Genomic DNA, 102,516 nt, shown 5'->3' on the forward strand with positions numbered 1-102,516 from the left:
CCATCCCCTTCCACCGCGCGGTCGTCACCGACCCGGCCTTCACCAGCGACCCGTTCCACATCCACACCCGCTGGATCGAAACCGAATTCACCAACGCGATAGAGCCGTTCGTCGCTCCGGCCGGTGCGGACGAGGACGAGCCCGAGGGCCGTGAGACGGTCGTGGTCGAGGTCGGCGGCAAGCGGCTGGAGGTCACGCTCCCGTCCTCGCTCGGCGCGAGCTTCGGCAGCGCCCCGGCCGCCGGTGGCGGCGGGCGGCCCAAGCGCCGTGCGGCGAAGAAGGCGGGCGCGGCGGCCTCGGGCGACTCGCTGACCTCGCCGATGCAGGGCACGATCGTCAAGGTCGCGGTCGAGGACGGTCAGCAGGTCGACGAGGGCGACCTCGTCGTGGTCCTGGAGGCCATGAAGATGGAGCAGCCCATCAACGCCCACCGCTCCGGCACGGTGAAGGACTTGGCGGCGGAGGTGGGTGCGTCGCTGTCGTCGGGCGCGGTCATCTGCGAGATCAAGGACTGACGGGCAGGTGAACGCGCCGGGGGGTCCGGTCCGGGACGTACCGGACCCCCCGGCGCGGCGTGTGTTCTGTGAGTAGCCCGTGCGGGTCCTGCGGACTCCCTGTATGTTCGATGAACGTAAGTTCCGTTTATGGAGATAAGTCCGCTCTTCGGGTGAACTTTCAGAGCATATGTGTGGCGCGTTTCCCGATGCGGCATGCACTGGACATAGGCTGGCGCGCTATTTCGGCGGCCCTGGGCATCGAGAGAGCGCCGCGACTGCGAGAGAGCGCCGCGACTGGGAGGCCGACATGGCGACACTGTGCAGACCGGCCATCGCTGTCCCCGAGCACGTGATCACAAGGGAGCAGACCCTCGATCTCGCGCGCACGCTGCACGCGGATCACCCCCAGCTGGAGCTGGCGCTCCGGCTGATCGGCAATACGGGTGTGCAGACCCGGTACCTCGTGCAGCCGATCGAGGACACGCTCAAACACCCCGGCTTCACCGTGCGGAACGCCCGCTACGAGCGCGAGGCCAAGGCCCGTGTCCCCGCTGTCGTACGGCGCGCGCTCGACCACGCCGAGCTGACGCCGCGTGACATCGACCTGATCGTGTATGTGTCCTGCACAGGCTTCATGATGCCGTCGATGACGGCGTGGCTCATCAACACCATGCGCTTCCGCAACGAGACCCGGCAGCTCCCCATCGCCCAGCTCGGCTGCGCGGCGGGCGGTGCCGCCATCAACCGCGCGCACGACTTCTGCCAGGCCTACCCGGAGGCGAACGTCCTGATCGTGGCCTGCGAGTTCTGCTCGCTGCTCTATCAGCCCACGGACCTCGGCGTCGGCAATCTGCTCTCCAACGGCCTCTTCGGCGACGCCATCGCCTGCGCGGTGGTGCGCGGCGAGGGCGGTACGGGCGTACGGATCGAGCGGAACGGCTCGCATCTGGTGCCCGACACGGAGGAGTGGATCTCCTACGGGGTGCGCGACACGGGATTCCACTTCATCCTGGACAAGCGGGTCCCGGGCACGATGGCCATGCTGGCCCCGGCCATGCGCGACATGGCCGAGCCGCACCAGTGGGACGTCTCCGAGCTCGACTTCTACATCGTCCACGCCGGCGGCCCCCGCATCCTGGACGACCTCAGCCACTACCTCGGCCTGGCTCCAGAAACGTTTCGCTACAGCCGCGAGACGCTCACCGAGCGGGGCAATATCGCCAGCGCGGTCATCTTCGACGCCCTTGAGCGCATGTTCCAGGACGGCGGCGCGGACGATGCCGCCCGAGGCATCATCGCGGGCTTCGGCCCCGGCATCACGGCCGAGATCGCCCTGGGCACGTGGACGTCGGACCGCGAGCGAGTACCGGTGGCGATGCCGCTTTCGGCGTAGCCGGACGGGGCCGACTTCAGCCCGCCCGGCGTCTGAGGACCGGGTCCCGGGGGCGGAGCCCCCGAAAGCGGGGGCGCGAGGGGGCCGCAGGCCCCGCTCGGAAACGGTGAAAGGGCGGGGCTGGGGCAAGTCACCGCATCCCGCACCGCCCAACCGGCGCCCCCGGCACCGCCACAGGCCCCGGCACCGCCACAGGCCCCGCCTCCGACCCCGCCCCCAGGCCCAACGCCGCCGCCACCGCCCGCACATCGGGCCGATTCCCGATCCGCCCGTCCTCACCCGGCGGCTCCGCCCCAGTCCCCCGCAGTAGAACGCGAGCCTCACCGGGAGTGAGGGACTCCCTCCCCACCCCCCGCAACAACCCCTGCACGCACGCCAGTACCCCCGCCACCACCGCCGCCGCGGCCGACGTGCCGCAGAAGACGTCCGTGTACCAGCGGGCCTCGTCGGGGCCGTCCCGCAGCTCCCCGGGGCCGTCCCACCGGCCGCCCGTGGTGGTGACTTCGTGACCCCACCCCTGGGCGTCCACTCGACCGCCGTGGTTGGAGAAGGCGAGCCGGGAGCGGTCGGGGCCGTGGTCCCGGCCGTGGGTGCCGGGCGGCGGGGCACCGGCGCCCACCAGGACAGCCCCGGAATCCACATGCCGCAACGGATTCCGCCACCAGGCCGGAAACCCGTCCGGCCGTACCTCGTACAGCGCGTCGTCCAACGACTCCCCGCCGTTCCCGGCGGCGGCCACGACGAGCACGCCCTTGGCCGTAGCGTGGCGGACGGCCGCGTGGTCGTCGGGCCACCACTCCAGGGGGAGGCAGCCGCGCTGGTCGTCGCGGGCGGCCCAGCCGTGGCGGGGGCCGGGCCGGTGCAGCGGGAGCAGGACGATCCCGCCCGGCGGGAGCCGGTCCGCCGCGGCCAGGACGGCGCGGGCGGTGCCGATGCCGGGGAAGGCCGCGGCGGCGGTGAGGGCGCCGGGCGCGATGCCCGTGATGCCGGAGCCGGTTCGGTCGCCGCCGATGACGCCCAGCGTGTGGGTGCCGTGGTTGCGCCAGGCCGGGTCGTCCAGGGGCGTACCGGCGACGATGCCGGTGAGCTTGCGGCCGAGCCCCTCGTGACCGAGGTGCCAGGCGGCGTCCACCACGACGACGCCCACGCCCTCGCCCGTGCCGCCCGGGCGGCTCCAGGCCCAGTGGGCGTCCACGCCGCCGGGGGCGGGCCCGAGGTAGCCCTGGCGGGGACTGAGATCAGGGGTACCGGTCGTCGCACGCCCCCGGTCGGCGGGCAGCGCCCCTGGCTTCACGTACGCCGTGTCGATGCCGGGCAGGGTGCCGAGCCGGACGGCGAGCTCGTCGAGGTGGCGTTCGGTGCCGCGCACCTGATGGAAGAGGGCGAGCTCGGGGACGGCCGTACGGGCGGGGGCGAGCGGCTCCAGGGTGAGCCGTTCGTCGGCGAGGAAGGCGTCGAGCGCGGACAGGTCGGCCCCGGTGAGGGACCGTACGCCCGTGGGGCCGGCGCGCAGCGCGGCCTCGGGACGGGCGACCGCGATCAGCTCGCGGCCGACAGGGAGGTAGGTGAAGCCCTCGACCACCACCCGTACACGGTGGCGGGGCCGGACGGAGGCGGGCAAGGCGGCGGGTACGGCTCCGACGGAATCCCGTCAGAAGCCGTACCCACAGGTACCCACAGCCGTGCCGCCACGCGGAACGGCCGTCGCGTCCTCAGAGGTCGAACTCCGCGGGGTTGATCCCGAGCGCGAAGCAGACCTCGCGGACGACGGCCTGCTCCGTCTTGTCGAAGTCGCCGTCGGCGCCGCCGATGACAATGCCGATCTGAATGACGGCACGCGCCTCGGTCGGCTTCTTCTGGACCTTGCCGATGGTCTGGAGAACGCTGACCTTGCCGAACTCGAAATCGGCCGACAGCTTCTGGCAGTAGTCGTTGAAACGGGCCTGGAGATCGTCGACGGGGAAGTTCCGCAGAACGTCGTTCGTGGCGATCAGAGAAGCGACGCGCTGTCGCTCGGAAGCGTCGATCGAACCGTCAGCGGCCGCCACCAGGGCGCACATTGCCATGCTCGCGTCACGGAATGCGCCGCTCTTGAGCTCGTTCTTCTTCGCCAGCAGCTGGCCCTGCATAGTGGTGGCGGAATCCTTGAGCCGGTCCCAGAGCGCCATGTGCGTAAAACTCCTTGTGAATACGGGGATGCACTGGCAGAACTGTTGAGACGGGTAAAGAAGTTCCCAAGGGGACCGGCGGGGGGTCAGTTGTGCGCCGCGTCGAGGTGAAGTGGCTTGATCTTTCCCTCGATCATCGCGCCCAGCCCGATGACGGAACACACATCGGGATTGTCGGCGATACGGACCACCATGCCCGTGGCCTGCTCGATCATCGTGTCCAGCCCGGGGAGGCGCGCGCTGCCGCCCGCGAGCATGATGCCGCGCTCGGCGAGGTCGGCGACCAGGTCGGGCGGGCACTCGCGCAGCACCCGGCCGATCGCGTCGAGCACGGCGGTGAGCGGTGTGTGGATGGCCTCGCGGACATGGGCGGTGTTCACGAGCACCGTGCGCGACAGCCCCGTGGCCACGTCGCGCCCGCGCACCTCCGCCTCGCAGCCCATGCGCGCCGGGTCGTAGAGCGCGAGGTGCAGCGGGTGGAGCCCCTGGGAGGGCAGCATCAGCTCGTGGACGCTGCGCAGGTGCTGGATGACGGCGTAGTCGATGGCGTCCCCGCCGATCGACACCTTCTCGGCGGCGACGATGGAGCCGAGGGAGAGCACGGCGACCTGGGTGGAGGCGGCGCCGCACACCACGATCATCGTGGCCTCCGGCCGCTCGACGGGCAGCCCGCAGCCGACGGCGGCGGCGATGAGCGTGTCGACGAGCTCGACGCGGCGGGAGCCCAGGGCGCTCAGCACCTCGACGGCCGCCCGCTGGGCGATCGGCTCGGCGTCGTGCGGCAGGCAGACGGCGGCCCGCAGCATCGGTTTGCGCCGCCAGGCCCGGCGGATCTTGTCGTTGACCAGGAAGCGCAGCATCCGCTGGGCCATGTCGATGTCGACCACCGTGCCACCGGAGATGGGCCGTACGACCTTGATGTGCTCCGGCGTCCGCCCGGCCATCCCCCCGGCCAGCGAGCCCACCGCGATCAGCGACCCCGTCCGGGAATTGACGGCGGCGAGGCTCGGCTCGTCCACGATCAGGCCGCTGTCCTTGAGGTAGACGCGAGTTCTGGAGGCTCCGAGGTCGACGGCGACGGTGCAACGGGACAGCTGCTCGAGGCTGAGGGTCATCACGGTCCTGCCCTGGGGTGCGCGACGGGTGGGGCGACGGGTGAGGCATGTGAGGAACACGGCCATCGTGCAAGGCGCCGCGCCGCGCTGCCCGCTGAAATGGGCTGCACGGGGGCATGGGGACGCCCGAACGAGCGGGTGGTGAGGGCGGGTGGTGAGGACGGTGGTGAGCAGGGGCGGATACGGACACCCCCGTAGCCCGTGTCCGCACCCGGCTCACGGGAAGGAGTCTGCCAGCACCCACTGACAATCCCCGTGACCTCGGCTTTCGCCCCGGCGCGGAGGGGCCTACGCTCGAAGGTATGACCGAGCCGCTCTCCTGGCGGGTCGCCGCGGACCTCGAAGGCCGCCCGACGGACCGGTCCTGCACCCATCTGGCGCGGGTCCCGCCCACGGTGACCCCGAGCACGACGGAAGGCTGCGAGGACTGCCTGCGCATCGGCGCGACGTGGGTCCACCTCCGCGAATGCCTCACCTGCGGCCACGTCGGCTGCTGCGACAGCTCCCCCCACCACCACGCGACCACCCACGCCGGGGAAAACGCCGGCCACGACATCGCCCGGTCCTTCGAACCGGGCGAGACGTGGGCTTGGTGCTACGTGGACGAAGTCCTGCTGCTACCGCCGCCTTAGCCCTCGCGGGCCTGCGGGTACGGCACCGCCGGGCTCGCCACCCGTGGCTGAGCGCCGCTGCGGCGGGGGAGGGCGCCCCATCCCCGCCCTTTCACCGTTTCCGTGGGCAAGCCCCCGCCCCCGACCGCGCCTGGGAACCGGTGGCGAAGCCTCCCGGATCGGGGCCGCCGGGCCCAGGACCCCGGGGGGTCCGGGGGCGGCCCGGTTACGGGAAGGGGCGGGACTGGGGTACCTTCCCCCCGCTGCGACGACGAGCAACCCTCACCGCCGAGCCCGATGGTGCCGAACTGCCGGACATCCCAGGGGCGTCCGCCCCGAAAGCGCCCCGCCCGGTGGCAGCCGGGCTACCAACTCCCCTTTCGCACCCCCGGCAAATACCCCGCATGCGCCTGCCCCCGCAGCGAAACCCGCGACAGCCCGAACGCCCGGAAGTATCCCCGGGGCCGCCCGTCCACCGCGTCCCGGTTCCGCACCCGCGTCGCGCTCGCGTCGCGCGGCTGGCGCTGCAACTCGCGTTGCGCGTCCTGCCGCGCCTCCGCCGTCGTGCGCGGATCGCGGATGACCGCCTTCAGCAGCGCCCGCCGTGCCGCGTAGCGCGCGACGACGATCTTCCGGGCCTCGTTCTTCGCGATCTTGCTCTTCTTGGCCATCAGACCTTTCCTCCCCGGGCCCGGATGCGGGCCACGGCTGCCTCGACGCCGATCGCGTCCACGGTCTTGATCCCCTTCGCGCTGAGCGTGAGCCGTACGGAACGCCCCTCGCTCGCGAGCCAGTACCGCTTGCGCTGGACGTTGGGGTCGAAACGGCGCGACGTGCGGCGGTGGGAGTGGGAGACGGAGTTGCCGAAGCCGGGCCTCCGTCCGGTCAGCCGGCAGTGCGCGGACATGTCCGGGACCTCCTGATCACCTTAATGAAAATGGAAACCATTTCTGTATAGTAGCCCCATGCCCCGCAACGACCTACGCCCCGTCATCAAGCTCCGCTCCACCGCCGGCACCGGCTACACCTACGTCACCCGCAAGAACCGCCGTAACGACCCCGACCGCCTCGAACTCCGCAAGTTCGACCCTGTCGCCGGCCGCCACGTGACCTTCCGAGAGGAGCGCTGACCGCCATGAAGCCCGGAATCCACCCGCCCTACGGCCCTGTCGTCTTCCGCGACCGCGCCGCGGGATTCGCCTTCCTCACCCGCTCCACCGCAGCCGCTGCGGCCGCCACCGGCGGCAGGACGATCGAGTGGGAGGACGGCGACACCTACCCCGTCATCGACGTCGAGATCTCCTCGGCGAGCCACCCCTTCTACACGGGCACCGCCCGCGTCCTGGACACCGCCGGCCGCGTGGAGCGCTTCGAGCGCCGCTACGGCAAGCACAAGGGCAGCCGCGAGGACGGCCACAACGACAGCCGCGAGGACAGCCGCAACGGCGGCCGCAACGACATCCGCAACGGCGGCCGCGAGGACAGCCGTTGATGCGCACGCTGCCCGTCGTCCTCGTCGCCGGCATCCACGCCGATGCCCGCCGCGCCGCCGTCGACAGCCTCCTCCGCACCGTCCCGGGCTCCGTCGCGCTCCACCACGACCTGTCGACGGCGGCCACCACCGGCACCGTCCGCCGGACCGTGCGCGACCGTTCCGGCACGCTCGACGACGGCGCGACGCCGCTCGTCAACGACTGCGCCTGCTGCGCCCTCCGCGAGGACCTGATCCCCGAGTTGGAGCGCCTCGCCGGGCTCGGCGGCCACCGCCTGGCCGTCGTCGAGCTGTGGGACTCCGTCGAGCCCAAGGCCATGGCGGAGGTCGTCGCCGGGTACGGCGGCCCGGACACCCGGCTCTCCGGGGTATTCACGGCCGTCGACCCCGCCCTGGTGCTGCCGACGCTCGCCAACGGCGACGACCTCGCCGAGGCCGGGATCGCCGCGGCCCCGACCGACCGGCGCACCGTGGGCGACACCTTCGCCCGGCAGCTGGAGTACGTCCCCGTACTGGTCCTGGCGCACGGCGCCGAGGCGGCGGACGAGAGCGACCACGCCCTGCTGCACCAACTCGTCCCCACCGCCCGCTGCATTCCGGCCGAATCCGTGGAGCTGGCCGCCGCGGCCGTCGCCGGGTTCGACGTGGACGCGGCCGCCGCACGCCAGCACCCTGCCTGCGCGCTGCTGCCGCAGGCCGCCGACGCGCACGGCGTGGCCACGCTCGTATGGCACCGCGACCGGCCGTTCCACCCCGGCCGGCTCTACGCCGCCCTGGAGGACCTGACCTGCGCCGCGGCCCGTAGCCGGGGCAGATTCTGGCTGGCGGACCGGCCCGACACGCTGCTGTCGTGGGACGCGGCGGGCGGCGCCCTGTGCGTCGAGAACGCCGGGCCCTGGCTGGCCGCGCTGCCGGAGGCCGCCTGGGAGATGGTGCCCGCCGAGCGTCGCGTGGCGGCGGCCCTGGACTGGCACCCGGAGCACGGCGACCGTTCCCAGTACCTCACCTTCACCTCGCCCGGCCTGGACGGCGAGGGGCTCCGCTCACTGCTGGAGTCGTGCCTGCTCACGGATGCCGAGTACGCGGGCGGCCCGGACGCGTGGCGCCGGCTGCCCCCGGCTTTCGACGAGCTCCTGGACCCGGTCTCCTGACTGCGGGCCCAGCCCTCCGATTCCCCGAAAGGACCCCCATGGGCAATCGCCCCGACGCCCCCAAGCACCGTGACAAACGCCGCGACAAGCCGACCCGGACCCCCCGCCGGAATCCTCTGGACGCCGCCGGGATCACCTACATCGACTACAAGGACACCGATCTCCTCCGGAAGTTCATTTCGGACCGGGGGAAGATCCGCAGTCGCCGGGTGACCCGGGTCACCGTGCGCCAGCAGCGGCAGCTCACCAGGGCGATCAAGAATGCCCGGGAGATGGCCCTGCTCCCGTATTCCGGAGCCTCACCGGACGGACGTTCATCTTCCGGGAAGAAGCCGTGAAGTAGTGGCGGGAACACCCTGAGTGCACGTGCATCGGCTCATGCAGAGGCACATGAACGCGGCTATGATCCGGAGCAGTTGCCATCCTCGAATCCGTGTTCAGTGGATGAGGATGCCCCCTGCAATGATCCGGGAGAGTCCAGTGCCCCAGGCGCACAACGGCATGGCCGCCTCGGACATCGAAGATGTCGAATGGCGAAAGAGCCGGTACTCCAACTCCCAGGGCTCCTGCGTGGAGTTCGCGAAGTTGCCGGGTGGCGGGGTCGCCGTGCGCAACTCCCGCCACCCGGACGGTCCGGCGCTCGTGTACACACCCGCCGAGATCGAAGCCATGGTGCTGGGCATCAAGGACGGCGAATTCGACTACCTGCTGCGCGACTAACCCCGTGATCTAGTCGCGGTCGCGTGGCAGCCGGAACAGAGCCCAGACGACTTTGCCGTGCAGCGCGCCCGCGAGTGGGTGCCAGCCCCACGCGTCGCTGAACGACTCGACCAGGTACAGTCCGCGCCCGCACTCGTCCCCGGCGGCGGCCTCGCCCACGACCGGACCCGACTCGCTGGGATCGCGTACCGCGCACACGAGCCGCGAGGTCCAGCGCATCAGATGCAGGCGTACGGGCGTCTCGTACTCGCCGAGGGCCCGATCGCCGAGGGCCCGCTCGGCGGCCGCCGGTGCGGCCATCGGCGCCGCCGCCGGTATCGCGTACCGCATCGAGTTGGTCACCAGCTCGCTGACGACGAGCGCCACCTCGTCAAAGAGACCGATCAGATCCCATCGATCGAGCGTGGACCGGGTGAATTTCCGAGCGCTTCCGACCGCTTCGAAGTGAGGCGGTAGCGAACAGGAGACCGAGGTGGAGGCTGTGGATGAGTCGATCGTAGGCAGCCCTCTCCATAAGGGGGAGAGCACAGTCGATCCTTCGGTACCCATCCGAGGCACTCCTGGCAGTCGAGTACGTGACGTGCACGTGTGCGAGCTCCATGGTTGCCAATGCGCCCGGCGGATGCAAGGGCAGATGCACGTGCACGCGGTGGATTTGGGAGCGCACAGGGGGGTTGGGGCGCAATTCTCCCTACGCCCCCTGCGGTAGGGCTCCTGCCCGTGGCTGGTCTCCGTAACCGCGCATGCACTCAACGAAGCCCGAAGATGGCAGACTTCGGCGCCGGGGGTAGCGGGGGTCGCCCTCAGAGAGGCGCGGAAACGACAGACCGGAACAGGACCGGAAGAGGAAGGGTCCCAGAGATGGCCACGAGCGAGTCGAGCGGTTCCGTGGTGCGACGCATACTCCTGGGCTCACAGCTCAGGCGGCTGCGCGAGTCGCGCGGCATCACGCGCGAGGCGGCCGGCTACTCGATCCGAGCGTCCGAGTCGAAGATCAGCCGTATGGAGTTGGGCCGGGTGAGCTTCAAGGCGCGGGATGTGGAGGATCTGCTCACCCTCTACGGGGTCACGGACGGTTCCGAGCGCGAGGCGCTGCTGGGCCTCGCCCGCGAGGCCAATGTCGCCGGATGGTGGCACAGCTACGGCGATGTGCTCCCCGGGTGGTTCCAGACGTATGTGGGGCTGGAGGGCGCCGCCTCCGACATCTCGATCTACGAGGTGCAGTTCGTCCACGGCCTGCTCCAGACCGAGGGCTATGCCCACGCCGTCGTCGTACGCGGCCAGCCCAATGCCGACGAGGCGGAGATCGAACGCCGGGTCTCGCTGCGCATGGAGCGCCAGAAGCTGCTGTTCTCCGAGCGCGCGCCCCGTTTCCACGCCGTTCTCGACGAGGCGGCCCTGCACCGCCCGTACGGTGGCGAAACGGTCATGCGCAATCAGCTCCAGCACCTCGCCGACATCTCCGAGCAGCCCAATGTGACCCTCCAGGTGATGCCGTTCGCGCACGGCGGACACGCCGCCGAGAGCGGCGCCTTCACGATGCTGCGCTTCCCCGAGTCGGACCTCTCCGACGTCGTATACCTGGAGCAGCTGACCAGCGCGCTCTACCTCGACAAGGCCGAGGAAGTGGCCCAGTACGGCCGGGTCATGGACCGCCTCCACGAGGACAGCCTCTCCCCGGAGGAGACCCGCGATCTGATTGCGCGACGTCTTCAACTCCTGTGACACATCAGTACGATGACGTCTCAGTAGCGCGACATGGACGCGACACGGAGCGGCATGAAAGAGCGGTGCGCCAAAGCGACGCACTCGACGCACTCGACGCACCTCATGACGGGCGCCCCGGGCGCCCCGCATTTCGCAGACGGGATGGCGCATGTCCGACGGCACGCACGGCACTGACGCATCGCACGGCCCCCGGCACACCTACGGCTCCTGTTTCGACACGCTGGGCGCCCAGTACATCGACGGCGAGTGGCGGGCCGGCACCGGCTCCTGGGACATCGTCGACTTCAACCCCTACGACGGTGAGAAGCTCGCCTCGATCACGGTCGCCGGCGTCGACGAGATCGACCAGGCCTATCGCGCCGCCGAGCGCGCCCAGCCCGCCTGGGCGGCCGTCAATCCGTACCGCCGCCGCCTGGTCTTCGAGCGGGCCCTGCGCATCATCGACGACAACGAGCCCGAGCTGACCGCCGCCATCACCGCCGAGTGCGGTGGCACGGCCGTGAAGGCCGCCTTCGAGCTCCACCTGGTCAGAGAGTTCTTACGGGAGGCCATCCAGCTCGCGCTGCGTGCCGAGGGACGCATCCTGCCCGCCCCGGACGACACCCGCGAGAACCGCCTCTACCGTGTCCCGGTCGGGGTCGTCGGGGTGATCAGCCCCTTCAACTTCCCCTTCCTCCTCTCGATCAAGTCCGTCGCCCCGGCCCTGGCCCTCGGCAACGCCGTGGTGCTCAAGCCCCACCAGAACACGCCGATATGCGGCGGCGGCCTGGTCGCCAAGCTCTTCGAGGACGCCGGCCTCCCCGGTGGCGTCCTCAACGTCGTCGTCACCGACATAGCGGAGATCGGCGACGCGCTCATAGAGCACCCCGTGCCCAAGGTGATCTCCTTCACCGGCTCCGACAAGGTCGGCCGCCATGTCGCCACCGTCGCCGCCTCGCACTTCAAGCGGACCATCCTCGAACTCGGCGGCAACAGCGCCCTGATCGTCCTCGACGACGCGGACGTCGACTACGCCGTGGACGCCGCTGTTTTCAGCCGTTTCATCCACCAGGGGCAGGTCTGCATGGCCGCCAACCGTGTGCTGGTGGACCGGTCCGTAGAGCGTGAATTCACCGAGAAGTTCGTCGCCAAGGTACGGACCCTCAAGGTCGGCGACCCCGGCGACCCGGCTACGCACATCGGCCCCCTCATCAACTCCGGCCAGGCGGAGGCCATCACCAGCCTGGTGGACCAGACCGTCGCGGACGGCGCCACCGCCCTCCTGCGCGGCCGGACGGACGGCACCCTGGTCGGCCCCTCCGTCCTCACGGGGCTGCCGGCGGACTCCCCGATCCTGGGCCAGGAGATCTTCGGCCCCGTCGCCCTGATCATCCCCTTCGACGGCGAGGACGAGGCGGTACGGCTCGCCAACGCGACGCCGTACGGGCTGAGCGGCGCCGTCCACACCGGCGACATCGAACGCGGCGTCCGGGTGGCCCGGCGGATCGAGACCGGGATGATCCACGTCAACGACGCGACCGTCCACGACGAGGCGATCGTGCCGTTCGGCGGCGAGAAGCACTCGGGCGTGGGACGGCTGAACGGCGACTCGATGGTGGAGGCGTTCACGACGACGAAGTGGATCTCGATCCAGCACGGACGGAGCAACTTCCCGTTCTGACGCTTCACGCGCCCTCGTCCATCTAGGACGCTCCCTGACCTAGATCGCTCCTACCTTTGATCCGTCGCACCCCACCGGGGGCGAACGGAGGACGGACGGAAGGCGGGACCCCATGCCCACGCACGTGATCGAGAAGGACTTCTCCGACGAGCGCGCCACGCTGCTGGCCTTCCTGGAGGCCCAGCGCGGCGGCCTGCGGCGCACGCTGCTCGGCCTGACGGACGAGCAGGCGAAGACGAGGCCGAGCGCGAGCGAGCTGTCCCTGGGCGGGCTGCTCAAGCACGCCGTGGAGGTCGAACAGGGATGGGTCCGCCGGGCCCAGGGCCTGGAGCCGCTGATCAAGCGGGACGAGTCGAACTGGCCCGACAGCTTCCGCCTGATCGAGGACGAGACGGTGGGGGGCCAGCTCGCGCGGTGGGAGGCCGTTGTCGCGGAGACCGAGAGCTTCGTCCGCGGGGTGCCGAGCCTGGAGGACACCTTCGCCCTGCCGGAGGCTCCCTGGTTCCCGAAGGCCGAGGTGTCCATGCGCTGGCTCCTGCTCCACCTCATCGAGGAGACGGCCCGCCACGCCGGCCATGCCGACATCATCCGCGAGACGATCGACGGGAAGACGGCCTTCGAGCTGGTGGCCGAGGAGCGGGGCGGGGCCGCCTAGGCCGGGCGGGGCCGCCTGGGCCGGGCGCGGACGCCTAGGCTGGATTGCCCAAGGGCGATCGAAGAGAAGACCGAGGCGAAGATGTCGGCCATCCGGCTGCTGGTCCTGGGCGCGGTCCGGCAGCACGGCCGCGCCCACGGCTACCAGGTCCGCGGCGACCTGGAGATGTGGGGCGCCCAGGAATGGTCGAGCGCCCAGCCGGGCTCGATCTACCACGCGCTCAAGGCCATGGCCAAGCAGGGCCTCCTCGTCGCCCACGACACCGCCCCCAGCGAGGCGGGCGGCCCCCCGCGCACGGAGTACGAACTGACGGAGGCGGGCCAGGCGGAGTACTTCACCCTGCTGCGGGCGGCCCTGATCGCCCACGACCAAAAGACGGACGTCCTGACGGCGGGCATCGGCTTCCTGGTCGACCTGCCGCGCGCCGAGGCCATCGCGCTGCTCCGGCAGCGAGTGACCGCACTGGAGGAATGGCGCGCCGACATCGACCGCCGCTGGACCCCGGGCGAGGGCGAGGACTGGGGTCACATCGCCGAGATCGGCATGCTGTGGCGGGGCATCGCGGAGGCGCGCGAGCGCTGGGCACGCGGCTTGATCGCCCGCCTGGAGGCGGGGGCGTATGTGATGGCGGGGGAGGGCGAGCCCTGGAGGGGGATCGTGCACTGAGGTGGTGTACGCGGGGGGCGTTGAGCCGGTACGGTGGGACGCGAAGTGGCCCCCGCCAGGAGCCGGATACTCCGTGACGAGGGCCAACCGAAGCAGACGGTTCGTTGATCGGGAGTCCTCACTCGATCTGAGGATTGCCGATCACCGTCCGGCCTTCGGTCATCGACCGGGCATCCACCCCCTCACCTTCCGCGCGATGCGCTTCCAGATCGACGGACGAATCCTCCGGTGACGCCCCACTGGCGCCCCCCTTCATGCGACGCGGCCAAATCCGGTGACCGCCGCCGGAGGAACCCGTTATTGGGCCCTCGACCGGCCCAACGTGCAGACGATTCCTCGTTGTAGGGGGGCGCGCTCGGCGCGCCAAGAGAGACTTTACGGATCGGCTGGGGCTGTCGCGAGCGCGCGTCCGGTATTGCCAAGTACCTAACGCTGCAAGGTCGTTACTGCCCCCCGGTGTGTAGATTCCTGGTCGAGTCTGTGCGTATCGCAGCCGAAGGCGCCCCCGCTTCTACGCTGGATCCCCACTGTTGTGGGGAGGGCGGAACGCGTGCAACAGGGCTGGACGAACAACGAGTTCAGAGATTCCAAAGCCGAAGTCGTCTACATGGCGGAGAACATCCACATCGGAGGACAAGCCTCCCCCTCGGCCCCCACTGCGGACGGCTGGGTGGACCTCGCCATCCGCTCGACGGCATGGCGCCACGTACCCGGCGATCGCGACGTGGCCTTCTTCCGCGAGCGCGTCGCCGAGACCGTCGCGGCCCTGGCCCGCCTCCGGGACGAGGCGGAGCACGAGCTCGCCGACGATCCGTGGTGGGACGACGGCGTCGTCCCGCGCTTCACGGAGAGCGTGGAGTGGCTGCTGGGAGAGCCTGGGCCCGAGCGCTGCCTCGATCTCTACCCGGCGGAGGCGGTCCTCCTCGTCCTGACGCCGTTTGTGTACCGCGTGCAGTCCCTGCGACTGGCGGCTTCTTTACGGGCACTGGTCGCCCCGACGCGCCTGGACCGGCAACCCGGGCCGGGCCACGAGCGAGCGTCGTTCGAAGTATTCGCCGAGGGGCACGACCTGCTCGTCAAACGCGCCCTCCAGCACCCCGAGGCAGCGGAACCCATCGGCTGGTGGCTGTTCCACCGGTGGCTGGCGCTGCGGGAAGAGTTCTCGGACGCCGTAACGGTCCGGACGCTGTGGGAGACGATCGGCGACCCGGCCGCCGCGCTCGGGGAGACTCTCGAACCCCGCCGGATCTGCCGCCTCCTCCACGGCCTCCGCCGTGGCCCCGACGTCTGCAACCGCGAATACCTCGACGAACTCCCCGCCGACGATGCGGCCGGCGTACGAGGCGGCGGCCCCCAGCGCATCCGCGATCAGCGACTCGCCCTGCTCCTCACCCTCGCCCACGGCGCGAGCCGTGAGATCACGGCCCTGCCGCAGATCGTCGTGGAGCACTTGGGCATCCCCCACCCCGTCGACCTCGACCAGCTCCGCCGCACGCTGGAGAGATCCCGCTGGGGCGACTCCCACGACCTCCCTGTGCTGCACGCCGAATGCCACCACGAAGCCGTCATCGAAGGCCTCCGCGCCTACACGGACCGCACGGACGGACTCCTTGCGGCCGTGCGGCGAACGGTCCGCGATCGCGTCAACCAGCCCCTGCCCGCCCTCCCGACCCGCCTGTCGGCGGACGGGGTGACCCCGGCGGAAGGCGTCTTCACCGGCTGGGCCAGCTTCCGCCTCGACGAACGCCGCGTCCGCGACCTCCTCATGGGCGTCCAGCTCTACCGCGACCGCGACCTCGCCGTCCGCGAGCTCTACCAGAACGCGCTGGACGCCTGCCGCTACCGGCGCGCCCGCACGCAGTACCTGGACCGCACGCGCGACGCCACGTACACGTACGACGGCCGGATCGCCTTCGAGCAGGGCGAGGACGACGACGGCCGCGAGTACGTCGAATGCCGGGACGACGGCGTCGGCATGGGCGAGTCCGAACTGCGCGGCGTCTTCTCCCAGGCGGGTTCGCGCTTCGTCGATCAGCTCGACTTCAAGCAGGAACGGGCGGGGTGGTCGGAGGCCGTTCCTCCGGTGGAGTTGTTCCCCAACAGCCGTTTCGGCATCGGGGTGCTGAGCTATTTCATGCTCGCGGATGAAATCCGGGTCACCACGTGCCGTATGGACGCGAAGGGGCGGCTCGGGCCACTGCTCCGGGTGTCCATCTTCGGCCCCGGGCACCTTTTCCGTATCGAGCGGCTGGCGGAATGCGGAGAGGAGGCCGGCACCCAGGTCCGGCTTTATCTGAGAGACGTGGACGAGAGGTGGTCATGCCTCACGGTCCTCGAAAGGGTCCTGGGAATCGCCGAGTTCCCGACCGAGGCCTGGCACGGCGACCGGCGCAGTACGTGGGACGCCGGTCGGCTCACGGCGAGAAGGGCACCGGACCAGGAGCGTTTCGGGCTGAACGTCCACGGCACGCTGGTGGAGTGGGCGGAGGCGCCGGACGGCGTGCAGGTGTTCTGGTGCGAGCGCGGGGGCGGGCTGTTCGTGGACGGGCTGGTCGTCCAGCCCGAGACCCGGCGGGGTGTGCTCACGGCGCGCACCCATTCGGGGCTGGCGGGGGCGGTCGTGAACCTCTCCGGCGCGCACGCTCCCGGACGGCTCTCGGTCGACCGGTCGCGGATTCTGGACGACGTGTCGGGACAAGTGGGCGACCTCCTGGGGCAGGCCCTGAAGAGCCTGCTCGCGAGCGATGAGCCGCTGCCCCGCTACGAGTGGATCTGCCGTCTCGCCGACTCCAGCACGTGCCTGGCGGACCTGCTCACAAAGGCGGCGGTCGAGGCGGGCCGTGTCCTGGAGTACGAGGGCCACCGGATCGACATGGCCACGGCCGGATGTCTCCCCGCCGACATGAAGATTCTCCCCGCGGGGACCTTCGGGACGAACGACCGGCGCGACACCTTGAGGGACCTGCCCTGGACGAACATCATCGGAGAGCCACCCGACCACATCCTGCTCTGGCGGATCATCGCCCATGGACCCAACGCCGCGCTGACGGCTCTGGAGGAGGTCTGCCCGGAGATCCAGGACGTACGGGTACGCCCGGCCCTCCCCTCCGACGACCTACTGCTTTCCAGGAGGGGGGACGCCCGCTACCGGCACTGGAACGTCGGAGTCATGGGACATTCCAAGCTCCTCGGACGGTCCATCGACATGGCGAACATGCTCGGCATCTCCTGGCGGTCCGCTGCCCGGCGCGCCGCCGAGCTGGGCATACGGGCAGTGGACCGGCCCGTGACCGTGGCGGAGCTGCGGAGCGCCGCACGAATCATGGGAGTGGGATCAGAGGAAGCGGCCGCGTGCTGGAGAGACCTGGGCGTCCCGGTGCGGGAGGCGGTGGTGACCCTTGCGACGGCAGCCGCGCACGACCCCTTGGTCCGTCATGACCCGGGTGACGAAGGCGACGGAAGCGGGTGGCTGGACCCCGATGAGATCGTTCCTCCCGGCCATATCGCCAAGGCGAGCCGGGCGCTGGACATTCCGGTCCCCGAGGTGTGCGCCAGGCTCGCCGCGTACGGCCTGCGTTATGACGCGACCGGTTTGCCGGACCGGCCGGATGACAGGACCACGGCTCTGCTGAGTGAACGCGCCAACGGGAAGTCGCCATGGCGCAGGCATGAGCAGTCGATCTCACCGGGTCAGGTGCTCGAGAATTCCCGCAGGCTGGGGATTCCCCCGGGTCAATTGATGGCCGAGCTCGCCTACCTGGGCTTCACTACTCCCTCGGTCTTCCCGGCCGATGCGAACCCCGACGACATCGGGCTGCTGAGCGACCTCAGCGGCTATCTGCGACCGGGAAAGGGGGTCATGTACGACCATCTTCTCCAAGGCGCCGACCGTTCGCCCCAGGAAGTCATCGAACGCTTGCGGGCCTATGGCATCGACATTCCGCTGAAGTTCCCGTCCGCACCGACAAGGCTGGACAAGGAACTGCTGACGGACGAAACACTGTGGTGGGGATTCCACACGGCGGAGCTCATTCCGTTCGCCCACGTCGTACGGGTGGCCGAGATGCTGCGGACAGATCCGAGCGAGGTGGCGTGGTATCTCCGTGGCTATGGCGTTTCCCTGGCGCGGGACGACCTGCCGGAGGGGCTGGCCTTCACCGATGCGCTGAGGCTGATCAAACGGGGCGACCTCGGCACGGACCTGCGGTTCGTGACCATGCTGCGGAACTTCTCCTTCGCCCAGCTCCTGCGTGTCTCGCTCCGTGTCGGACAGCCATTGAGCCAGGTGTCCATGTGGGCGGAGGAGTTGGGCCTGTGGAGCGGCTCTGTGGCGGACGCCGCCCGGGAGGCGCTCAGCCGCGTCCCGCGCGCCTGAGCCCGGCCCTTACACGGGCCACGTGGGCCCGTACGGCCGCTTCGTGCTCCTCCGGGCCCGGCCCGGCCCGGCGGCGTCCGGGACGTTCAGACCCCGGCAAGGGCGGCAGAGCCCGCCGGAGAGGGCCTCCGGGCGGCCCGGGGTGCGGCAGGAGGTGCACTCCATGATGCGGCGGGCCGGGGCGGTGGCGGCCGGCGTCCGCGTGGGGGGTGGCTCCGGCGGCATCTTCTCCGTGAGCCGCGTTCGGGTGAAGGCGGCGGAGTGGTGGACGGGGGACGGGAGGCCGGCGGTGAGGGTGGCGATGAGTTGGGCGGGTGGGATGCCGCGTGCCAGCCATTCCGCCGCGAGGGGTTCGAGGGCCGCGCACTCCTTCGCGGAGAGGGCGAGGCGGGCGTCGGTACGGCCGAGGGCGGCGAGCGCATCGTAGGCGGGTGAGCGCTGTGGCTTCGGGTCGGGCTGCGGCTCGTCGCCGTCGTTCAGCCAGCGCTCCCACCACGCGTCGCTGCGCGCCGTTCGTGAAAAGTACGTGCGGAACACCCACTGGGTGCTGTCCTCGTCGGCCGGCTCGCGGACGCGGCGCAGGTGGCCCGCCTCGGAGAGGTTGTTGAGGGCGGTGCGGAGGGCCTGCTGCCCGTAGGGCAGCTCCTTGGCCAGCATCTTCACGTCCATCGCCGCGCCGTCGGGGAGGCGGTCGATGTGGGAGGCGATGTACGCCTCGCGAGCGGGGAGGTGGGCGAAGGTGTCCGCGTCGCGTGGGGCCTGACCGGGGGCGGAGCGTTTTCCGTAGCCGGGGGAGGCCATTGGGGGAGCGTAGGGGCGCGCGTCGGCGCTAGGGTTGGCCATAGCCATGAGATCGACTTCCTTCGATCTTGATGGTCAGGCCCCCGTTCGGTGTTGGTAGCACCGGCGGGGGTCGCTTGTTGCTGCGCACGCTACACGGCGAGCGCGCAACGTCGCGACTCGGTTGCGGAAAGTCATCCCGGTGTGCAAGAGACAGGGAGGGTGGGTGGGTTGAACCCACCTCCCATTCCTAAGAGAAGGCGCTCGAATCCCGAGTCCCGAAGCTCGGGTGGTGAAGGAACGTTCCCCAGGCCGCCCTGGGGACGGATATTCGGGGGCTGTCGTCGGACCCGAGCGACCCGAGCTTCGAGTCCCGGACGTGGACGGCGTGCGGGGAGGTGGCGACCTCCACGCATTCGCTGCCATCGCCGCCGCTGAAACTCGACTTGAACCATTTCATTGCGTGTCTGCCAATTCCTTGATGAAGATTGCTGATTCGTTCGGGCTCATGGCCAACTGGGCGATGCGGGCGAGCTTCTGTGCGGCCTGGCTGACCATGTCTGGATCGGCCGTCAAGGCGGAGGTCAGTTGCCCCTCCTCGTAGGCCAGATGCTTGTGCTCCGGCGTCTCGAGAAGGATCAATGATCCTCCGATGCCGACGGGGGCAGAGTCGAAACGAAGAGCCTGGATCGTCACGTTGCGACGCTTCCCCATCGCCAGCAGGTGGTGCAACTGCCGCTGGTGCTGTTCCTTGCTTGCGATCGGGTGCCGGAGGGCGGGTTCTCCGATCACGTAGTTGAACACTCGCGTTTGCTTGTCCAGTAGAGCCTGGCGCTTCATTCGATTCGCGACACGTACCTCTACGGTCTGGTCGTCTAGCGGTGGCCACCAGTTGCTGATCTGCGCTTGTGTGTACTCCTCCGTCTGGAGCAGCCCTGGGATGATCATGGGTTGGTACGAGCTGATGGCGATCGCCTCCGCCTCGTACTGCAAGTAGTCCTGGCTGCGCTCCGGAAGCGGCTCCGGCTCCAGGTACTTCTCCGCCGCCCGCAGCAGCCCCTTCGCTCCGCACAGTTGATCGGCGATCTGTAGCAGATGGATCGCGGGCCTTCGCCGCCCCTGCTCCACCGACGCGATCGTTTCGGAGCCGTATCCCGCCTCCTTGGCCAGTGTCTCGCGGCTGACGCCGGCCAGGTTTCGCCAGAGCTTGATCTGCTCGCCGCAGTACTGCCACGCCATGGGCCGTGGGCGCGTGTACGTCATGGATGCGTCCTCCCGTACTTCCGTCGCTACCGCATACGACGATCCCAGGCCAGGGTGGTTTCGGCCTCGGGAGCAGGAAACTTACGCATCATGACTCACCCGGGCCCCGATAACGGCCGTAGGCCTCGACATCCCACTGAAATACGCAAAAGTCCTGTTTGAGTCACCTTGACGGGCGGCAGCATGGTGATGTGGAGGGGAACCCGAATGCGCCCGCCCCGCTGCCCTATCCACGGGGCTGGTTCTGTTTGAGCTCGACTCGTGAGCTGAAGGCCGGCACGGTGTCCACGCGTCGGCTGGCGGGGGAGGACGTTGTCCTCTACCGCACCCGTGGGGGACGGGTACGGGCGATCCGCCCGCACTGCCCGCATCTCGGCGCCCACCTGGGCCATGGCGGCACGGTGGACGGTGAATATCTCGTCTGTCCCTTTCACCGCTTCGCCTACGGCCCGGACGGCACCTGCCGCCGCTCGCCGTACGGGCCGCATCCGCCGGATCTGTCACTGACGTTGCTGCCGGTGTGCGAGGTCAACGGCATGATCTGCGTCTGGTACGACGCGACGGGGGCGCCGCCCGACTGGCAGCTACCGGAGCTGCCGAAGCCGGGCTTCAGCGTGCCTGTGCAACGCACGCTGCAAGCCGACACCCACCCCCAAGAAGTGGCGGAAAACATCTCCGACTACGGGCACTTGGGCCCGATCCACGGCTTCGTGGATACGAAGGAGCTTGTCACCGCGAGAACGGACGGCCCTGTTCGTACGGCAAAGGTACGGGCCCGGCGCAGCCTCCCGCTGATCGGGATAGTGCCGGTGGACTACGCGGTACGGCAGTTCGGGCTGGGACTGGTGCTGGCGGAGGCGGAGATCCCGGCGCTCGGGGTGTCGATGCGGATGTGGGTGAACCCGACGCCGACCGGACCGTGGCGGACGCAGTTCCGCGTCTTCGTCGGCTGTGCGATCACGGTGCCCTGGGCGGTTCCGGAGCGCCTGCGCGAACCACCCATCGCCTTTGCCTCCCGCGTCCTGGCCCGTGCGGGCCTCACCTGGCTCACGCACGACGTCCGCAAGGACATCACCATCTGGCACAACAAGCGCTATCTCCCCCACCCCCGCCTCCAGCACGGCGACGGTCCGGTGGGGGAACTCCGGCACTGGGCGCGCCAGTTCTATGCGACAGCGGAAAAGTGACTGGTGAACTCCAAGAGGCCCCGGCCTGCGCCGGGACCCCTTGGCGTGCTGCCCGACCGACGTCAGTCGGTGTAGGTGTAGTGCATGGGGTTGCTGGGGCCGCCGTCGCTGTAGGCGTAGACCACTACGGTGCCCTCATTGTGGGACGGAGTAATGACCTCGATTTCGGTCCCCGAGACAGGAACTATCTTCTCGACTTCGTGTCCTCCGAACGTCACGGAGTAAACGTAGTCCAGGCGGTTGCCGTGGACCTTTACGGTCTTGCCGCCTGCCATGGAGCCCGACGCAGGCTCCAGCTTGGTGAGACTGGGCTTCGGGGTATTGGGCTCTGACATGGTTCCCCTTCCTTTCTTCCTGGTTGGCCGCCGAAGTTCGGCGCGCATTTTCACACCCGGATCGAACGGTGTATTGGCTGTCCGGGCACGTTGAGAAACGTACGGCTCCTGAAAAGCGGGCGTCAAAGCATGGAATCTGCAACTCCGGATAAACGCGCCATGCCTTCTCCTGGGCGACATGCGTCTCTGGATCATTCCGCGCGGTCGGACAGTGACGCCTGCTCACCTGCGCTGATGGGGGCGGTATGGCGTCTCGGTCATGTGTGCAACAGATTATTGACGCCGGACAGGAGGTCGCCTCCCCTTCAGCTGGGCCATGTGCCGATAAGCCTGGTGAGGGGGAGGGAAGTCAACGTTTACGCGAGCGCGCTGTACCTTGGCCCGATATGGCGGTGCGCTCATCCGTGGCTTACGGCTGCGTGACGTCTGGAACATTGGAAATCCACCGCGCCCGCTTTCCGGGCGTCGGACGGGTTATCTTCGGGCCGTTTATCGCAAGGTGGCCAATGATTCACCCGGTGGCGGTGGGGCGGACGTGGTCCGGGAATCCGGCGTGTGTGTTTTGTCATTTCACCTCGCCGGCGACGGGCGCCGCAGGCCGGACGGGTTCGGCGAGGCTCTCGCGCACGGGTACGGCAACGTCCCGGCCGAATCCGATCGTCCGAAACACGCGTTCATCGAGGACCTGAAGGAAGGCCAGGCCCGGGACGATCCGGCCACGACGGGGTCTTCCGCTGGTCGGGATAGGGACGGTGGGGGAACTCCGATACTGGGCGCGCCAGTTCTGCGCGACGGCGGAGAAAAGACTGGTCAGTCCTCGATCAGGCTGCGGAGATCGATCTCGATGGGAAAGGGGACTTCGGTCTTGAGCGTGCCGATGTGCTTGGAGCACTCGGGGCTGGGGATGTACCAGTCGACTTCCCGGTGCAGCCAGAACTCGTGCACGACGGGCAGGTCGTCCTCGCCGCGCTCGACGCGCCAGTAGTGGTCGATCTTTGCGTCGGCGTACATGGCGTGCTTGTAGAAGTGGTCCACCCAGCGCGAGCCGGGAGAGACGACCTCGACCGCGAGCACGACCTTCCCGACGGGGGTGCAGTCCAAGGTCCGGACGTCGAGATCGCGCTTGTCGAAGACCACGACGTCGGGCGTTGGAATGTTGCTCTCGTCGATCATGGTCCACCGTTCGATGTTGGCGGTGAACGGCTCGCGCTTCGCGCTCATCAGCCGGCAGTAGAGCCCATCCCGGACCTGGTCGTGCCACCAGCTGGTATTGCCTCGGACCGTGACCTTCCCGCCCAGTAGTTCCCAGTCGCATGGCAGGACCAGCTCCTTCACCTGGTCGTACGTCCAGCCGCCCTCGGGCGGGTACATCCAGTTGTCCAGCGTGGCTCTCATGAACCGGATGGTGGGCGAGGTCGTGCACGTATGTCCCGCACTCGAACGTAAGGCCACCCGCCCGGGTGTGGACGGACCGTTTCTTCGACCGTAGGAGCTGATCAGCTCACTCTGCCCCACCGGATGAATCCGGTGGGGCAGAGCGGCGCGGCCGTTACGCCTTGCGGAGGCGGAAGGTGAGGGCCAGGCCCTCGTCCGTGAACGGCTCACCGTAAGAGCCGTCCGCCTCGCCGGAGGCGAAGTCCGTGGCGAGGACCTCGTCCGCTATCAGCTCGGCGTGAGCCGCGAGGGCCTCCGTCGTCTCGGGAGAGGTGGCAATCCAGCGGACCGCGATGCGGTCGGCCACGTCGAGGCCGCTGTTCTTGCGGGCCTCCTGGATCAGTCGGATCGCGTCGCGGGCCAGGCCCGCGAGCCGGAGCTCCGGGGTGATCTCCAGGTCGAGGGCGACGGTGGCGCCGGAGTCGGAGGCCACGGACCAGCCCTCGCGCGGGGTCTCGGTGATGATGACCTCGTCCGGGGTGAGCGCGACCGTCTCGCCGTCGACCTCCACCGAGGCCGTGCCCTCCCGCAGTGCCAGCGATAGCGAAGCGGCGTCCGCCGCCGCGACTGCCTTGGCCACCGCCTGGACGCCCTTGCCGAAGCGCTTGCCCAGCGCGCGGAAGTTCGCCTTTGCCGTCGTGTCGACCAGGGAGCCGCCCACCTCGGAGAGGGAGGCCAGGGACGACACGTTCAGCTCGTCCGTGATCTGCGTGTGGAGTTCGGGGGAGAGCTGTTCGAAGCCCGCCGCCGCGACCAGGGCACGGGACAGCGGCTGGCGTGTCTTGACGCCGGACTCGGCGCGCGTGGCGCGGCCCAGTTCGACCAGGCGGCGGACCAGCAGCATCTGCTGCGACAGCGTCGGGTCGATCGCTGTCCGGTCGGCCTTGGGCCACGACGAGAGGTGCACCGACTCCGGGGCGTCCGGGGTGACCGGGACCACCATGTCCTGCCAGACCCGCTCGGTGATGAACGGGGTCAGGGGAGCCATCAGCCGCGTGACCGTCTCGACCACGTCGTGGAGCGTGCGCAGTGCGGCGGCGTCGCCCTGCCAGAAGCGGCGACGCGAGCGGCGGACGTACCAGTTGGAGAGGTCGTCGACGAAGGACGACAGGAGCTTGCCGGCGCGCTGGGTGTCGTACGCCTCCAGGGCCTGGGTGACCTGCTCCACCAGGGTGTTGAGCTCGCCGAGCAGCCAGCGGTCCAGGACCGTACGGTCGGCCGGCGCCGGGTCGGACGCGCTGGGCGCCCAGTCGGACGTACGGGCGTAGAGGGCCTGGAAGGCGACCGTGTTCCAGTAGGTGAGGAGGGTCTTCCGCACCACCTCCTGGATGGTGCCGTGACCGACGCGCCGCGCTGCCCACGGGGAGCCGCCTGCCGCCATGAACCAGCGGACCGCGTCGGCGCCGTGCTGGTCCATGAGGGGGATGGGCTGGAGGATGTTGCCGAGGTGCTTGGACATCTTCCGGCCGTCCTCGGCCAGGATGTGGCCCAGGCAGACGACGTTCTCGTACGAGGACTTGTCGAAGACGAGCGTGCCGACCGCCATCAGCGTGTAGAACCAGCCACGCGTCTGGTCGATGGCCTCGCTGATGAACTGCGCCGGGTAACGGGACTCGAACAGCTCCTTGTTCCGGTACGGGTAGCCGTACTGCGCGAAGGGCATCGAGCCCGAGTCGTACCAGGCGTCGATCACCTCCGGGACGCGGACCGCCTCCAGCGAGCAGCCCTCCGCCGTGCAGGTGAAGGTGACGTCGTCGATGTACGGGCGGTGCGGGTCGAGCGACGACTGGTCCTTGCCCGACAGTTCCGTCAGTTCGGCGCGCGAGCCCACGCACGTGAGGTGGTTCTCCTCGCAGCGCCAGATGGGCAGCGGGGTGCCCCAGTAGCGGTTGCGGGAGAGCGCCCAGTCGATGTTGTTGTTGAGCCAGTCGCCGAAGCGACCCTGCTTGACGGAGTCCGGGAACCAGTTGGTCTTCTCGTTCTCCCGCAGCATCGCGTCCTTGACGGCGGTGGTGCGGATGTACCAGGACGGCTGCGCATAGTAGAGGAGCGCGGTGTGGCAGCGCCAGCAGTGCGGGTAGCTGTGCTCGTACGCCTCGTGGCGGAAGAGCAGGCCGCGGTCCTTGAGATCGGCGAGGACGACGTCGTCGGCCTTCTTGAAGAAGAGGCCGCCGACAAGGGGGAGGTTCTCGTCGAACGTGCCGTCCTGGCGGACGGGATTCACCAGCGGCATCCCGTACGCCTTGCACACCTTGTAGTCGTCCTCGCCGAAGGCGGGGTTGGTGTGGACGAGGCCGCTGCCGGTCTCGGTCGTGACGTGGTCGCCGTTGACGACGAAGTTGGCGCCTTCGAGGTCGACTATGGAGAACGGCGCCTGGTAGTTCCAGCGCTCCATCTCGGCGCCGGTGAAGCTCTGGCCGGTGGCCGTCCAGCCCTCGCCCAGGGCCTTCTCCAGGAGGGCCTCGGCGACGACCAGCTTCTCGGTGCCGTCCGTGGCGACCACGTACGTCACCTCGGCGTTGACGGCCACGGCGGTGTTGGAGACCAGCGTCCACGGGGTCGTGGTCCAGGCGAGCAGGGCGGCCTGGCCGGCGAGCGGGCCGGAGGTCAGCGGGAAGCGGATGAAGACGGAGGGGTCGACGACCGTCTCGTAGCCCTGCGCCAGTTCGTGGTCGGAGAGGCCGGTGCCGCAGCGGGGGCACCAGGGGGCGACGCGGTGGTCTTGGACCAGCAGGTCCTTGTTGAAGATCTCCTTCAGCGACCACCACACGGACTCGACGTACTCGGGGTCCATGGTCCGGTACGCGTCGTCGAGGTCGACCCAGTAACCCATGCGGGTGGTGAGCTCGGCGAAGGCGTCGGTGTGGCGGGTCACGGACTCGCGGCACTTGGCGTTGAACTCGGCGATGCCGTACGCCTCGATGTCCTGCTTGCCGGAGAAGCCGAGCTCCTTCTCCACCGCGAGCTCGACCGGCAGGCCGTGGCAGTCCCAGCCGGCCTTCCTCGCCACGTGGTAGCCCTGCATCGTGCGGAAGCGCGGGAAGACGTCCTTGAAGACGCGGGCCTCGATGTGGTGGGCGCCGGGCATGCCGTTGGCGGTCGGCGGGCCCTCGTAGAACACCCACTCGGGCTGCCCCTCGGACTGATCGAGGCTCTTGGCGAAGACCTTCTGCTCGCGCCAGAAGTCGAGCACCGCGTGCTCAAGGGCGGGCAGATCTACCTGGGCGGGCACCTGACGGTACTGCGGGGATGTCATCGGCGGCTAACTCCGGTCCGTTTGCGTGATGCGTTCCGACAAAGGCCGAGCGCACGGCTCCCGCGACACCACCCTCACGGCCCGGACCCTCACGGCCCGGCCGAGCCTCGTCCGGGCTCCGGTCGGCGGGTCAACGCCTGGCGATCGTCACACTATACGGTCAAGATCTCGGCGGGCGGCGGAGTTCAGCCCCTGTTTCAGCCCCGCTGTTCGGCGGGGACGCGGAGCCGGCGCGTGATGAGATCCACCAGCTCAGGAACGTTCTGCTCCAGGTAGAAGTGGTCCCCGGGGAAGCCGTGGGACTCGGTCGGCTGGGTCGAGTTCAGCCGCCACTGGTCGAGCTGATGGGGAGTGAAGATGTCGTCGCGTCCCCAGCACACGACGATGTCGGCCTCGGTGACGGTCCGGCGCTGCTTGGACAGGAAGGACTGCGAGACCGCGAAGTCCGCGCGGAGGAGGTCGGCCGTCCTCCGCCGCAACTGCGGATGGTCCAGCACCTCCTGGGCGACGCCGCCACCGGACTTGCCGGTGATCTCGAAGATCTCTTCATCGGACACCCCCAGCGGAGAACCCTCGAACGGGAGGACCGCTCCCCCCGGCCCCGCGTTCGCCGAGGCGAACAGGGTGGAGCAACGGCTGATTCCGGTGGTCTCCTCCAGCCGGGCCGCCAAGGCGAGGCCGACATAGGCGCCCAGGCTGTGGCCGAGGACGGCGAAGGGGCCGTTGACGGCGGAGACGGCGTCCAGCAGTGAGTCGGTGGCTTCGTCGATGGAGGTGACGGCGGCCTCGCGCCAGCGGCGACCCCGGCCGGGAAGGTCCAGGGCCATCGGCTGGATCTCCGGCGGCAACGCCTTCGCCAGGGGCGCGAAGAAGGCGGCGGATCCGCCCGCGTGATGGAGCAGGATGAGTGGATAGGGCTTCATGATGCCTCCCGTTGTCTCCGTGGACCGAGTCCACGGCCGGAGGGCGGGGGTGGTCCTGGGATCGCCCCCGCCCCCGCCCTCCGTCAGCCCGTCAGTCCTGGCTGCGCGGTACGAACTGGAAGCCGCGCCGGCTCTCCTTCGCCCTGCGGTTGTGCCCGTAGGCGTCCTCACCGGACACCAGTACGGTGCCGTAGTCGTCGAGGACGATGCCGCCGCCGTACTCGCTGATCTCCTCCGTGCCCGGGTAGACCTGTACCTGGGTGGGGACGAAGCGGGCGGCGTAGCCCATGCGGTAGTCCTTCTTGGTACCGGTGTGCGGCAGCGACGCGTGCATCAGCGTCGACCAGAAGATCACGCACTCACCGGGCTTCATGACCAGGGGGAAGGCCTTGGACTCGTCCGGGCTCCAGTCGGGGTCCTTCTGGAGCTGCCGGTAGTCGTAGCCGAAGAAGCCCCGCTTGATGCCGTCCTTCTCACGGGCGTTGAGCGCGTCGGCCTCGTACTCCATGCCCTTGGACTCGTCGTAGTTCATGTGCTTGTGAGTGCCGGGCATCAGCTGGAGGCAGCCGTTCTCCTTGGTGGAGTGCGTGAACGCGGTCCACACCGTGATGGTTCCGCCGAACGCCGGCCGGCCGTCCTCCGAGGGCCAGAGGATCTGCGGGCTGCCGCTGGCGTGGGCGAAGGTCGCCGCCTGGTGCCAGTCGGTGCCCTCGTCACCCTGGTACTTGGGGAAGAACTCGCTGCGCCAGCAGAGCAGGTCGGGACCCAGGAGCGACGCCACGCGGTCGACGATCTCCCGCTTCATGATGTGCTCGGAGAGCAGATCGATGTCCAGGTGGCGGTCGTAGTTGGAGATGCTGCTCGCCTTGCCCTCGCCCACGGGGTAGATGGCGTGGGAACGGTCGCGCAGCTCGCGCTGGATGGTCTTCCAGCGCTCCTCCATCTCCTCCACCTCGTAGATCTTGATGGGGCCGAGGAAGCCGTCCCGCTCGAACTGCGCGACCTCGGCCTCGGTCAGGGAGAAGGACGTCTGCTGTGAAGTAGTCATCTTTGTCATCCGCTCTCTACGGGTCTGTACGGACGTTCAGGACGGACGTTCAGGACGGACGTTCAGGCGAGACGTGCTACTTCGGCGGCAACCTCGCCGAGGGTGCGCTCGAAGAGGACCTGGATGTCGATCTCGGCGGCGAAGCGCTCCTTGATCTGATTGCTCAGCTCAAGGGCCAGTGCCGAGTGGCCGCCCAGGTCCAGGAAGTTGTCCTCGGCGGTGGTGGGCTCCTCAAGGAGTTCCGTGGACCACTCCAGAATCAGGCGCTGCACCTCGTCCAAGGCCGGCTTGTTCTGCGTCAGTTCGCTCATGTGGCAGCCGTTTCGTTCCATGACCGGGCGACAGCGGCCCGGTCGACCTTTCCATTGACGGTGCTGGGCAACTCCGGCAGCCGCTGATAGCGGGCCGGATGCATATAGGTGGGCAGGAGCTCCTTGACGTGCTTGCGGAGATCGGCGGCCGTCGGGGGCCGGTCCTCGTCGCGGGCGACGAAGGCGCAGACCAGCCGGTCGTCGCCGGCCTTGAACCGGCGCACCTGGACCACCGCGTCGAGCACGTCCTCGTGACGGCGCACGACGGCTTCGATGTCGCTGAGCTCGATGCGGTACCCGCGGAGCTTGACCTGGAGGTCCGCCCGGCCGGTGTAGGCGAGCGTGCCGTCGGGAAGCCGGTTCACCAGGTCGCCGGAGCGGTAGTAGTGGACGGTCTCCCCGGTGTCGGGGTCGGTGACCTCCGGGAACTTCTCGGCGGTGAGTTCCGGCCGGTTGAGATACCCGTCGGTGACCTGCGGGCCGGAGAGCCACAGCTCACCGGTCTCGCCGTCCGGTACGTCCTGGCCGTTCTCGTCGACCACACGGAGCCCGAACCCCGGCAGGGCCGCGCCGATGACGGACTCGTCCGAGACCAGATCGTCCTCGCCGACCTCGTGGAACGTGGTGAAGACGGTGGTCTCGGTGATTCCGTAGCCGTTCACCAGCCGGGGGCCGGAAAGCCCGTACTGCTTGGCCCAGGGGCGGAGCGCGGCGGGCACCAGCTTCTCCCCGCCGAAGACGACGTACCGCAGGGCGGGCATGTCCCGGCCGGACCGCAGGGCCGCTTCGGCGAGCGTCACGAACGCCGTGGGCGTCTGGTTCAGGACGGTGATGCCCTGATCGGCGATCACATCGAGGTATTTGTCGGGCGTCCGTGCCGCCCAGTGGGGCAGCACCACCAGTTCGGCACCGGTGGTGAAGGCGCCCCAGATCTCCCACACCGAGAAGTCGAAGGCGATCGAGTGGAAGAGCAGCCAGCGGTCCCGCTCGTTGAATTCGAAGACCGCTCGTGCGGCCGTGAAGAGGGCGGCCGCGTGATGGTGGCGGACCGGAACGCCCTTCGGGGCGCCGGTCGTACCGGAGGTGTAGATGACATAGGCGGTGGCCTGCGGGTCGGGCCCGGGGCCGGACAGGCGCTCCGGGGGCCGGCCGGCCAGTTCGGCGATCTCCGCCGTGGTGATCACCGTGGTGATCGCGGTGTCGGCGATGTCCTCGCCCGGGTCGCCGACGAGCGTGGTCGCCCCGCTGTCGGTGATGATGAAGTTCTTCCTCGACGACGGGTGCCGGAGATCCAGGGGAACGTACGCGGCCCCCGCCTTGAGGATGCCGATCATGGCGGCGACCGCCTCGGCGCCGGGAGACATCCGCAGGGCGACACGGTCACCCGGGCGCACTCCCTGTTTTCGGAGCAGCGATCCGATGGTGTCCGACCACTCGTCGAGTCGGCGGTACGAGAATCGCTGAGTGCCGTCGGACAGAGCGTCGCGCTCCGGAAAGCTGCGCACCGACTGGCTTAAGAGCGCCAATAGCGTTTTTTGAGGGCCAACAGCAGCGTCCGTTTTTGCCATGAAGTCCGCCCCATGGTTCCGATTGCTGTCTCAAGTTGCGAGATGCATTGGTCTTGAAATTCGCAGCGGGGAGAACGCTCTCACATCGGCATATGCGCTTGGCAAGATCATGTGACATTGATCACTCGGGGTGGACGGGGGAGTCGGGCGTGGGATTGGCTCGCCGCTGTTACCCATGGGTGAACTGGCTTTCCTGGGGGGGAGTTGGCAAGAACCGAGCTGGTGAAGACCGGTGGCGGGAGTCCCCGGTGGCGGGTGCCCGCCGCGATCGTTTTAACCGTTTTAGTGCCTCTCGCGGTGATCCTCGCCGTGTCGATCCGGGCGGGCGGAACTAGCTCCTCCGGAAAATCGGGCGCCGCTGGGCAATCAATTCTGGACACCGTCGGGCATTTCTTCCTGGGCGCGGCCGCGGTCCTGCTGGCGTCTCAGTTAATGGGATTCCTGGCGGTCAAGTTGCGGCAGCCGAGGGTCACCGGCGAAATAGCCGCAGGCATCCTTCTCGGTCCGTCCTTTCTCGGATCGGTGGCTCCCGGCGCGACCGGATGGCTGTTTCCCTCCGGGGTGCTGCCCATGTTCAACGGGCTGGCGCAATTGGGTCTTGTGCTCTTCATGTTCGGGGTGGGGCAGGAGCTCGGATCCATGCGGCTGCGCGGCGCGGCGCCGCGTGCCGTGCTGATCAGCCAGTCCTCGCTCTTCGTGCCGTTCGCCGCCGGTGCGGTGGTCGCCCTGCCGCTCATGGACGACTACCTCGTCCCCGGGGTGCCGCCCGTGGCCTTCGTGCTGTTCGTGGGGTGCGCGCTGAGCATCACGGCGTTCCCGGTGCTCGCGCGGATCCTCGGCGACCTCGGGATCTCCCGGACCCGTCCCGGCCAGCTCAGCCTGTTCGCGGCCGCGGTCGGCGACGGAGGGAGCTGGCTCATGCTCTCCGCGATCCTGTCCCTCGCGCACGGCACCGACCTCACCTCCGTACTCGGCAAGGCCCTGGTGGTGATCGCCGTGACCGTGCTCTTCGTGGGGCCGCTACGGCGCCTCATGCTGCGCTGGCCCGAGCGCGCGGACACGCCCAGCACGCCCGTGGTCACGCTGCTCCTCGTGGTCGCCGTGGCGGCCTCCGCGACCCTCACCGCCGCGCTGGGCATTCACCAGCTCATCGGCGCCCTCCTCGTCGGACTGGCCTGGCCCCATGGGCACCGGAAGGCGAGCGCCGCGGCGGCGCCCCTGGCGAGCACGGCCAAGACCGTCCTGCTGCCCTTCTTCTTCCTGGGGTTCGGCCTCGGCGTCGACCTCCACTCGCTCCACCTGGGCGGCGGGGCCGGCCTGGCACTGCTGGCCCTGCTGGTCGTCGCGACGGCGGGGAAGGTCTTCGGCCCCGGCCTGTCCGCACGGCTCACGGGGCTGCCCTGGTCGGAGTCGCTCACCCTGGGCATCCTGCTCAACGCGCGCGGGCTCACCGAGCTGGTGGTGCTTCAGATCGGTTACGAGGCACACCTCATCAACAAGGAGATGCTCGGACTGCTGACCATCGTGGCGCTGGTCACCACCGTCATGACCACACCGCTCCTCAAGCTCACGGGAGCCCTCCGCGAACCTGCCCCACCCGCGGCCGATCCGGAAGTACGCGCGTCCGAGCACGCGGGGACCACTGCCACCACCTGACCGTTGGACGGGCGCGTGTTCACTGTCCCGCGCGCTGGTAGACCGCCGGTGTGATGCCGTAGGTGCGCTTGAACCAGCGATTGAAGTGCGCCTGGTCGGAGAAACCGGCGGATGCCGCGGCCTCCGCCGGTGCCCGGCCGTCCGTGAGCAGGTTCCGGGCCCGCCGGAGTCTCAGGAGACGCTGGTAGTCGCTCGGCGGCATCCCGAACTCCGCGCGAAAGGCCCGGTACAGCGCGAACCTGCTGCACCCGGCCGCCTCGGCGAGTTCCTGTGCCGATATGGGCTCCAGAAAAGCCTCGTTGAGCAGGCTTCGGGCCTGCCGGGCCGCCCGGCGCCGCGCTTCGCCCGCCAGGGTCCGCTTGCGCGGCGCCTGCGTCGCACCGCGCTCCGCGAGCGCCAGGACGGCCGTCGTCAGCAGTTCTTCGCGTACCAGGGCACTGGTCTGCTGGACCAGCGCCTCGTGGAGGCGGGCCAGCGCGCCGGTGAGAACGGGGTCCGTCAGCACGGGGCGTACGAACAGGGGCATCGCCCCCGTGCTTCCGTCGGCGGCGTCGGCGAGGGTGTCGGACACCACCGAAGGGCCTATGTGGACGATGCGGTACTGATAGCCCGACTCGGCCGCGGCCCGGCCGTCGTGGACCTCGTCGGGGTTGAAGGCCATCACCATGCCGGCCCCGCTGGTGTGGCTCGCCCCGCGGCAGTGGAAGCTCTGCGCTCCCACGTCGGTGATGCCGAAGGAGTAGGCGTCGTGGCTGTGGGGGGAGTAGACGTGGTCGAAGAAGTGCGCGTGCATGGCCTCCAGCGGGCGGGCGCCGTCCCGCCAGTACCGAACCCAGCCGTTCCCCTTCGCCATTCATCCATTGTGACCTGCGCACTTGATCTGCGCACCAGCGTTCAAGTCAGAGAATCGGCCCGTCCTTCACAGTCGGTGCCATGGCTGCGAAGAGTAGATTCAGTAATCCGTACGCTCTGCTGTTGATGACCATGCTGCTCTGGGGAAGTTCCTTCTCCAGCTCCAAATCGGTCGTGGAACACGTCCCCCACTCCGTGGGCGCGCTTCTGCGGTTCGGTGGAGGTGCCCTGGCGCTGCTGTTGGCCGTGGCGCTGTTCGGCAACCGCGAGCAGCGGGTGCCGGCGCGCGCCGGCTGGCTCGCGGCGGCCGCCGGAGTGCTGGGGGTCTTCGCCTACAACGGGTTCTTCTTCTGGGGGCTCTCGCTCGCTCCGTCCCTGGACGCGGGCATCCTGATCCCCGTCATGAGCCCGGTGCTGACGAGCTCGTTCCTCCTCCTGACCGGTAAGGAGAAGCCCGACTGGGCTCGCGCGTCGGGCCTCGCCCTGGGCCTCACCGGTGCGGTGATCTTCTTCCTCGGGGCCGGCGGCAGCGGGGGAGGCGGGTCGTCGCGCCTCCTGGGCGACGCGCTCTTCCTGCTGAGCGCCGTGTGCTGGGCGTCCTACACCCTGGCCGGGCCCCGCGTCCTGGCGGGCATCGAGCCGCTGAAGGCCACCACGTACGCGACCTGCGCGGGCGCCGTGCTGCTGGCCGTCCTCGCGGCCCCCGACCTGCCGAAGGTCGAGTGGAGCGAACTGCCCGCCAGCGTCTGGCTGAACTCCGCCTTCCTGGCCATCGGGGCCGCCGCCGTGGCCAACCTCCTCTACTACCGGGGGGTCGGCGAGGTGGGACCCGCGAAGGCGTCCCTCATGATGTTCAACGTGCCCATCGTCAACACCCTGTGCGCCACGGTGCTGCTCGGGGAGTCGTTCGGCTGGCTCCAGGGAACCGGGGCGCTGGTGCTGGTCCTGGGTGCCGTGATCGCTGTGACGCGGGGCAAGCTGCCCAGGCGCGCGGCGGGGCCGGACGCGCAGCCGCGTGCCGATAAGGCCAGTGAGGCCGATGCGGGCGATGCGGCCGATGCGGAGGCCAAGGCGCAGGCGGGCAGCACCATGAGCCCGGCTCCGGCGGAGGGTTCCTGAGCGGGGAGCCCTGCCGGACCGCGTGCCGTTACGCGTGCGGGGAGATCACCACGGCCGTGCCGTAGGCGCAGACCTCGGTGCCGACGTCCGCGGCCTCGGTCACATCGAAGCGGAACATGAGCACGGCGTTGGCGCCGCGCGAGCGGGCCTGCTCGATCAGTCGCTCCATGGCCTGGTTGCGGGTCTCGACCAGGGTCTTGGTCAGACCCTTGAGCTCACCGCCGACGAGGGACTTCAGGCCCGCGCCGATCTGGCTGCCGATGTGACGGGAGCGCACGGTGAGGCCGAAGACCTCGCCGATGACGCGGTCGACCCGGTAGCCGGGCACGTCGTTGGTGGTGACCACCAGCACGTCCTGGGACTGCTGACCGCCGCCGTACTCGTCGATGCCCATGCATCCACCTCCGTATGTGTGTGCAGTTTTGCCGTTCGTCGTTCGGGACGCACGCCGGGGTGGCCGGGTTGCGCCGTTCAGGTGCACGAGGACCGTAACGGCACGTGAGCGGGCGTGCGCGCCCAGGGACGGGCGCCGGGGGCCGTCCGGAACCGGGGCCGTCGCGGGCACGTTGGTAACCTCGGGCGGCACACCGCCGCCCCCGCCTGTGCCCGGGCCTCGCAACGAGCCTGCGCCCTCCACCCAGGAGCCCATCAACCGTGACCCCCACCACTCTCGCGCTCGGCCCCCAGTGGCTGGACTCGGACTACCTGATCGGCCAATTCGGCCTGTGGGGCGTCCTGGCCATCGTCTTCGCCGAGTCGGGCCTGCTCATCGGCTTCTTCCTGCCGGGAGACTCGCTGCTGTTCACGACCGGTCTGCTGGTCACGACGAACGCGCTGAAGTATCCGCTGTGGGTGGTGTGCGCCCTGGTGATCCTCGCGGCGATCCTCGGCGACCAGGCCGGCTACCTCTTCGGCCGCAAGGTCGGCCCCACGCTCTTCAAGCGGCCGGACTCGAAGCTCTTCAAACAGGAGAACGTCGAGAAGGCCCATGAATTCTTCGAGAAGTACGGTCCGAAGTCGCTGGTCCTGGCCCGCTTCGTACCGGTGATCCGGACGTTCACGCCGATCATCGCCGGCGTGAGCCGGATGAACTACCGCTCGTTCCTCATCTTCAACGTCATCGGCGGCGCCCTGTGGGGCGGCGGGGTGACGCTGCTGGGCGCGGCGCTCGGCAAGATCGATTTCGTTCACAAGAACATCGAGCTGATGCTGGTCGCGATCGTGCTGATCTCGGTCGTGCCGATCGCCATCGAGTTCCTGCGGGCGCGGTCCAAGTCGAAGAAGGCGGCCGCTGCCGAGCCGGCTGAGCCGGAGGCTCCGGCCGCCCCGTCGGACGCGTCCGACGGATATGACTGGGGTGGGTTCGACCAGGGCGGGTCCGACCGGGGCGGGTACGGCGACGACGGCTACGGCCATGGTCAAGGCCACGGCCAGGCTCAGGGTGGTCCCGGCGGCGGGTACGGGGACCAGGGGAACCACGGGAACCAGGGCGGTTACGGCGGATACGGCGGCCAGGGCGGCGGCTATGGCAACCAGGGCGGCTACGGGGGCCAGGGCGCGTACGCCGACCAGGGTGGCTACGGCCAGCAGGGCGGCTATGGGGCACAGGGTGCGCAGGGTGGTCAGGGCGGCTACGGGAACCAGGGCGACCAGGGTGGCTACGGCGGCGGTTACGGGAACCAGGGCGGTTACGGCCAGCCCCAGCCCCAGCCCCAGCCGTACCCGCAGGCCCAGCCCCACCCGCAGGCCCAGGCCTACCCCCAGCCCCAGCCGCACCCCCAGGGCCAGGCCCACCCCCAGCCTCAGCCGTACCCTCAGAGCCAGGCCTACCCCCAGCCCTACCCCCAGGGCCAGGCCCAGCCTCAGCCCCACCCCCAGGGCGGCTACGGCGACAACACCTACGGCTACGGCGACTACGACGACGGCCAGGAGCAGAACTACCGCGCGCCGCGCTGAATCGTCGCGCTGAAGCGCCGCGCCGAGCGGAAGGTGCCACCCGACCGGGTGGCACCTTCTCGTCGTTAACGGCACATTAGGGATCCGTCAGGGAGTTCGTCGCTCCGTTTTTCCCGCCCCCGGTGCGCGGGCCCATCGCCCTGCATGCATGCTGGCCGTAACAGGAGGGACGCACCGAGGAGTACGTGGTGGTGGAACGCCAGCGGGGCAGCGGTACGGCGAGCCAGGACGGTGACCCCGGCCGGGGCACCGAGGACCGCAAACCGCAGTCCGACGAAGCGCACAGCGCCTTCACTCCGCCCCTGGGCGTGCCCCTGCCGGCCCCGCCGCCCGAGGACGACCACCCCACGTCGGAGTTCGCCCTCCCCAAGGGCGTCGTCGCGCCGCACCCCGCCTACACCCCTCCGTACGGCATACCCAAGGTCAGCCTCACCAAGGAGGCGCCCTGGCAGGACCGGATGCGCACGATGCTGCGCATGCCGGTCCTGGAGCGGCCGGTGCCCGAGCGGCCGGAGAAGCACGCGGAGGAGTCCGGCCCGCCCGTGCCGCGCGTCCTGGACCTGACGCTGCGCATCGGCGAGCTGCTGCTCGCGGGCGGTGAGGGCGCCGAGGACGTGGAGGCGGCGATGTTCGGCGTCGCGCACGCGTACGGGCTGGCGCGCTGCGAGCCGACCGTCACGTTCACCCTGCTGACCGTCAGCTACCAGCCCTCGCTCATCGACGACCCGGTCACCGCCAACCGGACGGTGCGTCGGCGCGGCACGGACTACAACCGGCTGGCGGCGGTCTTCCGGCTCGTCCACGACATCACGACGCAGGGGCTGACCCTGGAGGAGGCGTACGGGCGCCTCGCCGAGATACGCCGCAACCGTCACCCGTACCCCAGTTGGGCGCTCACCCTCGCCTCCGGACTGCTGGCGGGCGCGGCCAGCCTGCTCGTGGGCGGCGGGCTCGTGGTGTTCCTGGCGGCGGCGGCCGGGGCGATGCTGGGCGACCGGCTGGCGTGGCTGGCGTCGGGGCGTGGGCTGCCGGAGTTCTACCAGTTCGTGGCGGCGGCGATGCCGCCCGCGGCGATGGGCGTGGCGCTGAGCGCCACCGGTACGCCCGTCCAGGCGTCGGCGGTGATCACCGGTGGGCTGTTCGCCCTGATCCCGGGACGTGCGCTGGTCGCGGGTGTCCAGGACGGGCTCACGGGCTTCTACATCACGGCGGCGGCGCGGCTGCTGGAGGTCGGCTACCTCATCGCGGGCATCGTCTGCGGTGTGCTGGTCGTGCTCTACGGGGGCGTGCACGTCGGCGGGAAGACGCTGAACCCGGAGGCGGCGCTGGTCCACCGGGAACGGCCCGTCATCCAGATCGTGGCGGCGATGCTGCTGGTGTTCGCGTTCGCGCTGCTGCTCCAGCAGGAACGTCACACCGTGCTGCTGGTGACGCTCAACGGCGGGGTCGCGTGGGTCGTCTACGGGGCGCTCGCGGACACGGCGGGGCTGGACCCGGTGCCCGCCACGGCGATCGCGGCCGGGCTCGTCGGCCTCTTCGGCCAGCTGCTGTCGCGGTACCGCTACACCTCCGCGCTGCCGTACGTGACGGCGGCGATCGGCCCGCTGCTGCCGGGTAGTGCCACGTACTTCGCGCTGCTGAACTTCGCGAAGAACGAGCTGAACACGGGAATCTCCGCGATCACCAAGGCGGCGGCGCTGGCGCTGGCCATCGCGATCGGGGTGAACCTGGGGAGCGAGATGTCCCGGATGTTCCTGAAGGTCCCGGGCGAGGGCGCGACGCGCCGTGCGGCGAAGCGGACGCGCGGGTTCTGACGCGCGGGCCCCTCGGGTGCCCGGGGCACAGCCCCGGTTCCGGGAAAGGGGCGGGACCGGGCCAACCCAAAAACCGCCGCAGCGGCGCTCGGCCACTACGGCGGTATGGGGGTATCTCCCAGCGGTAGCCGGGGGAGGTGCCGGACCGGCCTCAAGCCGATCCGGTCACTTGGTACGCGTCAGAGCGTCAGTGGTGGGCCCCACCCGAAGCCTCAAGGCGCTTGTAGGACGCCTCGATCTCCGCCTCGGCCTCCGCGCGGCCGACCCAGTCGGCGCCCTCGACGGACTTGCCCGGCTCCAGGTCCTTGTAGACCTCGAAGAAGTGCTGGATCTCCAGGCGGTCGAACTCCGAGACGTGGTGGATGTCACGGAGGTGCTCGACGCGCGGGTCGTTCGCCGGGACGCACAGCAGCTTGTCGTCGCCGCCGGCCTCGTCCGTCATGCGGAACATGCCGATGGCGCGGCACTTGATGAGGCAACCGGGGAAGGTCGGCTCGTCGAGAAGGACCAGCGCGTCCAGCGGGTCGCCGTCCTCGCCGAGGGTGTTCTCGACGAAGCCGTAGTCGGCCGGGTAGCTGGTCGAGGTGAAGAGTCGGCGGTCCAGACGGATGCGACCGGTCTCGTGGTCCACCTCGTACTTGTTCCGCGAACCCTTCGGGATCTCGATGGTGACGTCGAACTCCACGGGTGGCTCCTTCTGATCAACACATACGTCTGGTGATTAAGTGTCCCCCACGCAGGAGTGTGGTGGCGAAAGGGGCTGGTCCGTGATGCCGCAGGCCGGACGCCGACAGGTCGGATGGTGGCGGGACGCCTCTCGCGAACAACGGCGGACCGCACGGTTCGCCGCGGTGTCCGCCGTGGCCGGCCTGGCGCTGGCGACCGGCGCGGTGACGGCCGCCGGGCCCTGGGACGGGGGTCAGCGTAAGGCCGAACGGGACCTCGCCGCTGCCCCGGCACGGCCCGGAGGCGCCCGTCACGCCGACGGCGAACGCGCGCCGGGCTCGGCGCCGCCCGTACTGGCGCCCGTACGCGGCGGAGGAAAGCGCTCCGCCGACGGCCTCGCGGAGGCGCTGGAGCCCCTCCTGAAGGACTCCGCGCTGGGTTCCGACCATGCGGCCGCGGTCGTCGACGCCACGACCGGGGAGCGGCTGTACGGGGTGGGGCAGTCGGACGCCTACACCCCGGCCTCCACGGTCAAGCTGGCCACGGCGGCCGCCGTGCTGTCGGTGGTGGGGCCGGAGCGGCGCATCGAGACGACCGTGGTGGCCGCGGGCGGCGACGGCGTCGTCCTGGTGGGCGGCGGCGACCCCACGCTCACCCCGGCCGGCCTCGGCGACCTGGCCGACGCCACGGCCCGCGCGCTCAAGGCGCGCGGCACCACCGGCAAGGTGAAGCTCGCGTACGACGTCTCGCGCTACTCCGGCCCCGTGCTCCACACGATCGGGCTCAACGACAACATCGCCCCCGTCAGCCCCCTGATGGTCAACGAGGGGCGCCTCGGGGGTACCTCCCAGGCCGAAGGCTCCGGGGGAGACCCCGACCGGGGGCCGGCCGACCGTACGGCCGAACCGGCGGCGGACGCGGCCCGGAAGTTCGCGGCGCTGCTGCGGGACAAGGGCGTGGACGTCGACGGCGAGCCGGGGGAAGGGCGCGCGGAGGGGAAGGCGGCCCGGCTGGCCTCGGTGGCGTCCCCGCCGGTGTCCGCGCTGGTGGAGCGCATGCTCACCAACAGCGACAACGACATCGCGGAGGCGCTGGCGCGGCAGACGGCGCTCGCCTCGGGCAAACCGGCGAGCTTCGAGGGCGCGGCGCAGGCCGTCACGGAGCGGCTCGCGGCGCTGGGCCTGCCGATGTCCGCCGTCCACATCGCCGACGGCAGCGGTCTGGACCGCGCGGACCGCGCGTCGGCGGAGTTCCTCGCCCTGGTCCTGGCCCGGGCGGCGGAGCCCGGACGCCCGGCCCTGCGGCCGGTCCTCACGGGCCTGCCCGTGGCGGGCTTCAGCGGCACCCTGCGCGACCGCTACCCGCGCGACGCGGCGGGCCGCGCGCTCGTCCGCGCCAAGACGGGCACGCTGACCGGGGTGAACACCTTGGCCGGCACGGTCGTCACACCGGGCGGCCGGCTGCTGGCCTTCGCGTTCCTGGCGTCGGGGACGACGGACGCGGACGCGGCGCAGAAGGCGCTGGACCGGGCGGCGTCGGCGCTGGCCGGGGCGGGTTCGGCACCGCCGGGCTCGTAGCGGGTGGCCGAGCGCCGCCGCGGCGGGTTGCGGGTCGCCCCGCAAGCCGCCCAAAGCCCTCCACCCGGCACCAGCACAGCACGTACGGTGAGGGCATGACGAGCGTCGGTGGTACGGAGATGGTCGACTGGAAGCTCGCGGTGGCGACCGCGACCCGGCTCGTACGGCCGGGGCCCGAAGTCAGCCGGGACGAGGCGCGCGACGTGGTCGCGGAGCTGCGCCGGCACGCGATCGCGTCGGAGGAGCACGTCCGGGCGTTCACCCGGATGACGCACCCCGAGGGGAGCGGCGGCCCGCAGCCGCCCGTCCTCGTCGTCGACCGCGCGGGGTGGGTGAAGGCGAACGTCGCCGGTTTCCGGGCCCTGATCGGCCCGCTGCTGGCGAAGATGCAGGACAAGCGTGCGAACGCCCCCGCGGGGGCGGTGCTGGGCGCGGTCGGCGGCAAGGTGACCGGCGTGGAGCTGGGGATGCTGCTGTCGTTCCTGGCGTCCCGGGTGCTGGGCCAGTACGAGACGTTCGCGCCGGTGACGCGCGACCTGCCGGGCTCCCCGGCCGGCGGCGGCCGGCTGCTGCTCGTGGCGCCGAACATCGTCCAGATCGAGCGCGAGCTCGACGTGGCCCCGCACGACTTCCGGCTGTGGGTGTGCCTCCACGAGGAGACGCACCGGACGCAGTTCACGGCGGTGCCGTGGCTGCGGGACCACATCGAGGGGGAGATCCAGGGGTTCCTGGGGGAGACGGAGGTCGATCCGGCGACGCTGCTGGAACGGATCCGGGAGGCCGCCCAGTCGCTGGCGGGCGGTCGGCCCCCGGTGGACGGGGACGAGGGCGGCGGCCGCAGCATCGTGGAACTGGTCCAGACGCCCGCCCAGCGGGAGATCCTGGCGCGGCTGACGGCCGTGATGTCGTTGCTGGAGGGCCACGCGGACTATGTGATGGACGGCGTGGGGCCGCGGGTCGTACCGACCGTGGCCGAGATCCGGGAGAAGTTCCAGAAGCGGCGGGCCACCGGTGCCGGGCGCCTGGACGCGGCGCTGCGCAAGCTGCTGGGCCTGGACGCCAAGCTGCGGCAGTACCGTGATGGCGAGCGGTTCGTACGCGCCGTGGTGGACGAGGTCGGTATGGACGGGTTCAACCGGGTCTGGACGTCCCCGAACACGCTGCCGACCAAGTCCGAGATCGCCAAACCGGCGGACTGGGTCGCACGGGTGCACGGACGGGCCGACGGGTGATTCCGTCCACCCCCGTCACGCCCTGCTACCGGATGAACGCTCCCGTAATCACCCTTCCGAGGGACCGTGTGCCAAGGGTGGGCGTGCGATGCTCGGGTAAAGGCTCGTCTCTGTCACCATCGACGTACGCAGCGTGACGGATACTCGGAGTCGGCAAGGCCCCGGCGCCGGCTCCGGCACCCCCTCCCATGGAACGATTGGACACACGGACATGGGTCCACACCCCGCGGTCGCGGCGATACGCCTGGCGGTCCGCCGCGTTCTCCACGACGTCCTCACCCTGGCCCCCACCTCCTCCTCACCCCAGGGCGCCGGCGAGCCCCCGCTCGTGCTGGTGGCCTGCTCGGGTGGCGCCGACTCCATGGCGCTCGCGTCCGCCCTCGCCTTCGAGGCCCCCCGCCTCGGGGTCCGGGCCGGTGGCGTGACCGTCGACCACGGCCTCCAGCAGGGCTCCGACCTCCGCGCCGCCGAGGTCGTCAGCCGTCTCACCGCCCTCGATCTCGACCCCGTCGAGGCCGTGCGGGTCGACGTCGGCCGGGAGGGCGGCCCCGAGGCCGCCGCCCGTGACGCCCGCTACGCCGCGCTGGACGCCGTCGCCGAGCGCCACGGCGCCGCCGCGATCCTGCTCGGGCACACCCGTGACGACCAGGCCGAGACGGTGCTGCTGGGGCTCGCCCGGGGCTCCGGCATCCGCTCGCTGTCCGGCATGGCCACCGCCTCCGGTGTCGGCGGCCGCTACCGCCGGCCCTTCCTGGGCCTGGACCGGCAGACCGCACGGAAGGCCTGCATGGTCCAGTCCCTGCCTGTCTGGGACGACCCCCACAACGTCGACCCGGCCTACACCCGCTCCCGGGTCCGTCACGAGGCGCTGCCGGTCCTGGAGAAGGCGCTCGGCAAGGGCGTGGTGGAGGCCCTCGCACGGACGGCCCAGCTCTCCCGTGACGACGCCGACGCCCTCGACTCCTGGGCGGCCGCCGCGGAGTCGTCCGTGCGCGACGACTCCGGCGATCTCGAGGTCGCCAAGCTCTACGCCCTGCCCCCCGCCGTGCGCCGCCGGGTGCTGCGCAGGGCGGCCATCGCGGCGGGCTCCCCGCCCGGTTCGCTCTTCGCCCGGCACCTGGAGGAGGTGGACCGGCTCATCACCGGCTGGCGAGGCCAGGGGGCCATCAACCTCCCCGGGCGCGTCGCGGTTCGCAGGCAGGGTGGCAGACTGGTGCTCCGGCAGGGCTGATGCGAGCGGGGCGGAGCGCGTCTCGCGGGCCCGACAAGGTCGTGAACGAGCGAGAGTGGCGCGGGTGGACGAGAAGGACATGGGCACCGATCTGAAGTCGGTGCTCATCACCAAGGAAGAGATCGACGCGAAGCTGGCCGAGCTGGCCGCGAAGATCGACGCGGAATACGCGGGCAAGGACCTGCTCATCGTCGGTGTCCTCAAGGGCGCCGTGATGGTGATGGCGGACCTGGCTCGCGCCCTGTCCACCCCTCTCACCATGGACTGGATGGCCGTGTCCTCCTACGGCGCGGGCACCCAGTCCTCCGGTGTGGTCCGCATCCTCAAGGACCTGGACACCGACATCAAGGGCAAGCACGTCCTGATCGTCGAGGACATCATCGACTCCGGCCTGACGCTGTCGTGGCTGCTGTCGAACCTGGGCTCGCGCGAGCCGGAGTCGCTCAATGTCGTGACGCTGCTGCGCAAGCCGGAGGCGGCGAAGGTGGCCATCGACGTGAAGTGGGTCGGCTTCGACATCCCCAACGAGTTCGTCGTCGGTTACGGTCTCGACTACGCCGAGAAGTACCGCAACCTGCCCTTCGTGGGCACGCTCGCGCCGCACGTCTACGGCGGCTGAGCACGCTCCGTCATGGAGCCGGTACCCCGGCGGCTCGGGAACCCATCCCGGTTTTCCGCCGTTGGAGCATGCGAGGGCGGGTTTGTTGACCGTCCGCGGCGGCGTCGGGTGACAATGCTGGGGTACCGTCCGAAGGTCAGTCTTTTCAGGCTTTCAAATCAAGCCTTTCAAAGGTCGAGCAGGACACCGCATGCACTGGCACCTCATTCCGGGGTGACCGTGCCTCACTGTGGCAGGAGGGACGGGGCGCCGAGCGCCCCGTATGGATGGACGTGAAGCGCTACTTCCGTGGGCCGGTCATGTGGATCGTGCTGGCCGTCCTCGCCGTGGTCGTGTTGATGCAGGTCGTCGGCTCGTCCGGCGGCTACAAGTCGGTGGACACCAGCCAGGTCGTACATGCGATCGACAAGAACCTGGTGAAATCGGCCGAGCTGACGACCGGCGACGAGAACAAGATCAAGATCGAGCTGATCAACGGCCAGAAGATCAAGGGCTCCAGCAAGGTCCAGGCCAACTACATCGGCGACCAGGGCGTGGAGATCTCCAAGGACCTCCAGGCCAAGGCCGATGACGACGACCCGAAGACGCTGCCCGAGGGCTACAACGTCTCGACGTCGAAGCAGAACCCCTTCGTCGGGGTGCTGCTCTCGCTGCTGCCCTTCGTCCTGATCGTCGTGGTCTTCCTGTTCCTGATGAATCAGATGCAGGGCGGCGGCTCCCGGGTGATGAACTTCGGGAAGTCCAAGGCCAAGCTGATCACCAAGGACACCCCCAAGACCACCTTCGCCGATGTGGCCGGCTCCGACGAGGCCGTCGAGGAGCTCCAGGAGATCAAGGAGTTCCTCCAGGAGCCCGCGAAGTTCCAGGCCGTCGGCGCCAAAATCCCCAAGGGTGTGCTGCTCTACGGCCCGCCCGGTACGGGCAAGACCCTGCTCGCGCGCGCCGTCGCCGGCGAGGCGGGCGTCCCGTTCTACTCGATCTCCGGATCCGACTTCGTCGAGATGTTCGTCGGTGTGGGCGCCTCCCGCGTCCGTGACCTCTTCGAACAGGCCAAGGCCAACGCCCCGGCCATCGTCTTCGTCGACGAGATCGACGCGGTGGGCCGCCACCGCGGCGCCGGTCTCGGCGGTGGTCACGACGAGCGCGAGCAGACGCTCAACCAGCTGCTCGTCGAGATGGACGGCTTCGACGTCAAGGGCGGCGTCATCCTGATCGCCGCCACCAACCGCCCGGACATCCTCGACCCGGCGCTGCTGCGCCCGGGCCGTTTCGACCGGCAGATCGCCGTCGATCGTCCGGACATGCAGGGCCGTCTGGAGATCCTCAAGGTCCACCAGAAGGGCAAGCCGGTCGCGCCCGACGTCGACCTGGCCGCCGTCGCCCGCCGCACCCCCGGTTTCACCGGTGCCGATCTGTCGAACGTGCTGAACGAGGCCGCCCTGCTGACGGCCCGCAGCGACCGCAAGCTGATCGACAACCACAGCCTGGACGAGGCGATCGACCGCGTCGTGGCCGGTCCGCAGAAGCGGACCCGGATCATGAGCGACCGGGAGAAGAAGATCACCGCGTACCACGAGGGCGGTCACGCCCTGGTCGCGGCGGCTTCGCCGAACTCCGACCCGGTCCACAAGATCACGATCCTGTCCCGGGGTCGCGCGCTCGGCTACACCATGGTCCTGCCCGACGAGGACAAGTACTCCACCACGCGCAACGAGATGCTCGACCAGCTGGCCTACATGCTGGGCGGCCGCGCGGCCGAGGAGCTCGTCTTCCACGACCCGACCACGGGCGCGGCCAACGACATCGAGAAGGCCACCGCCACGGCCCGCGCGATGGTCACCCAGTACGGCATGACCGAGCGCCTCGGCGCGATCAAGTTCGGCTCCGACAACTCCGAGCCCTTCCTGGGCCGTGAGATGGCGCACCAGCGGGACTACTCCGAAGAGGTCGCCGGGCTGGTCGACGAAGAGGTCAAGAAGCTCATCGAGACCGCGCACAACGAGGCGTGGGAGATCCTCGTCGAGAACCGCGACATCCTCGACGACCTGGTTCTGGCCCTCCTGGAGAAGGAGACGCTGAACAAGGAGGAGATCGCCGAGATCTTCCGGCACGTCGTGAAGCGCCCGGCCCGCCCGGCGTGGACCGGCTCCTCGCGCCGTACGCCCTCCACCCGCCCGCCGGTGCTCACCCCCAAGGAGCTCGCTCCCACCAACAACGGGGCCGCCCCCGTCGACACGGTGGAGCTCCACAAGGACAGCTCCGCCACCCCGGAGAGCTGAGCCCCCCCGGGCTCCCGAAGGGCCCGGAATGGATGCCGCGTCACCCAGGTTTTAGCCTTGGGGGCGCGGCATCGCGCATATGCGCGCGGTCCGAGGTGCTCCGCAGGGGCCGCACACGGCGCGACGTACGAGAGAACGAGGCAAGCCCATGACCGACCCGGTGACGCTGGACGCCGAGGGCTCCATCGGCGAATTCGACGAGAAGCGGGCCGAGAACGCCGTCCGCGAGCTGCTGATCGCGGTCGGTGAGGACCCCGACCGGGAAGGCCTGCGGGAGACCCCGGCGCGGGTGGCCCGGGCCTACAAGGAGATATTCGCCGGCCTGTGGCAGGAGCCGCAGGACGTGCTGACCACCACTTTCGACCTCGGGCACGACGAGATGGTGCTGGTCCGGGACATCGAGGTGTACAGCACCTGCGAGCACCACCTCGTCCCCTTCCACGGTGTGGCGCACGTCGGCTACATCCCCTCGACCAGTGGCAAGATCACGGGCCTGTCGAAGCTGGCCCGGCTGGTGGACGTCTACGCCCGCCGCCCGCAGGTGCAGGAGCGACTCACCACGCAGATCGCGGACTCCCTGATGGAGATCCTGGAGCCGCGCGGTGTCGTCGTGGTCATCGAGTGCGAGCACATGTGCATGTCCATGCGGGGCATCCGCAAGCCCGGCGCCAAGACGCTGACCTCGGCGGTCCGAGGCCAGCTCCGCGACCCCGCGACGCGCGCCGAGGCGATGAGCCTGATCATGGCCCGCTGACCCACGGCTGCTGCCGGACACACGAAAGGGGCCCGTCATGCGACGGGCCCCTTTCGTGTGTCCGGCAGCAGCGCGCTCGGCTCGGAACTACCGCTACGCGGAAAGCCGGCTGCCCATCCACTTCAGCGTCGGGTTCAGCTCACGCCGCCACGTGTTGAAGTTGTGCCCACCGCTGTCGAGGACGATCGACGAAACCCGAGTGGGCGACTTCGCCGCCATCTCGATGAACTTCATCGTGTCCTTGTAGTTGTGCTCGCCCTTCTTGCTGGTGGTCACCAGCAGCGAGACGGGCGGCAGGTTCTTGTGCTTCAGGCGCCACAGCAGGTCGTTCTCCTGCTCCAGCTGCTTGTTGCCGCCGAAGAGGGAGCCGGTCGTCGGGTCCTGCGGGGCCTTGTAGTAGCCGGAGAGCGAGGCGGCCGCGCTGTACGCGTCGGGGTGGCGCATCGCGATCTTCAGCGCGCAGTAGCCGCCGGTGGAGTCGCCGATCATGCCCCAGTTCTTGGCCTTGTCGCCGACGCGGTAGTGCTCCGATATGGCCTTGCGCAGATCCTTGGCGAAGAACGTCTCGGTCTGCGGGCCGCCGGGTATGTCCATGCACTCGGTGTCACGCGGCGGAGCGACGGTGGGACGCATCATCACCAGGATGGTGGGCTGCATCTTCTTGTCCTTGGCCAGCTTGTGCGCCCGCACCGGGTAGTCCAGACCCTGGATCAGCGCCTCGGCGGTGCCCGGGTAGCCGGTCAGCGCGACGGAGGCGGGAAAGGTCTTGTTGGCGTACTGCGGCTGGAAGTACTCCGGGGGCAGATAGACATACGCCGGGCTGGAGATCCTGGACTCGGGGCCCACGATGTTGATCTTCTCGATCTTGCCGCCGACCCGGGGCACATTGCCGCGCGGCACCTTGACCTGCTGGGCGCTGACCACCTGCACCCGCTTGGCCCCGGCGCTGTGGTCGACGACCACGCCCTCGTTCTTGACCTGACCGAAGAGGTCGGCCCAGGAGCCGTAGAAGCCGAAGGACTGGTTGGCCCAGAGGCCGATCGCCGCGAACAGCGACAGCTGTGTGGCGATCATCATGCCCACGCGGGCCAGAACGGAACCGATGCCCTTCTTGCCCAGACGGGGCCAGAGCCAAATGGTCAATGCGAACAGCACGACCGCAGCCACGATGGCAATGATCAGTACTGCCATGCTGGTGAGACCCATGAGGTGCTTTCTGCCGAGCGCCCCGGCGCGCGGGGTCGCGGAATGGTTACTTCTTCCCGGGCTCGGCCCCCCACGGAACCTCAACCCCGAAACCGTCGTCCTACAGGGCGCACATTGTCCGGGTGCTGCCGCTGAATGGCGCAGGCCCACTCGACAGGACGACGGGAAGAGATGTCTGTCAGGGTAGATGGCAAAAAGTCCGACGAGGTTCCTTCGGGATCGAAGAGGCTCGCGGGGCTTGCGCGTTTCGTGAAAGGGCCCAAGCCCGAGAACGTGCCTGCCGTCGTGGGCACGATCGGGGCCCTCATCGGCCTCGCCGACATCGCGGCCGGGGTCATCCCCCGGTTCCGGTGGAGCAGGGTGCACGCCCTCTCCGAGGTGCTGCCCGGCTCCGTGACCCAGCTGGCGGCCGCCGGCTCGATCATCGTCGGCATCCTGCTGCTGATGATCGCCCACGGCCTGAAGCGCGCCAAACAGCAGGCCTGGCTGGCCGCCGTGGTCCTGCTGCCCATCGGTGCCGCAGCGCAGCTGATCTACCGCCACTCCCGGATCGGCGCGATCCTCTCCCTGCTGCTCTTCATCTACCTGCTGCGCCACAAGAAGTCCTTCGGCGCGCTGCCCGACTCCCGCAGCCGCTGGAAGGCGCTGGCCAACCTGATCCTCATGGGTGGCGTCAGCTTCGGCCTCGGCTGGGTGATCGTCGGCTCCCACGCCAACAAGATGATCGGCGACCCGCCGGTGCTGGAGCAGCTCGAGCACGTCCTCTGGGGCCTCTTCGGCTTCGAGGGCTCGATCCGCTACACCGACCACGTCGACTACACCGTCGGCTACTCGCTGGGCGCACTCGGCCTGCTGACCGTCCTCACCACCGCCTTCCTGGCCTTCCGCCCCGCCTACCCGGCCCCCCTCCTCACCGAGGAGGACGAGGACAAGCTGCGCGAGCTGCTGGCCAAGCACGGTGAGCGCGACTCGCTCGGCCACTTCGCCCTGCGCCGCGACAAGAGCGTCGTCTTCTCCCCGTCGGGCAAGGCCGCCGTCTCGTACCGCGTCGTCTCCGGCGTGATGCTCGCCAGCGGCGACCCCATCGGTGACGTCGAGGCCTGGCCGGGTGCCATCGAGAAGTTCATGGAGCTGGCCAAGCGTCACTCCTGGACCCCCGCCGTCGCCGGCTGCAGCGAGACCGGTGGTGAGGTCTGGGCCCGTGAGACCGGTCTGGACGCCCTGGAGATGGGCGACGAGGCCATCGTCGACGTGGCCGACTTCAGCCTGACCGGCCGCTCCATGCGCAACGTCCGCCAGATGGTCAAGCGCATCGAGCGCAACGGCTACTCCACCAAGGTGCGCCGCGTCGGCGACCTGACCCCCGAGGAGCTGGAGGCCGTCCAGAAGGCCGCCAACGCCTGGCGCGACACCGAGGACGAGCGCGGCTTCTCCATGGCCCTGGGCCGCATCGGCGACCCCAAGGACCTGGACGCGATCATCGCGACCGCCCACAAGGACCCGGAGGAGGGCGAGGACCTCCCCTTCGGCGACCTCCGCGCCATGCAGCACTACGTGCCGTGGGGCAAGGACGGCAGCTCGCTGGAGCTGATGCGCCGCGACCGCAGCGCCGACCCGGGCATGAACGAGCTGCTGATCGTGGCCTTCCTCCAGGCCGCGCCCGAGCTCAAGATCAAGCGTCTGTCGCTGAACTTCGCGTTCTTCCGCTCCGCCCTGGAGCGCGGCGGCAAGCTGGGCGCGGGCCCGGTGGTCCGTGTCCAGCGCGCGGTGCTGATCTTCCTCTCGCGCTGGTTCCAGATCGAGTCGCTGTACAAGTTCAACGAGAAGTTCCGGCCCCGCTGGGAGCCCCGCTTCATCGTCTTCCCGAACAGCCGCGACCTGCCCCGCATCGGCTTCGCCATGATGCAGGCGGAGGGCTTCCTGGAGCTGCCGCGCCTGCTGCGCCGTCGCCCGGCCCCGCCGGAGGAGTTCCTGTCGGACCAGGAGGCTCCCGAGCAGAGCGAGGTCACGCGCGCCGCGTGACATGCGCCGACAGCGCCCCGCGACCCCTCCCCGGCCTCCCGCCGGGGAGGGGTCGCGTCGTTCACCGGCCTTGTCGCACGCCCTAGGCTGGTTCCATGAGTACGTTGCGTGGCCGTATCGGGCCGGTCGGACTGCCCGAGTGGGACCGCTGTGCGGTGATGGGCGTGGTGAACGTCACCCCCGACTCGTTCTCCGACGGCGGTCACTGGTTCGACACCGAGCTGGCGGTCAAGCGGGGCCTGGAGCTCACCGCCGCCGGCGCCGACCTGGTCGACGTGGGCGGCGAGTCCACCCGCCCGGGCGCGGTGCGGATCGACGAGGAGGAGGAGCTCCGCCGCGTGGTCCCGGTGGTCCGCGAGCTGTCGGGCGAGGGCGTGGTCGTCTCGGTGGACACCATGCGGGCCGCCGTCGCCGAGGCCGCTGTGGAGGCGGGCGCGGTGCTGGTCAACGATGTGAGCGGCGGTCTCGCCGACCCCTCGATGGTGCCGGTGGTGGCCGCCGCCGGGGTGCCGTTCGTGGTGATGCACTGGCGGGGCTTCAGCGCCGACATGAACAATCGCGCGGTCTACGGGCCCGATGTGCTCGGCGACGTCGTCGACGAGCTGCGCCGGCGGCTGGACGCGGTGGTCGACGGCGGCATCGAGCCGGACCGGATCGTCGTGGACCCCGGCCTGGGCTTCGCCAAGCACGCCGAGCACGATCTCGCCCTGGTGGCCGGGCTCGACCGGTTCCGCCGGGAGCTGGAGCTGCCGATGCTGGTGGCCGCCTCCCGCAAGCGCTTCCTGGGCCGGGTGCTGGCCGGCCCCGACGGCGATCCGCCGCCGGCCCGCGAGCGGGACGCCGCCACGGCCGCCGTCTCGGCGCTCGCCGCGCGCGAGGGCGCCTGGGCGGTCCGGGTCCATGAGGTACGGGCCAGCGCCGACGCCGTCCGGGTGATCCGGGCGGTGGAGCTCGCGGGAATCTCCCCGGACGCCGTTCACCGCACCGCCGAGGGGGCCTGAGTGAGCACCGCCCGTACGGACGCGGAGCAGGTCGAGCTGGCGAACACCGCCCTCTACGAGGCGATGGAGCGTGGCGACACGGCCGCCATGGACCGGCTCTGGCTGGACGACTCCGGTACCGAGGTCTCCTGCGTCCACCCCGGCTGGCCCGTGCTCCGCGGCCGGAGCGAGGTGCTGCGCTCCTACGCCCTGATCATGGCGAGCACGGACTACATCCAGTTCTTCCTCACCGATGTGGAGATCGTGGTCGTCGGTGACACGGCCCTGGTGACCTGCACGGAGAACATCCTCAGCGGTGCCCCCTCGGAGACCGAGGGCGAGCTCGGCCCGCTGGTCGGCCAGCTCGTCGTGGCCACCAATGTCTTCCGGCGGGTGGGCGACGGGTGGAAGGTGTGGTCCCACCACGGCTCGCCCGTGCTCGCGGGGCGGGAGGACGAGGAGGACGACGATTCCTCCGAGTCGGGCGCATAGACCTCGGGTGCGTGACGGCCGTCACGGCGCCACACGTCAGTGTGAGGAAAAGTGGCCACTCGTTCGAGCTGCCCGGCACCCGGGTAGGGGTTGAGCACGTGGATCTTCGGGTAAGCGCGGCGCGAACCGCCCGGCACCCGAGGTCGGGCGCTGTCGGTGCCCGCAGGTAGATTCGAAGATGGGCAACCTGGTCGAAGGCGGGCCCTTACCGACAACCAGCAGGAGTGATTCGTGTGGATCGTGTCGCGCTGCGCGGCTTGAAGGCTCGCGGCCACCACGGGGTGTTCCCCAAGGAACGCGAAGAAGGCCAGACCTTCATCGTGGACCTGGTGCTGAGCCTGGACACCCGGCCCGCCGCGGCCGACGACGACCTCGCGAAGACCGTGCACTACGGCATCGTGGCCGAGGAGGTCGTGGACGTCGTCCAGGGCGAGCCCGTCGACCTCATCGAGACCCTCGCCGAGCGGATCGCCCAGCAGTGCCTCAAGCACGAGGCGGTGCGGGAGGTCGAGGTCGTCGTGCACAAGCCGGACGCCCCCATCACCGTTCCTTTCGACGATGTGACGATCACTATCACCCGGAGCCGAGTATGAGCAGCAGCGACCCGACCGTGCAGCCGGTGCCCGCCTCCGTGGTGGAGCGGGTGGACGCGGCCGATGTGACCCTGAGCAATCCCAAGCGCGCCGTGATCTCCATCGGCAGCAATCTGGGCAACCGCCTGGAGACCCTCCAGGGCGCGATCGACGCGCTGGAGGACACCCCCGGTCTGCGCGTCAAAGCCGTCTCCCCGGTCTACGAGACGGAGCCCTGGGGCGTCGAGCCGGGCGCCCAGCCGACGTATTTCAACGCGGTGGTGCTGGTGAAGACCACGCTCCCGCCGGACTCCCTGCTGGAGCGCGGTCACGCGATCGAGGAGGCCTTCGAGCGGGTGCGGGACGAGCGCTGGGGCCCCCGTACGCTCGACGTCGACATCGTCACGTACCAGGACGTCGTCTCCGACGACCCGGTGCTGACACTGCCGCATCCGCGCGCCCACGAGCGTGCCTTCGTGCTCGCCCCGTGGTACGACGTGGACCCCGAGGCCGTGGTCCCGGGCCATGGCTCGGTGAGCGAGCTGCTGGCCGGTATCGGCCGTGAGGGCGTGGCGCCGCGCGCCGACCTGGAACTGCGGCTGCCCGAGTAGCCGTTGGGCCTACGTAGTTTTTCCGCATGACGAAGAGGGGCGACAGCTCGGTGAAGCAACTTCGGATCGGGGTGCTGGCCGGCCTCTTCGCCGTGGCCGGGGTCCTCTCATGGGCCGCCGCCCGCCTGTGGGACTCCTTCGGCACGCTGCCCAGCGTGCCGGTGGCGGCGCCCATCGTGCTGGGCGTCATCGCGGTGGTCCTCTTCGCCACGGCCCTGTCCCTGCGCGCCCGGCTGCGTGCCCAGCGCGAGCGCCGGGCGGGCGCGAAGGGCGTCGACCCCCTGCTGGCCGCGCGAGCGCTGGTCTTCGGCCAGGCCAGCGCCCTGGTCGCGGCCCTGGTCGGGGGTATGTACGGCGGAGTGGGCGCCTTCCTCCTGATGGACGGCCTCGACGTCCCCGCCCGCCGGGACCAGGCGATCTACGCGGGCGCGTCCGTCCTGGCGGGCGCCTGCGTGATAGCGGCGGCGTTCTTCATGGAGCGAGTCTGCAAGCTCCCGGAGGACGAGGAAGAGAGCACCGGCTGACGGTTGTGGGCAATCGTCCCGCAGGGCGATGGGGGCACCTCCCGGCGGTAGCCGGGGGAGGGTGGGCACAACCGGGCCCACCGGCCGCACCACCCGGGGCACCCCCGGTGCCGGGTCACGTACTGGGCACAGTCTCCACACGCGCCTCACTGCGCGCAGCTCCACGGGCGTCCGCCTCGATGGACCGCCGCAGCGCCTCGTGCAGACGGGCGGGGGTCAGGACCCCCAGGAAGTGATCCGCCCGGTCCCCGTCGAGCACCGCGATCCACCCTGCGTCATGCTGCAACATCGTGCTGAACGCCTGCTTCAGCGACGCCCCCAGCGGCAGCCACGCGTCCATGCGCCGCGCCCGCTCCCGCACCCGTGTCGTCCCCGAGCCGGAAGCGATCGCGTCGGCGGAGACCCAGCCGTGCAGCCGGTCCGCGTCGTCCAGGACGACGGCCCAGCGCGCGTCGTCCGCCGTGAGCCGCGCCCGCGCGTCGGACAGCCGGTCGTCGAGGTGGACCACCGGCGGCTGCTCCAGGTCATCGGCCTCGATCGGCGTCACCGACAGCCGCTTCAGGCCCCGGTCCGCACCCACGAAGTCGGCGACGTACGGCGTGGCGGGGGCGCCCAGCACCACCGTCGGGGCGTCAAACTGTTCGATTTTTCCGTGGCCGTAGACCGCGATGCGGTCGCCGAGCCGGACCGCCTCCTCGATGTCGTGCGTCACGAAGAGCACCGTCTTGCGCACCTGTGACTGGAGCCGTAGGAACTCGCTCTGGAGCCGCTCCCGCACGACCGGGTCGACCGCGCCGAAGGGTTCGTCCATCAGGAGGACGGGCGGGTCGGCGGCGAGCGCCCGGGCGACTCCGACGCGCTGGCGCTGGCCGCCGGAGAGCTGGTCGGGGTAGCGGTCGCCGTAGACGGACGGGTCGAGCCCGACGAGGTCGAGGAGCTCGGCCGCCCGGTCGCGGGCCCGCTTGCGCTGCCAGCCCAGCAGATGGGGCACGGTCGCGGTGTTCTCCAGGACCGTCTTGTGGGGGAAGAGGCCGACCTGCTGGATCACATAGCCGATCCGGCGCCGCAGCTCGACGGGGTCCACACCGGCGATGTCCTCGCCGTCGACCCGGATGCGTCCGCTCGTGGGCTCGATCAGCCGGTTGACCATCTTCATCGTGGTGGTCTTGCCACAGCCCGACGGTCCGACGAGCGTGACCAGCTCGCCCTCCGCGACCTCGAAGGAGAGGTCGTCCACGGCGGTCGTGCCATCGGCGTAGCGCTTGGTGACGTGCTCGAAGCGGATCATGGTTCCCCATTGTCGCCGTACTGTCCTTCGAACATGTTGCCGTCGGGTCCCCGTCGGAGGCGAATGTCAGTGCTCCGGGTTAGGGTCGCCAGTGACCGACCGTGAAAGCCGAGGGGGAGGTGAGGCACGGATGGCGGGTCAGAACTGCCTGATCGCCAACGACTGGTTCTGCGGCGAGTATGTGCGGACGCGCGGTCAGGAGCTGACGGACGCCACGCTCCAGCACGTCGGCATCACCCTGGTGTCCGTGGCGATCGGCCTGCTCGTCGCCTTCCCGCTGGCGCTGCTCGCGCGCCGCTGGCGTGCGTTCCAGGGCCCGGTGCTCGGCGCGACCACGATTCTCTACACCGTGCCCTCGCTGGCCATGTTCTCGCTGCTGGTGCCGGTGTTCGGTCTGTCGGCGGCCGTCGTGGTGACGGGCCTGGTGCTCTATTCGCTGACGATCCTCGTGCGGAACATCCTGGCCGGCCTCGCCGCCGTGCCGGAGGAGGCCCGCGAGGCCGCGCGCGGCATGGGGTACGGGCCGATACGGCTGCTCTTCGGGGTGGAACTGCCCCTGGCGGTCCCCGCGCTGATGGCCGGTGTGCGGATCGCCACGGTCTCGACCGTCTCGCTCACGACGGTGGGCGCGATCATCGGCTACGGCGGGCTGGGCAATCTGATCTACGAGGGGATGCGCAGCTACTTCAAGGCGCAGGTGCTCACCGCCTCGGTGCTGTGCGTCGCGCTGGCCGTCGCCGCCGATCTCCTGCTGTTGTTCGCCCAGCGGCTGCTCACGCCCTGGGCGCGGACCGGCCGCCGTGCGGTGAACCGTCGCGCGGCCGAGGAGGCGGTGGTGGTCTGATGGACGTCATCGGGCGGACATGGGACTGGCTGACGACCGGTGCGAACTGGTCCGGCACGGACGGCGTCTGGCACCGGCTGGGGGAGCATCTCTTCCTGACCGCCGCGTGCCTGCTGATCGCGTGTGCCATCGCACTGCCCGTCGCGGTGCTGCTCGGTCATCTGGGCAAGGGGGGCGCCCTCGCGGTCAACCTCTCCAACGCGGGCCGCGCGGTGCCGACGTTCGCGGTACTGGTGCTGTTGCTGCTGAGCCCGCTCGGTACGCACGGCTCCTGGCCCACCATCATCGCGCTGGTCCTTTTCGCGATACCCCCGGTGCTGACCAATGCCTATGTGGGGATGCGCGGTGTGGACCGGGGCATGGTCGAGGCCGCCCGGGGCATGGGCATGACGGGCGGTCAGGTGATGGCCCGGGTCGAGCTGCCCCTGGCCTTTCCGCTGATAGTGACCGGGGTGCGGTCCGCCGCCGTCCAGGTCGTGGCCACCACCACGCTCGCCGCGCTCCCCGGGGGCGGCGGCCTGGGCCGGGTCATCACGGCCGGCTTCCGGCTCACGGACACCGCGCAGGTGGTGGCCGGGGCGGTGCTGGTGGCGGCGCTGGCGCTGCTGGTGGAGGGCGCCTTCATTCTGCTCCAGCGACGGCTGGACCCCCTGCGGAGCCGCGCCCGCGCAACACAAGCCCCCGCATGACGAACGCTCAAGCCTGACTGGATGGAGTTTCGTATGACCAGGACACCGCGTCGAGCGCGGACCACTCGCGCCCTGCTGGCGGTGGCCGGCGTCGCGGCCCTCACGGCGGGTCTCGCCGCGTGCGGCGGCGACAGCCTGGAGAAGTCCAAGGAGGGCGGGAGCTCCGGATCGGGCAAGGATTCGCTGGTCGTCGGCTCGGCGTCCTTCACCGAGTCGAAGGTGCTCGCGGAGATATACGCGGGGCTGCTCAAGGACGCCGGATATTCGACGTCCATCCAGACCGTCGACGCCCGGGAGCTGTATGAGCCGGCGCTGGAGAAGGGCCAGATCGATGTGGTCCCGGAGTATGCCGCGACGCTCACCGAATTCCTGAACAAGAAGCAGAACGGGAAGGACGCCCCACAGGTCGCCTCGGGCGACTCGGAAGCCACGGTCAAGGCCCTCCGTAAACTCGCCGAGCCGCGCGGTCTGAAGGTGCTGGACGCCGGGTCGGCGGTCGACCAGAACGCCTTCGCGGTTACCGGTGAGTTCGCGAAGAAACACCAGCTCAAGACGCTTTCCGACCTTGGGAAGTCGAAGGAGAAGGTACGGATCGCGGCGGGCGACGAATGCTCCCAGCGGCCCTTCTGCCGGCCGGGCCTGGAGAAGACCTACGGCATGGACGTCGCGGGTATCGACCCGCTGGAGGTCGGCAGCACCCAGGCCAAGCAGGCGGTCAAGGACGGCAAGGACCAACTGCTGCTGACCACCACCACGGACGCCACGCTCGCGCAGTTCGGACTCGTCCTTCTGGAGGACGACAAGAAGCTTCAGAACGCGGACAACGTCCTGCCCGTCGTGAATGCCAAGAAGGCGGGTTCGCAGAAGATCGCGGATGTGCTCGGCAAGCTGAACAAGGTGCTGACCACGGCCGATCTCACCGAACTCAACAAGAAGGTCGACGCCGAGCGGCTCAAGCCCGCCGATGTCGCCGCTCAGTACCTCAAGGAGAAGAAGCTTCTGACGAAGTGACGGAGTAGGGGAGAAGTAAGATCAAGGGAAGAGTTTGGCGGTGGGCTCACACGTTCGCCGCGACGCACGGTAAGTTTCAGGCCATGCCACGAGGACGCCACCGCCATTCCGCCCCCCTCCATCGGCTTCTTCCCCCGCTGACGGTCGCCGCGACATCTGTCGCCTGCGCCGCGGGTGCGCTGGCGGTGGGTGAAACCGCTGTCATTCGCGGCCTCGCCGTCGCCGCCGCCGCGGCCACGGTGGTCGGCTCGGTGATGATGCGCCGCTGGGACCGCGCCGCGGGCAGGAGTGTCGCCCAGTTGACCGCCGCCCGTACGCGGGAGGAGTGGAAGACCGAGGAACGCGTGGCCGAGCTGGAGACGGACCTTGAGGAGACCCGTCTGCTGCGCACCGGCCTGGAGTCCAAGCTCCGCGCCAAGCGCGCCGAACTCGCCCGCCTCCGCACCGAGCACGCCGACCTCCTGCGCCGCTACGCCGCCGCCGAGACCGGCCGGGCCAGCGCGATGGAGGGCCGCCGCCTGCTGGAGAAGGACAAGACGCCGACCGAGAAGCCGGCGACCGACAAGCCGGCCCCGCTGAACGCGGAGGCATACCGCAAGGCGGCGAACGCGCTCCAGTCCCTGGGCCGCGGCCCGGTTGTGGGCAATCGTCCCGCAGGGCGGGACGGGCGGGCACAACCGGACCACCGGCCCGCACCCGAGAAGGCTCCCCAGCCCGTGAAGGCACCCGTCGCGGTGAAGCCCGCGCAGTCGGCCAAGGCTCCGGCGCCCGTCACGGCGTCGACGCCCGCGAAGACGTCCGCTGCGGCCAAGGCCACCGGGCAGGCCCAGGCCAACGGGCAGGCGCAGGCCCCGCAGGCGCCCCAGGCCGCCAGGCAGCCCGCAGCGGTCAAGGCCGCCGTGCCTCAGCCGTCCAACGCTCCCAAGGCCACTGGCCAGGCGCAGGCGCAGGCCCAGGCCCCGCAGAAGCCCCAGTCCGCCGCGCGGCCTGCCGCCGCCAAGGCCAAGGCCACCCCGCCCGCCAAGGCGGCCGCGTCGGCCAAGGCGCCCGCACCCGCGGCCCGCCCCGCCGGGACGGTCGTGCCGGCGGCTCGCCGTCAGCCGGGCGGCTTCGACTTCTTCGGCACCGCCGCCGGCAAGAAGAAGGCCGACTCGCCGGCCGCGAAGGCCGTCGAGGAGCAGGACCTCGCGGACGTCGTCGGCGAGGAGGTCCTCGCCGACGCGGCCGGAGTGGAGAAGGGCGTGGAGAAGGACGCGGACGGCAAGGTCATCGACCTCACCGCGCACGACGACACCGAGCAGATCGACGTCGTCGAGCTGCGCAGCGCGATCTCGTAGCGGCCGCAAGCACCAACGCGCCAACGCACCAACAAGAGAGGGCCCGGGGCAAAGCCCCGGGCCCTCTCCGTCTCGTACGTACGCCGCCGGCTACTTGTCGATGTCGCCGACGACGAAGAACAGCGAGCCCAGGATCGCCACCATGTCCGCGACCAGCGTCCCCGGCAGGAGCTCGGTCAGGGCCTGGATGTTGTTGAACGAGGCCGACCGGAGCTTCAGTCGCCAGGGCGTCTTGTCGCCCTTGGAGACGAGGTAGTAGCCGTTGAGGCCCAGCGGGTTCTCGGTCCAGACGTAGGTCGAGCCCTCCGGGGCCTTGAGGACCTTGGGCAGCCGCTGGTTGATCGGGCCGGGCGGCAGCTCGGCCATCCGGTCCAGGCAGGCGTCGGCCAGGTCCAGCGAGTTGTGGGTCTGTTCCAGCAGGCACTCGAAGCGCGCCAGGCAGTCGCCCTCCTCGTGGGTGACGACCTTCAGGACGTCGCCCAGCTCGCCGTACGCGAGGTACGGCTCGTCGCGCCGCAGGTCGAAGTCGACACCGGAGGCGCGGGCGATCGGCCCGCTCACCCCGTACGCGTGGACGGCCTCCGGCGAGAGGACGCCGACGCCGCGCGTCCGCCCCCGGAAGATCTCGTTGCCGAGGACCAGCCGGTCGTACACGTCCATCCGCGAGCGCACCTCGGCGATCGCGTGGCGGGCCCGGCCGAGCCAGCCCGCGGGCAGGTCCTCCTTCAGGCCGCCGACGCGGTTGAACATGTAGTGCATCCGGCCGCCGGAGACCTCCTCCATGACCGTCTGGAGCTCCTCGCGCTCGCGGAACGCGTGGAAGACCGGGGTGATGCCGCCGAGCTCCAGTGGATACGAGCCGAGGAACATCAGATGGTTGAGCACCCGGTTCAGCTCGGCCAGCAGCGTGCGCGTCCACACCGCGCGCTCGGGGACCTCCATGCCGAGCATCCGCTCGACGGCGATGACGACGCCCAGCTCGTTGGAGAACGCCGACAGCCAGTCGTGCCGGTTGGCGAGCATGACGATCTGGCGGTAGTCGCGCGCCTCGAACAGCTTCTCCGCGCCCCGGTGCATATAGCCGATCACCGGCTCGGCGCTCCGGACCCGCTCGCCGTCCAGGACGAGGCGCAGTCGCAGCACACCATGGGTCGACGGGTGCTGGGGCCCGATGTTGAGCACCATGTCGGTGCTCTCCGCCGCGCCGCCGATCCCGACTGTCGTCTCCGTCATGGGGCTAGTTTCTCAAACACCGGAGGAGCCGCTTTCCCAAACACCGGAGGAGCCGCCCGACGGGCCGATTCCCAGCGCCTCCGGCGGGAGCTCCACCGGCTGGAGCAGCCAGCCGAAGCCGCCCAGGCCCGCCGGTGCGGTCAGCTCCGCCGCCTCGCCGGCCGCGCCGAGGGCCCGTACGTAGGCGGCCGGGTCGGTCGAGGCGAGCGAGAGCGGCGGACGGGCGCCGTCGACGCCCAGGGCCCGCAGCGCCTCGCGCTGGCTGACGACCGAGCCGCCCGGCAGCGCGGCCGCGTCCAGCGCGACGTGCGCGGTGATGTCGCAGGAGCCATCCGGCACGGGCCGCACCTCGCGTCCCTCGCGGAAGCCGGTCAGGGTGCCGTAGGGCGGGCGGGAGGCGCGTCCGTGCGCGTAGTCGACGGCCACTGCCAGCCCGGACCGCAGCGTGCCGGTCGCCTGCCGCCAGGCGGCGTCGCGCGGGTGGCCGATCTCGGCGCGGGAGCCGGGCGGCGCGCCCTCCAGGGGCCACCAGCGCTTGAGCCAGTCGGCGTCCTCGCCGGAGACCGGGTCGCCGAGCAGTTCCTCGCCGTCGTCGCGGACGAGCACCTGGCGGGGGGTGCCCTCGCCGTCCGTCTCGGCGACGTCCACCGGCACGTTGTCGAGCCACTCGTTGGCGAAGAGCAGCCCGGTGAGCCCTTCGGGCAAGGTGTCCCGCCAGCTCACCCGGGGGTCGAGGTCCTCCGGGCGGTCGGCGAGCTCCACGGCGTACGGGCGCAGCCTGCCGGCGAGCTCCGCGGGGCACCGGGCGAGCACCCCGGCCACCAGCTCGCCGCGTCCCGCCCCGACGTCGGCGAACGCCAGCTCCGCCGGGTGCCCCAGGGCCGCGTCGACGCGGCACAGCAGCTCCACGACGGCCCCGGCGTACAGGGGGGAGGCATGGACGGACGTACGGAAGTGACCCGCAGGGCCCTCGGGGCTCCGGTAGAAGCCCTCGGGGCCGTAGAGGGCCGTCTCGGTCGCCTCCCGCCAGGTCCTCGCACCGCTCGACACATTCGCTCCGCTTCCCATACGCACACGTTAAGCGGGCCTACCGGACACTCGCCCTCCACCTTGGGGAGTAGACGGAAACCGACCGGATCGATCGCCGGGCTGACCCGTGCGGCGACTCGGCGTGCCTACGCTGGGTGACGTGCAGCGCCTCTACGACTTCCTCCGCAGACACCCCACCGGTGTGGACACCTTCTGGGCCCTCCTGCTGCTGGGGCTCAGCGTGCTGTCCAGCGCCGAGGGGAGTACGCGGGGCGGGACGGCCCTCAAGATCGTCGTGGCCCTGGCGCTCAGCACGGTGATCGCGCTGCGCCGCCGCTGGCCGGAGAAGATGCTGCTGCTGGCGGCCGCTACGGGGGTGGCCCAGGTCGCCTTCGACGTCTCGCCGGACGTCTCGGACTTCGCGATGCTGGTGATCATCTACACCGTGTCGTCCGGCAATACGCGCTGGGCGTCGCGGTTCGCGCTGGTCGGCGGGGTCCTGGCGTCCCCGATCGCCGCCGTCCGCTGGCCCACGCCGCACAGCGAGCTGGGCAGCACCCTCCTGGGGGCGGTGTTCGTCAGCGTCCCGTTCGTCCTCGCCTGGGTCCTCGGCGACTCGATGCGCACCCGCCGCGCGTACTGGGCGCAGCTGGAGGAGCGCGCCACGCGCCTGGAGAAGGAGCGCGAGCAGCAGGCGAAGATGGCGGTGACCGCCGAGCGGGCGCGCATCGCCCGCGAACTCCACGACGTCGTCGCGCACAACGTGTCGGTGATGGTGGTGCAGGCCGACGGCGCCGCCTACGTCCTGGACGCCTCGCCGGACCAGGCCAAGCAGGCACTGGAGACGATCTCCAGCACCGGCCGCAAGGCCCTCACCGAGATGCGCCGCCTGCTGGGCGTGCTGCGCACCGAGGAAGGCGGGGAGAGCGGTGAGACGTATGTGCCGCAGCCGGACGTGGAGCAGATCGGCGAGCTCGTCGAGCAGGTGCGGGGCGCCGGGCTGCCGGTGGACTTCACCGTCGAGGGCGCGCCGCGGCCGCTGCCGAGCGGTGTGGAGCTGACGGCCTACCGGATCGTCCAGGAGGCGCTGACCAACACCCGGAAGCACGGCGGCCCGGACGTCGGCGCGAGCGTCCGGCTGACGTATTTCGACGACGGCCTGGGGCTGCTGGTCGAGGACGACGGCCGGGGCGCGCAGCACGAGCTGTACGAGGACGGTGGCGCCGACGGCATGGGACACGGTCTGATCGGTATGCGCGAGCGTGTCGGCATGGTGGGCGGCACCCTGGACGCGGGGCCGCGGCAGGGCGGCGGCTTCCGGATCAGCGTGCTGCTCCCTGCCAGGTCCGGCCGCTGAAACCACCAGGCCACCAGGCCGTCAGGCCACCAGGCCATCAGGTTTGATTCGTAGTACGCCTCAGAAAGGGACCCCGCATGTCGATCCGCGTCCTCCTCGTAGACGACCAGGTGCTTCTTCGTACCGGTTTCCGCATGGTGCTGGCGGCCCAGCCGGATATGGAGGTCGTCGCCGAGGCCGGGGACGGTGTGGAGGCGCTGAAGGCGCTGGAGGGCACCGAGGTGGACGTCATCCTGATGGACGTCCGCATGCCGCACATGGACGGTGTGGAGGCCACCCGCCGGATCTGTCTGGGGGAGAACCCGCCGAAGGTGCTGATCCTCACCACCTTCGACCTCGACGAGTACGCCTTCTCCGCGCTGAAGGCCGGCGCGAGCGGCTTCATGCTCAAGGACGTGCCGCCCGCCGAGCTGCTGGGCGCGATCCGGGCGGTGCACAGCGGTGACGCGGTGGTCGCGCCCAGCACCACCCGCCGGCTGCTGGACCGCTTCACCCCGATGCTGCCGAGCGCGGGCCCCGAGCCCACCACCGCGGAGCTGAGCCGGCTCACGGACCGGGAGCGCGAGGTGATGCTGCTGGTGGCGCAGGGCCTGTCCAACGGCGAGATCGCGGCGCGGCTGGTGCTGTCGGAGGCGACGGTGAAGACGCACGTGGGCCGCATCCTCACCAAGCTGGGCCTGCGGGACCGGGTGCAGGTGGTGGTGATGGCATACGAGACGGGCCTGGTCCGGGCGGGCGGCGGGGGAGCCGCGCACTGAGGGCCCCGCAAGGGGCGCGGGGCTGTGTCGGTATGCGGCTACCGCCGCGTGGGCGCGACAAGCCCCCACCGGCACGCGGGTGCCCGGACTGCTCTGCCCGGACTGCTCAGCGCAGCACGCCCTCCAGGAAATCGCTCCCCAGCCGGGCGACCACCGTCAGGTCCAGCTGGTGGAGCACATAGCGGCCGCGCCGCCGTGTCGTGATCAGTCCGGCCTTCTTCAGCACCGCTATGTGCCGTGACACCTCCGGCGGGCTGATGTCGTGCGCGGCCGCCAGCTCGCCCGTGGTGAACGCGGCCCGCGCCAGATAGCGGCACATCCTGATCCGCATCGGGTGCGCCAGCGCTTCCAGGCGGAGGGTGAGCAGGTCGAGGGACTGCGGCCCGGGCAGTTCGGGGGCGGCCACCGGGTAGTGGATCGTCGGCCGCCAGCCGGGGGCGTGGAGCACCCACAGATGGGGCCAGCCGAGGGACGACGGGACGAAGGTGACGCCCGGGCCGACGGCCGGGTCGACCGCGGTCGTATGGCCGCTGGTGAGCTTGTCGACGACGATCCGGGAGCCGTCGGGGGAGAGCTTCACGGCGGGCGAGACCTCGGCGAGGGCCTCGGCGAGGCCCTTGTGCCGCAGGATCTCCGTCTTGTGGCGGGCGTCGTTGGCGAGCTGGACGCGTACCCGCTGCCAGACGTCGTTGAAGAACGCCTCCGCGCTGTCCTCGAACAGCCGCCGCAGCCAGGCCCGGACCTCCGGGGGGTCCTGGAGCAGCCGCTTGGCGAACGCCAGCTGGCGGGGGCCGCGTGCGGTGGCGCGCTCCAGGGCCTGCTCCCGGATCTCCGCGTTCACCAGAGGCGACGGGCCGCGCAGGGTGTATTTGCTGGAGCAGGAGATCTCCAGGGCGGCGTCGACGAACAGCTCGTCGTCCAGCCGGTCCATCATGTCCAGGTCCTCGGCGAGGGTGGCGCCGGGCTGGCCGTGCGTCTCCGGGAGGGCGGCGAAGGCGTGCGAGATGTCGGAGAAGGTCGAGCTCCACAGGAAGTCCGCCTCGCACAGCCGGTCGGCGAGATCCGGCTTGAGCGCCGCGTTCGTCGCGGTGGTCCAGCCGTGCAGCCCGGGGTGGTGCCCGGGCTCGGCCAGGGCGTGGAGGGCGGTGCACAGCTCGGCCAGCGGGGAGGCCCGGAAGACCAGCCGCTCGGGCGGCAGGCCCGCGATGTCGATCGTCACGCTCATGGGGTCATCGTGCCTTCCTTTTCGCAGGTCGGGCCGCCGATTGACGGTCCTCGTCAATTCACGCGCCGAACGGGTGGACCGGGCCGCACGGTGGAGGACATGAGCGCGAACCAGCAATACCTGCTCGACCTGTACCGCACCTCCCAGCTGGGCGAGGCCCCGCCGCCCGCGCCGGGCACCGGCGACCGCCAGGCAGTCCGGGAACTCCGCACCTGGCGGGCCTTCCTGGCCGTCGTAGACGAGCACGTCGCCACCCGCCGGGCCCGGTGGACCCGCTGGACGACGGCCCTCCGCCCCGCCCGCCCCGTACGGCACGCGGCCGCCGCCCCGGCGCCCGTACGGCCGTCAGCCGCCCAGAGTGCCCCCGTCCAGCCGCTCCAAGAGCGCCCCTACCGCGTCGCGAACGGCTGCGGGAGTCCGTGCGAGCGCTGACGCGGCGACGGTGACCTACCCGTCGCTCTCCCGTGCGGCGCTCCATGCCTTCAGGGGCTCGGTGTCGAGAGTGAACCCGACCGGCCCGGGCAGCTCGATGCTCTTGCCGAAGGCCGCCGTGTGCCGCTCCTGGTAGGCGCCCTCCACGGGTTCGCTGTACACGGTGACCTCGTCGGCATCCCGGTCGAGGAGGAGGTACACGGGGATGCCGCTCTCGGCGTAGGCGCGCGGCTTCTCGACGCGGTCGCGCCTATTGGTGTCGTAGTCGTGCGACGTGACCTCGACGGTCATCAGCACGCCGTCCGGCTCGGCCCACTCCCCGGCCCGGACGAAATGCCCCGTGGGGGCGAGCGTCCCGTCGGGGCGGGCGCGACCCTTGCGGCAGGTCTCGATCTTGAGGCCTTGGCCCGTGTGAAGATCCATGTCCGGACGGTGCTGGAGGCACTGCCGGACAAGCCACATCGTGATCGTCTCGTGGAGCCCATCGGGCACGGCCTTGACCCCCATTTTTCCGTCGATGAACTCCAGGCGCAGCCCCTCCGCCTCGCGTATGGCCGCCTGGGCGAGGGCCTCGAACTGCGCGGTCAGCATCTGCTCATCGGCGTGCGGCCGTTCATCCAGTGCGGTCATGGCATGCCTCCTCTGCCTGAGGTTTTCAAGCTAGACCCGGCCATCGGCGATCGGAGGCCCTCCTCCCGCCGACCACTCGAACGTGCGGCCGAGTTATCCACATGCCCGACGTTGTCCACAGGGCTGGGGACGGCCCGGGACCGCCCCGCGCGCCTCGCGTAGCATGACAAAGGAATCGTCCGGTACCCCCGCGGACTGGAACGGAAGGCATCCCGCCGCGTGAACGCACACCTCCCCTCCGAGCACACGAGCCCCCGGGACCGCCCCGCCAGGCTCACCGTCGGCGTGGTCGGCGCCGGTCGTGTCGGCCCCGCCCTGGCCGCGTCCCTCCAGCTCGCCGGGCACCGTCCCGTCGCCGTGTCGGGCGTCTCCGACGCCTCGCTGCGCCGCGCCGCGGCCATGCTGCCGGACGTGCCCGTCATGGCGCCCGCCGATGTGCTCGCCCACGCCGAGCTGGTCCTGCTGACCGTGCCCGACGACGCCCTGCCGGGCCTGGTCGCCGGGCTCGCCGAGACCGGCGCCGTCCGCCCCGGCCAGCTCCTCGTGCACACCTCCGGCCGGCACGGCACCGCCGTCCTCGACCCGGCGACCCGCGTCGGCGCCCTGCCGCTGGCCCTCCACCCCGCGATGACCTTCACCGGCACCCCGGTGGACGTCCAGCGCCTGGCCGGCTGCTCCTTCGGCGTCACCGCCCCCCAGGAGCTGCGGCTGGCCGCCGAGGCGCTGGTCATCGAGATGGGCGGCGAGCCCGAGTGGATCGAGGAGAGTGCCCGCCCGCTCTACCACGCGGCCCTCGCCATCGGCGCCAACCACCTCGTCACCCTCGTCGCCCAGAGCATGGACCTGCTGCGCACCGCCGGGGTCGAGCACCCCGCCCGGATGCTCGGCCCGCTCCTGGGCGCCGCCCTGGACAACGCCCTGCGCAGCGGCGACGCCGCCCTCACCGGCCCGGTCGCCCGCGGCGACGCCGGCACGGTCGCGGCTCACGTCGCAGAGCTGCGCGCCCACGCTCCCGGGGCCGTCGCCGGATATCTGGCGATGGCCCGCACCACCGCGGACCGCGCCCTCGCGCACGGCCTGCTCAAGCCGGAACTCGCGGAGGACCTGCTCGGCGTCCTCGCGGACGGAGGCAACCAGTGACCGCCCAGCTCATCCGTACCGCAGCGGAGCTGCACTCCCTCCCGCGCGGCGGCCGCCGCGCGGTCGTCATGACCATGGGCGCCCTGCACGACGGCCACGCCACCCTCGTCCGCGAGGCGCGCAGGCTGGTGGGCCCGGCGGGCCAGGTCGTCGTCACCGTCTTCGTCAACCCGCTCCAGTTCGGCGCCGGCGAGGACCTCGACCGCTACCCGCGCACCCTCGACGCCGACCTCGCGATCGCCGGAAAGGCCGACGCCGACTTCGTCTTCGCCCCGTCCGCCGACGAGGTCTACCCCGGCGGCGAGCCCCAGGTCCGGGTCACCGCCGGCCCCATGGGCGAGCGCCTCGAAGGCGCCAGCCGCCCCGGCCACTTCGACGGCGTCCTCACCGTCGTCGGCAAGCTCCTCCATCTCACCCTGCCGGACGTCGCGCTGTTCGGGCAGAAGGACGCCCAGCAGCTCGCCCTGATCCGCCGCATGGTGCGCGACCTCAACTTCCCCGTGGAGATCGTGGGCGTGCCCACGGTCCGCGAGGGCGACAACCTCGCCCTCTCCAGCCGCAACCGCTACCTCTCCGACGCCGACCGGGCCACGGCGCTGGAGCTCTCCCGCGCCCTGCTCGCCGCCGGCGCCTCGGCCGGCGAGGGCGCCGCCCCCGTCCGGCGCTCCGCCCGGGCGATCCTGGACGGCGCGGCGGGCATGGAGCCCCCGCTCCGCCTCGACTACCTGGCGCTCGTCGACCCCTCCGACTTCACCGAGGTCCCCGACGACTACAGCGGCGAGGCCATCCTCGCCGTCGCCGCCAAGGTGGGCACCACCCGTCTGATCGACAACATCCCCCTCACCGTCGGAGCGGCGCGATGACCGGCATACGACTCCATGCCCCCCGCCCCGGCTGGTCCGTCGACGCCGACGTCGTGGTCGTCGGCTCCGGCGTGGCCGGCCTGACCGTGGCGCTGCGCTGCGCGGCGGCCGGCGCGAGCGTCACCGTCGTCAGCAAGGCGCGCCTCGACGACGGCTCCACCCGCTGGGCCCAGGGCGGCATAGCGGCCGCCCTCGGCGACGGCGACACCCCTGAGCAGCACCTCGACGACACCCTCGTCGCCGGCGCGGGCCTCTGCTCGGAGGAGGCCGTACGGACCCTGGTCACCGAGGGCCCCGACGCCGTGCGCCGCCTCATCGCCACCGGCGCCCGCTTCGACACCGACGCCGGCACCGGCGAGATCCTGCTGACCCGTGAGGGCGGCCACCACCGCGACCGCATCGCCCACGCCGGAGGCGACGCCACCGGCGCCGAGATCTCCCGCGCCCTCGTCGACGCCGTGCGCACGGCGGGCATCAAGACCATCGAGCACGCCCTCGTCCTCGACCTTCTCAAGGACGCCGAGGGTCACGCGGCGGGCGTCTCCCTCCACGTCATGGGCGAGGGCCAGCACGACGGCGTCGGCGCCGTCCGCGCCCGGGCCGTCGTCCTGGCCACCGGCGGCATGGGCCAGGTCTTCTCCGCCACCACCAACCCCGCCGTCTCCACCGGCGACGGCGTCGCCCTCGCCCTGCGCGTCGGCGCCGAGGTCTCCGACCTGGAGTTCGTCCAGTTCCACCCGACCGTGCTGTGGCTCGGCCCCGACGCCGAGGGGCAGCAGCCCCTGGTCTCGGAGGCCGTCCGCGGCGAGGGCGCCCACCTGGTGGACGCCGACGGCGACCGCTTCATGCTCGGCGCGCACGAGCTGGCCGAGCTCGCCCCGCGCGACATCGTCGCCAAGGGCATCATGCGGCGCATGCGCGAGACGGGCGCCGAGCACATGTACCTGGACGCCCGCCACTTCGGCCCGGAGAAGTGGGCGCGCCGCTTCCCCACCATCCTGGCAGCCTGCCGGGCACACGGCATCGACCCGGTCACGGACCTCGTCCCCGTCTCGCCCGCCGCGCACTACGCCTCCGGCGGTGTACGGACGGACCTGCGCGGCCGGACGACCGTGCCGGGCCTGTACGCGTGCGGCGAGGTCGCCTGCACCGGAGTCCACGGCGCGAACCGGCTCGCGTCCAACTCCCTCCTGGAGGGCCTGGTCTTCGCGGAACGCATCGCGGCGGACATCGCGGATTCGACGGATTCGGCGGATTCGACGTTCGGGGCGACGGGTGAGCGGGCGGGAGAAACCCCCACCACGGCGGGAGAGCCGGAAACGCTCCTGATCCCCACCGAGGCACGAGCCGAGATCCAGCGCGTCATGACGGCGGGCGCGGGCGTCCTCCGCTCCGCGCGGAGTCTGGAAGAAGCCGCTACGCGGCTGGCCCGCATCCGCGAGGAAGCCACCGACAAATCCCCTGTCCCCGGCACCGAGGCCTGGGAGACGACCAACCTCCTCCTCGTCGCCCAGCTCCTGGTCGCCGCCGCCCTCCGCCGGGAGGAGACCCGCGGCTGCCACTGGCGCGAGGACTTCCCCGACCGCGACGACGACCGCTCCCGCCGCCACCTCCTGGTGACGCTGCGCCCGGATCGCACCCTCGCGGTCTCCACCACCGAGTCGGCCGCCTTCCCGCCCGTAGAGCCCGTATCCGCCTCCGCCCCCAAGGAGAACAGCGTGAGCACCACCGACGACGCCCCCCTGCACCAGATCGGCCGTTCCGGCCGGGAAGCCGCCGAGCCGGAGGCGACCGGGGGCTGCGGCGACGCCTGCGGCTGCTCCGGTGGGGAGTACGACGCGGACGACTTCGAGTGCGGGCTCGACCCCGAGCTCGTACGGCTGCTGGTCGCGGCCGGGCTGGACCCGCTCCAGGTCGAGGACCTCGCGCACCTCGCCATCGAGGAGGACCTCGACGGCGGCAAGGACATCACGACCTTCGCGACCGTCCCCGAGGACGCCGTCGCCGCCGGTGACTTCACCGCCCGCGAGGCCGGCACGGTCGCCGGTCTGCGTATCGCCGAGGCCATCCTCTCCGTGGCCTGCACCGACGAGTTCGAGGTCGAGCGGCACGTCGAGGACGGCGACCGGGTGGAGGAGGGCCAGAAGCTGCTGACCGTCCGCACCCGTACCGCGGATCTGCTCACCGCCGAGCGCAGCATGCTCAACATCCTCTGCCACCTCTCCGGCATCGCCACCGCCACCCGCGCCTGGGCCGACGCCCTGGAGGGCACCGGCGCCGCCGTCCGCGACACCCGCAAGACCACCGTGGGGCTGCGCGCGCTGGAGAAGTACGCGGTCCGCTGCGGCGGCGGCGTCAACCACCGCATGTCGCTGTCCGACGCCGCGCTGGTGAAGGACAACCACGTGATCGCCGCCGGCGGTGTCGCGGAGGCGTTCCGGGCCGTGCGCCAGGAGTTCCCGGACGTGGACATCGAGGTCGAGGTGGACCGGCTCGACCAGATCCCGCCGGTCCTCGACGAGGGCGTGGACCTCGTCATGCTCGACAACTTCACCGTCGAGCGGACCCGCGAGGCCGTCGCGCTCGTCGCCGGCCGCGCCAAGCTGGAGTCCTCGGGCCGGCTGACCCTGGCCAACGCCCGCGCCTACGCCGAGACCGGCGTCGACTACCTGGCCGTCGGCTCGCTGACCCACTCCTCCCCGATCCTGGACATCGGCCTGGACCTCCACGAGGAGGCCTCCTGATGCTGCTCACCATCGATGTCGGCAACACCCAGACCGTCCTCGGCCTGTTCGACGGCGAGGACATCGTCGAGCACTGGCGCATCTCCACCGACCCGCGCCGCACCGCGGACGAACTGGCGGTGCTGCTCCAGGGCCTGATGGGCCGCCATCCGCTGCTGGGCGACGAGCTGGGCGACGGCATCGACGGCATCTGCATCTGCTCGACCGTCCCCTCCGTGCTCCACGAGATGCGCGAGGTGACCCGCCGCTACTACGGCGACGTCCCCGCCATCCTGGTCGAGCCGGGCGTGAAGACGGGCGTGCCGATCCTCATGGACCAGCCCAAGGAGGTCGGCTCGGACCGCATCATCAACGCGGTCGCCGCCGTCGAGCTCTACGGCGGCCCGTGCGTCGTCGTCGACTTCGGCACGGCGACGACGTTCGACGCGGTGAGCGCGCGCGGCGAGTACGTCGGCGGTGTGATCGCCCCCGGCATCGAGATCTCCACGGAGGCCCTGGGCGTCCGCGGCGCCCAGCTCCGCAAGATCGAGATCGCCCGCCCGCGCAGCGTCATCGGCAAGAACACCGTCGAGGCCATGCAGTCCGGCATCCTCTACGGCTTCGCCGGCCAGGTGGACGGCGTCGTCAGCCGGATGGCCCGTGAGCTGGCCGAGGACCCCGACGACGTCACCGTCATCGCCACGGGCGGCCTGGCCCCCCTGGTCCTGGGCGAGGCGTCCGTCATCGACGAGCACGAGCCGTGGCTGACACTCATCGGCCTGCGGCTGGTCTACGAGCGCAACATGATGCGGGGCTGAAAGGCCGGGGCGGCGATGCGGTTGGGGGGCCGGGGCATGCAACCAAACCCCCACCCTTGACGGTCTGACAGCACGCAGACGGACCGGAACCAAGGGCGGGCGGACACGCGTGAAGCCGAAGCGAACAGCGCGTCAGATCGCGGCAGCGGCAGCCGCCCTCACCCTCGCCGCCCTGACGGGCGGCACCGCGGCCGCCGCCCCCCGGCCGTCTCCGCCCGCCGACTACCAGGCCATCGCCCACCCGGTCGCGGGCCGCGTGGGCCAGACGGTCGACGTCGAGGTCGGCGTGCGCAACGGCGGCCCCGGCCCGGCCGCCGCCGACCGCCGGGCCTACGAGGTCACCGCGCCCGAAGGGACCACCATCGCCCCCGGAGGCGACGCCGGCCACCGCTGCGCCCCGCACGACACGGCCGCCCGCGACTACCTCTGCGCCATCGGCGGCGACTTCGCCGCCGGCGAGCGCGAGACGCTGCGCTTCCGGATCCGCATCGACAAGAAGGTCGAGGGCGCGGAGGGCTGGGTCCGGATCGCCGGCCCCGGCAACACCCCCGACCCGGATCCCGCCAACGACAACGCGCCGATCGTCGTCGAGATCACCGGCGCCGCGCCCGGCCCCATGCCCCGCCACCGGCCCATGGACGACGGCGCGGCCTCCGCGACCCTGCTGCTCGCCACCACCTCCGGGACCGCGCTCTCCGCCGGCGCCATAGCCCTGGGCGCCGCCCGCCGCCGTGAGCACTGACCGCCCGCCCTCGCCCCGTTCAGCCCTTGTGCCACGCCCAAAATGACCAGCTAAGCGAATTTTGTCCGCTTAGCACTTAAAGTCGGCCCATGCCCACGCCCTATGGATCCCGCGGCGGCATGGCGTTCAGCGCGGACGAGCTGCGCGTGCTGCGCCGTGCCCTCGACATCGCACTCCGCCCCGATTCCGTTCCCACCCGCCCCGGCCCCGTACGGGACGCCGAGGTCCGGGACTGCCTCCGGCTCGCCGAAGCCATGACCGAGGCCGACCACGAGGCCGGCCGGCTCCGCGCCTTCCTGCTGGCCGAGCTCGCCCGCTACCGCGCCGCCCTGCCCGGTGCCGCGCCCGGCTACGCGCGGCTGCTCCGGGACGCCCTCGCGGACGGCTATCAGCCCGGCTCCGAGGATCTCGCCGCCCTGCGCTCGCTGTGCGCGCTCCCGGTGGGCGGCACCGAGGCCGGTCACCGCCGCGCCCTGCTGCGACGCTGCGAGCACCTCGCCGAGCAGGCCGTACGGACCCGGCCCGCGGTCCGGGCCGCCCCCGCCGTGCCGGGCGTCCCCGGCGCCCGCCCCCAACCGGGGCGCGCCCACTCCTCGTGCGCCCTCCCGGCGCGTACGCGCCTGCTCGCGCTCCCGGGCGGCCGTACCCCGCACACCGACGAGGCCGATCCCCGGCCCGGGGTCGCGTCCCCGGAGAAGCCCGCTCCCGCGCCCCCGGGCAAGCCCGCCCCCACGCCGCCGCCCGCCGCCCCTCAGCCGAAGCCGGCGCAGCCCGGCCGCCCCATCCCGACTCCCGGCGAGGTGTTCCCGCCCCGCCGTAAACCCACCCCACCGCCGGGAGCCGTGTCCGGCCTCCCGGCGGCCCGCCCGGCCTGACCCGGCCCGGCCCTCTCGGCATTCCGGCCGCCCGGCACCCGGGCGGCCCGGGGGAAAAGGCGGATGCGTAATCTGGACGAGTCGCGCAGCCGGCGCGAAACCCCGATCCAGAAGGAGCCGACGGCCATGGACTATGTCGCCGCGCTGGTCCCGCCCGTGGTGATGGCGATCGCCTTCACCGCGCTGGTCGTGACGATCGTCAAAAGTCAGGGTGGTGCGAACAAGGCGAAGGAAGACGCCATCGTCGACGCCGCACTGGCCCGGGTGGAAGCCGCCCAGCAGTCCTCGAAGCCCGCCGGGGCCTGAGGACGCCGCGCGTACGGACGTACAGAACGGGCGCGGGGCGTACGGTCCGGGGCTATTCCCCGGGACGTACGCCCTTTTCGCTGCCCGGATTGCCGCGCTGAACCGCGCCGATAAACCGGCATTCGCGACATCTCCCACTATTATTCGCGTGTGGTTCGACGCCTGGGTGAACTGGAAGACGCCGTGATGACGCGCGTGTGGGAGTGGAACCGGCCGGTCACTGTCAGAGAAGTCCTGGAAGACCTTCAGCAGGAACGGTCCATCGCGTACACGACCGTGATGACCGTAATGGACAACCTGTATCAGAAGGGCTGGCTCCGCAGGGAAGCCGAAGGCCGCGCCTATCGATATGAGGCGGTCTCCAACCGGGCCGCCTACTCGGCCGCACTGATGAACGAAGCCTGGTCCCTCAGCGACAACCCCGCCGCCGCTCTCGTCGCCTTCTTCGGCATGATGTCGGCCGAACAACGGGAAGCGCTCCGCGACGCGATCCGGGTCGTGCAACTCGACGGGCCCGACGAGACCCCGGGAGCGCCGGGGCGATAGCGTCCGGTCATGTCCGCTCTAACTAAAGTCGTCACCGTCCGCAGGGCCCGCACCAGCGATGTGCCCGCCGTCCGCCGGCTCATCAACGCCTACGTGCGCGACCGCATCCTGCTCGACAAAGCGACGGTGACGCTTTACGAGGACATCCAGGAGTTCTGGGTCGCCGAGCGGGACGAGGACGGTACCGTCATCGGATGCGGTGCTCTCCACGTGATGTGGGAAGACCTCGCGGAGGTGCGCACTCTCGCGGTCGACCCCGATGTCCGGGGCGGCGGAGTGGGCCACCAGGTACTGGACAAGCTGCTCCAGACCGCGCGCTGGCTCGGGGTGCGGCGTATTTTCTGCCTCACCTTCGAAGTCGACTTCTTCGCGAAGCACGGCTTCGTCGAGATCGGGGAGACGCCGGTGGACGGTGATGTCTACAGCGAGCTGCTGCGTTCCTATGACGAGGGTGTTGCCGAGTTCCTGGGTCTCGAACGAGTGAAGCCGAACACCCTTGGCAACAGCCGGATGCTTCTGCATCTGTGATCGCGGTCCCTATGTCCGAATCGCGCCCCTATCGAGGACGCCCGGAAGCCATCGTTCCCACGGGGAAGGCCAGCTGAACCTTCCCGGAGGGTTTGTGTTTTTCCGGGAAAGGCGGTTTGCTATTCCTTCGTAATCCTTTTCCGCTGATGAAAGGAATCCCCCGTGGCGCAGAAGGTTCAGGTCCTTCTTGTCGACGACCTCGACGGCGGCGAGGCCGACGAGACCGTGACGTTCGCCCTCGACGGCAAGTCCTACGAGATCGACCTCACGACCGGCAACGCGGACAAGCTGCGTGAGGCGCTCGCGGACTACGTGAAGGCGGCCCGTCGCACCGGCGGTCGCGCTTCCGCGGCCCGCGGCAAGGGCCGTGTCGCCACCGCCGTCGGCAGCCCGGACACCGCGAAGATCCGCGCCTGGGCCAAGGAGAACGGCTACAACGTCAACGACCGCGGCCGTGTCCCGGCCGAGATCCGTGAGGCGTACGAGAAGGCCAACGCCTGATCGTCCGGTTCTTCTCCCGGTCCTCCCGGGCGATCCCCCGGCGGCTGATCCCTGCGCGCCCCCTCGGCGCGCAGCAGTCGGGCCCGATGGCACTCCGTGGCCGCCGCGCCCACGAGCCGCACGAGGTCGGGGGCGCCACCGCTGCCGTCCACGCCGACCACCGGCAGCGTCGGCTCCACCTCGCACCCCGGCTCGGGAGGTCGCACCCAGACGGCCTCGGCGCCCTCCTGGGAGCCGTACGGGCCGCACCGACCGGCCCGGCCCGAGCGGCCGCGCCGGGCGCGTTCCCCGGCCCCGCCGGGATCCGGGCGGGCTCCGGCACCGACAGGAGCCGGAGCGACGATCCGGCCGCCCGCACCCAGGGCGGTCAGCTCCAGGGCCACCCCGCCCCACTCCAGCCAGCCGAGCAGCCCCGGCAGCTCGTCGGCGGTGCCCGCGGCGGTCAGGAACCACATCGTCCGGCTGCCGCGGTCCAGCGCGACCGGACCGGTCGAGGGAACCCGCCCGAGCACCGCTCGACCGGCGTCCGCCGGCATCCCCAGGGCGTCGAACCGGACCCCGGTGAGCAGCTCCACGGGCCGCCCGCCCGCGGTCGGCCCCGTCGGCCAGCCGAGCACGCACTCGTACCACTGGCGCCAGCGGCGCCGCGTGCCCGGATCCCGCGGACCCGGCGCTCCCGGCGGGAGCGATTCGTCCGAGGGGCGGCAGGGGCGCGGGAGGACTACCGTCATGAACGGTGCAACTGTGGAAGACCCCAGAGGTTACGCGCTGTGGACGGTTGAACACTCCGCGTATAACACAAGCGGAGCGCATGGGCGCGCCGGGTGGTGCGGGGGTGTTCGCCCGTAGCGGATGCACAGGGGGTGCGCCGCATGGACTGTCAGTGCTTGCGGGTAAGACATTCCCCGAGGGGAGACGCGGTGCGACGGGCCCCGGAGCGCGCCACCGGGGGTGGTGGCCGGACCGGGGGCGGGCGTGTCGGCCCAGGTGGGCGTTCGCCGTGGGCGTACTGATGGTGGGCGTATATGCCTGGCCTGCGGGAACATCGTCTCCCACCATCAGGTTGGAGCAGATGTCGGCTGTTCGGGGCAGGAGGCCAAGGACGGGTGTCGGCAGTTGGAATGAGCTGTCCCGCCCAGCGGGACTAGCATGCGGAAGGACAGGGAGGGGACCGACCCCTAACTGCCTGACCGCTCTGAGGAGCGATTAACGATGTTCGAGAGGTTCACCGACCGCGCGCGGCGGGTTGTCGTCCTGGCTCAGGAAGAAGCCCGGATGCTCAACCACAACTACATCGGCACCGAGCACATCCTCCTGGGCCTGATCCACGAGGGTGAGGGTGTCGCCGCTAAGGCCCTGGAGAGCCTCGGGATTTCGCTCGAGGCGGTCCGCCAGCAGGTGGAGGAGATCATCGGGCAGGGCCAGCAGGCTCCGTCCGGCCACATCCCCTTCACCCCCCGTGCCAAGAAGGTCCTGGAGCTGTCGCTCCGCGAGGCCCTCCAACTCGGCCACAACTACATCGGCACGGAGCACATCCTGCTCGGCCTGATCCGTGAGGGCGAGGGCGTCGCCGCCCAGGTCCTGGTCAAGCTGGGCGCCGACCTGAACCGGGTGCGGCAGCAGGTCATCCAGCTGCTCTCCGGCTACCAGGGCAAGGAAGCCGCCACCGCCGGCGGCCCGGCCGAGGGGACCCCCTCGACCTCGCTCGTCCTGGACCAGTTCGGCCGCAATCTCACGCAGGCCGCTCGCGAGTCCAAGCTCGACCCGGTCATCGGGCGCGAGAAGGAGATCGAGCGGGTCATGCAGGTGCTGTCCCGCCGCACCAAGAACAACCCGGTCCTCATCGGCGAGCCCGGTGTCGGCAAGACCGCCGTCGTCGAGGGCCTGGCCCAGGCCATCGTCAAGGGCGAGGTGCCCGAGACCCTCAAGGACAAGCACCTCTACACCCTCGACCTCGGCGCCCTGGTCGCCGGCTCCCGCTACCGCGGTGACTTCGAGGAGCGCCTGAAGAAGGTCCTCAAGGAGATCCGCACCCGCGGCGACATCATCCTGTTCATCGACGAGCTCCACACCCTGGTCGGTGCGGGCGCCGCCGAGGGCGCGATCGACGCCGCCAGCATCCTCAAGCCGATGCTGGCCCGCGGCGAGCTCCAGACCATCGGTGCCACCACGCTGGACGAGTACCGCAAGCACCTGGAGAAGGACGCCGCCCTCGAGCGCCGCTTCCAGCCCATCCAGGTCGCCGAGCCGTCGCTGCCGCACACCATCGAGATCCTCAAGGGTCTGCGCGACCGCTACGAGGCCCACCACCGCGTCTCCATCACCGATGAAGCACTGGTCCAGGCCGCCACCCTGGCCGACCGCTACATCTCGGACCGCTTCCTGCCGGACAAGGCCATCGACCTGATCGACGAGGCCGGCTCCCGGATGCGCATCCGCCGGATGACCGCGCCGCCGGACCTCCGCGAGTTCGACGAGAAGATCGCCGACGTGCGCCGCGAGAAGGAGTCCGCGATCGACTCGCAGGACTTCGAGAAGGCAGCTTCCCTCCGCGACAAGGAGAAGCAGCTGCTGGCCGCCAAGGCCAAGCGGGAGAAGGAGTGGAAGGCCGGCGACATGGACGTCGTCGCCGAGGTCGACGGCGAGCTGATCGCCGAGGTCCTCGCTACCGCCACCGGCATCCCGGTCTTCAAGCTGACGGAGGAGGAGTCCTCCCGTCTGCTGCGCATGGAGGACGAGCTCCACAAGCGCGTCATCGGTCAGAAGGACGCCATCAAGGCGCTCTCCCAGGCCATCCGGCGCACCCGCGCGGGCCTCAAGGACCCGAAGCGCCCCGGCGGATCGTTCATCTTCGCCGGCCCCTCCGGTGTCGGTAAGACCGAGCTGTCCAAGACGCTCGCCGAATTCCTCTTCGGCGACGAGGACGCGCTGATCTCCCTCGACATGTCGGAGTTCAGCGAGAAGCACACCGTCTCGCGTCTCTTCGGCTCCCCGCCCGGATACGTGGGCTACGAAGAGGGCGGCCAGCTCACCGAGAAGGTGCGCCGCAAGCCGTTCTCCGTCGTCCTCTTCGACGAGGTCGAGAAGGCCCACCCGGACATCTTCAACTCGCTGCTCCAGATCCTGGAGGACGGTCGCCTGACCGACTCCCAGGGCCGAGTGGTCGACTTCAAGAACACCGTCATCATCATGACGACGAACCTCGGCACCCGGGACATCTCCAAGGGCTTCAACCTGGGCTTCGCCGCCCAGGGCGACGTCAAGACCGGCTACGAGCGGATGAAGGCCAAGGTCAACGAGGAGCTCAAGCAGCACTTCCGGCCCGAGTTCCTCAACCGTGTCGACGACACGGTGGTCTTCCACCAGCTGTCCGAGGAAGACATCATCCAGATCGTCGACCTGATGGTCGCCAAGGTGGACGAGCGGCTGAAGGACCGCGACATGGGCATCGAGCTCAGCGCGGACGCCAAGCTGCTCCTGGCCAAGAAGGGCTACGACCCGATCCTGGGCGCCCGCCCGCTGCGCCGGACCATCCAGCGCGAGATCGAGGACATCCTCTCCGAGAAGATCCTCTTCGGTGAGCTGCGCCCCGGTCACATCGTGGTCGTCGGCATCGAGGGCGAGGGTGAGGAGAAGAAGTTCACCTTCCGCGGCGAGGAGAAGTCGGCCCTGCCCGACACCCCGCCGGTCGAGTCCGCCGCCGGTGGCGCGGGCCCGAACCTCTCCAAGGACGCGTAAGCGGCGTTATCGACGCCTGAAGGGTCGGCCCCGGGACCGTGGAGACACGGTCCCGGGGCCGACCCGTTTTCGGGCCGCGTGCCTTGCCCTGCCCGATACCGGATATCGCGGCCGCAGACCATAGCCGGTCTGATCATCGTCTGGTTAGGCTCACGGTCCATGGCCGTTACAGCTGCTCTGTGGTCCTTCGCCCTGGTCGTAGGGCTCCTCACCATCACCCCGGGCCTCGACACCGCCCTCATCCTGCGCACCGCCGCCCGCGGCGAGCACCGCCGCGCGTGGGGCGTCGTCCTCGGCATCCAGACCGGCACCCTGTGCTGGGGCGCCCTCACCTCGGCCGGCGTGACGGCCCTCCTGGCGGCCTCCCGCCTGGCCTACGAGACGCTGCGCTGGGCCGGGGCGGCATACCTGCTGTGGATGGGCGCGCGGATGCTGTGGGAGGCGCGCGGCCGTTCCGCGGCGATGGCGGACGAGCGGCCGGAGCCCGCCGCCCCGGGCGGCTTCGCCGTCGGCTGGCGGCAGGGGCTGGTCACCAACCTGCTCAACCCGAAGATGGGCGTCTTCTACGTCGCCGTCCTGCCGCAGTTCATACCGGCGTCGGCGCCGCACTTCCTGATGGGGCTGGCGCTCGCGTCGGTGCATGTGGTGCTGGCTCTGGTGTGGTCCTTCGTCCTGGTGGGCTTCGCCCGGGTGCTCAGGGACTGGCTGCGGAGGCCGGCGGCCCGGCGGGTGATGGACCGGGTCACGGGGACGGCGATCGTGGGGTTCGGGGTGAAGCTGGCGGTGGGGGAGTAGGGGTCAGGCGCGGTGGCTGCTCCTGATGGTGAGACGGTCGCCGAGGCGCTCGGCGCCGATCACTTTCAACTGCTGTTGTTCGCTCGTCCACACCTCCAGCGCGACGCGAGATGCGAGCTGATCGGAGACGTCCAGTTCCATGAGGCCCGGGACGGCGGGCCTGAGGTGGAGCTCGTCGAGTTCGGGAAACGCCCGGAACAGTCCGGCAGCCACCCTGAGCTTTTCGGTGAGTGTCAGGCCGAGTGAGCGCACCTGGCGGAGCGGCTTCGCTTTCACGAGGTCCTCGGCCGCCTTGATACGGAGTTCGAGGGTGTGCAGCCGGTGCAGCTCCGCCAGCTTGTCGAGCTCCGCCGGGGACGACAGATCCGCCTCGATGTGCAAGGACCGGAGGCTTGCCAGAGCCGAGATGCCGTCGAGCCGCACAGGATCCCTTTGATGAGAGAGGCTGAGGGTGGAAATCTCCGGAGACAGCGGAGGAATTCTTCCGCCACTGTCGGACGGCAGGCCGAACAGCCGCAGGGATGCGAGGACCGGTAACTCGGCGAGAACGTTCAGGGCAGCGAACGAAAGATATTCTGCCTCCAGCGTCAGATTCTGAATCCCCGAATCGGCCAGGGCTGTCATGTCGCACAGCCTGTAACAGCCGGTAATCCGCATGTTGCGAATCTCCGGATGATCTCGGATGAAATTCAGATTCGATGCGACGAGGTTTTCGGTGAGGCTCAGACCTGCCAGGGGCCGGCCGGAAAGGGACCGGCCGATGTTGTCCGCCGTATGGCCGCCCACGATGTCCAGAGAGCCGATGGGGCCGAGAGCCGGGAGCTGGGCGAGTTCTTCCGGCGAGGAGACGACGAGCCGGATGTCGTCCAGTCGCATGTCCGTAAGGACGTGTTCGACGAAGGCGCGGGCCTCGAAGCGTCTCCATGCGTCCGTCACCTGGCCCCGGACCCGCGCCGACGCGTGCTGGCCGTAGCGCTTGAGGAGCGGTAGCGCGGCGTCCCCGAGCGAACCGAGTACTTTCACGACGTGCTGTGCCGGCTCGATGGCCAGCCTTTCGGGCCCCGGCAGCACCGGCAGGATCTCCGGACCGAATGCCGAGAGGAGTTCCGCCTCCCGCTGAGTGGTCGGCGGGCCGAGTGCCCGGAGCCCGTCCCAGACCGCCTTGTGCAGTTCGTCGTCCAGATACGCCGCACTGATCGCGCACTCCACCGCCAGCGTGCGCAGCGCCCACCGGGCCCACCGCCCGTCGGTCACTTCGACGGCCTCGATCAGCCCCGCGATCACCCGCCGGACCTCACCACGCCCGCAGTGCCCGATGACCAGCCGGATGACGTCCTGCCATTGCTCCTCCGCCGCGTGCCCCAGCAGCTCATCCAGCGAATCGCTGTCCTGGAACTCCTTTGCCGCCAGGTAGTCCTGGAAGGTGCGGTGGATGAACTGAAGGGAATCCGTGGTGCGTTCCTGTAGCAGACCGCTGCGGTTGAGGAGATGCGTCAGGACCTGTTTCGCCGAGCCCTGCTCACGGACCCTGCGCAAGCCCTTCATCGCGTGTTCGAGCTGCCGCACCGCCTGCTCTCGCGAGAGCTCGGCGCGGCCGTTCCGCACCAGCCAGACGGCGATGCGCTGGAGCAGTTGCCGGCTGTCCTCGATCGTGAGGTCGATGCCCTCGGGGCTGCCGACGCGGCGGTGGGCGTCGCGGTTGCCCAGCAGCATGGCGAGCGCGGCCTCGTAGAGGTGCCAGCGGGTGCGGGGGAGGAGGCCCTGGCGCCGCCGGTGGAGGGCGCAGATCACCGCGCACAACAGCGGAGTACGGGCCAGGTCGCGCAGCCCGGCGTTGCGCTGGAACTCCTGGGCGAGGTCGCGTTCGAGGGCGGTGAGGCGGGCGCGTTCGTGCTCGGCGCGCAGCCCGTCGGCGTAGCCGTCGCATTCCAGGCGGGCGGCCTTGTGCCAGGCGGCCACGAAGGACTGGATGTCGCCGTCGCTCATGGGCAGGAGCTGAAGCTCCTCGAAGCCTTCGGGCTCCAGCCAGGCGTTGTCCACGGCGCGCGGTCGCACGGTCACCAGGCAGCGGGTGTCCGGGTACATCCGCAGCAGGTCGGCGAGCCATCTGCGGGCGGTGCCGCGCTCGGCCTTCGGGAGCTCGTCCAGACCGTCGACGAGCAGCAGGGCCCGTCCCGCCTCCAGGACGCGGCCGGCCCAGCCGTCCGGCGCCTCGTCCACCTGTAACCGGGCGATGGCGGGCAGCTGGGCGGGGGTGGGTGTGGTGACGCCCTGGGCGGTGAGGCTGCGCATGGGGATGACGAAGGGGATCAGGCCGTTGAGGGCGGCCAGCTCCTTGGGAAGGGTCCGGCAGGCGGCGTGCGAGGCCAGCCACCACACGAGCGTGGTCTTCCCGGCCCCGGCCTCGCCCCGTAGGACGGCACGCGGCCGTGAGCCCAGCAATTCCTCGACCCGGTGGGGCTCAGGGCGGAGGTTCGCGCTGTCGGGGCGGTCGACGACCCCCGGAGCCAGCGCTTCCAGGCTCAGATAGGCCGTGTCCAGGTCCCAGCTGTTCTCATTGCCGCCCAGGTCGTCGAGGCCGAAGATCTCCATGCGGCTGTAGCGGGCCTTGACGGCTTTGGCGTACCGGTCCTCGTAGGTGAAGTCGGCGGGGTTCTCCGGGCTGAGCACCTCCAGCGCGGGTCGCAGGCCGAGCACACCGGCGGTGGAGGAGAAGCCCGGAGACAGGAGGATCTTCTCGATCGGCACGGCGTCGATGGCAGAGTGCTGCCAGCCCGCGCGGTCCTCGATGGCCATGCCGAGGAGGACGGGTCCCGCGAAGACAGGCCCTCCCGACAGCCCCGCCCACGGCGACCCGTCGCGAAGAGGGCGTGGCGGGTGGTGCTCGCTGTGCAACACGTAGCGCTCGCGCAGCCGGCCCGATGTGGGCATCAGGGTGCACAGGACCTGTACAGCCTCGAGCTGGTCCCCCGCGAACCGCTGCACCTGCGGGAAGCCGAGCACCTGGCACCTGTGCACGGCTCCGGCGCGGGTGAGCGTGCCGTAGCGCAGCGGCGGCATGCTGTCCGTCGGCACGAGGTCGTGCTCGGCGAACAGCAGAGCGGCGTCGCAGTCCCCGGGGGCCCCGGCCCAGACGAGCCTGCAGGACGCCGTTCCGCGCTTGCCGGGTATCGCGACCGTGGCGGTCGAATCACCGGTGAGGACATGCGCCGCCGTCAGCACCAGCCGCGACGTCAGCAGCACTCCGCTGCCCTGCCGCGCCCCCAGCACCGCCACCAACCGGTCCTCGACCGACCGGACCGGTGAGGTCACGGCTCTTCCGCGAGCCCGAACCCGGAAAGCCCGGCCGGCCGGTCGTTGCCGACCTTCCAGCCCTCGCCCGTGCGGCGGTCCTTCGGGGTCAGCTTGAAGGCGACCTTGTGGGTCCGCGTGGACCCCCGCGACGCGTCCGTGCCCGCGTCGACGACCCAGGCCTTCACGCCGCCCCGGCCCTTCACGTCCCGGCGCAGCTCGACCGTGAACTCCATGGCGATCTCGCCCACGTCGAACGTCAGGTCCTCCCCGGCCCCGGCCGCCGCCGCGGCGGTCAGGCCGTCGCGTATGGCCCGGACCGCGTCCGGCAGTTCGATGTCGTCGAAGTCGCTCATCGTGATGCCCCCCGGCACTTCCGTTCCCCATCCGCACAGTCCGTGTGCGCGCGCTGACCCGGAGCGTACCGTCACCGCCGGGACTTTGGTCCCGGAATCCATGGGGCTGTAAGTCCCGGCGCGGTGACAAGACCCACAGGCCGTTTCGCCGCCACTAAGCCGGTTAGTGGAAACCCTCGCGGGAGGAAACACCCGATTCACCCCCGGAGGGGCCCGCCCGCAACGCCCAAGATCATTTCTCTATTACGGCCCGCGCTAGTAGTGCCGCGCTTTGTCAGCACCACCGAACACCGGTTACCAAGGAATGGCGATCCCGGCCCCGACGGCCGGGACCTGTTCTTTTTTCGGAGGTTTTCCCGTATGCCGAAGCCGAAGCGCACCGCTTTCCGTAACTCGAGCAAGACCGCTTTCCGCGCCCGCACCGCCGCTCTCGTGGCAGCCGGGCTCGGAGCGTCGGTCGCGCTCGGTTCCGGGGTCGCGCTCGCGGCAGGCGCCTCCGCCTCGGTCGGTGTCCTCCCCGCCTTCGAGTCCGCCGCGTCGCTGAGCGGCGCGCTGCACGCGCAGGCCGAGACGCAGCTGAAGGCGGCCGAGACGGAGAAGCAGGAGACGGCCAAGCGCGCCGAGGAGGCCCGGAAGCGGGCCGAGGACGCCCGCAAGGAGGCCGAGGCCTCGCGCAGCCGCGCCAATGCCTGGGTGCACCCCGTCGACGGCTATCAGATCGGCCAGCCGTTCGGTAAGGCCGGCAGCATGTGGGCCAACACCCACAGCGGCCAGGACCTGGTCGTGAACTCCGGTACGTCCGTGAAGGCCGTCCACGCCGGTACGGTCGTCAAGGCCGGCCCCAACGGTGGCGGCGACGGCCCCGCGTACGGCAACGCCGTCGTGATCAAGCACGCGGACGGCCAGTACTCGCAGTACGCCCACATGTCCTCGGTGAAGGTTTCCGTGGGCCAGCGGGTCATGACCGGCCAGGACATCGGCCTGTCGGGCTCCACCGGCAACTCCAGCGGCCCCCACCTGCACTTCGAGATCCGTACGACCCCGGACTACGGCTCCGCCGTCGACCCGGCCGCCTTCATGGACGCCCGCGGCGGCGCGCTCTGACCGAAACCCGGTACGGCGTCGTTCAGACGCTGATCACCGGAAAGCTGCTCGTACTCGTCGGCGACGACTCCGGCAGCCACAGCACCGCGATCGCACCGCTGCCGCCCTCGACCACCGGGTCCGCGTTGCGGAAGGTCAGCCGGGCGCCGAGGACCCTGGCCTGGCCGGCCGCGATCGTCAGGCCCAGGCCGTGGCCCTTGCCCGCGCGGTCCTCGCTGCCCGTACGGAAGCGGCTCGGGCCCTCCCGCAGCAGTTCCTCCGGGAAACCGGGGCCGTGGTCGCGCACGCGCAGCACCCGGCCCTCCACCGTGACCTCGACCGGGCCCTTGCCGTGCTTGGCGGCGTTGGCCAGCAGATTGCCCAGGATGCGCTCCAGGCGGCGCGGGTCGGTGGAGACGTACGCCGTCCGCAGGACGCTCACCTCGGCCTCCGGGGCCGCCGCCCGCACCCGGCGCTGGACGAACTCGCCCAGCTCGATGTCCTGCATCTCCGCCCGCTCGGCGAAGCCGTCCAGCCGGGCGACCTCCAGGACGTCCTCGACCAGCGTGCGCATGGCCTGCGCCCGGTCCCGTACGAGCTCGGTGGGCCGGCCCGGCGGCAGCAGCTCCGCGGCGGTGAGCAGACCCGTGACCGGGGTGCGCAGCTCGTGGGCGATGTCGGCGGTGACGCGGCGCTCGGCCTCCAGCCGGTCGCGGAGCGCCTCGGCCATGCCGTCGACGGCCCGGGCGAGGTCGTCGGTCTCGTCGCGCACCCGGCCGCCGATGGCGTCGCGGACGCGGACGTCCGACTCCCCGTCCGCGAGCTTGCGGGCGGCCGTGGCGGCCTTGCGCAGCCGCCGGGAGAGCTGGCCGCCGACGAGGATGCCCAGCGCCGTGCCGCCGAGGACGACGGAGACGGAGCCGATGATCAGGGCCCGGTCGAGGTCGTTGAGGATGTCGTAGCGGTCCTTGAACCGGGTGTGGATCGAGAGGATCTTGCCGTCGCGCAGCGGGGTGGAGGCCCACACCTCGGGTGCTCCGGTGCCGTTGTCCTGGAGGTAGGTGGCGCGCAGCCCGAGCTCGGCGGCCTCGCGCAGCTGCTTGGGCAGCGCCGGGTCGTTGACCTGGGCGCGCAGCATCCGTTTGCCGCCGGTGGACTCGTAGTAGCGCTGCGCGATCTGGACCCGGTCGTCCATCTGGTCGCGGCTGCTGTTGAGCATGGAGACACGGGCCGCGTTGTGGACGACGAGACTGAGCGCGACGGCGACGAGCGCGCCGACGCAGGCGATGGCCAGACTGACCTTCCAGCGCAGGCCACTGCGGAGAGCGAGCTTCACCACGACTTCACCCTGACACGACCGGGCTCTCCGACACGAACGAGCCGGCCGGGACGACCGCCGGGACGACCGCCGGGACGATCACCGGGGCCTCAGCCCCGGAGCTTGTAGCCGAAGCCACGGACCGTCTCGATGCGGTCCTGGCCGATCTTGCCGCGCAGCCGCTGCACATGGACGTCCACGACCCGGGTGTCGCCGCCCCAGCCGTAGTCCCACACGCGCTCCAGCAGCCGGTCGCGGGAGAGGACCGTGCCGGGCGAGGCGGAGAACTCCAGCAGCAGCCGCATCTCGGTGGGGGTCAGGGCGACGGGCGTGCCCGCCTTGCGGACCTCCATGCCCTCCGTGTCGACCTCCAGGTCGCCGAAGCGCAGCACCCCGCCCTCGATGCCCTGGGGCTCCTCGGCCGCGCCGTTGCCCCCGGTGGCGCCGCTGGCGTGCCCGAAGCGGCGCAGCACGGCCCGGATGCGGGCGACGAGCACGGCGCCGTCGAAGGGCTTGGTCACATAGTCGTCGGCGCCGGCCTCCAGGCCCAGCACGACGTCGATGGAGTCGGCACGCGCCGAAAGCATGATCACGGGGACGGTGGACTCGTCACGGATCCGGCGGCACAGGCTGACCCCGTCCAGGCCCGGAACCATCACATCGAGCAGGGCGATGTCCGGCTGCTTGGCCCGGAAGCTCTCCAGCCCCAGCAGTCCGTCCGGCACCGCCGTCACCATGAAGCCGTCGCGCTCCAGAGCGAGCTGCGTCGCCTCGCGGATGACGTCGTCGTCCTCGACGAAAAGCACATGCGTATCGGCCACGCCGCTCTCAGCCCTCCGATCCTTCACTCGGCACCTTGCCGGTGTTGCCGACCTTGTTGTAGTCGGTGTGGGTGCGGCCGGTCTCGTGGAACGTGCCGTCCGACCAGTGGTACGTCAGGACGTCGACCCCCGAGGGGCAGCAGACCGCGTCACCCGGACCGTAGACCTGCTTGGTGATCGTGAGATCCCGGCGGTCGATGTCCGCGTACACGGGCGACTGCTCGACCGTGAACACATTCTCGTACGAGTCCCCCTTGGGACGGTACACATACGAGCCGATGCCGAGGGAATCCCCGCACGTCAGCACGTTCACCACCACATCGGTACGGTCGCTTCCGGTCAGCTGGCCGTAGGTGACGTCGACCGGGTACTGGTCCTTGACGCAGGGCTTGAGGTTCTTCTTGATCTGATCGCTGACCTTGGGGTCGGCCTTGATCAGCTTGATCGCGTCGATCTTCTGGGCCGGGGTCGCGGTCGACGCCGCGGGCGTACGCGAGGCGGCCTTCGCGGCGGGCTGGTTCTGCGCCGGCCCCTCCTTGCGCACCCCGTCGCCGCTCGTCCCGCAGCCGGCAAGCAGAAGACCGGCGGCAGCGGCCATCGCAGTGACCGCTCCACCGGTGATCATGGCCGGCCCGAAGCCGGCCGCGCGCTTCAGGCGGCGCACCGTTCCTGCCCCCGATCGACGCGCTCAAGGGCGTGGAAGTCCAGGTCCCGGCTCTCCAGCTCCTGACGCAGCCGGGCCAGCGCGCGGTGCAGCGTGCTCTTGACCGTCCCGGTCGACATACCGAGCGCCTCCGCGGTCTCCTCGGTACTCATCTGCTCCCAGTGTCGCAGCACGACGACGCTGCGCTGCTTGGGCGCGAGGACCCCGAGGATGTCCATCAGCAGCGCGCGGTCGGCGTGCTGCTCGGTGCCGTCCTCGACGCTGGCGTCGGGGAGCTGCTCGGTGGGCACCTCGTCGAGCTTGCGGGCGCGCCACCACTCCGTACGAGTGTTGATCATGACGCGGCGGAGGTAGGCGTCGGCCAGCGACTTGTCCGCTATCCCGTCCCAGCGTCCGTAGGTGCGCACCAGCGCGGTCTGGAGGAGGTCCTGCGCGTCGATGGGGTCCGGGACGAGACGCCGGGCACTGCGCAGGAGGGCGTCCTGACGGTTGCGCACGTACTCCTCGAAGTCCAGCACCTTGCCGCTGCTGCCCGCCATAACCGCAGCCTCCAATCCACTCGCGTTCCCCGCGCCACGCTGGTGGTCCTCCAGCACGGGTAGGACGCTACGGAGGAGCTGTTGCGGCGCGATGTGCGAGAGCCCGTCGGCTGGTGCACAGCTATCCATAGGTTGTGTAACAGCCGGAGGAATAGATCAAAGAAAGACCGGCTCTGTCCGTTTCGGAAGCAAGGCGGGGGCGGCTCACGACGATGGCTTTGTGAGCGCTGTATGACGGCTGTGCGCACAGCCGTACGCGTGGCCGTTACGTCAGCGGCAGCCGGTAGCGTCCGTCCGCCAGCGGCTCGACCAGCCCGTCGGCCACGAGCCCGTCCAGCGCCCGCGCCCGCTGCACCGGCTCGTGCCACACCGCGTCCAGCGCGGCCTGCGGCACCGGCGCGATCGCCTCGCGCAGCACCGCCAGCAGTTTGCCGCGCACCTGCCGGTCGGTGCCCGCGTACGTCTGGCCCCGGCGCGGCGGCCCGTCGTGGGCGGGCGACCCGGCGGCCAGCCACGCGCACTCGGCGGCGATCGGGCAACTGTCGCAGGAGGGCGTACGGGCCGTGCAGACCAGCGCGCCCAGCTCCATCGTGGCGGCGGCCCAGCGGGCGGCCACCGGCTCCTTCTCGGGCAGCAGGGCGCGGGCGAGCCGGCGCTCGGCGGCGGTCGTGGCGTTCGGCGGGTACTGGGTGCCGGTCACCGCCCGCGCGAAGACCCGGCGGACGTTGGTGTCGAGGACCGCGTGGCGCTGCCCGTAGGCGAAGGACGCCACGGCGGCCGCCGTGTACTCGCCGACGCCCGGCAGCGCCAGCAGCTTGGCGTGATCGCTCGGCACCTCGCCGCCGTGCCGCTCGGTGATAGCCGAGGCGGCGGCGTGCAGCCGCAGCGCCCGGCGCGGATAACCCAGCCGACCCCAGGCACGCACCGCCTCGCCGGGCGGCTCGGCCGCCAGATCGGCCGGGCGCGGCCAGCGGGCCAGCCACTGCTCGTACACCGGCAGCACCCGGCTCACGGGGGTCTGCTGGAGCATGAACTCGCTGACCATCACCCCCCACGGCCCGGCCTCCGGGCGGCGCCAGGGCAGATCACGGGCGTGCACGGTGAACCAGTCGATCACCGGGGCGTGCAACAGGGTGGACGTCTGAGGCGTGGTGGCAGGCATCGCAGTCATGGCACTTCCGATCCTGGCACGCCCGGGCGGAGCGGCGAAACGGCTGGGGCCCGCGTCGGCCATGCGAGCCCCCGGCCGCCCCGATCGGGTGAGCGCCACCACCGCCGACCGGCCCCGCCCGCGCCACTTCGTCCACTTCCCGCACTTCCTAGGCTGATCCCATGACCGACCCGACAGACCGTCCGCACACGCCGCTCACACCGCCCGCCGAGATCCCCGCCGAGATCAGGGACGCTCTCGACGCGCATACGACCCTGACCCTGGCCTACGTGGACGAGGACGGTCCGCAGGCGTGCGCCGTGCTCTACGCGGTGCACGCGGCCATCGGTGAGTCCGGTGAGTCCGTTCCGTCGCTCCTCTTCGTCACCTCCAGCACCACCCGTCACGGCCGCGCCCTGCTCGCCGACGACGGCCGTGTCGCCTTCACCGCGCAGCGCGACGGACAGGACTGGACCTCGCTCACCGGCGTCCAGGGCCGTGGCACCTGCCGCCTCCTGGAGGGCGCCGACCGCGAGGCCGCCTGGCACGCGTACAGCACGCGCTTCCCGTACGTGGAGCGGAGCGACCGGCTGAGGCGGGCGATGGAGCGCACCGGGCTGTGGGAGCTGCGCCCGGACTGGCTGCGGCTGGTCGACAACGGCCGGGGGTTCGGGCACAAGACCGAGTGGGAGCAGACCGTCTGACGAGCTGTCCGGCGAGCCGTACGAACGCTCGCGGACCGTGCCGATGACCGGGCGGACCGTCACCACGGTCCCGGTTGCGGGCAGATGATGGGAAAAGCAGGCACTCCTACGGCGGGTACTGGCTGGTCCCCCGGCCGATCTCTCGTAGAGTTTTCGCGTGGGATCTCTGCGCAATCCGATCGGGCCGCTTCCTTCCTCCATCTACTGGCGGCGGAGGGGAGTTGCGCTTGGCATGCTCGGACTTCTGGTGCTGGCCGTCATCTGGTTCCTCGCCATGGGCGGTGACGGCGGCGGCTCCGAGGGCGACCAGAGCGAGGGAGCCAAGAACGGCCAGGCGCCGTCGGCGGACGCCACGATCACTCCCGGCCCGACGCCATCGGGGCCGCACATCGGTCAACGACCGGGCGGACGCGGCGATTCGGGCGGCGGCGGGTCCACCGGCGGTGGCGGCGGCTCCGGTGACCGTGCTGGTGGCGGCGGTTCCGGGGCGGCCGGTGGCGCGGGCGGCGCGAATGGTGCGGCCGGCGCGGCCGGTGGCTTCGGTGGCGGCCCCGGGCTGGCGGTGACCGGCGACAGCAAGCCGGTGGCGGCCGGGTCGAGCCTGCCCGACTGCACGCCGGGTTCGGTGCGGCTGAGCGTGCGCAGCGTCAAGGACTCCTACCGACCGGACGAGAAGCCCAAGTTCGAACTCGTCGTGAAGAACTCCGGCGGCAGCGCCTGCAAGGTGAACTTCGGGGCGACCGTCGCCACGTTCGTCATCACCGACGACAAGGGCGAGGAGCACGTCTGGAACTCCGGCGACTGCCCCCGGGGCACGGGAGCGGTGCTCTTCGAGGTGCCGGGCTCCGGCGAGACCAAGCGCACCGTGGAATGGGACCGCAGGCGCAGCGCCCCGCAGTGCGCCACGCCCTCCGGCGCCTCGGCCGCGGTGGCGGGGACCTACCGGGTCGAGGTGAAGATCGCCGGGGTCGCCGACCGCACGGAGTTCGTCCTGGAGAAGGCCTGAGCCCCGTAAGGGGCGCGGGGAGCTGCGCGCCCAGCCACAGCGGGCCCGCAGCTACCTGACCGCTCACCCGGCCCGCTGAACCGGCGGAGCTAGACGTACCGCTCCAGGATCGACGACTCCGCCAGCCGCGAGAGCCCCTCGCGCACCGAACGCGCCCGGGCCTCGCCCACGCCGTCCACGGTCTGGAGGTCGTCCACGCTGGCGGCGAGAAGCTTCTGGAGCCCGCCGAAGTGGTCCACGAGCCGCTCGATGATGGCGCCCGGCAGCCGGGGCACCTTCGCCAGCAGCCGGTAGCCGCGCGGCGAGACGGCGGAGTCCAGCGTCTCGGGGGAGCCGCTGTAGCCCAGGGCGCGGGCGACGATGGGCAGTTCGAGGAGCTCGGCGTGGGAGAGGGAGTCCAGCTCGGAGAGGGCCTCGGGGACCGTACGGGTGCGCTTGGCGGTCGGCTCGGGGACATAGTCCCGCACGACCAGCTCCCGTTCGGGCTCGACGCCCGCGATCAGCTCGTCGAGCTGGAGGGAGAGCAGCCGGCCGTCGGTGCCGAGCTCGACCACGTACTCCGCGATCTCCGTGGCGATGCGGCGGACCATCTCCAGCCGCTGGGAGACGGCGGTGACGTCCCGGACGGTGACCAGGTCCTCGATCTCCAGGGCGGACAGGGTGCCCGCCACCTCGTCCAGGCGGAGCTTGTAGCGCTCCAGGGTGGCCAGTGCCTGGTTGGCGCGGGAGAGGATCGTGTTGGACTCCTCCAGGACGCGGCGCTCCCCGCCCACGTACAGGGCGATCAGCCGCATCGACTGGCTGACGGAGACCACGGGGAAGCCCGACTGGATGGAGACGCGCTGCGCGGTGCGGTGGCGGGTGCCGGTCTCCTCGGTGGGGATCGACGCGTCGGGGTAGAGCTGGACGCCCGCCCGGACGATCTTGCTGACGTCCTTGTCGATGATCAGCGCGCCGTCCAGCTTGCACAGCTCGCGCAGGCGGGTGGCCGTGAACTCCACATCGAGGACGAATCCGCCGGTGCACATCGACTCGACGGTCTTGTCCATGCCGAGGACGATGAGCCCGCCGGTGTTGCCGCGGAGAACGCGCTCCAGGCCGTCACGCAGGGCCGTGCCGGGCGCGACGGCGCTCAGCGTGCGCATCAGCCCGTCGACCCCGGAGCCACCGGAGGCGCCTCCGGACTTGCCGGGGCCCGATGCCCGGTCGTTGGCTGCCACTGCACTCCTCCGGTCGCAAGGTCAACGGTGCCGCGTGGCCGCCCTGCTGTCGCGTACGCGCCGTGGTGCACGCCGTGCGCGTCGCGCGCTGTGGTGTGCGGCGGAGCGTACGTGCGGGCGGGACCAGGGAAAGTCTACTGGCGCCCAGCCTATTCGGGAGTGGTCCTCTGGCTCGCCTCCCTGCCCGGCTCCCGGCTCGCCTCCCGGGCAGGCTCCCGGCGGGGGCGCTTGGGCAGCACTCGGAGGGCTTCGCCTATGTCCGAGACCTCCAGCACCTTCATCCCGCTGGGCACCTTGCCCGGATCGGCGGGCACGAGGGCGTGGGTGAAGCCCAGCCGGGCGGCCTCGGCCAGCCGCCGCTGCACGCCCGTGACCCTTCGGACCTCGCCCGCCAGGCCCACCTCGCCGATGGCCACCAGATTCTTCGGCAGGGGGGTGTCGCTGGCGGCACTGGCCAGGGCGAGCGCCACGGCCAGGTCGGCCGCGGGCTCGGAGAGCTTCACACCGCCGACCGTGGCGCTGTAGATGTCGCGCTTGCCGAGGGCGCTGATGCGGCCGCGCTGCTCCAGCACGGCGAGCATCATCGACACGCGCGAGGTCTCCAGGCCCGAGGTCGTACGGCGCGGGGAGGGGATCTGGGAGTCGACGGTCAGCGCCTGCACCTCGGCCACCAGCGGGCGGCGGCCCTCGAGCGTCACCGTCAGACAGGTGCCCGGCACGGGCTCGGCACGCCGGGTGAGGAAGAGACCACTGGGGTCGGCGAGGCCGGTGATGCCCTCGTCGTGCAGCTCGAAGCAGCCGACCTCGTCCGTGGCGCCGTAGCGGTTCTTCACGCCCCGCACCAGCCGCAGCCGCGCGTGCCGGTCACCCTCGAAGGACAGGACGACGTCGACCAGGTGCTCCAGCAGGCGGGGGCCCGCGATGGCGCCGTCCTTGGTGACATGGCCGACCAGGAGCGTGGCCATGCCGCGCTCCTTGGAGGCCCGGATGAGGGCGCCGGCGACCTCGCGGACCTGGGCCATGCCACCGGGCGCCCCGTCGATCTCGGGGGAGGCCACGGTCTGGACGGAGTCCATGATCAGCAGCGACGGCTTGACCGAGTCGAGATGTCCGAGGACGGCGGACAGATCGGTCTCGGCGGCGAGATAGAGATGATCGGACAGCGCGCCGATGCGGTCGGCGCGCAGCCGGACCTGGCTCGCCGACTCCTCACCCGTCACATAGAGCGTGCGGTGCTCCTCGGAGGCCGCCTTCGCCGCCACGTCCAGCAGCAGGGTCGACTTGCCGACGCCGGGCTCGCCCGCGAGCAGCACCACCGCGCCGGGCACCAGACCGCCGCCGAGCACCCGGTCCAGCTCGGGGACGCCCGTGCCGCGCGCGGTGGCCTGACGGCCGTCGACCTGGGCGATGGGCACCGCGGCGGTGGTCACCCTGCCGGGCGCGGTCGTCCGCACGGCGGGTGCGCCGCCGAACTCCTCGACGGTGCCCCACGCCTGGCACTCGGGGCAGCGGCCGAGCCACTTGGCGGTGGTCCAGCCGCACTCGGTGCAGCGGTAGGAGGGCCGGTCCTTGGCGGACGAGCGAGAGGTACGGGCAGCCATGCGGAACACGGTAGCGGTGGCCACTGACAGCGCCGCCGTGACTTCGTCCGTCAGTACGTACCGCCCTGTCCCGAGCTCGGTCAATCGGGGCGGAATGTAGGGCTCCTGTCCCCCTTTGAGGGAGAGGGTCACCCGTATGGGCTAAACCTCTGTGAGCAGGGCGGACGAGGGCGCGGCACCGGCCTACCGTCGCCGGGATGATGACGAGCAGGCCCGAGCCCCCCACGCATGCCACCGGCGCGCACCGCGCACCCAGCAGTGCGCCGCGCGCGGCCCAGCCCCAGGTCGTCGAGAGCACCACCGGGCACACCGGGCACACCGAGGACATCGAGTACGCCGAGGACATCGAGTACGCCGGACAGAGCGACGGCGGCGACGAGGCGGAAGGCCTCGAGAACAGCCCGCACCTCGACGGCCTGTTCACCTACTGCCTGTCCGTGCTGTGCGACCACGGGTCCGCCGTCGCCGCCCTCGGCGAGACCCTGGCGCTCGCCGAGCGCCGCGCCGACCGTGCCCCCGCCGCCCCGGAGGCGCACCGCGCCTGGCTGTACGCCCTCGCCCGCTGGGAGTGCCTGCGCAGGCTCGCCGAGCGCGGCCCCGGCGACCCGCCGCCCACCCCCGACGCGGGCGCCCGCGCGGAACTGGCCCTGCTCGCCTGGCCCGAGGCCGCCGGCACCACCGCCGAGCAGCGCGAGGCCCTGGAACTGGCCGTACGCCACGGGCTCGCCCCCCACGAGGTCGCCGCCGTGCTCCGCCTGGACCTCGACGCGGCGCGCGTCCTGCTCTCCAGCGCCGCCTGCGAGGTCGAGCGCACCCGCACCGCGCTCGCCGTCGTCGAGTCGGGCCGCTGCCCGGTGGTCACCCGCTTCGTGGGCGACCGGGAAGTGCTGCTGGGCGCCGCGCTCCGGCGCGAGCTCGTCCGCCACGTCGACGAGTGCGCCGACTGCCGCCGTACCGCCGAGCGGGCCGTCGCGGGCGAGCCCTGGCCCGGTACGGCCGTGTCCCCGGCCGCCGCCCTGCCCGTCCTCCGCGCCCCCCGCGCCGCCGCGCACGCCGCGATGCGCCGCGCCCTGGACGCACGCCCCCCACGCCGGCGCGCGAGCGCGCAGCGCGCCGGCGCCCCGCGCTTCGACCGCGGCGGCTTCCCCCTCACCCCCAAGGACCGCGCCGCCCGCCGCAGCAGGCTGCGCAGCCGGGCCGTGACCACCACCGTCGTCGCCACGGTCGTCGCCGCGCCCATCCTCGCCCTGTGGGCCGCCTACCGGGGCACCCCGCTCGGCGAGGGCACGGGCGGCGCCCCGGTGTCCGCCACCGAGACCGACAGCCTGGGCGGCAGCCCCCACGAGGGCCTGTACGAGGGCGCCTACGCGGATCCGTACGGGGCGACCGCCCCGGCGGGCCCCACCCTCCCCCAGCTATCGCTGGGAGGTACCCCCATCGTCAGCGGCACCCCGGGGCCCGTCGGCCACCGCTTCCCGGACGTCTCCGTGGCCGTCCTCGGCCCGGACGGCAGCCCCGCCCCGGCCACGCGGTCCGCCGGCCCCACACCCCCGGCCGCCACCGCACCACGACATACCCAGGCCGCCCGCCCCGCCGGACCCGGCCGGCTGACGGTCGAGGCGCAGCCCAGCGGCACGGCCACGCTCATCACGCTCACCGCCGACGGCGGCGAACCGGTCAGCTGGTCGATGTCCGCCGGGGCGCCCTGGCTACGGCTGAGCCAGCCCGGGGGAGTGCTGCGCCCAGGGCAGTCCGTGACGGTCACGGTGCTCGTCGACCACGGCAGGGAGCCCACGGGCCCCTGGAGCGCCCGCGTGGCCATCGCCCCGGGCGGCACGGTCGTCACCATCGAAGGCTGCGGCACCCCCCGCCCGACCCCGACGCCGTACCCGTCGACCACACCCCCACCGCCCACACCGGGGCCGACGACGCACTGGCGCCGGGGCGAAGCCCCCGGCTAGCCCCGGTCGTCCGCCGGATGCGGAGCCATAGGCAGCAGCGAAGCCATCCGCTCCTCGCACAGCTTCACCAGCCGCGCGTACCCCTGCTCACCCATCAGCTCCACCAGCTCCGCCCGGTACGACACGTACACCGGATCCGCACCCACGTGCGCCGACCGCGCCGACGTGCACCACCAGTGCAGGTCGTGCCCGCCCGCGCCCCAGCCCCGCCGGTCGTACTCGCCGATCGACACCTGGAGCACCTGCGTGTCGTCCGGCCGGTCGAGCCAGTCGTACGTACGCCGCACCGGCAGCTGCCAGCACACGTCCGGCTTCGTCTCCAGCGGCTCGCGGCCTTCCCGCAGCGCCAGGATGTGCAGCGAGCAGCCCGCGCCGCCCGCGAAGCCGGGCCGGTTCTGGAAGATGCAGGAGCCCTTCCAGCGCCGGGTCTGCCGCTCCCCGTCCTCGTCCACCTGCGTCCACCCGGAGTCGGCGCCCACCTCGTGGAACTGCCACATCTCCGGCGTGAGCCGCGCCACGTGCTCGGCGACCCGCTGCTCGTCCTCCTCGTCCGAGAAGTGCGCGCCCAGCGTGCAGCAGCCGTCGGCGGCGCGTCCTTCCCGGATGCCCTGGCAGCCGTCGCCGAACACGCACGTCCAGCGGGAGGTCAGCCAGGTCAGATCGCAGCGGAAGACCTGTTCGTCGTCGGCCGGGTCGGGGAACTCGACCCAGGCACGGGCGAAGTCGAGCCCGACCTCGTCGGGCACCGGGGCAGCCTTGGCGGCCTTCACCACTTTGGACCCGAGCTTGTTCTTCTTGCCGGAGCTTCCGGAGCTTCCGGAGCCGTTGACCTGCTTGCTGGAGGCTCTTTCCCGCTCTTTGTCCGGTTTGGCCTTCTTCGTCTTCGCCACCCCTCAAGCCTAAGTGCCCTCGGCCACCGCAGTAGCGTTCAGGCCATGAGACTCGGTGTCCTCGACGTGGGTTCGAATACGGTCCACCTGCTGGTGGTCGACGCGCACCCCGGTGCCCGCCCGCTGCCCGCCCACTCCCACAAGACCGAGCTGCGCCTCGCCGAGCTGCTGGACGACTCCGGCGCGATCACCGACGCCGGGATAGAGCGGCTCATCGGCGTGATCCAGGAGGCGCTCCAGGCCGCCGAGGACAAGGGCGTCGAGGAAGTGCTCCCCTTCGCCACCTCGGCCGTCCGCGAGGCCTCCAACGCCGACGCCGTCCTCACCCGCGTCCAGCGGGAGACCGGTGTCACGCTGCCCGTCCTCACCGGCGCGGAGGAGGCCCGGCTCACCTTCCTCGCCACCCGCCGCTGGTTCGGCTGGTCGTCCGGAAAACTCCTTGTCCTCGACATCGGCGGCGGCTCCCTGGAGATCGCCTTCGGCCTCGACGAGGAGCCCGACGCGGCAGCGTCCCTCCCCCTCGGCGCCGGCCGCCTCACCAAGGGCTGGCTCCCCGGCGACCCGCCCGACTCCTCGGACGTACGGGCGCTCCGCCGCCACGTGCGCACCGAGATCGCGCGTACCGTCGGCGACTTCGCCCGCCTCGGCCCGCCCGACCACGCCGTCGCCACCTCCAAGACCTTCAAGCAGCTCGCCCGGATCGCGGGCGCGGCCCGCTCCACCGAGGGGCTGTACACCCAGCGCACGCTCAGCCGGAAGGCCCTGGAGGAGTGGGTGCCCAGGCTGGCCACGATGAACTCCGGCCAGCGCACCAGGCTTCCCGGCGTCTCCGAAGGACGCGCGCGGCAACTGCTCGCGGGCGCGCTCGTGGCGGAGGCGGCACTGGAGCTGTTCGGCGTGGAGGAGGTCGAGATCTGCCCGTGGGCGCTGCGCGAGGGCGTGATCCTGCGCCGGCTGGACCACTTGCCCACGGCCTGAGCCCACAGCCTGAGCGGACCACCCGGTCCACCCGGTGGGGCGGCCCGGTCCGCCCCACCGTGACGTACCCGACGTACTCGTCGTACGGAACCACCTGCCCGCCGCCGGAGGGGCGGGCATACGCTGTCCCTCGTGACAGAGCCAGTGGTGCGCATTCCGGATGCGAAGGTCGCGCTGTCCACGGCATCGGTCTACCCCGAGTCGACGGCGACGGCCTTCGAGATCGCCGCCCGGCTGGGTTACGACGGTGTCGAGGTCATGGTGTGGACCGACCCGGTCAGCCAGGACATCGACGCGTTGCGTCGCCTGTCCGACTACCACCAGGTGCCCATCCTGGCCGTCCACGCCCCCTGTCTGCTGATCACCCAGCGCGTCTGGTCGACCGACCCGTGGGTCAAGCTCCAGCGCGCCCGCGCGGCGGCGGAGAAGCTGGGCGCGAGCACCGTCGTCGTCCACCCGCCGTTCCGCTGGCAGCGCTCCTACGCGCGGGACTTCGTCCAGGGGCTGTGGCGCATGGCGGGCGAGACCGACGTCCGGTTCGCCGTCGAGAACATGTACCCCTGGCGCTACCGCGACCGCGAGATGCTCGCCTACGCGCCCGACTGGGACGTCACCAAGGACGACTACCGCCACTTCACGGTCGATCTGTCGCACACGTCGACGGCCCGCACGGACGCCCTTGAGATGATCGACCGGATGGGCGACCGGCTCGCCCACATCCACCTCGCCGACGGCAACGGCTCCGCGAAGGACGAGCACCTCGTCCCCGGGCGCGGCAAGCAGCCCTGCGCCGAGGTGCTGGAGCGGCTGGCGACGAGCGGGTTCGACGGGCACATCGTGATCGAGGTCAACACCCGCCGGGCCATGTCCGCCGCCGAGCGGGAAGCGGACCTGGCCGAGGCCCTGGCGTACACCCGCCTCCACCTCGCCTCCCCGACGGGGGTGCCGAGACCGTGACGAGCGAGGAACAGCCGGCCGAGGAACAGCCGGCCGGGGACCAGCCGGCCGAGGACCAGGACCGTCCCCCGGCCGCCCCGCGCCGCCGCGGGCGTCCCGCCCGTACGGACGCGGGCGACGGCCCCGGCGCGCGCGAGCGCATCCTCACCGCCGCCCGCGCCGAATTCGCCGAGCGCGGTTACGACAAGGCGTCCATCCGCGGCATAGCCAGGGGCGCCGGCGTCGACCCCGCGCTCGTCCACCACTACTTCGGCCCGAAGGAACAGATCTTCGCCGCCGCCGTCGAGACGGCCTTCGCGCCCGCCCTCGACGCCCAGGCGGTCGTCGTCCAGGGCCCGCTGGACAGCGCGGGGGAGCGGCTGACCCGCTTCGTCCTCGGACTGTGGGAGGACCCGGTCACCCGCGAGCCGCTGCTCGCGATCCTGCGGTCGGCCGTGGCCAACGAGGCAGCCGCCGCGGTCTTCCGTGATCTGGTGTACACCCGGCTGATGTCCCGCATCGCAGCCGAACTGGAGACCCCCGACGCACAGCTGCGGTCCGAGCTGGCCGCGGCGCACCTGGTGGGCGTGATCATGCTGCGCCACGTCATCAAGATCGAACCGATGGCGTCCACGGACCTCGACCAGGTCGTGGCGATGGCCGCCCCGGCGGTCCAGCGCCACATGACGGGCGACCCGGCACTCTGACGGGCGTCACGCCCCCTGGCAGGCGTCACGTGGGGCATCTCGCATCCCGGAAACCCTGTCCGCTTCGCGGACGAGCGGCGTAGGCTCGGACGTCCGAGACACAAGGAGTGAGCAGGATGCCCGAGCTGAGGTCCCGCACTGTCACCCACGGCCGCAACATGGCGGGCGCCCGAGCCCTTCTGCGGGCCGCGGGCGTAGCGCGCGAGGACTTCGGCAAGCCGATCATCGCGGTGGCGAACAGCTTCACGGAGTTCGTGCCCGGCCACACCCACCTCCAGCCGGTCGGCCGGATCGTCTCCGACGCGATCAAGGCGGCGGGCGGCATCCCGCGCGAGTTCAACACCATCGCCGTCGACGACGGCATCGCCATGGGCCACGCGGGCATGCTCTACTCGCTGCCCTCCCGCGACCTGATCGCCGACTCCGTCGAGTACATGGTCGAGGCGCACTGCGCCGACGCCCTGATCTGCATCTCCAACTGCGACAAGATCACCCCGGGCATGCTCATGGCCGCGCTGCGTCTGAACATCCCCGTCGTCTTCGTCTCCGGCGGCCCCATGGAGGCCGGCCAGGCCACGCTCGTCGACGGCACGGTCCGCAAGCTCGACCTCATCAACGCCATCGTCGACTCGGTGAACGAGAACGTCTCCGACGAGGACGTCCTGCGCATCGAGGAGAACGCCTGCCCGACCTGCGGCTCGTGTTCCGGCATGTTCACCGCCAACTCGATGAACTGCCTCACCGAGGCCATCGGCCTCTCCCTCCCGGGCAACGGCTCCGTGCTCGCCACCCACACCGCCCGCAAGGCGCTCTACGAGAACGCCGGCCGCACGGTCGTGGAGATCACCAAGCGCTACTACGACCAGGGCGACGAGGCCGTCCTGCCGCGCAACATCGCCACCCGCGCCGCCTTCGAGAACGCCATGGCCCTCGACATCGCCATGGGCGGCTCCACCAACACGATCCTCCACCTGCTCGCCGCCGCCCAGGAGGCCGGGCTCGACTACGACCTCAAGGACATCGACGCCGTCTCGCGCCGCGTCCCCTGCCTGGCCAAGGTCGCCCCGAACGTCGCCCCCGGCGGCACGTACTACATGGAGGACGTCCACCGCGCCGGCGGCATCCCCGCCATCCTCGGCGAGCTCTGGCGCGGCGGCCTCCTCGACGAGGACGTGCACACCGTGCACGCGCCCTCACTGGCCGAGTGGCTCAAGACCTGGGACGTCCGCGGCGGCTCCCCGTCCGCCGAGGCGGTCGAGATGTGGCACGCCGCGCCCGGTTGCGTCCGTTCCGCCACCGCCTTCTCGCAGTCCGAGCGCTGGGAGTCCCTCGACGTGGACGCGGCCGGCGGCTGCATCCGCTCCGCGGAGCACGCCTACTCCAAGGACGGCGGCCTCGCGGTCCTCAGGGGCAACCTCGCGGTCGACGGCTGTGTCGTGAAGACGGCCGGTGTCGACGAGTCGATCTGGACCTTCGAGGGCCCGGCCGTCGTCTGCGAGTCGCAGGAGGAGGCCGTCGAGAAGATCCTGTCCAAGGGCATCAAGGAGGGCGACGTCGTCGTCATCCGCTACGAGGGCCCGCGCGGCGGCCCCGGCATGCAGGAGATGCTCTACCCGACGTCCTTCCTCAAGGGCCGCGGCCTCGGCAAGGCCTGCGCCCTGGTGACGGACGGCCGCTTCTCCGGCGGTACGTCGGGGCTGTCGATCGGCCACGCCTCGCCCGAGGCCGCCTCGGGCGGCACGATCGCCCTCGTCCACGACGGCGACCGCATCCGCATCGACATCCCGTCCCGCTCGATCGAACTCCTCGTGCCGGAGGACGAGCTGACGGCCCGCCGCGAGGCCCTCGGCGGCACGTACGCGCCGAAGAACCGCGACCGCAAGGTCTCGGCGGCCCTGCGCGCCTACGCGGCGATGGCGACGAGCGCGGACAAGGGCGCGGTGAGGGACGTCAGCAAGCTGGGATAAGAGACGGGGCCGGGTCCACCGGCCCGTCCTGTCTTCGCCCGCTCCGGCGGGGTGTCGCCCTACCGCCACCCCGCCGGGTTCCGCTCACTCACCGCGAACACCGTCCCGTCCGGCGCGGCGCCAAACACCTTCCCGTCCGCCACCACCGGCTCCGGAAGCAACTCCAGAACCCCGCGCCCCGCCCGCGCCAACCGTGGCGACGTCTGCCCGAGCAGCGTCCCCTGCCCGGTGTCCACGGCCAGCAGCCGTCCGTCGGCGGCGGAGAGGTACAGCCGGCGCCCGTCGCCATCGGCGACCAGCGCCGACGCGTTGGCGACGGACGTCTCCATCCGCCACAGCTCACCCGCGGGCCGCCCGGGCAGCTCCGCCGTGCCGACCGCCGTCAGCCCGCCGTCCGACGACAGGACGTACACCACGTCGCCCTTCGCGATGACGCTCGTCGCGTCCAGGGGCGTACGGAGCGGTATCCGCCGCTCCCGCCCGATCCCCGGGGCGTAGCGGACGAGGGTGGAAACCTGCGTCCGTACGTTGGCCTCGCTGAGATAAACGCTGCCGTTCGGCCCGGTGCCGACGGCCGTCAGCGCACCGTCCGCCGTCCACCGCCACAGCGTCGTACCGCGCACCGGGTCGACACCGACGACGTACGTGTGCCGCCCGTCGGGCGCGAGAGCGACGCCGATGGCGTCACGCCCGTAGAAGGAGAAGACGGGCTTGATCCCACCGGGTAGCGCATGCCGCCACCGCTCCCGGTTCGTCGCCCCGTCGACCGCCGTGATCACACCGTCCCCGGCGACCAGCAGTACGGCGTCGCCCGCGTAATAAACGCGTCCGTCGTACGCGGACACATCGCGCGTCCAGCGCGGCTCACCCGTGGCCGGGTCGAGCGCGGACAGCTCCCGCTTGTCCGGCGACAGCGCGTGCACCAGCCCACCGGACACCCTCGGCGCCCGCGCCCCGCTCACACCGGGTCCGGGCCGGTCGCCGCCCGGGGCCGCCCGCCGCCACGCGACCTTGCCGGACGCGGCGTCTATACGGGCCGCGTGCACGCCCCGCCCCGCGCAGTACAGGGCACCGTCCGCGAACGTACAGAACCCGGCCCGCACCTCACCGTTCCCGGCGGGGTCGGCGAGTACGGACGTCTCCCACGGGCGCCAGGAGGAGCCCGCCGGGGTGGGGCGGCTGGGCGACGGCTGCTTGCCGAGGCCCTCCACCTCCTCCATCACCCAGGCGCCGCCCGCTATCAGCGTGGCGGCGGCCACGGTGGCAACGGCGGCCCGGCGGAGCGACAGAAGCCGACGGGACCGGGTGCGGGAGCCGCCGTCCGCGGAATCCGTAGAAGAGGAGGCCGAAGAAGAGGAGGCTGGAGAAGGAGGAGAGAGGGAACCGGCCTCCGGGACGGGCCCGAGGCCGGTTACGCGCGCGGACACCGGCGACGTCGTCACCGGCCCGGGCTCCGGCGTCGGCAGCATGGCCATGATCGCGTCGGGCGTCGGCCGGTCCGTCGGCTCCTTCGCGAGACAGGCCCGGATCAGCGGTACGAGATCGTCCGGCACACCCTCCAGATCGGGCTCGTCGTGCACGACCTGGTACGCGACGATGTACGGACTCTCCGACTCGAACGGCCCCCGTCCCGTCGCCGCGTGCACCAGCAACGACGCCAACGCGAACACATCCGCCGCCGGCCCCACCTCACGCGGCCGCTGGAACTGCTCCGGGGCCATGAAGGGCGGTGTACCGATCAGCTTGCCGGTCTCGGTGCGCAGCTCGCTGTCGTAGGGGCGCGAGATCCCGAAGTCGATGACCTTCGGACCGTCCTCGGCGAGCAGCACATTGCTGGGCTTGAGATCCCGGTGCACCACGCCCGCCCGGTGGATGTCGCGCAGCGCCTCCGCGAGCCCGGCCGCCAGCCGCCGCACCTCGTCCGGGCTCAGCGGCCCGTTCCGCTTCACCTGCTCGGACAGCGTCGGCCCGGGGATGTAGAGGGTGGCCATCCACGGCCGTTCGCCATTGGGATCGGCGTCCACGACGGACGCGGTGAACGCACCGCTCACCCGTCGCGCCGCCGCGACCTCCTGCCGGAACCGCGCCCTGAACTCGGGGTCCACCGCGTATTCGGCGTGCACCACCTTGACGGCGATGCGCAGCCCCGACGGCGAGCGCGCGAGGTGCACCACGCCCATGCCACCCGAGCCGAGGCGCCCTTCCAGCCGGTACCGACCCGCGTATTGCGGATCGTCCGCTTCCGGACCGCTCCCCGTACTGCGCAGCGGCGGCATGCCCCACCCCCGTGTCACCCGTGTGATTCGACCGCTTTCGGCGGCTTGCGGAGCCTAATCGATGGGGCAAGGGGTACCGGGGAGGCGCAGCCGTGCGTTGCTAGCCTGCACATGTCATTCACCTCACGGGGGAGAGCACCATGGCGTACTACCCGATCGCTCCTGGTCATCAGGTCAATGTCCGCCGGGGCCCCAGCTCCGACAGCGAACTCGTCAAGGTCCTCCCGCAGGGCTCCAGCGTCTCCATCCGCTGCCAGACCCGAGGCGAGACCGTCTCCGGCCCGTGCGGCACCACGGACGTCTGGGACTGCATCGCCCCGGGCCAGTACGTGTCCGACGCGTATGTGAAGACGGGCAGCAGTGGCTACGTGGCGGTCGCCTGCTCGGGCTGACCGCCCCAACCGTCTTGACCGCCGACCCGGCATGCCCGTAATCGACGCATGCCCATAATCGACGTATGAGCGGTGAGCACGAGACGGCCGGCCCCCAGCCCGAATCCATCAGGTTCTTCGGTACGACCTGGGTCGACCATGACGGCGGCTACGCACTGCGCCGGGTCGGGGTCGCCGTGGGCTCCCTGGCCGCGGCGGCAGCGGGCGCGTTCGTCCTGCGTCTGGGATACGAGGGCCTGGCCATCGCCAAGGTGGGCGGCCTGATCAACGCGATGGTCGTCGTGGCCTTCGCCGTCTGTAGCGCCCTTGCCTTCCGTCGTACATGGGAGCGGTTCGTACGCCGCCCGGAGGCCCCGGTGGACGCGGCGGCCGAACGCTCGATGCAGAGCATCATGATGATCGGCTTCCTGGGCACCCTGCTCGCCCACTTCTGCCGCAGCCTCGTGGAGGCCCCGGGCGAGAAGCTCCACCGCGCCGAGTACGACCGGGCCCGCGCCCGCCACGAACGCCTCCGCACGACCCGCACGGGCAACCCGGCGGGCCGGGCGTCCAAGGGGCGGCGCAAGCACCCCTGAACCTCGTGTAGAGTTCTCCGAGTTGCCACGGAGTCCGCGAGGACGACGGGGCGACAACCTCCACTACTTGCATGACTCCCTGAACGGGATGAATTTCGGCGTGTCCGAAATTCGGATCGGGCGCCGATTAGGCGCCGCGGGGGAAATCCGCTAAAGTAGTGATCACGCCGGAAGC

General features: G+C 70.9%; 95 protein-coding genes and 2 pseudogenes. 60 read left to right on the plus strand and 37 right to left on the minus strand.

Features of this window, described 5'->3' with window-relative positions:
- Both AB0E98_RS30160 and AB0E98_RS30165 read left to right on the plus strand, forming a co-directional pair.
- On the plus strand, positions 1 to 515 hold a 515-nt coding region (locus AB0E98_RS30160; protein WP_361708761.1), incomplete at its 5' end, for a biotin/lipoyl-containing protein.
- A gap of 289 nt (positions 516 to 804) precedes the next feature.
- The gene (locus AB0E98_RS30165) at positions 805 to 1,890 is read left to right on the plus strand and encodes a type III polyketide synthase (RefSeq protein ID WP_361708763.1); all 1,086 of its coding nucleotides are present in this window, start codon (positions 805 to 807) and stop codon (positions 1,888 to 1,890) included.
- Between the two features lie 130 nt (positions 1,891 to 2,020).
- On the opposite strand, the gene AB0E98_RS30170 is transcribed toward AB0E98_RS30165, so the two are convergent.
- From AB0E98_RS30170 to AB0E98_RS30180, 3 genes are all read right to left on the minus strand, one after another.
- Positions 2,021 to 3,475 (minus strand): S8 family serine peptidase, encoded by a 1,455-nt coding sequence (locus AB0E98_RS30170; RefSeq protein WP_361708765.1) that lies wholly within the window; start codon positions 3,473 to 3,475, stop codon positions 2,021 to 2,023.
- A gap of 127 nt (positions 3,476 to 3,602) precedes the next feature.
- Positions 3,603 to 4,058, minus strand: coding sequence for a TerB family tellurite resistance protein (locus AB0E98_RS30175; protein ID WP_311614854.1), 456 nt, complete (start codon positions 4,056 to 4,058; stop codon positions 3,603 to 3,605).
- Between the two features lie 86 nt (positions 4,059 to 4,144).
- A complete protein-coding gene (locus tag AB0E98_RS30180; protein ID WP_361708768.1) occupies positions 4,145 to 5,173 on the minus strand; it encodes a rod shape-determining protein in 1,029 nt (342 codons plus the stop codon).
- A 302-nt stretch (positions 5,174 to 5,475) separates the two neighbouring features.
- Between AB0E98_RS30180 and AB0E98_RS30185 the strand changes: the two genes are divergently transcribed.
- Positions 5,476 to 5,805, plus strand: coding sequence for a UBP-type zinc finger domain-containing protein (locus tag AB0E98_RS30185; protein WP_361708770.1), 330 nt, complete (start codon positions 5,476 to 5,478; stop codon positions 5,803 to 5,805).
- Positions 5,806 to 6,149: 344 nt separating this feature from the next.
- On the opposite strand, the gene rpsN is transcribed toward AB0E98_RS30185, so the two are convergent.
- Both rpsN and rpmB read right to left on the minus strand, forming a co-directional pair.
- Complete coding sequence (gene rpsN / locus AB0E98_RS30190) at positions 6,150 to 6,455, minus strand: 30S ribosomal protein S14 (protein WP_361708773.1); 306 nt, start codon at positions 6,453 to 6,455, stop codon at positions 6,150 to 6,152.
- Positions 6,455 to 6,691 (minus strand): 50S ribosomal protein L28, encoded by a 237-nt coding sequence (rpmB, locus tag AB0E98_RS30195; protein ID WP_361708776.1) that lies wholly within the window; start codon positions 6,689 to 6,691, stop codon positions 6,455 to 6,457. Before rpmB ends, rpsN begins: the two co-directional genes overlap by 1 nt.
- 58 nt (positions 6,692 to 6,749) lie before the next feature.
- On the opposite strand from rpmB, the gene rpmG reads away from it, so the two are divergent.
- The 5 genes and pseudogenes from rpmG (at position 6,750) to AB0E98_RS30220 (ending at position 9,147) form a co-directional block, all read left to right on the plus strand.
- Positions 6,750 to 6,914, plus strand: coding sequence for a 50S ribosomal protein L33 (gene rpmG, locus AB0E98_RS30200; protein WP_361708779.1), 165 nt, complete (start codon positions 6,750 to 6,752; stop codon positions 6,912 to 6,914).
- 5 nt (positions 6,915 to 6,919) lie between these two features.
- Positions 6,920 to 7,189 (plus strand): annotated as a pseudogene (locus AB0E98_RS30205) (type B 50S ribosomal protein L31); the annotation flags it as partial.
- 86 nt (positions 7,190 to 7,275) lie between these two features.
- The gene (locus tag AB0E98_RS30210) at positions 7,276 to 8,427 is read left to right on the plus strand and encodes a GTP-binding protein (protein ID WP_361708781.1); all 1,152 of its coding nucleotides are present in this window, start codon (positions 7,276 to 7,278) and stop codon (positions 8,425 to 8,427) included.
- Positions 8,428 to 8,465: 38 nt separating this feature from the next.
- Positions 8,466 to 8,765 (plus strand): 30S ribosomal protein S18, encoded by a 300-nt coding sequence (rpsR, locus tag AB0E98_RS30215; RefSeq protein WP_361708784.1) that lies wholly within the window; start codon positions 8,466 to 8,468, stop codon positions 8,763 to 8,765.
- Positions 8,766 to 8,907: 142 nt separating this feature from the next.
- Positions 8,908 to 9,147, plus strand: a complete 240-nt coding sequence (locus tag AB0E98_RS30220; RefSeq protein WP_229355464.1) for a DUF397 domain-containing protein — start codon at positions 8,908 to 8,910, stop codon at positions 9,145 to 9,147.
- 9 nt (positions 9,148 to 9,156) lie between these two features.
- Here the strand turns inward: AB0E98_RS30220 and AB0E98_RS30225 are convergent, their stop codons facing one another.
- Positions 9,157 to 9,696: an ATP-binding protein gene (locus tag AB0E98_RS30225; protein WP_361708787.1), complete on the minus strand. Its 540-nt coding sequence runs from the start codon at positions 9,694 to 9,696 to the stop codon at positions 9,157 to 9,159.
- Positions 9,697 to 10,008: 312 nt separating this feature from the next.
- Here AB0E98_RS30225 and AB0E98_RS30230 point away from each other — a divergent pair, with 312 nt between their 5' ends.
- The 5 genes from AB0E98_RS30230 to AB0E98_RS30250 all read left to right on the plus strand — a co-directional run bounded on the left by AB0E98_RS30230 (position 10,009) and on the right by AB0E98_RS30250 (position 18,231).
- On the plus strand, positions 10,009 to 10,872 hold the full coding sequence (locus tag AB0E98_RS30230; RefSeq protein ID WP_361708789.1) for a helix-turn-helix transcriptional regulator: 864 nt from the start codon (positions 10,009 to 10,011) through the stop codon (positions 10,870 to 10,872).
- A 151-nt stretch (positions 10,873 to 11,023) separates the two neighbouring features.
- Positions 11,024 to 12,535 (plus strand): aldehyde dehydrogenase family protein, encoded by a 1,512-nt coding sequence (locus tag AB0E98_RS30235; protein WP_361708791.1) that lies wholly within the window; start codon positions 11,024 to 11,026, stop codon positions 12,533 to 12,535.
- Between the two features lie 112 nt (positions 12,536 to 12,647).
- Positions 12,648 to 13,190, plus strand: a complete 543-nt coding sequence (locus AB0E98_RS30240) for a DinB family protein (RefSeq protein ID WP_361708794.1) — start codon at positions 12,648 to 12,650, stop codon at positions 13,188 to 13,190.
- Positions 13,191 to 13,271: 81 nt separating this feature from the next.
- Positions 13,272 to 13,856, plus strand: a complete 585-nt coding sequence (locus tag AB0E98_RS30245; protein WP_361708797.1) for a helix-turn-helix transcriptional regulator — start codon at positions 13,272 to 13,274, stop codon at positions 13,854 to 13,856.
- Between the two features lie 607 nt (positions 13,857 to 14,463).
- A complete protein-coding gene (locus AB0E98_RS30250) occupies positions 14,464 to 18,231 on the plus strand; it encodes an ATP-binding protein (protein WP_361708800.1) in 3,768 nt (1,255 codons plus the stop codon).
- 9 nt (positions 18,232 to 18,240) lie between these two features.
- Here AB0E98_RS30250 and AB0E98_RS30255 read toward each other — a convergent pair whose 3' ends face one another.
- The 3 genes from AB0E98_RS30255 to AB0E98_RS30265 all read right to left on the minus strand — a co-directional run bounded on the left by AB0E98_RS30255 (position 18,241) and on the right by AB0E98_RS30265 (position 20,274).
- Positions 18,241 to 19,032 (minus strand): hypothetical protein, encoded by a 792-nt coding sequence (locus AB0E98_RS30255; protein ID WP_361708802.1) that lies wholly within the window; start codon positions 19,030 to 19,032, stop codon positions 18,241 to 18,243.
- A gap of 229 nt (positions 19,033 to 19,261) precedes the next feature.
- Positions 19,262 to 19,471 carry a DUF397 domain-containing protein gene (locus AB0E98_RS30260; protein ID WP_361708805.1) on the minus strand — a complete coding sequence of 70 codons (210 nt, stop codon included), beginning with the start codon at positions 19,469 to 19,471 and terminating at the stop codon, positions 19,262 to 19,264.
- Positions 19,468 to 20,274, minus strand: coding sequence for a helix-turn-helix transcriptional regulator (locus tag AB0E98_RS30265; RefSeq protein WP_361708808.1), 807 nt, complete (start codon positions 20,272 to 20,274; stop codon positions 19,468 to 19,470). Before AB0E98_RS30265 ends, AB0E98_RS30260 begins: the two co-directional genes overlap by 4 nt.
- Positions 20,275 to 20,522: 248 nt before the next feature.
- Between AB0E98_RS30265 and AB0E98_RS30270 the strand changes: the two genes are divergently transcribed.
- Complete coding sequence (locus tag AB0E98_RS30270; RefSeq protein ID WP_361708811.1) at positions 20,523 to 21,461, plus strand: Rieske 2Fe-2S domain-containing protein; 939 nt, start codon at positions 20,523 to 20,525, stop codon at positions 21,459 to 21,461.
- Positions 21,462 to 21,523: 62 nt separating this feature from the next.
- Here the strand turns inward: AB0E98_RS30270 and AB0E98_RS30275 are convergent, their stop codons facing one another.
- The 7 genes from AB0E98_RS30275 to AB0E98_RS30305 form a co-directional block, all read right to left on the minus strand.
- Positions 21,524 to 21,796 carry an IPT/TIG domain-containing protein gene (locus tag AB0E98_RS30275; RefSeq protein WP_361708814.1) on the minus strand — a complete coding sequence of 91 codons (273 nt, stop codon included), beginning with the start codon at positions 21,794 to 21,796 and terminating at the stop codon, positions 21,524 to 21,526.
- Between the two features lie 810 nt (positions 21,797 to 22,606).
- A complete protein-coding gene (locus AB0E98_RS30280; RefSeq protein ID WP_361708817.1) occupies positions 22,607 to 23,191 on the minus strand; it encodes a Uma2 family endonuclease in 585 nt (194 codons plus the stop codon).
- A 154-nt stretch (positions 23,192 to 23,345) separates the two neighbouring features.
- Positions 23,346 to 26,486 (minus strand): isoleucine--tRNA ligase, encoded by a 3,141-nt coding sequence (ileS, locus tag AB0E98_RS30285; RefSeq protein WP_361708820.1) that lies wholly within the window; start codon positions 26,484 to 26,486, stop codon positions 23,346 to 23,348.
- A gap of 197 nt (positions 26,487 to 26,683) precedes the next feature.
- The gene (locus tag AB0E98_RS30290) at positions 26,684 to 27,409 is read right to left on the minus strand and encodes an alpha/beta fold hydrolase (RefSeq protein ID WP_361708822.1); all 726 of its coding nucleotides are present in this window, start codon (positions 27,407 to 27,409) and stop codon (positions 26,684 to 26,686) included.
- A 91-nt stretch (positions 27,410 to 27,500) separates the two neighbouring features.
- Positions 27,501 to 28,457, minus strand: a complete 957-nt coding sequence (locus AB0E98_RS30295; protein WP_361708825.1) for a chlorinating enzyme — start codon at positions 28,455 to 28,457, stop codon at positions 27,501 to 27,503.
- A gap of 62 nt (positions 28,458 to 28,519) precedes the next feature.
- Positions 28,520 to 28,768, minus strand: coding sequence for a phosphopantetheine-binding protein (locus AB0E98_RS30300; RefSeq protein WP_361708828.1), 249 nt, complete (start codon positions 28,766 to 28,768; stop codon positions 28,520 to 28,522).
- The gene (locus tag AB0E98_RS30305) at positions 28,765 to 30,273 is read right to left on the minus strand and encodes an amino acid adenylation domain-containing protein (protein WP_361708829.1); all 1,509 of its coding nucleotides are present in this window, start codon (positions 30,271 to 30,273) and stop codon (positions 28,765 to 28,767) included. Before AB0E98_RS30305 ends, AB0E98_RS30300 begins: the two co-directional genes overlap by 4 nt.
- Positions 30,274 to 30,645: 372 nt before the next feature.
- On the opposite strand from AB0E98_RS30305, the gene AB0E98_RS30310 reads away from it, so the two are divergent.
- Positions 30,646 to 31,992: a cation:proton antiporter gene (locus tag AB0E98_RS30310; protein WP_361708951.1), complete on the plus strand. Its 1,347-nt coding sequence runs from the start codon at positions 30,646 to 30,648 to the stop codon at positions 31,990 to 31,992.
- 19 nt (positions 31,993 to 32,011) lie between these two features.
- Here the strand turns inward: AB0E98_RS30310 and AB0E98_RS30315 are convergent, their stop codons facing one another.
- Positions 32,012 to 32,845: an AraC family transcriptional regulator gene (locus AB0E98_RS30315; protein WP_361708830.1), complete on the minus strand. Its 834-nt coding sequence runs from the start codon at positions 32,843 to 32,845 to the stop codon at positions 32,012 to 32,014.
- 80 nt (positions 32,846 to 32,925) lie between these two features.
- Here AB0E98_RS30315 and AB0E98_RS30320 point away from each other — a divergent pair, with 80 nt between their 5' ends.
- Positions 32,926 to 33,963, plus strand: a complete 1,038-nt coding sequence (locus AB0E98_RS30320; RefSeq protein ID WP_361708833.1) for a DMT family transporter — start codon at positions 32,926 to 32,928, stop codon at positions 33,961 to 33,963.
- Positions 33,964 to 33,991: 28 nt separating this feature from the next.
- Here the strand turns inward: AB0E98_RS30320 and AB0E98_RS30325 are convergent, their stop codons facing one another.
- A complete protein-coding gene (locus AB0E98_RS30325) occupies positions 33,992 to 34,357 on the minus strand; it encodes a YbjQ family protein (RefSeq protein WP_311614896.1) in 366 nt (121 codons plus the stop codon).
- A gap of 260 nt (positions 34,358 to 34,617) precedes the next feature.
- Between AB0E98_RS30325 and AB0E98_RS30330 the strand changes: the two genes are divergently transcribed.
- Together AB0E98_RS30330 and AB0E98_RS30335 are read left to right on the plus strand one after the other, a co-directional pair.
- On the plus strand, positions 34,618 to 35,919 hold the full coding sequence (locus AB0E98_RS30330) for a VTT domain-containing protein (protein WP_361708836.1): 1,302 nt from the start codon (positions 34,618 to 34,620) through the stop codon (positions 35,917 to 35,919).
- Positions 35,920 to 36,110: 191 nt separating this feature from the next.
- On the plus strand, positions 36,111 to 37,733 hold the full coding sequence (locus tag AB0E98_RS30335; protein WP_361708954.1) for a threonine/serine exporter family protein: 1,623 nt from the start codon (positions 36,111 to 36,113) through the stop codon (positions 37,731 to 37,733).
- Positions 37,734 to 37,920: 187 nt separating this feature from the next.
- Here AB0E98_RS30335 and AB0E98_RS30340 read toward each other — a convergent pair whose 3' ends face one another.
- Complete coding sequence (locus tag AB0E98_RS30340; protein WP_126915332.1) at positions 37,921 to 38,418, minus strand: inorganic diphosphatase; 498 nt, start codon at positions 38,416 to 38,418, stop codon at positions 37,921 to 37,923.
- A gap of 166 nt (positions 38,419 to 38,584) precedes the next feature.
- Between AB0E98_RS30340 and dacB the strand changes: the two genes are divergently transcribed.
- From dacB to folE, 6 genes are all read left to right on the plus strand, one after another.
- Complete coding sequence (gene dacB / locus AB0E98_RS30345; RefSeq protein ID WP_361708840.1) at positions 38,585 to 39,976, plus strand: D-alanyl-D-alanine carboxypeptidase/D-alanyl-D-alanine-endopeptidase; 1,392 nt, start codon at positions 38,585 to 38,587, stop codon at positions 39,974 to 39,976.
- Positions 39,977 to 40,071: 95 nt separating this feature from the next.
- On the plus strand, positions 40,072 to 41,208 hold the full coding sequence (locus tag AB0E98_RS30350) for a zinc-dependent metalloprotease (RefSeq protein ID WP_361708842.1): 1,137 nt from the start codon (positions 40,072 to 40,074) through the stop codon (positions 41,206 to 41,208).
- 211 nt (positions 41,209 to 41,419) lie between these two features.
- Positions 41,420 to 42,439, plus strand: coding sequence for a tRNA lysidine(34) synthetase TilS (tilS, locus tag AB0E98_RS30355; protein ID WP_361708844.1), 1,020 nt, complete (start codon positions 41,420 to 41,422; stop codon positions 42,437 to 42,439).
- A gap of 79 nt (positions 42,440 to 42,518) precedes the next feature.
- On the plus strand, positions 42,519 to 43,058 hold the full coding sequence (gene hpt, locus AB0E98_RS30360; RefSeq protein ID WP_126918123.1) for a hypoxanthine phosphoribosyltransferase: 540 nt from the start codon (positions 42,519 to 42,521) through the stop codon (positions 43,056 to 43,058).
- A gap of 266 nt (positions 43,059 to 43,324) precedes the next feature.
- Positions 43,325 to 45,337 (plus strand): ATP-dependent zinc metalloprotease FtsH, encoded by a 2,013-nt coding sequence (gene ftsH, locus AB0E98_RS30365; RefSeq protein WP_361708846.1) that lies wholly within the window; start codon positions 43,325 to 43,327, stop codon positions 45,335 to 45,337.
- 148 nt (positions 45,338 to 45,485) lie between these two features.
- A complete protein-coding gene (gene folE / locus AB0E98_RS30370) occupies positions 45,486 to 46,091 on the plus strand; it encodes a GTP cyclohydrolase I FolE (protein ID WP_311614908.1) in 606 nt (201 codons plus the stop codon).
- A gap of 93 nt (positions 46,092 to 46,184) precedes the next feature.
- On the opposite strand, the gene AB0E98_RS30375 is transcribed toward folE, so the two are convergent.
- Entirely contained in the window at positions 46,185 to 47,297 is a 1,113-nt protein-coding gene (locus AB0E98_RS30375) for an alpha/beta hydrolase-fold protein (protein ID WP_361708849.1), read from the minus strand.
- A gap of 171 nt (positions 47,298 to 47,468) precedes the next feature.
- Between AB0E98_RS30375 and AB0E98_RS30380 the strand changes: the two genes are divergently transcribed.
- From AB0E98_RS30380 to AB0E98_RS30405, 6 genes are all read left to right on the plus strand, one after another.
- On the plus strand, positions 47,469 to 49,319 hold the full coding sequence (locus AB0E98_RS30380; RefSeq protein ID WP_361708851.1) for a phosphatidylglycerol lysyltransferase domain-containing protein: 1,851 nt from the start codon (positions 47,469 to 47,471) through the stop codon (positions 49,317 to 49,319).
- 95 nt (positions 49,320 to 49,414) lie between these two features.
- A complete protein-coding gene (gene folP / locus AB0E98_RS30385) occupies positions 49,415 to 50,320 on the plus strand; it encodes a dihydropteroate synthase (RefSeq protein WP_361708853.1) in 906 nt (301 codons plus the stop codon).
- Positions 50,321 to 50,791: a nuclear transport factor 2 family protein gene (locus tag AB0E98_RS30390; protein ID WP_361708855.1), complete on the plus strand. Its 471-nt coding sequence runs from the start codon at positions 50,321 to 50,323 to the stop codon at positions 50,789 to 50,791.
- A 233-nt stretch (positions 50,792 to 51,024) separates the two neighbouring features.
- On the plus strand, positions 51,025 to 51,384 hold the full coding sequence (gene folB, locus AB0E98_RS30395; RefSeq protein WP_126915341.1) for a dihydroneopterin aldolase: 360 nt from the start codon (positions 51,025 to 51,027) through the stop codon (positions 51,382 to 51,384).
- A complete protein-coding gene (gene folK, locus AB0E98_RS30400; RefSeq protein ID WP_361708857.1) occupies positions 51,381 to 51,974 on the plus strand; it encodes a 2-amino-4-hydroxy-6-hydroxymethyldihydropteridine diphosphokinase in 594 nt (197 codons plus the stop codon). Before folB ends, folK begins: the two co-directional genes overlap by 4 nt.
- 50 nt (positions 51,975 to 52,024) lie before the next feature.
- Positions 52,025 to 52,498 (plus strand): DUF3180 domain-containing protein, encoded by a 474-nt coding sequence (locus tag AB0E98_RS30405; protein ID WP_361708956.1) that lies wholly within the window; start codon positions 52,025 to 52,027, stop codon positions 52,496 to 52,498.
- A 115-nt stretch (positions 52,499 to 52,613) separates the two neighbouring features.
- On the opposite strand, the gene AB0E98_RS30410 is transcribed toward AB0E98_RS30405, so the two are convergent.
- Entirely contained in the window at positions 52,614 to 53,786 is a 1,173-nt protein-coding gene (locus AB0E98_RS30410; protein WP_361708860.1) for a betaine/proline/choline family ABC transporter ATP-binding protein, read from the minus strand.
- A gap of 130 nt (positions 53,787 to 53,916) precedes the next feature.
- Between AB0E98_RS30410 and AB0E98_RS30415 the strand changes: the two genes are divergently transcribed.
- The 4 genes from AB0E98_RS30415 (at position 53,917) to AB0E98_RS30430 (ending at position 57,667) form a co-directional block, all read left to right on the plus strand.
- Entirely contained in the window at positions 53,917 to 54,630 is a 714-nt protein-coding gene (locus AB0E98_RS30415) for an ABC transporter permease (RefSeq protein ID WP_361708862.1), read from the plus strand.
- On the plus strand, positions 54,630 to 55,319 hold the full coding sequence (locus AB0E98_RS30420; RefSeq protein WP_361708863.1) for an ABC transporter permease subunit: 690 nt from the start codon (positions 54,630 to 54,632) through the stop codon (positions 55,317 to 55,319). Before AB0E98_RS30415 ends, AB0E98_RS30420 begins: the two co-directional genes overlap by 1 nt.
- 33 nt (positions 55,320 to 55,352) lie before the next feature.
- Positions 55,353 to 56,330, plus strand: coding sequence for an ABC transporter substrate-binding protein (locus AB0E98_RS30425; protein ID WP_361708866.1), 978 nt, complete (start codon positions 55,353 to 55,355; stop codon positions 56,328 to 56,330).
- Between the two features lie 185 nt (positions 56,331 to 56,515).
- Positions 56,516 to 57,667: a hypothetical protein gene (locus AB0E98_RS30430; protein ID WP_361708868.1), complete on the plus strand. Its 1,152-nt coding sequence runs from the start codon at positions 56,516 to 56,518 to the stop codon at positions 57,665 to 57,667.
- A 90-nt stretch (positions 57,668 to 57,757) separates the two neighbouring features.
- On the opposite strand, the gene AB0E98_RS30435 is transcribed toward AB0E98_RS30430, so the two are convergent.
- Together AB0E98_RS30435 and AB0E98_RS30440 are read right to left on the minus strand one after the other, a co-directional pair.
- Positions 57,758 to 58,900 carry an NADH-quinone oxidoreductase subunit D gene (locus tag AB0E98_RS30435; protein WP_361708870.1) on the minus strand — a complete coding sequence of 381 codons (1,143 nt, stop codon included), beginning with the start codon at positions 58,898 to 58,900 and terminating at the stop codon, positions 57,758 to 57,760.
- A 12-nt stretch (positions 58,901 to 58,912) separates the two neighbouring features.
- Positions 58,913 to 59,968 carry an SAM-dependent methyltransferase gene (locus AB0E98_RS30440; protein WP_361708872.1) on the minus strand — a complete coding sequence of 352 codons (1,056 nt, stop codon included), beginning with the start codon at positions 59,966 to 59,968 and terminating at the stop codon, positions 58,913 to 58,915.
- Positions 59,969 to 60,089: 121 nt separating this feature from the next.
- Between AB0E98_RS30440 and AB0E98_RS30445 the strand changes: the two genes are divergently transcribed.
- Positions 60,090 to 61,286 (plus strand): sensor histidine kinase, encoded by a 1,197-nt coding sequence (locus tag AB0E98_RS30445; protein WP_361708875.1) that lies wholly within the window; start codon positions 60,090 to 60,092, stop codon positions 61,284 to 61,286.
- 77 nt (positions 61,287 to 61,363) lie between these two features.
- Positions 61,364 to 62,044, plus strand: a complete 681-nt coding sequence (locus tag AB0E98_RS30450; RefSeq protein ID WP_361708877.1) for a response regulator transcription factor — start codon at positions 61,364 to 61,366, stop codon at positions 62,042 to 62,044.
- A 106-nt stretch (positions 62,045 to 62,150) separates the two neighbouring features.
- Here the strand turns inward: AB0E98_RS30450 and AB0E98_RS30455 are convergent, their stop codons facing one another.
- Positions 62,151 to 63,269, minus strand: a complete 1,119-nt coding sequence (locus AB0E98_RS30455) for a DUF5937 family protein (RefSeq protein WP_361708880.1) — start codon at positions 63,267 to 63,269, stop codon at positions 62,151 to 62,153.
- A gap of 99 nt (positions 63,270 to 63,368) precedes the next feature.
- On the opposite strand from AB0E98_RS30455, the gene AB0E98_RS30460 reads away from it, so the two are divergent.
- A complete protein-coding gene (locus AB0E98_RS30460; RefSeq protein WP_361708882.1) occupies positions 63,369 to 63,701 on the plus strand; it encodes a hypothetical protein in 333 nt (110 codons plus the stop codon).
- 15 nt (positions 63,702 to 63,716) lie between these two features.
- Here the strand turns inward: AB0E98_RS30460 and AB0E98_RS30465 are convergent, their stop codons facing one another.
- Positions 63,717 to 64,331 (minus strand): Uma2 family endonuclease, encoded by a 615-nt coding sequence (locus AB0E98_RS30465; protein WP_361708885.1) that lies wholly within the window; start codon positions 64,329 to 64,331, stop codon positions 63,717 to 63,719.
- A gap of 219 nt (positions 64,332 to 64,550) precedes the next feature.
- Between AB0E98_RS30465 and AB0E98_RS30470 the strand changes: the two genes are divergently transcribed.
- From AB0E98_RS30470 to AB0E98_RS30520, 11 genes and pseudogenes are all read left to right on the plus strand, one after another.
- Positions 64,551 to 65,471, plus strand: coding sequence for a DUF2520 domain-containing protein (locus tag AB0E98_RS30470; protein ID WP_361708887.1), 921 nt, complete (start codon positions 64,551 to 64,553; stop codon positions 65,469 to 65,471).
- Complete coding sequence (gene panC / locus AB0E98_RS30475; protein WP_361708889.1) at positions 65,468 to 66,334, plus strand: pantoate--beta-alanine ligase; 867 nt, start codon at positions 65,468 to 65,470, stop codon at positions 66,332 to 66,334. Before AB0E98_RS30470 ends, panC begins: the two co-directional genes overlap by 4 nt.
- Positions 66,331 to 68,013 (plus strand): annotated as a pseudogene (locus AB0E98_RS30480) (L-aspartate oxidase); the annotation flags it as partial. The gene panC and the pseudogene AB0E98_RS30480, both read left to right, overlap by 4 nt.
- A gap of 39 nt (positions 68,014 to 68,052) precedes the next feature.
- The gene (gene nadC / locus AB0E98_RS30485) at positions 68,053 to 69,078 is read left to right on the plus strand and encodes a carboxylating nicotinate-nucleotide diphosphorylase (RefSeq protein WP_361708959.1); all 1,026 of its coding nucleotides are present in this window, start codon (positions 68,053 to 68,055) and stop codon (positions 69,076 to 69,078) included.
- Entirely contained in the window at positions 69,078 to 69,875 is a 798-nt protein-coding gene (locus AB0E98_RS30490) for a type III pantothenate kinase (RefSeq protein WP_361708891.1), read from the plus strand. The genes nadC and AB0E98_RS30490 overlap by 1 nt, the downstream gene beginning before the upstream one ends.
- 109 nt (positions 69,876 to 69,984) lie before the next feature.
- Positions 69,985 to 70,617, plus strand: coding sequence for a hypothetical protein (locus AB0E98_RS30495; RefSeq protein ID WP_361708892.1), 633 nt, complete (start codon positions 69,985 to 69,987; stop codon positions 70,615 to 70,617).
- An 89-nt stretch (positions 70,618 to 70,706) separates the two neighbouring features.
- Positions 70,707 to 71,492, plus strand: a complete 786-nt coding sequence (locus tag AB0E98_RS30500) for a hypothetical protein (RefSeq protein ID WP_361708895.1) — start codon at positions 70,707 to 70,709, stop codon at positions 71,490 to 71,492.
- Between the two features lie 126 nt (positions 71,493 to 71,618).
- Positions 71,619 to 71,798: a hypothetical protein gene (locus tag AB0E98_RS30505; RefSeq protein WP_361708961.1), complete on the plus strand. Its 180-nt coding sequence runs from the start codon at positions 71,619 to 71,621 to the stop codon at positions 71,796 to 71,798.
- A 150-nt stretch (positions 71,799 to 71,948) separates the two neighbouring features.
- Positions 71,949 to 72,344 carry a BlaI/MecI/CopY family transcriptional regulator gene (locus AB0E98_RS30510; protein WP_126915359.1) on the plus strand — a complete coding sequence of 132 codons (396 nt, stop codon included), beginning with the start codon at positions 71,949 to 71,951 and terminating at the stop codon, positions 72,342 to 72,344.
- A gap of 9 nt (positions 72,345 to 72,353) precedes the next feature.
- Positions 72,354 to 72,872: an amino-acid N-acetyltransferase gene (locus AB0E98_RS30515; protein WP_071962335.1), complete on the plus strand. Its 519-nt coding sequence runs from the start codon at positions 72,354 to 72,356 to the stop codon at positions 72,870 to 72,872.
- Between the two features lie 162 nt (positions 72,873 to 73,034).
- Entirely contained in the window at positions 73,035 to 73,373 is a 339-nt protein-coding gene (locus AB0E98_RS30520) for an Lsr2 family protein (RefSeq protein ID WP_361708898.1), read from the plus strand.
- Here the strand turns inward: AB0E98_RS30520 and AB0E98_RS30525 are convergent.
- A complete protein-coding gene (locus AB0E98_RS30525) occupies positions 73,304 to 74,104 on the minus strand; it encodes an SCO3374 family protein (protein ID WP_361708901.1) in 801 nt (266 codons plus the stop codon). The genes AB0E98_RS30520 and AB0E98_RS30525 overlap by 70 nt on opposite strands.
- Positions 74,105 to 74,585: 481 nt before the next feature.
- Between AB0E98_RS30525 and AB0E98_RS30530 the strand changes: the two genes are divergently transcribed.
- Both AB0E98_RS30530 and AB0E98_RS30535 read left to right on the plus strand, forming a co-directional pair.
- On the plus strand, positions 74,586 to 77,111 hold the full coding sequence (locus AB0E98_RS30530; protein ID WP_361708903.1) for an ATP-dependent Clp protease ATP-binding subunit: 2,526 nt from the start codon (positions 74,586 to 74,588) through the stop codon (positions 77,109 to 77,111).
- 159 nt (positions 77,112 to 77,270) lie between these two features.
- Positions 77,271 to 77,906 (plus strand): LysE family translocator, encoded by a 636-nt coding sequence (locus tag AB0E98_RS30535; RefSeq protein WP_361708905.1) that lies wholly within the window; start codon positions 77,271 to 77,273, stop codon positions 77,904 to 77,906.
- A gap of 3 nt (positions 77,907 to 77,909) precedes the next feature.
- Here AB0E98_RS30535 and AB0E98_RS30540 read toward each other — a convergent pair whose 3' ends face one another.
- Together AB0E98_RS30540 and AB0E98_RS30545 are read right to left on the minus strand one after the other, a co-directional pair.
- Positions 77,910 to 81,218: an NACHT domain-containing protein gene (locus AB0E98_RS30540; protein ID WP_361708907.1), complete on the minus strand. Its 3,309-nt coding sequence runs from the start codon at positions 81,216 to 81,218 to the stop codon at positions 77,910 to 77,912.
- Positions 81,215 to 81,553 carry a trypco2 family protein gene (locus tag AB0E98_RS30545; RefSeq protein ID WP_361708909.1) on the minus strand — a complete coding sequence of 113 codons (339 nt, stop codon included), beginning with the start codon at positions 81,551 to 81,553 and terminating at the stop codon, positions 81,215 to 81,217. Before AB0E98_RS30545 ends, AB0E98_RS30540 begins: the two co-directional genes overlap by 4 nt.
- A gap of 360 nt (positions 81,554 to 81,913) precedes the next feature.
- On the opposite strand from AB0E98_RS30545, the gene AB0E98_RS30550 reads away from it, so the two are divergent.
- Complete coding sequence (locus AB0E98_RS30550; protein WP_361708912.1) at positions 81,914 to 82,657, plus strand: peptidoglycan DD-metalloendopeptidase family protein; 744 nt, start codon at positions 81,914 to 81,916, stop codon at positions 82,655 to 82,657.
- A 22-nt stretch (positions 82,658 to 82,679) separates the two neighbouring features.
- Here AB0E98_RS30550 and cseC read toward each other — a convergent pair whose 3' ends face one another.
- The 5 genes from cseC to AB0E98_RS30575 all read right to left on the minus strand — a co-directional run bounded on the left by cseC (position 82,680) and on the right by AB0E98_RS30575 (position 87,149).
- The gene (gene cseC, locus AB0E98_RS30555) at positions 82,680 to 83,975 is read right to left on the minus strand and encodes a two-component system sensor histidine kinase CseC (protein ID WP_361708914.1); all 1,296 of its coding nucleotides are present in this window, start codon (positions 83,973 to 83,975) and stop codon (positions 82,680 to 82,682) included.
- Positions 83,976 to 84,064: 89 nt separating this feature from the next.
- Positions 84,065 to 84,775: a two-component system response regulator CseB gene (cseB, locus tag AB0E98_RS30560; protein WP_361708916.1), complete on the minus strand. Its 711-nt coding sequence runs from the start codon at positions 84,773 to 84,775 to the stop codon at positions 84,065 to 84,067.
- A gap of 7 nt (positions 84,776 to 84,782) precedes the next feature.
- Entirely contained in the window at positions 84,783 to 85,439 is a 657-nt protein-coding gene (locus AB0E98_RS30565) for a hypothetical protein (protein WP_361708919.1), read from the minus strand.
- Entirely contained in the window at positions 85,427 to 85,978 is a 552-nt protein-coding gene (locus tag AB0E98_RS30570; protein ID WP_126915368.1) for a SigE family RNA polymerase sigma factor, read from the minus strand. Before AB0E98_RS30570 ends, AB0E98_RS30565 begins: the two co-directional genes overlap by 13 nt.
- Before the next feature lie 265 nt (positions 85,979 to 86,243).
- Positions 86,244 to 87,149, minus strand: coding sequence for an A/G-specific adenine glycosylase (locus tag AB0E98_RS30575; protein ID WP_361708921.1), 906 nt, complete (start codon positions 87,147 to 87,149; stop codon positions 86,244 to 86,246).
- Between the two features lie 161 nt (positions 87,150 to 87,310).
- On the opposite strand from AB0E98_RS30575, the gene AB0E98_RS30580 reads away from it, so the two are divergent.
- The gene (locus tag AB0E98_RS30580) at positions 87,311 to 87,832 is read left to right on the plus strand and encodes a pyridoxamine 5'-phosphate oxidase family protein (protein WP_361708923.1); all 522 of its coding nucleotides are present in this window, start codon (positions 87,311 to 87,313) and stop codon (positions 87,830 to 87,832) included.
- 232 nt (positions 87,833 to 88,064) lie between these two features.
- On the plus strand, positions 88,065 to 88,838 hold the full coding sequence (locus AB0E98_RS30585; RefSeq protein WP_361708926.1) for a hypothetical protein: 774 nt from the start codon (positions 88,065 to 88,067) through the stop codon (positions 88,836 to 88,838).
- Positions 88,839 to 88,927: 89 nt separating this feature from the next.
- Here AB0E98_RS30585 and disA read toward each other — a convergent pair whose 3' ends face one another.
- Positions 88,928 to 90,058, minus strand: a complete 1,131-nt coding sequence (disA, locus tag AB0E98_RS30590; RefSeq protein ID WP_361708929.1) for a DNA integrity scanning diadenylate cyclase DisA — start codon at positions 90,056 to 90,058, stop codon at positions 88,928 to 88,930.
- 149 nt (positions 90,059 to 90,207) lie between these two features.
- Entirely contained in the window at positions 90,208 to 91,659 is a 1,452-nt protein-coding gene (radA, locus tag AB0E98_RS30595) for a DNA repair protein RadA (RefSeq protein WP_361708931.1), read from the minus strand.
- 197 nt (positions 91,660 to 91,856) lie between these two features.
- On the opposite strand from radA, the gene AB0E98_RS30600 reads away from it, so the two are divergent.
- Complete coding sequence (locus AB0E98_RS30600; protein ID WP_361708934.1) at positions 91,857 to 93,620, plus strand: sigma-70 family RNA polymerase sigma factor; 1,764 nt, start codon at positions 91,857 to 91,859, stop codon at positions 93,618 to 93,620.
- Here the strand turns inward: AB0E98_RS30600 and AB0E98_RS30605 are convergent.
- Positions 93,617 to 94,510, minus strand: coding sequence for a hypothetical protein (locus tag AB0E98_RS30605; protein ID WP_361708937.1), 894 nt, complete (start codon positions 94,508 to 94,510; stop codon positions 93,617 to 93,619). The two genes, AB0E98_RS30600 and AB0E98_RS30605, sit on opposite strands and share 4 nt — an antisense overlap.
- A gap of 45 nt (positions 94,511 to 94,555) precedes the next feature.
- On the opposite strand from AB0E98_RS30605, the gene AB0E98_RS30610 reads away from it, so the two are divergent.
- From AB0E98_RS30610 to ilvD, 4 genes are all read left to right on the plus strand, one after another.
- Positions 94,556 to 95,488, plus strand: coding sequence for a Ppx/GppA phosphatase family protein (locus tag AB0E98_RS30610; RefSeq protein ID WP_361708939.1), 933 nt, complete (start codon positions 94,556 to 94,558; stop codon positions 95,486 to 95,488).
- Between the two features lie 132 nt (positions 95,489 to 95,620).
- The gene (locus AB0E98_RS30615) at positions 95,621 to 96,445 is read left to right on the plus strand and encodes a sugar phosphate isomerase/epimerase (protein WP_361708940.1); all 825 of its coding nucleotides are present in this window, start codon (positions 95,621 to 95,623) and stop codon (positions 96,443 to 96,445) included.
- Positions 96,442 to 97,131, plus strand: a complete 690-nt coding sequence (locus AB0E98_RS30620; RefSeq protein ID WP_361708943.1) for a TetR family transcriptional regulator — start codon at positions 96,442 to 96,444, stop codon at positions 97,129 to 97,131. Before AB0E98_RS30615 ends, AB0E98_RS30620 begins: the two co-directional genes overlap by 4 nt.
- Before the next feature lie 116 nt (positions 97,132 to 97,247).
- Entirely contained in the window at positions 97,248 to 99,098 is a 1,851-nt protein-coding gene (ilvD, locus tag AB0E98_RS30625; protein WP_361708946.1) for a dihydroxy-acid dehydratase, read from the plus strand.
- Positions 99,099 to 99,157: 59 nt separating this feature from the next.
- On the opposite strand, the gene AB0E98_RS30630 is transcribed toward ilvD, so the two are convergent.
- The gene (locus tag AB0E98_RS30630) at positions 99,158 to 101,374 is read right to left on the minus strand and encodes a serine/threonine-protein kinase (protein ID WP_361708963.1); all 2,217 of its coding nucleotides are present in this window, start codon (positions 101,372 to 101,374) and stop codon (positions 99,158 to 99,160) included.
- A 140-nt stretch (positions 101,375 to 101,514) separates the two neighbouring features.
- On the opposite strand from AB0E98_RS30630, the gene AB0E98_RS30635 reads away from it, so the two are divergent.
- Positions 101,515 to 101,766, plus strand: coding sequence for an SH3 domain-containing protein (locus tag AB0E98_RS30635; RefSeq protein WP_311614991.1), 252 nt, complete (start codon positions 101,515 to 101,517; stop codon positions 101,764 to 101,766).
- 65 nt (positions 101,767 to 101,831) lie between these two features.
- Positions 101,832 to 102,341, plus strand: a complete 510-nt coding sequence (locus AB0E98_RS30640; RefSeq protein WP_361708948.1) for a hypothetical protein — start codon at positions 101,832 to 101,834, stop codon at positions 102,339 to 102,341.
- Positions 102,342 to 102,516 lie beyond the last annotated feature (175 nt).

This window comes from Streptomyces sp. NPDC037389, from assembly GCF_040636475.1.
In the GTDB taxonomy this organism is placed as follows: domain Bacteria; phylum Actinomycetota; class Actinomycetes; order Streptomycetales; family Streptomycetaceae; genus Streptomyces; species Streptomyces hesseae.

Excerpts from the sequence above, each read along its gene's own strand:
- rpmB (WP_361708776.1), bottom strand. The coding sequence starts at position 6,691 with ATGTCCGCGCACTGCCGGCTGACCGGACGGAGGCCCGGCTTCGGCAAC.
- AB0E98_RS30410 (WP_361708860.1), bottom strand. The coding sequence starts at position 53,786 with ATGATCCGCTTCGAGCACGTCACCAAGCGCTACGCCGATGGCACGACC.
- folK (WP_361708857.1), top strand. The coding sequence starts at position 51,381 with ATGAGCAGCAGCGACCCGACCGTGCAGCCGGTGCCCGCCTCCGTGGTG.
- ftsH (WP_361708846.1), top strand. The coding sequence starts at position 43,325 with ATGGACGTGAAGCGCTACTTCCGTGGGCCGGTCATGTGGATCGTGCTG.
- ileS (WP_361708820.1), bottom strand. The coding sequence starts at position 26,486 with ATGACATCCCCGCAGTACCGTCAGGTGCCCGCCCAGGTAGATCTGCCC.
- AB0E98_RS30545 (WP_361708909.1), bottom strand. The coding sequence starts at position 81,553 with ATGAGCGACTTCGACGACATCGAACTGCCGGACGCGGTCCGGGCCATA.
- AB0E98_RS30225 (WP_361708787.1), bottom strand. The coding sequence starts at position 9,696 with ATGGGTACCGAAGGATCGACTGTGCTCTCCCCCTTATGGAGAGGGCTG.
- AB0E98_RS30530 (WP_361708903.1), top strand. The coding sequence starts at position 74,586 with ATGTTCGAGAGGTTCACCGACCGCGCGCGGCGGGTTGTCGTCCTGGCT.
- rpmG (WP_361708779.1), top strand. The coding sequence starts at position 6,750 with ATGCCCCGCAACGACCTACGCCCCGTCATCAAGCTCCGCTCCACCGCC.
- AB0E98_RS30585 (WP_361708926.1), top strand. The coding sequence starts at position 88,065 with ATGCTCGGACTTCTGGTGCTGGCCGTCATCTGGTTCCTCGCCATGGGC.
- folE (WP_311614908.1), top strand. The coding sequence starts at position 45,486 with ATGACCGACCCGGTGACGCTGGACGCCGAGGGCTCCATCGGCGAATTC.
- AB0E98_RS30180 (WP_361708768.1), bottom strand. The coding sequence starts at position 5,173 with ATGACCCTCAGCCTCGAGCAGCTGTCCCGTTGCACCGTCGCCGTCGAC.
- AB0E98_RS30260 (WP_361708805.1), bottom strand. The coding sequence starts at position 19,471 with ATGAAATGGTTCAAGTCGAGTTTCAGCGGCGGCGATGGCAGCGAATGC.
- AB0E98_RS30320 (WP_361708833.1), top strand. The coding sequence starts at position 32,926 with ATGGCTGCGAAGAGTAGATTCAGTAATCCGTACGCTCTGCTGTTGATG.
- AB0E98_RS30235 (WP_361708791.1), top strand. The coding sequence starts at position 11,024 with ATGTCCGACGGCACGCACGGCACTGACGCATCGCACGGCCCCCGGCAC.
- tilS (WP_361708844.1), top strand. The coding sequence starts at position 41,420 with ATGGGTCCACACCCCGCGGTCGCGGCGATACGCCTGGCGGTCCGCCGC.
- AB0E98_RS30460 (WP_361708882.1), top strand. The coding sequence starts at position 63,369 with ATGAGCGCGAACCAGCAATACCTGCTCGACCTGTACCGCACCTCCCAG.
- AB0E98_RS30350 (WP_361708842.1), top strand. The coding sequence starts at position 40,072 with ATGACGAGCGTCGGTGGTACGGAGATGGTCGACTGGAAGCTCGCGGTG.
- AB0E98_RS30550 (WP_361708912.1), top strand. The coding sequence starts at position 81,914 with ATGCCGAAGCCGAAGCGCACCGCTTTCCGTAACTCGAGCAAGACCGCT.
- AB0E98_RS30640 (WP_361708948.1), top strand. The coding sequence starts at position 101,832 with ATGAGCGGTGAGCACGAGACGGCCGGCCCCCAGCCCGAATCCATCAGG.
- AB0E98_RS30525 (WP_361708901.1), bottom strand. The coding sequence starts at position 74,104 with ATGACGGTAGTCCTCCCGCGCCCCTGCCGCCCCTCGGACGAATCGCTC.
- AB0E98_RS30425 (WP_361708866.1), top strand. The coding sequence starts at position 55,353 with ATGACCAGGACACCGCGTCGAGCGCGGACCACTCGCGCCCTGCTGGCG.
- AB0E98_RS30535 (WP_361708905.1), top strand. The coding sequence starts at position 77,271 with ATGGCCGTTACAGCTGCTCTGTGGTCCTTCGCCCTGGTCGTAGGGCTC.
- AB0E98_RS30575 (WP_361708921.1), bottom strand. The coding sequence starts at position 87,149 with ATGACTGCGATGCCTGCCACCACGCCTCAGACGTCCACCCTGTTGCAC.
- AB0E98_RS30505 (WP_361708961.1), top strand. The coding sequence starts at position 71,619 with ATGGACTATGTCGCCGCGCTGGTCCCGCCCGTGGTGATGGCGATCGCC.
- AB0E98_RS30230 (WP_361708789.1), top strand. The coding sequence starts at position 10,009 with ATGGCCACGAGCGAGTCGAGCGGTTCCGTGGTGCGACGCATACTCCTG.
- AB0E98_RS30380 (WP_361708851.1), top strand. The coding sequence starts at position 47,469 with ATGTCTGTCAGGGTAGATGGCAAAAAGTCCGACGAGGTTCCTTCGGGA.
- AB0E98_RS30165 (WP_361708763.1), top strand. The coding sequence starts at position 805 with ATGGCGACACTGTGCAGACCGGCCATCGCTGTCCCCGAGCACGTGATC.
- AB0E98_RS30490 (WP_361708891.1), top strand. The coding sequence starts at position 69,078 with ATGCTGCTCACCATCGATGTCGGCAACACCCAGACCGTCCTCGGCCTG.
- AB0E98_RS30465 (WP_361708885.1), bottom strand. The coding sequence starts at position 64,331 with ATGACCGCACTGGATGAACGGCCGCACGCCGATGAGCAGATGCTGACC.
- hpt (WP_126918123.1), top strand. The coding sequence starts at position 42,519 with ATGGGCACCGATCTGAAGTCGGTGCTCATCACCAAGGAAGAGATCGAC.
- AB0E98_RS30415 (WP_361708862.1), top strand. The coding sequence starts at position 53,917 with ATGGCGGGTCAGAACTGCCTGATCGCCAACGACTGGTTCTGCGGCGAG.
- rpsN (WP_361708773.1), bottom strand. The coding sequence starts at position 6,455 with ATGGCCAAGAAGAGCAAGATCGCGAAGAACGAGGCCCGGAAGATCGTC.
- rpsR (WP_361708784.1), top strand. The coding sequence starts at position 8,466 with ATGGGCAATCGCCCCGACGCCCCCAAGCACCGTGACAAACGCCGCGAC.
- AB0E98_RS30440 (WP_361708872.1), bottom strand. The coding sequence starts at position 59,968 with ATGGGAAGCGGAGCGAATGTGTCGAGCGGTGCGAGGACCTGGCGGGAG.
- AB0E98_RS30420 (WP_361708863.1), top strand. The coding sequence starts at position 54,630 with ATGGACGTCATCGGGCGGACATGGGACTGGCTGACGACCGGTGCGAAC.
- AB0E98_RS30275 (WP_361708814.1), bottom strand. The coding sequence starts at position 21,796 with ATGTCAGAGCCCAATACCCCGAAGCCCAGTCTCACCAAGCTGGAGCCT.
- AB0E98_RS30290 (WP_361708822.1), bottom strand. The coding sequence starts at position 27,409 with ATGAAGCCCTATCCACTCATCCTGCTCCATCACGCGGGCGGATCCGCC.
- radA (WP_361708931.1), bottom strand. The coding sequence starts at position 91,659 with ATGGCTGCCCGTACCTCTCGCTCGTCCGCCAAGGACCGGCCCTCCTAC.
- AB0E98_RS30450 (WP_361708877.1), top strand. The coding sequence starts at position 61,364 with ATGTCGATCCGCGTCCTCCTCGTAGACGACCAGGTGCTTCTTCGTACC.
- AB0E98_RS30175 (WP_311614854.1), bottom strand. The coding sequence starts at position 4,058 with ATGGCGCTCTGGGACCGGCTCAAGGATTCCGCCACCACTATGCAGGGC.
- AB0E98_RS30455 (WP_361708880.1), bottom strand. The coding sequence starts at position 63,269 with ATGAGCGTGACGATCGACATCGCGGGCCTGCCGCCCGAGCGGCTGGTC.
- AB0E98_RS30300 (WP_361708828.1), bottom strand. The coding sequence starts at position 28,768 with ATGAGCGAACTGACGCAGAACAAGCCGGCCTTGGACGAGGTGCAGCGC.
- AB0E98_RS30375 (WP_361708849.1), bottom strand. The coding sequence starts at position 47,297 with ATGGGTCTCACCAGCATGGCAGTACTGATCATTGCCATCGTGGCTGCG.
- AB0E98_RS30630 (WP_361708963.1), bottom strand. The coding sequence starts at position 101,374 with ATGCCGCCGCTGCGCAGTACGGGGAGCGGTCCGGAAGCGGACGATCCG.
- AB0E98_RS30185 (WP_361708770.1), top strand. The coding sequence starts at position 5,476 with ATGACCGAGCCGCTCTCCTGGCGGGTCGCCGCGGACCTCGAAGGCCGC.
- AB0E98_RS30610 (WP_361708939.1), top strand. The coding sequence starts at position 94,556 with ATGAGACTCGGTGTCCTCGACGTGGGTTCGAATACGGTCCACCTGCTG.
- AB0E98_RS30280 (WP_361708817.1), bottom strand. The coding sequence starts at position 23,191 with ATGAGAGCCACGCTGGACAACTGGATGTACCCGCCCGAGGGCGGCTGG.
- ilvD (WP_361708946.1), top strand. The coding sequence starts at position 97,248 with ATGCCCGAGCTGAGGTCCCGCACTGTCACCCACGGCCGCAACATGGCG.
- AB0E98_RS30250 (WP_361708800.1), top strand. The coding sequence starts at position 14,464 with ATGGCGGAGAACATCCACATCGGAGGACAAGCCTCCCCCTCGGCCCCC.
- AB0E98_RS30515 (WP_071962335.1), top strand. The coding sequence starts at position 72,354 with ATGTCCGCTCTAACTAAAGTCGTCACCGTCCGCAGGGCCCGCACCAGC.
- AB0E98_RS30210 (WP_361708781.1), top strand. The coding sequence starts at position 7,276 with ATGCGCACGCTGCCCGTCGTCCTCGTCGCCGGCATCCACGCCGATGCC.
- folP (WP_361708853.1), top strand. The coding sequence starts at position 49,415 with ATGAGTACGTTGCGTGGCCGTATCGGGCCGGTCGGACTGCCCGAGTGG.
- AB0E98_RS30245 (WP_361708797.1), top strand. The coding sequence starts at position 13,272 with ATGTCGGCCATCCGGCTGCTGGTCCTGGGCGCGGTCCGGCAGCACGGC.
- AB0E98_RS30570 (WP_126915368.1), bottom strand. The coding sequence starts at position 85,978 with ATGGCGGGCAGCAGCGGCAAGGTGCTGGACTTCGAGGAGTACGTGCGC.
- AB0E98_RS30600 (WP_361708934.1), top strand. The coding sequence starts at position 91,857 with ATGATGACGAGCAGGCCCGAGCCCCCCACGCATGCCACCGGCGCGCAC.
- AB0E98_RS30295 (WP_361708825.1), bottom strand. The coding sequence starts at position 28,457 with ATGACTACTTCACAGCAGACGTCCTTCTCCCTGACCGAGGCCGAGGTC.
- AB0E98_RS30315 (WP_361708830.1), bottom strand. The coding sequence starts at position 32,845 with ATGGCGAAGGGGAACGGCTGGGTTCGGTACTGGCGGGACGGCGCCCGC.
- AB0E98_RS30580 (WP_361708923.1), top strand. The coding sequence starts at position 87,311 with ATGACCGACCCGACAGACCGTCCGCACACGCCGCTCACACCGCCCGCC.
- AB0E98_RS30255 (WP_361708802.1), bottom strand. The coding sequence starts at position 19,032 with ATGGCCTCCCCCGGCTACGGAAAACGCTCCGCCCCCGGTCAGGCCCCA.
- AB0E98_RS30635 (WP_311614991.1), top strand. The coding sequence starts at position 101,515 with ATGGCGTACTACCCGATCGCTCCTGGTCATCAGGTCAATGTCCGCCGG.
- AB0E98_RS30240 (WP_361708794.1), top strand. The coding sequence starts at position 12,648 with ATGCCCACGCACGTGATCGAGAAGGACTTCTCCGACGAGCGCGCCACG.
- AB0E98_RS30435 (WP_361708870.1), bottom strand. The coding sequence starts at position 58,900 with ATGACGGAGACGACAGTCGGGATCGGCGGCGCGGCGGAGAGCACCGAC.
- AB0E98_RS30325 (WP_311614896.1), bottom strand. The coding sequence starts at position 34,357 with ATGGGCATCGACGAGTACGGCGGCGGTCAGCAGTCCCAGGACGTGCTG.
- AB0E98_RS30265 (WP_361708808.1), bottom strand. The coding sequence starts at position 20,274 with ATGACGTACACGCGCCCACGGCCCATGGCGTGGCAGTACTGCGGCGAG.
- AB0E98_RS30500 (WP_361708895.1), top strand. The coding sequence starts at position 70,707 with ATGCCCACGCCCTATGGATCCCGCGGCGGCATGGCGTTCAGCGCGGAC.